Source organism: Pseudomonas sp. SIMBA_041, from assembly GCF_046535095.1.
In the GTDB taxonomy this organism is placed as follows: Bacteria; Pseudomonadota; Gammaproteobacteria; order Pseudomonadales; family Pseudomonadaceae; genus Aquipseudomonas; species Aquipseudomonas mucoides.
This window is the reverse complement of the sequence record NZ_JAWRXJ010000015.1, coordinates 1-115,343: the sequence shown is the minus strand read 5'-3', so window position 1 is coordinate 115,343 and position 115,343 is coordinate 1. Positions and strand designations below refer to the sequence as shown.

The 115,343-nt window shown below is 59.1% G+C and carries 99 protein-coding genes and 1 pseudogene (1 of these 100 running past the window's edge); 42 read left to right on the top strand and 58 right to left on the bottom strand.

What is annotated here, in order from left to right:
- The 6 genes from SB725_RS28585 to SB725_RS28560 form a co-directional block, all read right to left on the bottom strand.
- Positions 1–79, bottom strand: partial view of an NAD(P)/FAD-dependent oxidoreductase gene (locus tag SB725_RS28585; RefSeq protein WP_194940374.1) — the 5' portion only. 1,037 nt of this gene lie to the left of the window's left edge; only the first 79 of its 1,116 coding nucleotides appear in the window; its start codon is at positions 77–79; its stop codon lies beyond the left edge, outside the window.
- A complete protein-coding gene (locus tag SB725_RS28580) occupies positions 76–1,434 on the bottom strand; it encodes an FAD-dependent oxidoreductase (RefSeq protein WP_410922920.1) in 1,359 nt (452 codons plus the stop codon). Before SB725_RS28580 ends, SB725_RS28585 begins: the two co-directional genes overlap by 4 nt.
- Before the next feature lie 157 nt (positions 1,435–1,591).
- A complete protein-coding gene (locus tag SB725_RS28575; RefSeq protein ID WP_027925044.1) occupies positions 1,592–1,882 on the bottom strand; it encodes a (2Fe-2S)-binding protein in 291 nt (96 codons plus the stop codon).
- 7 nt (positions 1,883–1,889) lie between these two features.
- Complete coding sequence (locus SB725_RS28570; RefSeq protein WP_027925045.1) at positions 1,890–2,684, bottom strand: ABC transporter permease; 795 nt, start codon at positions 2,682–2,684, stop codon at positions 1,890–1,892.
- Between the two features lie 6 nt (positions 2,685–2,690).
- Entirely contained in the window at positions 2,691–3,560 is an 870-nt protein-coding gene (locus SB725_RS28565; protein WP_059182559.1) for an ABC transporter permease, read from the bottom strand.
- A complete protein-coding gene (locus SB725_RS28560; RefSeq protein WP_027925047.1) occupies positions 3,557–4,576 on the bottom strand; it encodes an ABC transporter ATP-binding protein in 1,020 nt (339 codons plus the stop codon). Before SB725_RS28560 ends, SB725_RS28565 begins: the two co-directional genes overlap by 4 nt.
- Before the next feature lie 242 nt (positions 4,577–4,818).
- Between SB725_RS28560 and SB725_RS28555 the strand changes: the two genes are divergently transcribed.
- On the top strand, positions 4,819–5,655 hold the full coding sequence (locus SB725_RS28555; RefSeq protein WP_410922919.1) for an IclR family transcriptional regulator: 837 nt from the start codon (positions 4,819–4,821) through the stop codon (positions 5,653–5,655).
- Positions 5,656–5,814: 159 nt separating this feature from the next.
- Here the strand turns inward: SB725_RS28555 and SB725_RS28550 are convergent, their stop codons facing one another.
- Together SB725_RS28550 and SB725_RS28545 are read right to left on the bottom strand one after the other, a co-directional pair.
- Positions 5,815–6,567 (bottom strand): anti-sigma factor family protein, encoded by a 753-nt coding sequence (locus SB725_RS28550; RefSeq protein ID WP_410922917.1) that lies wholly within the window; start codon positions 6,565–6,567, stop codon positions 5,815–5,817.
- Complete coding sequence (locus tag SB725_RS28545) at positions 6,564–7,070, bottom strand: RNA polymerase sigma factor (protein ID WP_027925050.1); 507 nt, start codon at positions 7,068–7,070, stop codon at positions 6,564–6,566. The genes SB725_RS28550 and SB725_RS28545 overlap by 4 nt, the downstream gene beginning before the upstream one ends.
- A 315-nt stretch (positions 7,071–7,385) precedes the next feature.
- On the opposite strand from SB725_RS28545, the gene SB725_RS28540 reads away from it, so the two are divergent.
- From SB725_RS28540 to SB725_RS28520, 5 genes are all read left to right on the top strand, one after another.
- Positions 7,386–8,939 carry an amino acid adenylation domain-containing protein gene (locus SB725_RS28540; protein WP_410922925.1) on the top strand — a complete coding sequence of 518 codons (1,554 nt, stop codon included), beginning with the start codon at positions 7,386–7,388 and terminating at the stop codon, positions 8,937–8,939.
- Positions 8,936–10,261, top strand: coding sequence for a hypothetical protein (locus tag SB725_RS28535; protein WP_410922916.1), 1,326 nt, complete (start codon positions 8,936–8,938; stop codon positions 10,259–10,261). Before SB725_RS28540 ends, SB725_RS28535 begins: the two co-directional genes overlap by 4 nt.
- 48 nt (positions 10,262–10,309) lie before the next feature.
- Positions 10,310–11,074 carry an enoyl-CoA hydratase-related protein gene (locus tag SB725_RS28530; protein ID WP_059182561.1) on the top strand — a complete coding sequence of 255 codons (765 nt, stop codon included), beginning with the start codon at positions 10,310–10,312 and terminating at the stop codon, positions 11,072–11,074.
- Between the two features lie 122 nt (positions 11,075–11,196).
- Positions 11,197–12,291, top strand: a complete 1,095-nt coding sequence (locus tag SB725_RS28525; RefSeq protein WP_410922915.1) for a catalase family peroxidase — start codon at positions 11,197–11,199, stop codon at positions 12,289–12,291.
- Complete coding sequence (locus SB725_RS28520) at positions 12,288–12,833, top strand: cytochrome b (RefSeq protein ID WP_027925055.1); 546 nt, start codon at positions 12,288–12,290, stop codon at positions 12,831–12,833. Before SB725_RS28525 ends, SB725_RS28520 begins: the two co-directional genes overlap by 4 nt.
- A 102-nt stretch (positions 12,834–12,935) precedes the next feature.
- On the opposite strand, the gene SB725_RS28515 is transcribed toward SB725_RS28520, so the two are convergent.
- The 3 genes from SB725_RS28515 to SB725_RS28505 form a co-directional block, all read right to left on the bottom strand.
- Positions 12,936–14,087, bottom strand: coding sequence for a M14-type cytosolic carboxypeptidase (locus SB725_RS28515; RefSeq protein WP_027925056.1), 1,152 nt, complete (start codon positions 14,085–14,087; stop codon positions 12,936–12,938).
- A gap of 88 nt (positions 14,088–14,175) precedes the next feature.
- Complete coding sequence (locus SB725_RS28510; protein WP_081743992.1) at positions 14,176–14,553, bottom strand: cupin domain-containing protein; 378 nt, start codon at positions 14,551–14,553, stop codon at positions 14,176–14,178.
- A gap of 19 nt (positions 14,554–14,572) precedes the next feature.
- Entirely contained in the window at positions 14,573–16,609 is a 2,037-nt protein-coding gene (locus SB725_RS28505; protein ID WP_410922914.1) for an FAD-dependent oxidoreductase, read from the bottom strand.
- Positions 16,610–16,744: 135 nt separating this feature from the next.
- On the opposite strand from SB725_RS28505, the gene SB725_RS28500 reads away from it, so the two are divergent.
- The 5 genes from SB725_RS28500 (at position 16,745) to SB725_RS28480 (ending at position 21,418) form a co-directional block, all read left to right on the top strand.
- A complete protein-coding gene (locus SB725_RS28500; RefSeq protein ID WP_032833623.1) occupies positions 16,745–17,404 on the top strand; it encodes a TetR/AcrR family transcriptional regulator in 660 nt (219 codons plus the stop codon).
- Between the two features lie 32 nt (positions 17,405–17,436).
- Entirely contained in the window at positions 17,437–18,276 is an 840-nt protein-coding gene (locus tag SB725_RS28495; RefSeq protein ID WP_027925058.1) for a pyrroline-5-carboxylate reductase family protein, read from the top strand.
- Positions 18,277–18,317: 41 nt separating this feature from the next.
- A complete protein-coding gene (locus SB725_RS28490; protein WP_027925059.1) occupies positions 18,318–19,319 on the top strand; it encodes an ABC transporter substrate-binding protein in 1,002 nt (333 codons plus the stop codon).
- Positions 19,320–19,473: 154 nt separating this feature from the next.
- Entirely contained in the window at positions 19,474–20,337 is an 864-nt protein-coding gene (locus tag SB725_RS28485; RefSeq protein ID WP_371258955.1) for an ABC transporter permease, read from the top strand.
- Entirely contained in the window at positions 20,327–21,418 is a 1,092-nt protein-coding gene (locus SB725_RS28480; protein WP_059182564.1) for a glycine betaine/L-proline ABC transporter ATP-binding protein, read from the top strand. Before SB725_RS28485 ends, SB725_RS28480 begins: the two co-directional genes overlap by 11 nt.
- Before the next feature lie 442 nt (positions 21,419–21,860).
- Here SB725_RS28480 and SB725_RS28475 read toward each other — a convergent pair whose 3' ends face one another.
- Positions 21,861–22,202, bottom strand: coding sequence for a DUF6124 family protein (locus tag SB725_RS28475; RefSeq protein ID WP_027925061.1), 342 nt, complete (start codon positions 22,200–22,202; stop codon positions 21,861–21,863).
- A gap of 129 nt (positions 22,203–22,331) precedes the next feature.
- Between SB725_RS28475 and SB725_RS28470 the strand changes: the two genes are divergently transcribed.
- Positions 22,332–22,973 (top strand): LexA family protein, encoded by a 642-nt coding sequence (locus SB725_RS28470; RefSeq protein ID WP_059182565.1) that lies wholly within the window; start codon positions 22,332–22,334, stop codon positions 22,971–22,973.
- 39 nt (positions 22,974–23,012) lie between these two features.
- Here the strand turns inward: SB725_RS28470 and SB725_RS28465 are convergent, their stop codons facing one another.
- The 4 genes from SB725_RS28465 to SB725_RS28450 are packed head-to-tail and all read right to left on the bottom strand — an operon-like array spanning position 23,013 to position 28,571.
- A complete protein-coding gene (locus SB725_RS28465) occupies positions 23,013–24,962 on the bottom strand; it encodes an acetyl/propionyl/methylcrotonyl-CoA carboxylase subunit alpha (RefSeq protein ID WP_194940367.1) in 1,950 nt (649 codons plus the stop codon).
- Entirely contained in the window at positions 24,962–25,774 is an 813-nt protein-coding gene (locus SB725_RS28460) for a gamma-carboxygeranoyl-CoA hydratase (RefSeq protein ID WP_059182567.1), read from the bottom strand. Before SB725_RS28460 ends, SB725_RS28465 begins: the two co-directional genes overlap by 1 nt.
- A 13-nt stretch (positions 25,775–25,787) precedes the next feature.
- Positions 25,788–27,395 carry a carboxyl transferase domain-containing protein gene (locus SB725_RS28455; RefSeq protein ID WP_027925065.1) on the bottom strand — a complete coding sequence of 536 codons (1,608 nt, stop codon included), beginning with the start codon at positions 27,393–27,395 and terminating at the stop codon, positions 25,788–25,790.
- 12 nt (positions 27,396–27,407) lie between these two features.
- On the bottom strand, positions 27,408–28,571 hold the full coding sequence (locus SB725_RS28450) for an isovaleryl-CoA dehydrogenase (protein WP_007946948.1): 1,164 nt from the start codon (positions 28,569–28,571) through the stop codon (positions 27,408–27,410).
- Positions 28,572–28,774: 203 nt separating this feature from the next.
- On the opposite strand from SB725_RS28450, the gene SB725_RS28445 reads away from it, so the two are divergent.
- The gene (locus SB725_RS28445) at positions 28,775–30,472 is read left to right on the top strand and encodes an AMP-binding protein (RefSeq protein ID WP_410922913.1); all 1,698 of its coding nucleotides are present in this window, start codon (positions 28,775–28,777) and stop codon (positions 30,470–30,472) included.
- Positions 30,473–31,146: 674 nt separating this feature from the next.
- Here the strand turns inward: SB725_RS28445 and SB725_RS28440 are convergent.
- The 3 genes from SB725_RS28440 to SB725_RS28430 form a co-directional block, all read right to left on the bottom strand.
- Positions 31,147–32,046, bottom strand: coding sequence for a hydroxymethylglutaryl-CoA lyase (locus SB725_RS28440; RefSeq protein WP_027925068.1), 900 nt, complete (start codon positions 32,044–32,046; stop codon positions 31,147–31,149).
- 148 nt (positions 32,047–32,194) lie between these two features.
- On the bottom strand, positions 32,195–32,596 hold the full coding sequence (locus SB725_RS28435) for a MerR family transcriptional regulator (protein WP_027925069.1): 402 nt from the start codon (positions 32,594–32,596) through the stop codon (positions 32,195–32,197).
- Positions 32,597–32,803: 207 nt separating this feature from the next.
- Positions 32,804–33,733: a LysR family transcriptional regulator gene (locus SB725_RS28430; protein WP_027925070.1), complete on the bottom strand. Its 930-nt coding sequence runs from the start codon at positions 33,731–33,733 to the stop codon at positions 32,804–32,806.
- Positions 33,734–33,886: 153 nt separating this feature from the next.
- On the opposite strand from SB725_RS28430, the gene SB725_RS28425 reads away from it, so the two are divergent.
- A complete protein-coding gene (locus tag SB725_RS28425) occupies positions 33,887–35,116 on the top strand; it encodes an acyl-CoA dehydrogenase (RefSeq protein ID WP_027925071.1) in 1,230 nt (409 codons plus the stop codon).
- Positions 35,117–35,184: 68 nt separating this feature from the next.
- Here the strand turns inward: SB725_RS28425 and SB725_RS28420 are convergent, their stop codons facing one another.
- The 3 genes from SB725_RS28420 to xthA all read right to left on the bottom strand — a co-directional run bounded on the left by SB725_RS28420 (position 35,185) and on the right by xthA (position 38,898).
- Entirely contained in the window at positions 35,185–36,411 is a 1,227-nt protein-coding gene (locus tag SB725_RS28420; protein WP_410922912.1) for a hypothetical protein, read from the bottom strand.
- Between the two features lie 139 nt (positions 36,412–36,550).
- Complete coding sequence (locus SB725_RS28415; RefSeq protein ID WP_059182569.1) at positions 36,551–37,891, bottom strand: substrate-binding domain-containing protein; 1,341 nt, start codon at positions 37,889–37,891, stop codon at positions 36,551–36,553.
- Between the two features lie 194 nt (positions 37,892–38,085).
- On the bottom strand, positions 38,086–38,898 hold the full coding sequence (gene xthA / locus SB725_RS28410) for an exodeoxyribonuclease III (protein ID WP_027925073.1): 813 nt from the start codon (positions 38,896–38,898) through the stop codon (positions 38,086–38,088).
- Between the two features lie 294 nt (positions 38,899–39,192).
- Here xthA and SB725_RS28405 point away from each other — a divergent pair, with 294 nt between their 5' ends.
- The 8 genes from SB725_RS28405 (at position 39,193) to SB725_RS28370 (ending at position 51,235) form a co-directional block, all read left to right on the top strand.
- Positions 39,193–39,843, top strand: coding sequence for a GNAT family N-acetyltransferase (locus SB725_RS28405; RefSeq protein WP_027925074.1), 651 nt, complete (start codon positions 39,193–39,195; stop codon positions 39,841–39,843).
- Positions 39,844–39,909: 66 nt separating this feature from the next.
- Entirely contained in the window at positions 39,910–41,637 is a 1,728-nt protein-coding gene (locus SB725_RS28400; protein ID WP_027925075.1) for an autotransporter assembly complex protein TamA, read from the top strand.
- Positions 41,634–45,302, top strand: a complete 3,669-nt coding sequence (locus SB725_RS28395; RefSeq protein ID WP_027925076.1) for a translocation/assembly module TamB domain-containing protein — start codon at positions 41,634–41,636, stop codon at positions 45,300–45,302. The genes SB725_RS28400 and SB725_RS28395 overlap by 4 nt, the downstream gene beginning before the upstream one ends.
- Before the next feature lie 478 nt (positions 45,303–45,780).
- Positions 45,781–46,200 (top strand): DUF3757 domain-containing protein, encoded by a 420-nt coding sequence (locus SB725_RS28390; RefSeq protein ID WP_197622302.1) that lies wholly within the window; start codon positions 45,781–45,783, stop codon positions 46,198–46,200.
- A 266-nt stretch (positions 46,201–46,466) separates the two neighbouring features.
- Positions 46,467–46,940, top strand: a complete 474-nt coding sequence (locus tag SB725_RS28385; RefSeq protein ID WP_027925078.1) for a MarR family winged helix-turn-helix transcriptional regulator — start codon at positions 46,467–46,469, stop codon at positions 46,938–46,940.
- Positions 46,937–48,406, top strand: coding sequence for an efflux transporter outer membrane subunit (locus SB725_RS28380; RefSeq protein ID WP_410922911.1), 1,470 nt, complete (start codon positions 46,937–46,939; stop codon positions 48,404–48,406). The genes SB725_RS28385 and SB725_RS28380 overlap by 4 nt, the downstream gene beginning before the upstream one ends.
- Positions 48,407–48,421: 15 nt before the next feature.
- A complete protein-coding gene (locus SB725_RS28375; RefSeq protein ID WP_027925080.1) occupies positions 48,422–49,639 on the top strand; it encodes an efflux RND transporter periplasmic adaptor subunit in 1,218 nt (405 codons plus the stop codon).
- A gap of 66 nt (positions 49,640–49,705) precedes the next feature.
- Positions 49,706–51,235, top strand: a complete 1,530-nt coding sequence (locus tag SB725_RS28370) for a DHA2 family efflux MFS transporter permease subunit (RefSeq protein ID WP_027925081.1) — start codon at positions 49,706–49,708, stop codon at positions 51,233–51,235.
- Between the two features lie 126 nt (positions 51,236–51,361).
- On the opposite strand, the gene lpxH is transcribed toward SB725_RS28370, so the two are convergent.
- Both lpxH and SB725_RS28360 read right to left on the bottom strand, forming a co-directional pair.
- A complete protein-coding gene (gene lpxH, locus SB725_RS28365) occupies positions 51,362–52,114 on the bottom strand; it encodes a UDP-2,3-diacylglucosamine diphosphatase (RefSeq protein ID WP_027925082.1) in 753 nt (250 codons plus the stop codon).
- Complete coding sequence (locus tag SB725_RS28360; RefSeq protein ID WP_027925083.1) at positions 52,111–52,614, bottom strand: peptidylprolyl isomerase; 504 nt, start codon at positions 52,612–52,614, stop codon at positions 52,111–52,113. The genes lpxH and SB725_RS28360 overlap by 4 nt, the downstream gene beginning before the upstream one ends.
- Before the next feature lie 250 nt (positions 52,615–52,864).
- Between SB725_RS28360 and SB725_RS28355 the strand changes: the two genes are divergently transcribed.
- Together SB725_RS28355 and cysS are read left to right on the top strand one after the other, a co-directional pair.
- Positions 52,865–54,565 (top strand): glutamine--tRNA ligase/YqeY domain fusion protein, encoded by a 1,701-nt coding sequence (locus tag SB725_RS28355; RefSeq protein WP_027925084.1) that lies wholly within the window; start codon positions 52,865–52,867, stop codon positions 54,563–54,565.
- 15 nt (positions 54,566–54,580) lie between these two features.
- Positions 54,581–55,963, top strand: a complete 1,383-nt coding sequence (gene cysS / locus SB725_RS28350) for a cysteine--tRNA ligase (RefSeq protein ID WP_027925085.1) — start codon at positions 54,581–54,583, stop codon at positions 55,961–55,963.
- Between the two features lie 217 nt (positions 55,964–56,180).
- Here cysS and SB725_RS28345 read toward each other — a convergent pair.
- Both SB725_RS28345 and SB725_RS28340 read right to left on the bottom strand, forming a co-directional pair.
- Positions 56,181–56,297 (bottom strand): annotated as a pseudogene (locus SB725_RS28345) (helix-turn-helix domain-containing protein); the annotation flags it as partial.
- 49 nt (positions 56,298–56,346) lie between these two features.
- Positions 56,347–56,904, bottom strand: a complete 558-nt coding sequence (locus SB725_RS28340) for a class I SAM-dependent methyltransferase (RefSeq protein ID WP_194940359.1) — start codon at positions 56,902–56,904, stop codon at positions 56,347–56,349.
- 379 nt (positions 56,905–57,283) lie between these two features.
- On the opposite strand from SB725_RS28340, the gene hxsA2 reads away from it, so the two are divergent.
- Genes hxsA2 through hxsC form a run of 4 tightly spaced genes read left to right on the top strand, consistent with a single transcriptional unit; the run spans position 57,284 to position 60,477 of the window.
- Positions 57,284–57,568, top strand: a complete 285-nt coding sequence (gene hxsA2 / locus SB725_RS28335) for a His-Xaa-Ser repeat protein HxsA2 (RefSeq protein WP_194940358.1) — start codon at positions 57,284–57,286, stop codon at positions 57,566–57,568.
- Positions 57,568–57,870, top strand: coding sequence for a His-Xaa-Ser system protein HxsD (gene hxsD, locus SB725_RS28330; protein ID WP_194940357.1), 303 nt, complete (start codon positions 57,568–57,570; stop codon positions 57,868–57,870). The genes hxsA2 and hxsD overlap by 1 nt, the downstream gene beginning before the upstream one ends.
- A complete protein-coding gene (gene hxsB / locus SB725_RS28325) occupies positions 57,863–59,320 on the top strand; it encodes a His-Xaa-Ser system radical SAM maturase HxsB (protein WP_194940356.1) in 1,458 nt (485 codons plus the stop codon). The genes hxsD and hxsB overlap by 8 nt, the downstream gene beginning before the upstream one ends.
- Complete coding sequence (hxsC, locus tag SB725_RS28320; RefSeq protein WP_194940355.1) at positions 59,314–60,477, top strand: His-Xaa-Ser system radical SAM maturase HxsC; 1,164 nt, start codon at positions 59,314–59,316, stop codon at positions 60,475–60,477. The genes hxsB and hxsC overlap by 7 nt, the downstream gene beginning before the upstream one ends.
- A 238-nt stretch (positions 60,478–60,715) precedes the next feature.
- Here hxsC and SB725_RS28315 read toward each other — a convergent pair whose 3' ends face one another.
- Positions 60,716–62,566 (bottom strand): sigma-54-dependent Fis family transcriptional regulator, encoded by a 1,851-nt coding sequence (locus SB725_RS28315; protein WP_027925086.1) that lies wholly within the window; start codon positions 62,564–62,566, stop codon positions 60,716–60,718.
- Positions 62,567–62,887: 321 nt separating this feature from the next.
- Between SB725_RS28315 and SB725_RS28310 the strand changes: the two genes are divergently transcribed.
- From SB725_RS28310 to SB725_RS28285, 6 genes are read left to right on the top strand one after another with little or no spacing between them, the layout of a single operon-like run.
- A complete protein-coding gene (locus SB725_RS28310) occupies positions 62,888–63,982 on the top strand; it encodes an ABC transporter ATP-binding protein (RefSeq protein WP_027925087.1) in 1,095 nt (364 codons plus the stop codon).
- Positions 63,982–65,079, top strand: coding sequence for an ABC transporter ATP-binding protein (locus SB725_RS28305; RefSeq protein ID WP_027925088.1), 1,098 nt, complete (start codon positions 63,982–63,984; stop codon positions 65,077–65,079). Before SB725_RS28310 ends, SB725_RS28305 begins: the two co-directional genes overlap by 1 nt.
- Positions 65,076–65,942 (top strand): carbohydrate ABC transporter permease, encoded by an 867-nt coding sequence (locus SB725_RS28300; protein WP_027925089.1) that lies wholly within the window; start codon positions 65,076–65,078, stop codon positions 65,940–65,942. The genes SB725_RS28305 and SB725_RS28300 overlap by 4 nt, the downstream gene beginning before the upstream one ends.
- A gap of 8 nt (positions 65,943–65,950) precedes the next feature.
- Entirely contained in the window at positions 65,951–66,751 is an 801-nt protein-coding gene (locus tag SB725_RS28295) for a carbohydrate ABC transporter permease (RefSeq protein ID WP_027925090.1), read from the top strand.
- A gap of 10 nt (positions 66,752–66,761) precedes the next feature.
- Entirely contained in the window at positions 66,762–67,034 is a 273-nt protein-coding gene (locus tag SB725_RS28290; RefSeq protein ID WP_027925091.1) for a DUF2160 domain-containing protein, read from the top strand.
- A gap of 47 nt (positions 67,035–67,081) precedes the next feature.
- Positions 67,082–68,824, top strand: coding sequence for an extracellular solute-binding protein (locus tag SB725_RS28285; protein WP_027925092.1), 1,743 nt, complete (start codon positions 67,082–67,084; stop codon positions 68,822–68,824).
- 198 nt (positions 68,825–69,022) lie between these two features.
- Here SB725_RS28285 and SB725_RS28280 read toward each other — a convergent pair whose 3' ends face one another.
- Both SB725_RS28280 and SB725_RS28275 read right to left on the bottom strand, forming a co-directional pair.
- Positions 69,023–70,432, bottom strand: coding sequence for a heavy metal sensor histidine kinase (locus tag SB725_RS28280; protein ID WP_059182574.1), 1,410 nt, complete (start codon positions 70,430–70,432; stop codon positions 69,023–69,025).
- Entirely contained in the window at positions 70,429–71,103 is a 675-nt protein-coding gene (locus SB725_RS28275; RefSeq protein WP_410922910.1) for a heavy metal response regulator transcription factor, read from the bottom strand. Before SB725_RS28275 ends, SB725_RS28280 begins: the two co-directional genes overlap by 4 nt.
- Positions 71,104–71,580: 477 nt before the next feature.
- Here SB725_RS28275 and SB725_RS28270 point away from each other — a divergent pair, with 477 nt between their 5' ends.
- From SB725_RS28270 to SB725_RS28250, 5 genes are all read left to right on the top strand, one after another.
- Positions 71,581–72,852 carry a TolC family protein gene (locus SB725_RS28270; protein WP_410922909.1) on the top strand — a complete coding sequence of 424 codons (1,272 nt, stop codon included), beginning with the start codon at positions 71,581–71,583 and terminating at the stop codon, positions 72,850–72,852.
- Between the two features lie 49 nt (positions 72,853–72,901).
- Complete coding sequence (locus SB725_RS28265) at positions 72,902–74,101, top strand: efflux RND transporter periplasmic adaptor subunit (protein ID WP_027925096.1); 1,200 nt, start codon at positions 72,902–72,904, stop codon at positions 74,099–74,101.
- A gap of 65 nt (positions 74,102–74,166) precedes the next feature.
- Complete coding sequence (locus SB725_RS28260; RefSeq protein WP_027925097.1) at positions 74,167–77,319, top strand: CusA/CzcA family heavy metal efflux RND transporter; 3,153 nt, start codon at positions 74,167–74,169, stop codon at positions 77,317–77,319.
- Between the two features lie 186 nt (positions 77,320–77,505).
- Complete coding sequence (locus SB725_RS28255; RefSeq protein ID WP_027925098.1) at positions 77,506–77,706, top strand: co-regulatory protein PtrA N-terminal domain-containing protein; 201 nt, start codon at positions 77,506–77,508, stop codon at positions 77,704–77,706.
- A gap of 67 nt (positions 77,707–77,773) precedes the next feature.
- Positions 77,774–78,106: a DUF2790 domain-containing protein gene (locus SB725_RS28250; RefSeq protein ID WP_410922908.1), complete on the top strand. Its 333-nt coding sequence runs from the start codon at positions 77,774–77,776 to the stop codon at positions 78,104–78,106.
- A 327-nt stretch (positions 78,107–78,433) separates the two neighbouring features.
- Here SB725_RS28250 and SB725_RS28245 read toward each other — a convergent pair whose 3' ends face one another.
- The 28 genes from SB725_RS28245 to SB725_RS28110 all read right to left on the bottom strand — a co-directional run bounded on the left by SB725_RS28245 (position 78,434) and on the right by SB725_RS28110 (position 110,124).
- Positions 78,434–79,759: an OprD family porin gene (locus SB725_RS28245; RefSeq protein WP_059182576.1), complete on the bottom strand. Its 1,326-nt coding sequence runs from the start codon at positions 79,757–79,759 to the stop codon at positions 78,434–78,436.
- Positions 79,760–79,905: 146 nt separating this feature from the next.
- Positions 79,906–80,784 (bottom strand): alpha/beta fold hydrolase, encoded by an 879-nt coding sequence (locus SB725_RS28240; protein WP_059182577.1) that lies wholly within the window; start codon positions 80,782–80,784, stop codon positions 79,906–79,908.
- Positions 80,784–81,728: a class I SAM-dependent methyltransferase gene (locus SB725_RS28235; protein WP_194940350.1), complete on the bottom strand. Its 945-nt coding sequence runs from the start codon at positions 81,726–81,728 to the stop codon at positions 80,784–80,786. Before SB725_RS28235 ends, SB725_RS28240 begins: the two co-directional genes overlap by 1 nt.
- Positions 81,725–82,960: a YcaO-like family protein gene (locus SB725_RS28230; RefSeq protein WP_027925103.1), complete on the bottom strand. Its 1,236-nt coding sequence runs from the start codon at positions 82,958–82,960 to the stop codon at positions 81,725–81,727. Before SB725_RS28230 ends, SB725_RS28235 begins: the two co-directional genes overlap by 4 nt.
- Positions 82,961–83,005: 45 nt before the next feature.
- Positions 83,006–83,134 carry a hypothetical protein gene (locus SB725_RS28225; RefSeq protein ID WP_256218451.1) on the bottom strand — a complete coding sequence of 43 codons (129 nt, stop codon included), beginning with the start codon at positions 83,132–83,134 and terminating at the stop codon, positions 83,006–83,008.
- Between the two features lie 490 nt (positions 83,135–83,624).
- Positions 83,625–85,088 (bottom strand): NADH-quinone oxidoreductase subunit NuoN, encoded by a 1,464-nt coding sequence (gene nuoN / locus SB725_RS28220; RefSeq protein ID WP_027925104.1) that lies wholly within the window; start codon positions 85,086–85,088, stop codon positions 83,625–83,627.
- A gap of 7 nt (positions 85,089–85,095) precedes the next feature.
- Positions 85,096–86,628, bottom strand: coding sequence for an NADH-quinone oxidoreductase subunit M (gene nuoM, locus SB725_RS28215; protein ID WP_027925105.1), 1,533 nt, complete (start codon positions 86,626–86,628; stop codon positions 85,096–85,098).
- A gap of 40 nt (positions 86,629–86,668) precedes the next feature.
- Positions 86,669–88,522 carry an NADH-quinone oxidoreductase subunit L gene (nuoL, locus tag SB725_RS28210; protein ID WP_027925106.1) on the bottom strand — a complete coding sequence of 618 codons (1,854 nt, stop codon included), beginning with the start codon at positions 88,520–88,522 and terminating at the stop codon, positions 86,669–86,671.
- Entirely contained in the window at positions 88,519–88,827 is a 309-nt protein-coding gene (nuoK, locus tag SB725_RS28205) for an NADH-quinone oxidoreductase subunit NuoK (RefSeq protein WP_007946416.1), read from the bottom strand. The genes nuoL and nuoK overlap by 4 nt, the downstream gene beginning before the upstream one ends.
- A 2-nt stretch (positions 88,828–88,829) precedes the next feature.
- On the bottom strand, positions 88,830–89,333 hold the full coding sequence (gene nuoJ / locus SB725_RS28200) for an NADH-quinone oxidoreductase subunit J (protein WP_027925107.1): 504 nt from the start codon (positions 89,331–89,333) through the stop codon (positions 88,830–88,832).
- Positions 89,334–89,342: 9 nt separating this feature from the next.
- Entirely contained in the window at positions 89,343–89,888 is a 546-nt protein-coding gene (gene nuoI / locus SB725_RS28195) for an NADH-quinone oxidoreductase subunit NuoI (protein ID WP_007946418.1), read from the bottom strand.
- 12 nt (positions 89,889–89,900) lie between these two features.
- Complete coding sequence (nuoH, locus tag SB725_RS28190; RefSeq protein WP_027925109.1) at positions 89,901–90,908, bottom strand: NADH-quinone oxidoreductase subunit NuoH; 1,008 nt, start codon at positions 90,906–90,908, stop codon at positions 89,901–89,903.
- Positions 90,905–93,619 (bottom strand): NADH-quinone oxidoreductase subunit NuoG, encoded by a 2,715-nt coding sequence (gene nuoG, locus SB725_RS28185; RefSeq protein ID WP_059182580.1) that lies wholly within the window; start codon positions 93,617–93,619, stop codon positions 90,905–90,907. Before nuoG ends, nuoH begins: the two co-directional genes overlap by 4 nt.
- Positions 93,620–93,757: 138 nt before the next feature.
- Positions 93,758–95,113 carry an NADH-quinone oxidoreductase subunit NuoF gene (nuoF, locus tag SB725_RS28180; RefSeq protein ID WP_059182581.1) on the bottom strand — a complete coding sequence of 452 codons (1,356 nt, stop codon included), beginning with the start codon at positions 95,111–95,113 and terminating at the stop codon, positions 93,758–93,760.
- On the bottom strand, positions 95,110–95,607 hold the full coding sequence (nuoE, locus tag SB725_RS28175; RefSeq protein WP_059182582.1) for an NADH-quinone oxidoreductase subunit NuoE: 498 nt from the start codon (positions 95,605–95,607) through the stop codon (positions 95,110–95,112). Before nuoE ends, nuoF begins: the two co-directional genes overlap by 4 nt.
- A gap of 2 nt (positions 95,608–95,609) precedes the next feature.
- A complete protein-coding gene (gene nuoC, locus SB725_RS28170; protein ID WP_027925112.1) occupies positions 95,610–97,394 on the bottom strand; it encodes an NADH-quinone oxidoreductase subunit C/D in 1,785 nt (594 codons plus the stop codon).
- 72 nt (positions 97,395–97,466) lie between these two features.
- Positions 97,467–98,141: a NuoB/complex I 20 kDa subunit family protein gene (locus SB725_RS28165; RefSeq protein WP_007946424.1), complete on the bottom strand. Its 675-nt coding sequence runs from the start codon at positions 98,139–98,141 to the stop codon at positions 97,467–97,469.
- Positions 98,142–98,151: 10 nt separating this feature from the next.
- The gene (locus SB725_RS28160; protein WP_003223812.1) at positions 98,152–98,565 is read right to left on the bottom strand and encodes an NADH-quinone oxidoreductase subunit A; all 414 of its coding nucleotides are present in this window, start codon (positions 98,563–98,565) and stop codon (positions 98,152–98,154) included.
- Between the two features lie 577 nt (positions 98,566–99,142).
- Entirely contained in the window at positions 99,143–100,468 is a 1,326-nt protein-coding gene (aceA, locus tag SB725_RS28155; RefSeq protein WP_027925113.1) for an isocitrate lyase, read from the bottom strand.
- A 474-nt stretch (positions 100,469–100,942) separates the two neighbouring features.
- On the bottom strand, positions 100,943–101,704 hold the full coding sequence (locus tag SB725_RS28150; protein ID WP_027925114.1) for a secretin N-terminal domain-containing protein: 762 nt from the start codon (positions 101,702–101,704) through the stop codon (positions 100,943–100,945).
- A 166-nt stretch (positions 101,705–101,870) separates the two neighbouring features.
- Positions 101,871–102,296, bottom strand: a complete 426-nt coding sequence (locus SB725_RS28145; RefSeq protein ID WP_027925115.1) for a GNAT family N-acetyltransferase — start codon at positions 102,294–102,296, stop codon at positions 101,871–101,873.
- Positions 102,289–103,458, bottom strand: a complete 1,170-nt coding sequence (locus SB725_RS28140; protein WP_027925116.1) for a cupin domain-containing protein — start codon at positions 103,456–103,458, stop codon at positions 102,289–102,291. The genes SB725_RS28145 and SB725_RS28140 overlap by 8 nt, the downstream gene beginning before the upstream one ends.
- 86 nt (positions 103,459–103,544) lie before the next feature.
- A complete protein-coding gene (gene purB / locus SB725_RS28135; protein ID WP_027925117.1) occupies positions 103,545–104,915 on the bottom strand; it encodes an adenylosuccinate lyase in 1,371 nt (456 codons plus the stop codon).
- Between the two features lie 123 nt (positions 104,916–105,038).
- Entirely contained in the window at positions 105,039–105,662 is a 624-nt protein-coding gene (gene hflD, locus SB725_RS28130; protein WP_027925118.1) for a high frequency lysogenization protein HflD, read from the bottom strand.
- Positions 105,659–106,792 (bottom strand): tRNA 2-thiouridine(34) synthase MnmA, encoded by a 1,134-nt coding sequence (gene mnmA, locus SB725_RS28125; RefSeq protein ID WP_027925119.1) that lies wholly within the window; start codon positions 106,790–106,792, stop codon positions 105,659–105,661. The genes hflD and mnmA overlap by 4 nt, the downstream gene beginning before the upstream one ends.
- Positions 106,793–106,851: 59 nt before the next feature.
- Positions 106,852–107,298: an NUDIX hydrolase gene (locus SB725_RS28120; protein ID WP_027925120.1), complete on the bottom strand. Its 447-nt coding sequence runs from the start codon at positions 107,296–107,298 to the stop codon at positions 106,852–106,854.
- A 105-nt stretch (positions 107,299–107,403) separates the two neighbouring features.
- Entirely contained in the window at positions 107,404–109,629 is a 2,226-nt protein-coding gene (locus SB725_RS28115; RefSeq protein ID WP_027925121.1) for an NADP-dependent isocitrate dehydrogenase, read from the bottom strand.
- 267 nt (positions 109,630–109,896) lie between these two features.
- Positions 109,897–110,124 (bottom strand): hypothetical protein, encoded by a 228-nt coding sequence (locus tag SB725_RS28110; RefSeq protein ID WP_032833628.1) that lies wholly within the window; start codon positions 110,122–110,124, stop codon positions 109,897–109,899.
- On the opposite strand from SB725_RS28110, the gene icd reads away from it, so the two are divergent.
- Positions 110,123–111,379, top strand: coding sequence for an NADP-dependent isocitrate dehydrogenase (gene icd, locus SB725_RS28105; RefSeq protein WP_027925122.1), 1,257 nt, complete (start codon positions 110,123–110,125; stop codon positions 111,377–111,379). The genes SB725_RS28110 and icd overlap by 2 nt on opposite strands.
- Before the next feature lie 61 nt (positions 111,380–111,440).
- On the opposite strand, the gene SB725_RS28100 is transcribed toward icd, so the two are convergent.
- Positions 111,441–111,722 (bottom strand): cold shock domain-containing protein, encoded by a 282-nt coding sequence (locus SB725_RS28100; RefSeq protein ID WP_027925123.1) that lies wholly within the window; start codon positions 111,720–111,722, stop codon positions 111,441–111,443.
- 225 nt (positions 111,723–111,947) lie between these two features.
- Here SB725_RS28100 and clpS point away from each other — a divergent pair, with 225 nt between their 5' ends.
- Together clpS and clpA are read left to right on the top strand one after the other, a co-directional pair.
- Positions 111,948–112,310, top strand: a complete 363-nt coding sequence (gene clpS, locus SB725_RS28095; RefSeq protein ID WP_027925124.1) for an ATP-dependent Clp protease adapter ClpS — start codon at positions 111,948–111,950, stop codon at positions 112,308–112,310.
- Between the two features lie 30 nt (positions 112,311–112,340).
- A complete protein-coding gene (gene clpA, locus SB725_RS28090; RefSeq protein WP_027925125.1) occupies positions 112,341–114,611 on the top strand; it encodes an ATP-dependent Clp protease ATP-binding subunit ClpA in 2,271 nt (756 codons plus the stop codon).
- Positions 114,612–115,343: the final 732 nt, after the last annotated feature.

The following is a 115,343-nucleotide window of genomic DNA, read 5'->3' as shown; positions in this document are numbered from 1 at the left end:
GTCCGGCTTTGCTGAGGAACAGGGCGGCCGAGGCGCCGACAATGCCGCCGCCGATGATGATCGCATCGACTTCGATCACGATTCGACCTCCAGGCCAAACGGCAGCGGCTTGACCGGCGCCTGTGCGCGCAGCCGACCGATCTGCGACACGGCACGCTGACTCTCACCGGCAATGATTTCTGCGGTGGCGGCGCCGCACATCCGCCCCTGGCAGCGACCCATGCCCGCGCGGCAATGGGCTTTGACCCGGTTGATTTCCCAGTGGCCCTCGCGCACAACCTGACGGATGTCACCGGCGCGCACTTCTTCGCAGCGACAGATCATCACCTCGTCAGCGGTTTGGGCTGCCCAGTGTTCGGGGAAGATGAAGGCCTGTTCCAGCCCTTTGCGAAAGGTGTTTATCCGGGTGAGCGATTGCTCGAGTTGGACGCAGCGCTGTGGCGCGATCAGGTGGCCGCTGTCTTCGAGCACCGCCAAGGCGGCTCGTTCACCGGCCATTTCCGCGGCATCGGCGCCCATGATCCCGGCGCCGTCACCGGCCAGGTACACCTCGGCGACACTGCTGCGTCCGGCGCTGTCACGTTGCGGTAGCCAGGCGCGGTTGAGCGGGTTCCAGGCAAATTCGCAGCCGAGCAAATCGGCGAGTTGGGTTTCGCTGCGCAAGCCATGGGCGAACGCGACGGCGTCGCATGCCATTTGATGTTCGCCCTTTGCGTCGGACCAGTTCAGCGACCGCACGCGGTGTTCGCCCTCGATGCGTTGCAAGGTGGCGCCCTGATGCACCGGGATGCCGTGAGCGCTCAGCCAGCTGCGGTAATAAATGCCTTTAGCCAGCGTGGCCGGTTGCGCGAGCAGGCCGGGCAGGGCGCGGACCTGGGCACTGAACGGCGAACTGTCGAGTACCGCGACCACCTTCGCACCGGCCTTGGCGTATTGGTACGCGACCAGGTACAGCAACGGGCCGCTGCCGGCGAACACCACGCGTTCACCGATGGCGCAGCCCTGGAATTTCAGGGCGATCTGCGCGGCGCCGAGGCTGTAGACGCCTGGCAGCGTCCAGCCTTGCACCGGCAGAATCCGGTCGGTAGCGCCCGTGGCGACAATCACGCGGGAGAACTCAATGCGTGCGGCGCGGCCTTCATGCAGCGTGTCGAGCGCCTCCGCTTCGGCGTTCCACACCAGGGTGTCGGGCCGATAGTCGAGTTGTTCGCGCAGGGTATCGAGGGTCTGATGCAGCGCCTTGGCCTTGCGTGCTTCGAAGCCATACAACTTGACCGCCGAGCGCTTGAAGTTGGCCGGCTGACGCCGATAAATCTGCCCGCCACCGCGCGCGGCTTCATCCAGCAACACCGGGCGAACGCCATGTGCCACCAGCGTCTGCGCCGCCCGAATCCCGGCGGGGCCGGCGCCGATGATGACCACAGGCTTCTTCATACCCACCACCCTTTAGCCGACAGCCACAAAATCCCTGTGGGAGCGGGCTTGCCCGCGATGACGATCGCACATTCAAAATCGATGTTGGCTGAAAGTCCGCCATCGCGGGCAAGCCCGCTCCCACAGGGGGGGAGGTTTCGGCAGATAGACACGGTGTTCATAGCGAGCGCCCCGGTTCGCGGGTGATGTGGTGGTCGGTTTCAAGCAGCGTCGAGCACGCGCGGACGCGTCGGCCGTCGCCCAGGCGGACCCAGCAGTCCTGGCACGCGCCCATCAGGCAGAACCCGGCGCGGGGTTCGGCGCTGAAGTCGCTGCCGCGCAGGTGCTCGCTGCAGGTCAGCACCGCGGTCAGCACGGTGTCGCCGAGCAGGGCGCTGGCCGGTTGGCCGTCGAGGGTAAAGTTCACGGCCGGGCGATCGCCCTCGGCCAGTCGTTTCAGCAAAGCCATGGCGCCCTCATTGTTTTCCCACCAGCACCCGATCAAGGCCGTAGACCCGATCAAGCAGAATCATCGTCAGCGCGGTCAGCGCGATCACTAGGGCCGACACCGCCGCCATCATCGGATCGATGGATTCGGTGGCGTACACGTACATGCGCACCGGCAGGGTTTGCGTGGCCGGCGAGGTAACGAAAATCGACAGCGTGACCTCGTCAAAGCTGTTGATGAACGCCAGCAACCAGCCCCCCGCAACGCCCGGCAGAATCATCGGCAAGGTGATTTCCCGGAACAGCGTGAAGCGCCCGGCGCCGAGGGATTGCGCGGCATGTTCGGCGCTGCGGTCCAGGCCAATGGCCGACGCCAGCACCAGTCGCAGCACGTACGGCGTGATCACCAGCACGTGGGCGAAAATCAGCCAGGCGAAGCTGCCGTTGACCCCCATCAGCGCAAACAGACGCAGCAAGGCAACGCCCAGCACCAGGTGTGGAATGATGATCGGCGACAGGAACAGACCGTTGAAAAAATCCCGTCCGGGAAACTCGAAACGGGTGATTGCCAACGCCGCCGGCACCGCAATCAGGGTCGCCAGGCTGGCGGCGCAAAACGCCAGGATCAAACTGTTGTAGAACGCATCGACAAAGTCGGCGCGCTCGAACACCGCGCGGAACCAGCGCAGGGAAAACTCGGTGGTCGGCAGGCTCAGGGTGTTTTCCGGGGTGAACGCGACGAGGCAGACCACCACCAGCGGCGCGAGCATGAACAGCACCACCAGGGCGTGAAACAGCAGGGCGAAAGGACCGTTCTTGGACATGACGAGTTATCCCAATGACTTCTTGTAGCGGCCTTCGATCATCCGGTTCCACGACAGCATGATCAGCAGGTTGAGCACCAGCAGCGCCACGGCAATCGCCGCGCCCATCGGCCAGTTCAGCTCCGACAGGTACTGGTCGTAGATCAGCGTGGCGACCATTTTCAGGCGACGCCCGCCCAACAGGCCGGGGATCGCAAATGAGCTGGCGGCGAGGCCGAACACGATCAAGGTGCCGGAAAGAACGCCGGGCATGATCTGCGGCAGAATCACCTGGCGCATCACCGTGAAGTGACTGGCGCCGAGGGACATCGCGGCTTGTTCGGCGGCCGGGTCGAGTTTCTGCAGTGAGGTCCAGACCGGAATGATCATGAACGGCAGCATCACGTGGACCAGCGCAATCACCACCGCAAACGGCGTGTACAACAGCTTCATCGGCGAACCGCCGAAGGCTTGCAGGGTTTGATTGACCAGGCCGTCGGCGCCGAGCAGCAGGCTCCAGCCGAACGCGCGCACCACCACCGAAATCAGCAGCGGCGTGAGGATCAAGATCAGAAAGATCGAACGCCACGGCGCGCCCATGCGGCTGAGGATGTAAGCCTCGGGCACGCCGATCACCACGCACAGCAGGGTGGTCAGGGCGCTGATCCACATCGTGCGCAGAAAGATTTCGTAGAAGTACGGGTCGCCCAGCAGGCTGCTGTAGTGACTGAGGGTGTAGGCGTCGCTCTTGATCCCCGAGCTGTAGTCGAAGACGTTGAACGACAACACCAGCGTCAGTAGCAGCGGGATGGCCAACAGGCTGATGTACAACGCCAGGGCCGGTGCCGACAACAAGTAGCCCTGACGCCCCTGGCGAACGGCGGCCAACGTACTCATGCCGACACCTCGTCGACCGTCAGCACCCGCAGCAACTTTGCATCCCAGTCGAGGCCGACCGCCGTGCCTTCGTTCAGCGGCGTCGAGCCGTCGTTGCGACGCACCACACTGATGTCACCCAAGGCCGTGGAGACGCCGTATAACCATTGGCTGCCGAGGAAGAAGCGGCTGGCAATCTTGCCTTGCAGACGCCCGTGATCTTGTTCGCGCAGATCGATTTTTTCCGGGCGCAGGCTCAGGGTCAGGTCGCCGCCACTGCGCACCTGCACCACGCCGGCACTGTCACGCTCGCCGGGCAGCAGGTTGGCTTTGCCGACGAAGCCGGAAATGAACTCGGTGCGCGGATGTTCGTAGAGGGTGTAAGGCGCGTCGATTTGCGTGATGCGCCCGGCCTGCATCACCACCACGCGGTCGCTGATGGACAGCGCTTCGGATTGGTCGTGGGTGACCATCAGCGTGGTGATCCCGACTTCGCGCTGGATGCGGCGGATTTCGAACTGCATCTCTTCGCGCAGGTTGGCATCGAGGTTGGACAGCGGCTCGTCGAGCAGCAGCACCGGCGGCTCGATCACCAAGGCCCGGGCCAGTGCCACACGCTGGCGCTGACCACCGGAAAGCTCGCGGGGATAACGCTCGGCGTGTTGATCCAGGCGCACCAGTTTCAACACCCGGGCCACGCGTTGCTGCAACTCGGCGGCGGGCACTTTGCGCATCCGCAGGCCGAAGGCGACGTTGTCCTTGACGGTCATGTGCGGGAACAGCGCGTAACTCTGGAACACCACGCCCAGTCCACGGCTGGCGGGTTTGGCGTGGGTGATGTCGCGGCCGTCGAGCAGGATGCGACCGCTGGTGACTTCGACGAAGCCGGCGATCATTTGCAGGGTGGTGGTTTTGCCGCACCCGGACGGACCGAGCAGGGACACGAACTCGCCTTTCTCTACCGAGAGGTTAGTGGCGACGACGGCGTCGATCTCACCGTAACGTTTGCCGAGTCCTTCAAGTTGCACAAAAGCCATGACTGCGCTCCACCTGAGATTGTTATGCGTCACCCGAAGGCGCGCTTTTTTGTATGGGCAGATACGAAAAGGTCTTGCGGGGTGCGTTGGCGCTCGACTGGAGTCGGCTGCCGCTGTTGTTCGAATCGCCCCTGTGGACGCAGATTAGGACGAAGACTAGGATGGGCTCAATGGCCTATTTCACTGAAGCGATGACTATTTTCGATTTCATTCAGTGAGTAAATTTATTGTCGAGAAACCATATGTCAGATTCCACTGATCGGAATGAAAACAAAAATGAAGTCGGTGTCGGTGCGGTCTCCCGATTGTTTGCCGTGTTGCGCAGCCTCGGTGACACCGTCGAGGGCGGGGAGCGCGTGACACAACTGGCGCAGCGCATCGGCTTGTCGCAACCGACCACGCACCGTTTGTTGCGCAGCCTGATGGACGAGGGCATGGTCGAGCAGGATGTGCGCAGCAAACGTTATCGCCTGAGCCTGGATTTTTTTGCCTTGGCGGCGCGAGCGGGCAATACCGGCAACCTGCGTGAACTGGTGCGGCCGTCGTTGCTGCGGCTCTCGGCGTCGTTGGGGGATTCGTTGTTTTTACTGGCGCGCAGCGGTTTTGACGCGATCTGCCTGGACCGCAGCGAAGGGCCGTTTCCGATCCGCACGTTCACCGGCGATATCGGCGGGCGCGTGGCGCTGGGCGTGGGCCAGGGCAGCCTGGCGATTCTGGCGTTCCTGCCGGAGGAGGAGCGCGATACGGTGATTCATTACAACCTGCCGCGACTCAAGGATTTCCATTTGTACGACGAAGTGTTCCTGCGCTCGGAGGTCGAGAACGTGCGCGCGTTGGGGTATGCGGGGCGCAACACCGGTGTGCTGCAAGGCATGGCCGGGGTGGCGGTGCCGATTCTGGATCGAGAGGGGCGGGCGGTGGCGGCGTTGAGTGTGGCGACGGTGAGTGACCGGCTGGGGCCGGATCGATTGCCGACGGTGGTGGAGATGCTCAAGCGCGAAGCGGCGATGATCGGGCCGCGGATTAATCCATTCGATCCGCTGCTGCGCCGGCCTTCACAGGTGTTTGGGCAGGGCTGAATAGATTGCTGAACCCCTTGCAGGGGTGAGCCTGCTCGCGATGAGGTTGGTACATCCAGCATTGCTGTTGACTGACCCACCGCTATCGCGAGCAGGCTCACTCCTACCGTTGATTGGGGGGGCCAGGTTTTGTGATCGACGCCGAATCCCATTAGGTGGTCAGAACTGCTCCGTTTGCTTGAGCATCTGCGCCGTCGGCGTGTCGCTCGGGCTGACCATCGCGTAGTTGTAGCCGCTGCCGGACCAATATTCGGCCTGCAACTCGCCATCGCTGCGACTGCCTCGCGGCAGGAAAATGTTTTTCGGTCCCGGTGGGCGCACGTAGAAGCTGATCTTGTGCCCGCCCTGATCCTCGTAAACCACCATCGCCGCCGGCCCTTGTTCGGTGCTGAGCAAACGGCCGCTGACCGGTTTGAAGCCTGCGCTCGACAGGTCCGGCAGGCGATTGGCGCGGGTGAAATAACGGTCGAGCCAGCCCTGCATGTCGCCATCGTCGCTGACCGTGTAGTCGGCCGGCAGAATGCCCTGCTGGGCGATCAGCCGGTAAGCCTGCAGCGCATCGGTCATCGGCAGCGGGGGACTGGGCAGGGTCATTTGGCGCGCTTGCCAGCCGCTCAACCCACCGACGCTGACGGCAATCAACAGCACCGCTGCACTGGCCAGATGACGACGCGACTGGCGTTTGAGGCGCTGGCGAATCAGTGCCGGGTCGAGGTCCGGGTTGGCGGTGTGGTGCAGGGCGCCGCTCATGGCTGCGCGCAGTTGGTGGGCGTCGTGCTGCCAGGCGCGCACTTGCGCGGCCGTTTCCGGGTGGCTGGCCAGATACGTTTCCACCAGACGTCGGTCGGCGTCGTTGAGTTGGTGATCGACGTAGGCGTGCAGGTCACGCTCGCTCGGGGGCATGCTGATCATTTGAGTATCCGCAAAGATGGGCTGATGATTTCGCCGTCGCTGAGCTGGCGCAAGGCCTGGCGGGCGCGGGACAGGCGGGACATCACGGTGCCGGTGGGGACGTCGAGAATCTCGGCGACCTCTTTATAACTCAAACCTTCCACCGACACCCAAAGCAGCAGGGCGCGCTGTTCGGTGGTGAGTCGGTCGAAGGCTTGCAGCGTCGATTGAGCAATCACCGTGCGTTCGACCGAGGGCTGTGCGTCGTCACGCCCGGTAAAGAATTCGAGCATCCGCGCATAGCGCCGGGAACGGCGGTGGGCATCCAGAAACTGCCGGTACAGTATCGAAAACAGCCAGGCGCGCAAGTCGCCTTCGGGGCGTTTGTCCGCCCAACTCGACAGCGCTCGTTCCAGACTCGACTGCACCAGATCGTCGGCGCTGCTGGGATTGCGCGTCAGCGACACGGCGAAGCGCCGGAGCCTGGGAATGATTTCTCTGAGTTGTTCGTCGATATCGTTCATGGGAAAGGGCGGGTTCTGAGTCAGTGAAGGGCGGCAGTGACAAGGAAGACGCCGTCTGACGCAGGTTATTCCCTCTGCCGTAAAAGAAAATCCCACGGACTGTTTTTTGTAGGACTTTTCTTCATTGGTTGTAATCCTGTAATTGCGTCAAGCGTCGTGGCTCAACCCTCGTAACAAGCGCAAGCGGCATTCCGTCCAGCCAGTCAGTCGGCTCGGCGCCACCGTCCGGTCTTGAGCTTGAACATAGAGCCCGATGAGATTTTTGACATGCAAGAGCACGCTATCACCCTCAAACCCGCAGTGGTCTTTTCGCCCATGCCTGCGCCAGCTGTGGATCATGACCTTTGGCAGACATTGGGCCGTGGGCCGACGGTCAAGCCAGCGTTCTCCTTGATTCATCACGCAATCGAAGCGCAAGCCGTGACCCATCCACAAGGTATTGCGGCCCTTTGGCAAGGTGAATCCATCACCTACAACGAATTGAACAGGCAGGCCAATCGACTGGCTGCCGTGTTGATCAGCCAGGGCGTCAAGCCCGGTGATCACGTTGCCCTGTTCGTGGAACGCTCGATCCCCATGCTGGTGGGCATGTTGGCCGTATTGAAGGCGAGCGCGGCCTACATTCCCCAGCACGTGGGGATCACCCCCACGACACAATTGCGCCACATCATGGAGGTTGCCGCCACGCGTCTTGTGCTGACGCTGTCGAATCTTGAGTCGCAGATTCCCCTGACAGCAGCGCAGCACTGCATATGCCTTGATGATTTCATGACAGCCCCGACCACCTCATCGGACGAAGTGAACGTGGCCGGTACGCCGTCAACGATCCCGGATCTACTGTGCTTCCTGTTGTTCACCTCCGGCACCACCGGGCAGCCCAACGGGGTTCGGGTTACCCACCGCAATGTCTGCAATATTCTGCTGACGGAACCGGGCAACCTCGGCATGAAGCCTGGGTTCAAGGTCGGGCAGATGCTGAACATCGCCTTCGATATGGCCGCGTGGGAGATTCTGGGTTGCCTGGCCCATGGCGCGACGTTGATGATCCGGGGCAAAGACATTGCTCAGACCGCCGAGCAATGCGACGTACTGATCGCCACGCCGTCGATTCTCGGCACACTCGATCCCGCGCGTTGCCAACAGGCCAAGGTCGTGGCCGTTGCCGGCGAGCCGTGCCCACAGCCACTGGCCGATCGCTGGTCGTCGTTTTGCACGTTTTACAATGCCTGCGGCCCGACCGAGACCACCATCGTCAACACCATGCAGCGGTATCAGGCCGGCAGGCCCCTGACCATCGGCAAACCCACGCCCAATAACACGGTATACGTACTCGATGAAGACGGTCGACCGTGTGCCATTGGGGGGCAAGGGGAAATGTGGGCGGGCGGGGATTGCGTAACGGCGGGTTACCTGGGGAATGCGGCGCTCACCGCCGAACGTTATCGACCCGATCCATTTCTGGGTCAGGACCGGATGATGTTTCGGACTCGCGACCTGGGGCGCTGGACGGAGGAGGGCGAGCTCGAACACTTGGGACGCGTTGATGATCAGGTCAAGGTGAGGGGCTTTCGGGTTGAGCTCGACAGTGTGTCGGCGGTGCTGGAGTCATGCGACGCCTGCGAGCGAGCGGTTACGCTGAAACTCGACAGTCGTCATCTGGTGGCCTTCGTCAGCCCTGCGTCCACCGACATCGAAGCGGCGCGACGTCGCTGTGAGGCGCGCCTCGCCTATTATTGCGTCCCTTCGTTGATCATCGCCGTGGACCACATTCCCCTGACTTCACGGGGTAAAGTCGACAAGCGGCGGCTGCTGGCCCAGGCGCAGCAGGCCAACCTTGATGCCAACGCTGTATCGAGGGTGAGCGCATGAGCGCCGCTCGCGGTTTACCCGCCAAGCGTGCGCTGTGGCGACGCCTTGGAACGCTGCCGTGGTTTTCCCATTACAACCGGCTTGTGGCACTGGTCCTGATACTCAATGGTGCCGCGCTGGCGCATGGATTGAACGCCGGGCAATGGTGGACATCCACCGGTATTGCCCTTGAAACGCTGGCGGGGCTGGTAGTGGCGAATCTGTCGATGGCGATTTTGATCCGCCAGCAATACGTCATCAATCTGCTGTTCTGGCTGGCCACCCGGGCCCCCACCCATTGGCCACTGATGATTCGTCGCTCATTGGCCAAGGTCTATCACTTGGGGGGCCTGCACAGTGGCGGAGCCTTGGCCGCCATGGGTTGGTTCGTGGCGTTGCTGGGCTCATTGGGTTGGCATTGGATTGACGGCAAGGGTGGCGTTTCGACCGCGCTGCTTTGGGTGAATGCAGGGCTGTTGGGGGTGTTGCTACTGGTGGCGACCATGGCGCATCCGTGGATTCGTTCGCGTTTCCACAATGGGTTCGAGCGAACTCACCGCTTCGGTGGCTGGGCCGCACTCGTCATGTTTTGGGGCTCGACCCTTCTGTTTGCTCGTGATCAGAACCCGCAAGTGCCGCTGCAAGAGGTGCTGGCCACCTCGGTGCCCTTCTGGATGCTGATGGTGCTGACGTTCAGCATTGCATTGCCATGGTTGCGTTTGCGCAAAGTGCCGGTGCAGTTACTCAGGACTTCATCCCACGCCGTCATTGCCCGGTTCGGGCATGTCACGCCGTTTGCCGGTTCGTCCAACGCCATCAGTCTCAACCCGCTGTTGGAATGGCATTCGTTTGCCAACATTCCCACGCCGGGGGAGGCCGGTTTTCGGCTGATCATTTCCCGGGCCGGGGACTGGACCGGCGAATTCATCGAGCAAATGCCAACTCACGTCTGGGTCAAAGGCATTACCACCGCTGGCGTGGCGCACATCGAAACCCTGTTCAAGTCGGTGGTGTATGTCGCCACCGGCAGCGGTATCGGCCCGGTGCTGCCCCATCTGCTCGCAAGGCAAGTGCCGATCCATCTGATCTGGTCGACCCGCAACCCACGAAAAACCTACGGTGACGAGCTGGTGGAGGAAATTCTTCAGGCCCAGCCCGATGCCTTGATCTGGGACACCGATGTGCTCGGCAAACCCGATCTGGTGCAACTGGCCTATGACGCGGTTCAAGCGTTCGGTGCAGAGGCCGTGATCTGCATTTCCAACCAGACACTGACTCAGCGAGTGGTCGAGGAAATGGAGAGTCGAGGCATTCCAGCCTACGGCGCGATCTGGGATTCCTGACGTGAGCGCTGGCTATTAACCCTTCAACTATTTTGCAAAGAGGTCACCATGCACACATTGATCGAACATCATGATCGAGTCGTCTTGATTCGTCTGAACCGCCCGCAAGCCCGGAACGCCCTGAGCGATGAGGTCATGCGCGAATTGCTGGACACCCTGCAACGGTTGGATCGGGATCCGGGGGTGGGGTGTTTCGTCCTGACCGGTACCGTGGACTATTTCGCGGCGGGTGCCGACATCAAGGAGATGAGCCAAAAGTCCTATCTGGACATGGTCCACGAGGATTATTTTGCCGGGTGGGAAGCCTTTGCCACGTTACGCACCCCCACGCTGGCCGCGGTCGCCGGTTATGCGTTTGGTGGCGGCTGCGAGTTGGCGATGATGTGCGATTTGATCTTTGCGGCCGATACGGCGCGATTTGCTCAACCGGAAATTAAACTGGGCGTGATGCCCGGCATGGGCGCCACTCAGCGTCTCACGCACCTGATCGGAAAATCGAAAGCCATGGACATGATCCTGACCGGCCGCTCGATGTCTGCCCAGGAGGCCGAACGGGCAGGGCTGGTGTCGAGAGTCATTGCCGCCGCCGACCTGCTGGAAGAATCCCTGGCGGCGGCGCAGACCATCGCCGGTTTCGCCAAAACCGCCACCATGGCAGCGCGCGAAGCGGTTGATCGCGCGCTGGAGCCTGGATTACGCGAAGGCCTGTTGCACGAGCGAAGGGCGTTCCATGGGTTGTTTGCAACCCCCGGGCAAAAAGAAGGCATGCAGGCTTTTCTCGATAAACGTGAGGCATGTTTTAACCCTGCCTGATGGGGTTTGAGTATTCGTCGCTCGCGACGCTTTGAAAGAAACTACAGTTCAGGGGGAATAATCCTACGTGACGTTCGTCTCATAGCTCCTTCCCCCTGTGGCCGATGGCCCTGGAGTCTTTCATGGTTGATCGCTCAACACCGCCAACCGGGCCCACCCGGCCACCGCTGAGTGGCGCAAGCCTGACGTTACGCCTGACCGGCATTGCCGTGGTGGTCGCCGCGTTGGCCGGGGCCTTTGCCTACGTCAACGGCACCTTTGACCCACAACGTCTGACGCCGAAAAAACTGATCAATGTGCTGGAAACCAACAACGGCGTGCACCCGGGTTTCCGGCGCAATCACGCCAAAGGCGTGTGCGTGATCGGCCATTTCGAAAGCAGCAGTGAAGCGCGCAATTATTCCAGTGCCCAGGTGTTCAGCGAAGCACAGACCCCGGTGGTCGGGCGGTTCGCATTGCCCGCCGGCAATCCTTACGCGCCTGACAGCGCCGTGCCGATTCGCAGCATGGCGTTGCGATTTACCCAGGCCAACGGCCAGCAGTGGCGCACCGGGATGAACAGCATGCCGGTGTTCCCGGTGGGCACGCCTGAAGCGTTCTATCAATTGCAGCAAGCCCAGTCGCCGCTTCCCGCCACGGGTAAACCTGATCCGGCGGCGGTCCCGGCATTCTTCGGCTCCCATCCGGAAGCGGCGCCGTTCCTGGCCTGGATCAAAACCGCCAAGCCGTCGGCCAGTTATGCGACCGAGACGTACAACAGCGTCAATGCGTTCTACCTGGTGAATGCGGCCGGTCAACGCCAGGCAGTGCGTTGGAACATGGTGCCGGTGGCACAGGATGCGGCGGGCGCCACAGCACCTGAAGGCAGCGATTTTCTGGAGAAAGACCTGGTTCAGCGCTTGTCGGCCGGACCGTTGCGTTGGCAGTTGATGATCACGCTGGCCAACCCGGGGGACCCGGTCAACGACGCCAGCAAGGCCTGGCCCGATGGTCGCAAAGTGTTGAACGCCGGCACGCTGGTCCTTGAACGTACCCAGCCGCAACTCAATGGCGAGTGCCGTGACATCAACTACGACCCGCTCGTGTTGCCCAGCGGTATCGAAGGTTCCGACGACCCGTTGCTCGCGGCTCGTTCAGCCGGTTACGCCAGTTCCTACTTGCGCCGCACCAGTGAAGTCAGTCAGTTGCCCGCCGCTAAACAGGAGGCTCAACAATGAGCGCCCAACCGAACCATTTCGCGCCATTGGCGCGGCTGCTGCATTGGCTGATGGCGCTGATGATCATTTCGATGCTGTTTATCGGTGCGGGGATGGTGGCTTCGGTGTCCGAGCGCCATGAGTGGTTGATCCATCTGCACAAACCGTTGGGCATTGCGATTCTGCTGCTGGTGATCGTGCGTTTGTTCGTGCGCTTTTCCACCCGACAACCGCCGTTGCCGGCCGATTTGCCGAGCTGGCAGGCGCTGGCAGCCAAGGCCTCGCACGTCTTGCTGTATGCCTTGATGTTCGTGTTGCCGTTGCTCGGTTGGGCAATGATTTCGGCGGCGGGTGATCCGGTGATGCTCAGCAACTCGTTCCAGTTGCCATCGATCCTGCCGGCCAATGCGCAGGTGTTTGCGTTTTTACGCAAGGCGCATGGGTATTTGGCGTATTTGCTGTTCTTGACCGTGCTGCTGCATTTGGCGGCGGCGTTGTTTCACGGCTGGGTGCGGCGCGATGATGTGCTGGACAGCATGTTGCGGGGCAAGGACCGCGGCTGATCCCTGTAGCAGCTGGCGCAGCCTGCGTTCGGCTCATGTAGCCGCTGTCGAACGCAGCCTTCGGCAGCTGCTACATGAGCCGAACGTACAGGATTCGGGTGATCAGCGCAGGGTGTCGATCATGTCGGCGACGGTGGTCAGCACGTCCTTGCCCAATTGCTTGGAGCGCTTGCCGGACCAGCCTGTCAGCGCATTCGGAGCATCGTCGTTGTCCTTGAACGGCATCTCCAGGGTCAACGACAGGCAGTCGAATTTCTGACCGACGCTGTTGCAGGCCAGGGTCATGTTGGCTTTTCCCGGCTCGTCGCGGGTGTAGCCGTGCTTGGTCTGGAAATCCTTGGTCAGGTGTTTCAGATGGCTGCGGAAATGCTCTTCGAGTTTTTCGATGCGCGGCGTAAAGCCCGGGTTGCCTTCGCAGCCAGCGGTGAACACGTACGGGATTTCTTCATCGCCATGGATGTCGAGGAACAGGTCGACGCCATATTTTTCCATCTGCTGTTGCGCGAACAGCACTTCCGGGCTGATCTCCTGGCTGGCGCTCTGCCAGGCACGGTTCAGGTCCTGGCCCATGGCGTTGGTGCGCAGGTGACCGTGGAAGGCGCCGTCCGGGTTCATGTTCGGGATCAGGTACAGGTCGGCGCTGGCCAGCAGTTTGTTCAACACCGGGTCGTCGTGCTTTTCCAGGCGCTCGATCACGCCTTCCATGAACCATTCGGCCATGTGTTCGCCAGGGTGTTGCTGAGCGATCATCCAGACCTTGCGCCGGCCTTCGGCGCCGGTACCTTTGCGCAACAACTGAATGTCGCGCCCTTCAACACTCTTGCCGGTCGCCAGCAGCTCGGTGCCGGCCTTGGTCAGTGCCTGTTCGATCAGCCAGTCATGACGGCCACGGCTGTAAGGTTCGAAATAGGCGAACCAGGCGTGAGTAGCGGTGGCCTCGAGGCTGAAGCGCAGGCAGTCGCCTTCGAAGATAGTCGGTACGCGGAACCAGTTGACGTGGTCGTACGACGCAACAGCCTGATAACCGTCCCAGGCTTTGTTGTACGAGGACTTGCTGGCGTTGTTCAGGCGAAACCAGTGCTCTTGACCGACGTGCAGACCGCTGGCCTTGAAGTGGAACCACTGGAAGTGCGGGCTGCGGGTGTCAGGTTTGATGGCCAGCAGCGCTTGAAGCGGGTTGCTGATATCCAGCACTTCAATGTTGCCGCTGTCGAAGTTTGCACTGATGTCGAAGGAAGATTTGGCCACGGTCATAGTCGGTTCCTGAATATGATTGTATGGCTGCTACTTTACACGCTGGAAAGGGATTAGGCGGTTGGAAAAATCGCCCCTGGTGAAACCGTCATCGGCGTGTATAGATCACCATCAGGACGGCCCCCTGCACCGAGCCCGCACTGTGTGCCGCGTTCGGAGCGCGGCAACAGTAGTCGCCGACGTTCAGTGTGCGGTCCTGGTCGTAGAAGGAGCCTTGCAAAACGAACAGTTGTTCCTGCTCGCCTTCATGGGTATGACTGGCGACTTGGGCGCCAGGGTCGACTTTCATCAGCATGGTTTTTTCGCCGCGTTCGCTGTCCTCGAACAGCGGCTTGATCCAGAAGCCTTCAGCCTTCGTCGGCAACCAGTCATCCATTGAGGACGAATAATAAAGAGAGCCTTCAACCGGTCCCTGGATGCCGTTTTTCCCGGCAATTTTCCATGAGGGTGTTTCATCGCTTGGCATGTTTTTCACCTGGGTTCGTTTACAAGTCCTTCACCAGTCTCAAGGCATCGTAGATCGCGGCGTGGGTGTTGCGCGCAGCCACGGCATCGCCGATGCGGAACAACTGAAATCTGCCGTCCGGGTTGGTCACCACCTGTTGTGGGTTGCCAACGATCAGGTCCTGATGTTCGATCACACCGCCGTTGCTGGAAGCGGATTTCAATTCGAAATACAGTTCGTCCAGCGGTCGGGTGCCGTGGTTGACCACCACTTGATCGACGCGTCGGACCTTGCGCGCACTGCCGTAATCGCTGTCGATCGTTGCCAGCAGATCCTGCCCCTCGCGCTCGACTGCGAGCAGCCTGAAGGTGACGGTGAAGGTGGTATCCAAAGCTTGCAGCGAGCGCATGTACGGCACCAGATTCATTGCCATGACTTCCGGCGCGAAGGTCCGGTCCGGCGTCATGATTTCGACTTTTGCGCCACTTCTGGCGATGAATTCGGCAGCTTGCAGCGCCGCATGATCACCGGCGTCGTCGAACAGCAGGACATTGCGCCCGGGTTTCACATCCCCGGCAATAATGTCCCAGGTGGAGACCACCAGATCATTGCCTGTCGAGAGAATCTCGGTATGGGGCAGGCCGCCGGTGGCGATGATCACCACGTCCGGGTTTTCGTCGTGGACGTTGCTGGCCTCGGCCCAGGTATTGAAACGAAAACTGACGCCACGTGCCAGGCACTGGGCCATGCGCCACTCGACGATGCTGATCATTTCCCGTCGGCGTTCCGATTGCGCGGTGAGCCGAACCTGACCACCGGCCTGATTGGCGGCTTCGAACACCACCACCTCATGGCCGCGCTCGGCCGCCACTCGCGCCGCTTCCAGCCCGGCGACGCCAGCCCCGACAATCACAATCTTGCGTTTGCTCGCCGCCTTGGGAATGTCATGGGGCATGCTGGTTTCGCGGCCGGTGGCCGGGTTGTGAATGCAATAGGCAGCACCGCCCTGATAGATCCGGTCCAGGCAATAATTGGCGCCGACACAGGGGCGAATATCGTCTTCGCGGCCTTCGATAATCTTGCGCACGATATGCGGATCGGTCATGTGCGCGCGGGTCATGCCCACCATGTCGATCTTGCCCGAAGCGATGGCATGGCGGGCGGTGGCCACGTCTGGAATCTTCGCCGCGTGAAAGGTGGGGAAGTCGGTGGCGGCGCGAATTTCTCCCGCGAAGTCCAAGTGCGGTGAATTGCGCATGCCCTGGATCGGAATCAGGTCGGTCAAACCCGCGTCGGTGTCGATGTGGCCGCGGACAACATTGAGAAAGTCCACCATGCCGCTGTCTTTCAAGCGCCTGGAGATGTCCAGCCCATCCGCCGCGGTCAGCCCGCCGGGCATCAATTCATCGCCGGTATAACGCACGCCGACGATGAACTCGTGGCCGACGCGCTGGCGAATGGCGCTGAGGATGTCGAAGGTAAAGCGCAGCCGGTTGTCGATAGAGCCGCCGTAGGGGGCATCGAGGTCGTTGGTCAGTGGCGACCAGAATTGATCCATCAGGTGCCCATAGGCTTGCAGCTCGATGCCGTCCAGACCTGCAAACTTCATCCGTTCGGCGGCGTCGGCATAGTCCTTGATGATGCGTTCCACATCCCAGTCTTCCATCTTCTTCGGGAAGGAGCGATGGGAGGCTTCACGCTCGAACGAGGGTGACACCACGGGCAGCCAGTCGCCCTTGTCCCAGCGCGTGCGCCGGCCCAGGTGCGTCAACTGGATCATGACGGCCGCGCCATGTTCGTGGCAGGCATCACTCAGGTCGCGCATCCAGCCGACCACCTCGTCCTTGTAGGCCAGGATGTTGTTGAACACCGGCGGGCTGTCCCGGGAAACCGCAGCGGAGCCTGCGGTCATGGTCAAAGCCACGCCGGCCTTCGCCCGTTCCACGTGGTAGGCGCGATAGAGCTCCTTGGGCATGCCGTCCACGGGATAAGCCGGTTCGTGGGCGGTGGTCATGATGCGATTTCGTAAAGTCAGGTGCTTCAACTGATAGGGCTGGAGGAGCGGATCATTCAGCATCGTCAAGACTCTCCGAAAGCGGGCAAGGACCTGCGTTGAAATTACGTTAGGGTGAAATGTACACCTGTGTCAACACTATGGACACAGGTGTACATTTTGCTTGCGTGGTGTTGTGTGAGCGGCTAGGATCGAGCCATGAACGAACAAACCAAAGCAGTAGAAACCGGCTGGAGAGGGTCCTTGGAAGGGTGGCTCGATGCAGCCTATGAAAGCCTGACCGAGTGCGGAGTCGACACGGTGCGGGTGATGCCGCTGGCCAAAAAGCTGGGGTTGTCGAGAACCAGCTTTTACTGGTTTTTCAAGGACCGCGAAGAGCTGCTCGCTGCTTTGATCGAGCGCTGGCGGGTGAAGAACACCGGTAATCTGGTCGCCCAGACCGAGTGTTATGCCGAGAGCATTGCCGAAGCGATGCTCAATGTTTTCGACTGTTGGCTGAACCCCGATCTGTTCGATTCACAGTTCGAATTTGCCATGCGCAGTTGGGCCTTGCAGTCCGCTGAAGTGTCCGAGCATATCCGCGTGGCCGACATTGCCCGCCGCGAAGCCTTGATCCGGATGTTCATGCGCTTCGACTACACCTACGAGGGGGCCGATGTGCGGGCCCGCACGATTTACCTGACACAGATTGGCTACATCAGCACCAACACCCGAGAGGATATCGGGGAGCGAATGCGGCGGATTCCCGAGTACGTGAAGATCTTCACCGGCCAGGAACCCCTGGAGCGTGAATTGAAACGCTTCTACTCCCGCCATGGGTATGTGATGGATGAGGTTTCATCGTCTACCCAGGACTGATCGCAACGTCTGACTGACGAAGGCAGGTTCACATGTACGAAGAACCCACGATAGGCATTATCGGTGGATCGGGATGGCTTGGCCGTTCGATTGCCCTGGCAATGCTCGACAAGGCGTTTGTCCAGCCCGGGGCTTTGGTGCTTTCGAACCGCAGTGCGAGCAACCCGCTGACGAGTGCCAAGTGGTCACAGGTGACGGTAACGAGCGACAACCAGGAGTTGGTGGAGCGCTGTGAGGTGGTCATCGTGTCCGTGCGTCCCGAGCAGTTTGCCGAGGTAGAAATCTTCGCTGAAAACCGGCTGGTGATTTCCTTGATGGCAGGCGTTTCTCTGGAAGATGTGGTGCAGCGTACCGGCAGTCGGCAGGTGATTCGCGCCATGGCGAATGCCGCCGCCGAAATCGGCAAATCCTATACGCCCTGGCTGGCGACTCAACAGGTCAGCGAAGAGCAAAAAGCGTTCGCCCAGTGTTTGTTCGAAACCTTTGGTGGTGCCGATGAAGTCTTCAGCGAAAGGCATTTGAACTACCTGACGGCGTTGGTGGGTACAGGGCCTGCTTACCCGGCATTGTTGGCTCGCAGCCTGTTTCAGCATGCCGTGAGCAGCGGTTTGCCACCGGCAATCGCCCAGCGCGCTTGCCATGCAGTGGTGGTGCAAGCCAGTCAGTTGATTGGCGATGGGCGCTCCGTCGACGAACTCTTGCAGACGCTCATCAATTATCGCGGGGTCACGGCGGCGGGTCTCGACGCCATGCTCGCCAGCGGATTCGATAAAACAATAAAAGCAGGTCTGGATTCAGCGGCCTCGGTCGCCAGTTGCATGAATCCCTTTGCCCATTCTGCTGACACGAAAGAAGGTCCAATGACGCGGTAGTTGGCCCTCCTTAACTCTGGCCGCAATCGAGGTTAGCGTTTATGAATTTAAAGTCTTTCTCGAAAACGGGACTTGCACTCGGCATCGTCGCCTTCAGCGGTTGGGTGTCAGCCTCCGAGTGTGGTGATGTGACGATTGCCAACATGAACTGGCAATCGGCTGAAGTCATGGCCAACGTCGACAAGCTGATTCTCAACGCAGGTTACGGTTGCAATGCCGATCTGGTCACCGGGGATACGGTTCCGACCATCACCTCCATGGTCGAGAAGGGCCGGCCTGACATCGCCCCCGAAGGCTGGATCGACCTGGTTCCGGAGGTCGCCAGGAGCGGCATTCAAAGTGGCAATCTGATCCAGGCGGCGAACTCGTTATCCGACGGCGGCTCGCAGGGCTGGTGGATTCCGAAGTACATTGCCGATGCCCATCCGGACATCAAAAGCTTCGAGGATGTGAAAAAACATCCCGAACTGTTCCCGGCCCCTGACGACAAGAAAAAAGGCGCGATCTACAACGGCCCGCAGGGTTGGGGCGGCACCGTGGTCACCAGTCAGTTTTATAAGGCCTACGATTTCGAGAAGGCCGGTTTCGTCCTGGTGGACACCGGTTCGGCCGCCGCGCTGGATGGTTCCATCGCCAAAGCCTACGAGCGCAAGGCGCCTTGGCTTGGGTTTTACTGGGAGCCCACGGCTTTACTGGGCAAGTACCCCATGGTGAAGCTGGACAACGGCCATCCGGTCGATGCGGCGGAGTGGAAACGTTGCAATACCGTTGCTGACTGTCCTGATCCCAAACCGAATGGCTGGCCGATTGATCGGGTCTACACCCTCACCACCAAGTCCTTCGCCGCTCGCTCGCCAACGGTCATGGCGTATCTGAACAAGCGCGCCTGGTCCAACGAGACGGTGAATAAACTGATTGCCTGGATGACTGACAACCAGGCCACCGGTGAGGAAGGCGCCAAGTATTTCCTGAAAAACAACGAAGCGCTCTGGACTAAATGGGTTACCCCTGAAGCCAGCGGCAAGATCAAGGCTGCGCTTTAATCCACTTGGGTCGATGCAGCTCGCCTGTTCGCGCTGCATTGAGCCTCGCGCACCGATAACAATAAAAACACCCACGTATTGAAACGACCTGCCAGCTTCCTACGGTCTTCTACAAAAGGGGAATGTCATGGAGTGGTTACTCAGCTTTCCACACATGGAGGACGAAAGACTCCGGGCCTTGAAAAAGGCCATCGATGGCGCCTTTCGTAACTTCACCAGCACTTACGGCGACAGCTTTGAAGCCTTTTTCCAGCCGTTGCAGGTTTTCCTCAATCAGTCCGAAAGGTTCATGACCACGACGCCATGGCCAATCATCATTGTGCTGGTCGCCTTGATTGCCTGGTTCGCCAGCCGCAGTTGGAGAATTGTCCTGGGTTGCGTGTTCACACTGATGGCAATCGGTTATCTGGACATGTGGTCTGACACGATGAAGACCCTGTCGATGATCTTCGTCTGCACGGTGATATCCATCGTCATCGGCTTGCCGACCGGGATCGCGATGGCCCGTTCCAACCGTCTGCAGAACCTTGTCAGCCCGGTACTGGACGTGATGCAGACCCTGCCGAGCTTTGTCTATTTGATTCCAGTGGTGATGTTGCTGGGGATTGGCAAGGTCGCGGGGCTGATTGCGGTTGTGATCTACGCCTTGCCGCCGATGATCCGCTTGACCAACCTCGGCATCCGTCACGTTGACGCCGAGATGCTGGAGTGCGCCGACGCCTTTGGCTCATCCAGTTGGCAGAAACTGAAAAACGTCCAGTTACCCTTGGCGTTGCCCTCGATCATGGCCGGCATCAACCAGACGATCATGATGGCGCTGGCCATGGTGGTCATCGCGTCGATGATCGGGGTTCAAGGCTTGGGCCAACCGGTGCTCAAGGCTATTTCCAATCAATATTTCACCCTGGGCATTTTCAACGGGCTGGCTATTGTCGGTATTGCGGTGATCTTCGACCGAGTCAGCCAAGCCTATGGCCGAAGACTGCAAAAGCATTTGGAGAGGGTTCATGGCCACTGATCTGACCAACGATTTCGGCATCGAAATCAGGCATCTCTACAAGATCTTCGGTTACCAGGCTCAGGCCAGTATCGAGCGGGTCAAGCAGGGCATGAGCAAGGCTGAACTGCTGAGCAATCACAGTCATGTGCTGGGGTTGAAGGACATCAATATCAGCATGCCGTCCGGGGGGATTCAGGTGATCATGGGGCTGTCCGGTTCGGGCAAGTCGACCTTGATCCGCCATATCAACCGATTGATCGAACCCACCGCCGGCGAAGTCATCGTGGGTGGCGTGGATGTGCTCAAAATGAGCCCGACTGATTTGCGAGCGTTTCGCCGACATAAAATTTCCATGGTGTTCCAGAAGTTCGCGCTGCTGCCAAACCGCACCGTGCTCGACAACGCGGTGTATGGGTTGGAGATCCAGGGCATGTCCCGTGACAGGCAAGTAGAAATCGCTACAGGCTGGTTGGACCGGGTAGGGCTCCAGGGTTACGCAAGTCACTATCCCAATCAGCTGTCCGGAGGCATGCAGCAGCGCGTCGGCCTTGCCCGGGCATTGGCCAGTGATGCGCCTATTCTGTTGATGGATGAAGCGTTCTCGGCCCTGGATCCGCTGATCCGCATGGACATGCAGTCGGTGTTGCTGGACCTGCAAAAAGAGATCAAGAAGACCATCGTATTCATTACCCATGATCTTGATGAGGCACTGCGCATTGGTGATCGCATCGCGATCTTGCGTGACGGTGAGGTGGTGCAACAAGGCACCCGACAGGAAATCGTCATGACGCCTGCCGATGATTACATTGCCAACTTCGTCAAAGAAGTGAATCGGGGGCGGGTGATCGGCGTCGAAGCCATCATGCGGCCCATTGTTCAGGTGAAAGGTGGAGCGACGCTGACCGTACCCATGGGGACGTCATTGGAGTCAGCGGTCAAAAGACTGGTTGAGGCGGGGTTCGATGAATTGGTGGTCACTGACAGTCAGGGGCAGCCGGTCGGGCAGTTGGCGCTGAAGTCGATCATAGCGACGATGGTCACCTCGGCAGTGAGTGAGGAATCGCAGGTTGTTCAGCCAAGAGTAAAGTCGAAAGCGTGACGGCTTGCCGAAGTAAAACCGAGGGGAATTGCGGGGTGCAGAGGGGGCGTCTTCCATGACGCCGACGCAGCTTAGAGACTGTGCGATTGATTCTCAAGTGCTATTTTTAGAATCGTTTGGCCCAATGAAGCCGGGCTTCTCTTGCCAACCAATATTCCTTTGATATTATCCACGCCATCGAATTTGCAGCCCCCAAAGACTTCATTAGCCTGAAGGTAAAAGCCAGAATAACTGGCAAAAAAAACCCGGCAAAAAGCCGGGTTAAAAACCGTGATTAGCCTGATGAGGAGATAGTCCAGGAGACCGACCTGAGGTCACTTGGACAATCGACTGATCTCGCGATCAGTTGAATGCAATAATAATCATTCTCGTTTGAGAGTCAAATGATTTTATCTGCGCGACAGGAAAGCTCTTTCCTGTCCTCCCCAAACGCTCACCCGTTTCATGCGTTCCGATGCGCTTGCAAAGACCGATCGATCATCGCCTTCGCCATGTCGATCATGTGCACCGTCGAATAGGCCAGGTCGCGACTGGGACCGTTCAGGTTGCTGGCTGATTCATGTGCAGTCGCCGCGGCACATCGCAACAAATCCGAGGCATGAACCAGCGCCTCTTCTGCGCTGATCCCCGGGTTCACATCGAAGAACCGCTCCACGGCAGCGGGTTCGGACACAGTTGGTTTCAAGTAATAATCCAGCGCTCGCTGTGCGGCGGCGTTGCCTTTGGGCGAGGTCAGGGTGGTATCGATGTGCATATCTGGCAGGTCATTGCTGGGTAACGTCATGACGATGGCAAGCTCCGTGATAGATTCAGATCCGTGAATCCATCCTAGTACGAACTGTATTTGTGACTGGAATTTAAATACTACAAGTTGTGTTTTGTTGGTCGGAGTACCCCACGTATCGTGCCGCACATGGATAAATGGATTGAGTTAGTCAAAGCCAAGATGAGTGACCTCAAAGTCACTCAAGAGGTACTCGCCGACCGCCTCGGGATGTCCCAGGGTGGCGTGGGTCACTGGCTGAATAAACGCCGTCAGCCGAGCATTCAAGACATGAATCGTGTCTTGCGCGCGCTCGGGATGGATTTTCTGGAAGTGGCGATGGTGGTTCGCGAGGTCTTGCAGGACGACGAGCCTTGCCTGACGCACAAGTACAACCCGTACTTCCGTTACCCGGTCAGTGACTGGCGTGAGCCGATGCAGCTGCGTGACGGTGAGCTGGCGGTCTACGGCAAGCCACGCTTCGAACTCACCGACTACCACGCCCAGGGCGCGGCGTTCTGGCTGGTGGTCGTGGGTGATGCGATGACGGCACCCACGGGCGTGAGCATCGCCGAGGGCATGATGATCCTGGTGGACCCGGCCATTGTGCCGGAGCCCGGAAAAATGGTGATCGCGCAGTGGTCGGACAGCACCGAGGCGACGTTTCGCAAGCTGATCGAAGAGGGCGGGCAGCGTTACCTGGTCCCGCTCAATCCGACGTATCCGAAAGCCCTTTATACCGATGAATGCCGAATTCTCGGCGTAGTGGTTCAGGCAACGGCCAAATTCTAATCAGATCGGTCCTCCTGGAATGTAGGACCGATCTTCATTTCACGCTTCTTCCAGTTCGACCAATGCACTGCCTTCGCTGACCATTTCGCCTTCCTGGCAATACAAGGCCTTGATCACACCCGCGTGGGGCGCACGAATGCTGTGCTCCATTTTCATCGCCTCCAACACCACCAATTGCGCCCCGGCTTCGACCGTTTGCCCGGCCTCTACCAGCACACGCACGATGCTGCCGTTCATCGGGGCGGTGAGCCCACCCTGATGGCTGTGGCTGGCTTCGACGGCGCCGATCGGATCGTAGGACTCGATGCGGCGCAGTTCACCTTCCCATTGCAGATAAACAGAGTCGCCACGACGGATTGCTCGGTGCTGGCGGCGTACACCGTGGTGTTCGGTCAGCAATTGCTCGCCTTTAAGCTGGGCCGTGCAGACATCGCCCAGGGTCAATGCGCGGTCCTGGCCTTCGCAGCTCAAGTGCAAGGTGATTTCTTTCGGCAATCCAGCCCGGAAACCATTGCTGATTGCCCATGGCGAACTCACGTCATCTGCGCGCGGTGAATCGGCCTGGCTCTGGGCAACGGCCTGAGCGGCCGCTTGCCAGAACGCATCACTGAGGTCCGAAGGCGCGGGCAGCAATTGCTCCTGGAAGCGCGGGATAAACCCGGTGTCCAGTTCTGCCGCGGCAAACGCAGGGTGCGCGATGATCCGGCGCAGGAAGTTGATGTTGGTCTTGAGGCCGCCAATCGCAAACTCATCAAGCATGCTCAACAAGCGCAACCGCGCCTGTTCGCGATCCTCACCCCAGGCAATCAGCTTGCCGAGCATCGGGTCGTAGAACGGCGAAATCTCATCGCCTTCTTCAACACCGCTGTCGACCCGACGCCCCGGGCCTGCGGCGGATTCACGATACAGTTCCAGACGCCCGGTGGCCGGCAGGAAATCATTGGCCGGGTCCTCGGCGTACAGCCGCACTTCAATCGCGTGACCGATCAGCGGCACCTCGGCCTGGGTCATTGGCAGCGCTTCACCACGGGCCACACGAATCTGCCAGGCCACCAGGTCGAGGCCGGTGATGGCTTCGGTGACCGGGTGTTCAACCTGCAGGCGCGTGTTCATTTCCATGAAGAAGAACTCACCGCGCGAATCCAGCAAAAACTCCACGGTGCCGGCGCCGACATAACCGATGGCTTGCGCCGAACGCACGGCTGCCTCGCCCATGGCGCGGCGCAGCTCCGGACTCAAGCCTGGCGCAGGTGCTTCTTCGACGACTTTCTGGTGGCGACGCTGGATCGAGCAATCGCGTTCATTCAGGTACAAGCAGTTGCCATGCTGGTCGGCGAAGACCTGGATTTCCACGTGGCGCGGTTTGAGCAGGTACTTCTCCACCAGCATCCGTGAGTCGCCGAAGGAGGACTTCGCCTCACGTTGGGCGGAGGCCAGGGCTTCGGCCAACTGGCTGACATCCTCGACCACTTTCATGCCTTTGCCGCCACCGCCGGCGGTGGCCTTGAGCAGCACTGGATAACCGATGCGATCACACGCCTCGCGGAAGGTGTCGAAGTCCTGCGCTTCGCCGTGATAGCCCGGCACCAATGGCACGCCAGCAGTTTCCATCAGCGCTTTGGCGGCGGATTTGCTGCCCATCGCATCAATGGCCGAGGCGGGTGGGCCGAGGAAGATCAGGCCGGCGTCTTCAATCGCGCGGGCAAACCCGGCGTTCTCCGACAAAAAGCCGTAACCCGGGTGAATCGCCTGAGCGCCGCTGGCCTTGGCTGCCGCAATCAGCTTGTCGATTTGCAGGTAACTGTCGGCGGCTTTGCTGCCACCGAGGTCGACGCGGATGTCCGCTTCACGGCTGTGTCGCGCGTCACGGTCAGTGGCGCTGTGCACGGCCACGGTGGTCAGGCCCAGAGCCTTTGCGGTACGCATGACCCGGCAGGCGATTTCGCCACGGTTGGCCACCAGCAAGGTGGTGAGAACAGGTGCGCTCATCAACGTGGCTCCTTGGTGGTGGGGGCTTGCCAGTTCGGTGGACGTTTTTGCAGAAAGGCGCGCAGGCCTTCCTGACCTTCAGGGCTGACGCGGATGCGGGCGATGGCGTTTTCGGTGTAACGGCGCAGGGCCGGGGTCAGCGCGCCGTGGCCGACTTCACGCAACAAGTCTTTGCTGGTGCGCATGGCAGCGGGGCTGTTGAGCAACAGGTTGTCGATCCACTGATCGACTTTCTGCTCCAGCTCGGTGCCCGGATAGCTTTCCGACAACAAACCGATTTCCCGCGCCCGTTGCCCGCCGAAACGTTCCGCGGTCAGCGCATAACGGCGGGCCGCACGCTCACCGATGGCTTGCACCACGAACGGGCTGATCACCGCTGGCGCCAGGCCAATGCGCACTTCCGACAGGCAGAACTGCGCGTCGTCGGTGCCAATCGCCATGTCGCAGCAACTGATCAGGCCCAGCGCACCGCCGAAGGCGGCGCCTTGCACCACGGCAAGGGTGGGGATTTTCAGTTTGGCGAGGTTGTACATCAACTCCGCCAGTTCCCGGGCATCGTCAAGGTTGGTGTGGTAATCGAGCTCGGCCGATTGCTGCATCCACGCCAGGTCCGCGCCGGCGCTGAAATGCTTGCCGCGTCCACGCACCAGCAAGAACCGCAGGCTGGCGTCGCTGGCCACGGTGTCCAGCGCGAGGATCAGTTCGCGGATCATTTCTGCGTTGAACGCGTTGTTCTTTTCTTCACGGCTGAGCCACAGGGTGGCGAAACCCCGTGGGTCGGTCAGCAGTTCGAGGGTCTTGAAGTCGCTCATGGTTTTCTCCCGATCACATCCGGAACACGCCGAAGCGGCTCGGTTCGATAGGCGCGTTCAACGACGCGGACAAGGCCAGGGCCAACACATCGCGGGTCTGAGCGGGGTCGATGACGCCGTCGTCCCATAGCCGTGCGCTGGAATAGTAGGGGTGACCCTGTTCTTCGTATTGATCGAGGATCGGTTGTTTGATCTCGGCTTCCTGCTCGGCGCTGAAGCCTTGGCCGCTGCGCTCGGCCTGCTCGCGTTTGACCTGCACCAATACGCCGGCGGCTTGCTCGGCGCCCATTACGCCGATGCGTGCGTTTGGCCACATCCACAGGAAGCGCGGGTCGTAGGCCCGACCGCACATGCCGTAGTTACCGGCACCAAAACTGCCGCCGATGATCACGGTGAATTTCGGCACCTTGGCGCACGCCACGGCGGTCACCAGTTTCGCGCCATGCTTGGCGATGCCGCCGGCCTCGTACTTCTGGCCGACCATGAAACCAGTAATGTTTTGCAGGAACAGCAGCGGAATACCGCGCTGGCAGGCCAGTTCAATGAAGTGCGCGCCTTTCTGCGCGGCTTCAGCGAACAGGATGCCGTTGTTGGCGAGGATCGCGATCGGGTAACCGTGCAGGTGGGCAAAGCCGCACACCAGTGTGGTGCCGAACAGCGCTTTGAATTCATCGAACACCGAACCGTCGACCAGCCGCGCGATCACTTCGCGCACATCGAACGGCTGCTTGGCGTCCGCCGAGACCACGCCGTACAACTCGTCGCTGGCGTAGAGCGGGGCAATCGGGGCGCGTTGTTGCAGTTCGCCGAGCTTGCGCCAGTTGAGGTTGGCGACGCTGCGTCGGGCAATGGCCAAGGCGTGTTCATCGCTCTCGGCATAGTGGTCGGCGACCCCGGAAATCTTGCAATGCACATCGGCCCCGCCGAGGTCTTCGGCGCTGACCACTTCACCGGTCGCGGCTTTTACCAGCGGCGGACCGGCGAGGAAAATCGTCGCTTGCTGGCGTACCATGATCGCTTCGTCGGCCATCGCTGGCACATAAGCGCCACCGGCGGTGCACGAACCCATCACCACGGCAATCTGCGGAATGCCCATGGCGCTCATGTTGGCCTGGTTGAAGAAGATCCGCCCGAAGTGCTCGCGATCCGGGAACACTTCATCCTGACGCGGCAGGTTGGCGCCACCGGAGTCCACCAGATAGATGCACGGCAGGCGGTTCTGCTGGGCGATGGTTTGGGCGCGCAGGTGTTTTTTCACGGTCAGCGGGTAATACGAACCGCCTTTCACCGTGGCGTCGTTGGCGACGATCATGCACTCGACACCTTCCACGCGACCGATCCCGGCGATCACGCCAGCGGCCGGAACGTCTTCACCGTACACCTCGTAGGCCGCCAGTTGGCTGATCTCAAGAAACGGCGAGCCCGGATCGAGTAAACGATTGATGCGCTCGCGAGGCAGCAATTTGCCCCGCGAGGTGTGGCGCTCTTGAGCCTTCGGGCCACCACCGAGCTGCACTTGGGCGAGCAGGGTGTGCAGGGCGTCGACCTGTTTGAGCATCGCCGCGCTGTTGGCGGCGAACTCCGCCGAACGGGGGTTGAGCTGGGTATGCAGGATAGCCATGGACAGCTCCGTTTAGCGGGTTTCGTTGAACAGTTCGCGACCGATCAGCATGCGACGGATCTCACTGGTGCCGGCGCCGATTTCGTACAGCTTGGCGTCACGCAGCAGACGACCGGCCGGGAATTCGTTGATGTAACCGTTGCCACCGAGAATCTGGATTGCGTCGAGGGCCATTTGCGTGGCGCGTTCGGCGCTGTAGAGGATCACGCCGGCAGCGTCCTTGCGCGTGGTTTCGCCACGCTCGCAAGCCTGGGCCACCGCATAGAGGTAAGCGCGGCTGGCGTTGAGTTGGGTGTACATGTCGGCGACTTTGCCCTGGATCAGCTGGAATTCGCCGATGCTTTGGCCGAATTGCTTGCGGTCATGGATGTACGGCACGATCAGGTCCATGCACGCCTGCATGATGCCGGTCGGGCCGCCGGAGAGCACGACGCGCTCGTAGTCGAGGCCGCTCATCAACACTTTCACGCCGCCGTTGAGCACGCCGAGGATGTTTTCTTCCGGCACTTCGACGTCGTCGAAGAACAGCTCGCAAGTGTTGGAGCCGCGCATGCCGAGCTTGTCGAACTTGTTGCTGCGGCTGAAGCCTTTCCAGTCGCGTTCGACGATGAATGCGGTGATGCCGTGCGGACCTTTTTCCAGGTCGGTCTTGGCGTAGATCACGTAGGTGTTGGCGTCAGGGCCGTTGGTGATCCAGGTCTTGCTGCCGTTGAGCACGTACTTGTCGCCGCGTTTGTCGGCGCGCAGTTTCATCGAGACCACATCGGAACCGGCGTTCGGTTCGCTCATGGCCAGGGCGCCGATGTGTTCACCGCTGATCAACTTCGGCAGGTACTTGGATTTTTGCTCGTGGTTGCCGTTGCGGTTGATCTGGTTGACGCAGAGGTTGGAGTGGGCGCCGTAGGACAAGGCCACCGACGCCGAACCGCGGCTGATTTCTTCCATCGCCACAACGTGGGCCAGGTAGCCCAGGCCAGCGCCGCCGTATTCTTCCGGTACGGTAATGCCGAGCAGGCCCATGTCGCCGAATTTGCGCCACAGGTCCGCGGGGAACAGGTTGTCGATGTCGATCTGAGCGGCGCGCGGGGCGATCTCTTTGGCGACGAAGGACTGAACCTGATCGCGCAGCATGTCGATGGTTTCACCGAGGGCAAAATTCAGGGATGGGTAGCTCATGGGGCACCTTTTGGCTTTTTTGTAGGGTGGGGAGGGCAATGATTCGGCTCTCACCTTTACGTTAACGTAAGCCTGTGACGAATGGCTGTCAATCACCCTTTACGTTAACGTCAACTTGAGCGAGAGTAGAGCCAGTTCAAGATAGAACGCGGGCATCCTGTGGGAGCGCCGCCAGCCCATTAATAAAGACAATAGGGGTCATCATGGATCAACCCAGTGCAAGCCCGCAGCGCAGCTATACCCGTGGTTCCCAGGACAAAGCCTTGCTGGCGATGACCATCGGCCAGGCGTTCGATAACACCGTCGCGCAGCAGGCGACCGGGGAGGCGCTGGTCGTGCGCCATCAACAGTTGCGCTACACCTGGCAGCAACTGGCCGAGGTCGTTGACCTGCACGCCAGAGCGCTGCTCGCGCTGGGCTTGCAGGCCGGTGATCGATTCGGCATCTGGGCGCCGAACTGCGCGCAGTGGTGCATCAGCCAGTTCGCCAGCGCGAAAATCGGCGTGATTCTGGTCAACATCAACCCGGCGTACCGCAGCTCCGAACTCGAATACGTGTTGAAACAATCCGGTTGCCAATGGCTGGTCTGCGCCGGCGCGTTCAAATCATCCAACTATCACGGAATGCTGCAAGGGCTCGTTCCCGAACTGGCCGAGCAATCCATCGGACAGTTACACAGTGAGCGCCTGCCTGATTTGCGCGGCGTCATCAGCCTGGATGCGCAGCCACCTTCAGGTTTTCTGCCGTGGTCGCAATTGGCGGATCTGGCCGCCAGCGTTTCGAATGAACAGCTGCGCGAACGCCAGGACAGCCTGCATTTCGATCAACCGGTAAACATCCAGTACACCTCCGGCACCACCGGATTCCCGAAAGGCGCGACCCTCAGTCACTACAACATTCTCAACAACGGATACATGGTCGGCGAAAGCCTCGGCCTGACCGCTAATGATCGCCTGGTGATCCCGGTGCCGCTGTATCACTGCTTCGGCATGGTCATGGGCAACCTCGGCTGCATCACCCACGGCAGCACGATGATTTACCCGAACGATGCCTTCGATCCATTGCTGACCCTGACCACTGTCGCCGAAGAAAAAGCCACGGCGCTGTATGGCGTACCGACCATGTTCATCGCCATGCTCGATCAGCCCCAGCGCGCCGAATTCGATCTGTCGAGCCTGCGCACCGGAATCATGGCCGGTGCCACGTGCCCGATCGAAGTGATGCGCCGGGTCATCAACGAAATGCACATGAATGAAGTGCAGATTGCCTACGGCATGACGGAAACAAGCCCTGTGTCGTTACAGACCGGTCCGTCAGACGAGCTGGAGTTACGCGTGACCACCGTCGGCCGCACCCAGCCGCAGCTGGAAAGCAAAATCATCGACGAGGCCGGTAATCTCGTGCCGCGCGGCACCATTGGTGAACTGTGCACCCGTGGCTACAGCGTGATGCTCGGCTACTGGAACAACCCGCAAGGCACCGCGGAAGCCATCGATCAGGCCGGCTGGATGCACACCGGCGACCTGGCGAGCATGAACGATGAAGGCTACGTGTGCATTGCCGGGCGCAACAAGGACATGATCATCCGTGGCGGCGAGAACGTTTACCCGCGGGAGCTGGAAGAGTTTTTCTTTACCCACCCGGCGGTGGCGGACGTGCAGGTGATCGGCATTCCCTGCTCGCGTTATGGCGAAGAGATAGTTGCCTGGATCAAGTTCCACCCGGGCCACAGCGCCACCGAGCAGGAACTGCAAGCCTGGTGCAAGGAGCGCATCGCGCACTTCAAGACGCCGCGTTACTTCAAGTTTGTGGAGGAGTTTCCGATGACCGTGACCGGCAAGATCCAGAAATTCCGGATGCGTGAGATCAGTATCGAAGAACTGCGTGAAAACAAAGGCTAAACCCATCCCCCTGTAGGAGTGAGCCTGCTCGCGATAGCGGTGAGTCAGTCGACATCGATGTTGGATGTGCTGCCGCCATCGCGAGCAGGCTCACTCCTACAGAGAGCGGGGGAAATCACAAATCCCGGAAAGCACAAAGGGGAGCCGAAGCTCCCCTTTAATTTTGTCGTTGCGCGTGCTCTTTTTTTATTATTGAGGGGCGGTCTGTTTTTGTTTTTAGTGACCGTGACCCTTTACCGCTGTTTTTGTCGATCCCCATCCGGGATCAAGAGCAAACGTATTTTTTTGAGCGCTGATCTACTTTTTCGCTGAGCGATCCAACCAGTTCGGGAGCTACCTGAGGGTAGTTTTATTGTTCTCTGCCCGGTTGCGGGTAACTCCGAAAAGCACCCTGAAAAGCACATCCTCTCCAAAAAAATCTGTTAGCTGCGTCTCTGCCGTGTTGTTTTTGTTATGTCAGAGTCGTTACGTCTTATTTTTATTAGGGCTTGCTGCTTTTTTTGTTCTTGTTATGCAGTAGAGATAGCAGAAGCCGTGCCAACTTTTTAAAACCCTTTAAAATCAATGCTTTAAGATTTTGTAGGGTTTTCCGTATCAGGGAAAACCCTGGAATCTGTTTCCGTGTTACTCGCTTGCGCCCACCTTTGTGTCCACGCGGTAACACCCGGACACACTCACTGTGCGCTGCGAGCCTTGGCCACGCGCGAACCGCTTGGACGCCCCAGCACCGTGCAAATCTGTTGGCCGGCCAGGATCAATGCATCCAGGTCGATACCGGTCTCTATACCCAGGCCATTGAGCAGGTAAACCACGTCTTCAGTGGCAACGTTACCGCTGGCACCCTTGGCGTACGGGCAGCCGCCGAGGCCGGCGATGGAGCTGTCGAACACCGAGATTCCTTCCAGCAGGCTGGCGTAGATGTTGGCCATGGCCTGGCCGTAGGTGTCGTGGAAGTGCCCGGCGAGTTTTTCACGGGGCACGTCGGCTGCGACCACCTCGAACATCTTGCGCGTGGCGCCAGCGGTGCCGGTGCCGATCGTGTCGCCCAGCGACACTTCGTAACAGCCCATGGCATAGAGCTCGCGCGCGACCCGGGCGACTTGCTCGGGGGCGACGTTACCTTCGTAAGGGCAGCCCAGCACACAGGACACGTAACCGCGCACGCTCACGCCGTGTTGCTTGGCGGCGTCCATGATCGGTACGAAACGCTCCAGGCTTTCGCTGATCGAGCAGTTGATGTTGCGTTGCGAGAAGGCTTCAGACGCGGCGGCGAACACCGCGACTTCCTTGACCCCGGCCGCCATCGCATCTTCAAACCCGCGCAGATTGGGGGCGAGGGCGCCATAGGTCACGCCGGGTTTGCGCTGGATTTGTGCGAAAACCTCAGCGGAACCGGCCATTTGCGGCACCCATTTTGGGGAAACGAAACTGCCGACTTCTATATAGCCGAGGCCGGCGGCGGTCAGGGCGTCGACCAGTTGAACCTTGTCGGCAACGCTGATGGGTTGGGCTTCGTTTTGCAGACCGTCGCGGGGGCCGACTTCGACCATGCGTACGTGGGTGGGTAGAGACATGGGAATCGACCTGTGTTGATTGTCTGAATGTTCAAATAACCCTGCAGGAGTGAGCCTGCTCGCGATAGCAGATTTACATTCAACACATGTATTGACTGATCCGGCGCTATCGCGAGCAGACTCACTCCTGCAAGGGGATTGTGTGGCCCTATTGAATAACCTTCTGGTTCTGGATGGTCTGTTCCAGCGCTTGAGTGCAGCGTTCCTGCGCGGTATCCAGTTCCAGCTTCATCTGCTCGATGTCGAGCATCTGCTGTTCCAGCTGCTCGCGGCGCTCGGCGATCTTGCTCAACATGGTTTGCAGTTGTTTCTGATTGCCGCCTGTGGGGTCATATAGCTCGATCAGCTCGCGGCACTCGGCCAGGGAGAAGCCGATGCGCTTGCCCCGCAGAATCAGCTTCAGGCTGACCTTGTCGCGGGGCGAGTAGATACGTTCCTGGCCGCGACGCTCGGGGCTGAGCAAGCCTTGCTCTTCATAAAAGCGGATGGCCCGCGTTGTGATGTCGAGCTCGCGGGCGAGGTCGGAAATGCTATAGGTCTGGCTGCTCATGGAAGCGCTCGAAAAAGGTCATGGCGCTAAGCTAATGGCAGGTTGACGTTTACGTCAAGGGGCTGGGGTCTATGGTTTTCTTAAGGGCCTCATCGCGAGCGGGCTCACTCCTACAGGAGATCTCTGCACAGACATAGATTGACTAGTCACCGTAGATCCCCTGTAGGAGTGAGCCTGCTCGCGATGGGAGCACCTCGGTATCAAGTCCTACACCTTTTCAAGCTTCTTCTCATGCGCCGTCACCTGCTGGCACAACTCGATCATCTGCTCGCGCATCCAGCGGTTCGCCGGGTCCTGGTCAGTGCTTTCGTGCCAGTAAAGATGAGTTTCCACCGGCGGCACGTCATTGACCGGCAAGCTGAAGGCGTGCAAGTCATTGCGACGGGCAAAGCGCTCCGGCACGGTCATGACCATGTCGGTCTGCTGCAATACTTGCGAGGCCATCAGGTAATGCTGGGAGCGCAGGGCGATTTTGCGCTGAATGCCCATTTTCCCCAGTGCCAGGTCGACATGCCCCAGACCACTGCGGCGGCTGGAAATATGGATGTGGGTCAGCGACAGATAATCATCCAGAGTGAATTTCTCTTTGCCCGCCATTGGGTGGCCCTTGCGCATGGCGCACACGTACCGGTCTTCCATCAACTTGACGTGGCGCACTTGCGGGTCAGTATTGAGCGGCGCATCCACCGCGAAGTCGAGACGCCCGGCCGCCAGTTCCTTGGTGGTTTCGCGGCGCTTGGACAGGAAACTTTCAATGATCACCGTCGGCGCCAGGCGGCGCAGGCGCTGAAACAGTGGCGGCAGGATCACCGCTTCGGTGAGGTCGGTCATGCTGATGCGGTACGTCTTGACCGCTTGCAACGGGTTGAAAATGCGGCTTTCCTGCACCGACACCCGCAACAGGGAGAGGGCGTTACGCACCGGCCCGATGATGTTCTGGGCCATGGGCGTCGGCACCATGCCTTGGGCAGTGCGCACAAACAACGGATCGTTGAAGGTCTCGCGCAAGCGGGCCAGAGCGTTCGAGACGGCGGGCTGGGTAATGCCGACAATCTGCCCGGCACGGGTCAGGTTGGCTTCGGTGTAGATCGCGTCGAAGACGATGAAAAGGTTGAGGTCGACCTTGCTCAGATTCATTGCGCTGCACTCTTATTGTTGGTTCTCAATCACCCGATCATATATCGGTGATGAATGTTAATACACGCCGAGAATAGGCTAGGTAAATTATCAACGCTGTTCTAGCATCGATACATGACCAAAAACAACCTCTGCCCAAGAAGGTAAATGCTCATGGATTTCGCTTATTCGCCCAAGGTTCAGGCACTGCGTGAGCGCGTAACCGCGTTCATGGACACTTACGTTTATCCCGCCGAAGCCGTGTTCGAGCGCCAGGTTGCCGAAGGCGATCGGTGGCAGCCGACGGCGATCATGGAAGAACTCAAACTCAAGGCCAAGGCCGAAGGTCTGTGGAATTTGTTTCTGCCTGAGTCCGAACTCGGCGCCGGCCTGACCAACCTCGAATACGCGCCGCTGGCCGAAATCATGGGCCGTTCGTTGCTGGGCCCGGAGCCGTTCAACTGCTCCGCGCCAGACACCGGCAACATGGAAGTGTTGGTGCGCTACGCCAACGAAGAACAGAAACAACGCTGGCTCGAACCGCTGTTGCGCGGGGAAATCCGCTCGGCGTTCGCCATGACCGAGCCGGATGTTGCCTCCTCCGACGCGACCAACATGGCCGCCCGCGCCGTGCGTGATGGCGATCAGTGGGTCATCAACGGCAAGAAATGGTGGACCTCAGGCGCCTGCGATCCACGCTGCAAGATTCTGATCTTCATGGGCCTGAGCGATCCGGATGCGCCGCGCCACGCCCAGCACTCGATGATTCTGGTGCCGGTGGATACCCCGGGCGTGAAGATCGTCCGTCCGCTGCCGGTGTTCGGTTATGACGACGCGCCGCACGGCCACGCCGAAGTACTGTTCGAAAATGTCCGCGTGCCGTACGAAAACGTCCTGCTGGGCGAAGGACGCGGCTTCGAAATCGCTCAGGGTCGCCTGGGCCCAGGCCGGATTCACCACTGCATGCGTTCGATCGGCATGGCGGAGCGCGCGCTGGAATTGATGTGCAAACGCTCGGTCAGCCGTACCGCATTCGGCAAGCCGTTGGCACGCCTGGGGGGCAACATCGACAAGATCGCCGACTCGCGGATGGAAATCGACATGGCACGGCTGCTGACGCTGAAAGCGGCGTACATGATGGACACCGTGGGCAACAAAGTGGCGAAGAGCGAAATCGCGCAGATCAAGGTAGTCGCGCCGAACGTGGCCTTGCGCGTTATCGACCGGGCGATCCAGATCCACGGCGGGGCAGGGGTTTCCAACGATTTCCCGCTGGCCTACATGTATGCCATGCAGCGCACCCTGCGCCTGGCCGACGGCCCGGACGAAGTGCACCGTGCGGCGATTGGCAAATTCGAGATTGGCAAGTATGTGCCGAAAGAAATGATGCGTAGCGGGCACTGACAAAACCTTGAGTACGCCAGCAGACGGCTTCGCTGCTGGCGTCCCGGGAGTCTTTATCGCGAGGTTTGTCAGCCCTGCACACCGCAGACGACGGACATAAACGCGTTTTCTCGCCTGCCTGCAACGATGATCCTCCCGCGTTCCTGAATGGTCACAGAATACGGGGTGCCCGGCACTGATGATTTAATCCAGCCCGTGTTACCAAAACCTGTGTCAAAAGTACCGTCAGGCAATAACCTTCCCCAAAACATTGAAGAGGGGAACCCGGGCGTCCAACCTGCCACGACAATTTTTTCGTCGTGGGGCTGAATCGACAGTGCGCTCCAATTCGCGTTTTGATGACCTAGCTCCGTACGTAATTCCTGACCTCCGTTAAACGTCTGGTCAGGTTTTCCATGGGTGTCAAATCGCATCAACAGGGCTGCAGAACGCCCGGTCATACCCGCGCAAAGCAGCTTCCCGTCGGCCTGAACGATCAACTGACCCAATTCATACCGGCCGTCTTCAGGTCCTAACCGCACATATCCGTCGTTGCCAAAACTCTTGTCGCGTGTGCCGTTAATGTCAAACCGCGCCAGCACAATTTGGGAGACGGAAGCACTTGCCGTGACGTAATGGCCACCGACAACGATTTTGCTGTCCGGTTGTATAACCACGCTAATCATTCGGCTGAGGTGCTCGCCAAAACTGATCTCGACGTTGCCTTGCTCACCGAAATCGCGATCAATCCCGTCACTGTTATCGCCTCTCCCATCCTTTTTCAAGCGTGTCAGTTGCCCCAAATTGCCAACACCCGAGGCATCAATCTTCTGGGTCAGAACGACGATTTTGCCGTCGTGCTGGAGGCATCCGTCAGTCGAATCGTAATTTGAGGAGAATGCAGGAGGGGGCAACTGTACGGTGCCGAAAACAAGGTCAGGGCTGCCACTGTCATTGAGACGTAAAACTGCCGGTGCTCCTGGTTTTCCTTGGTCAGTGAGAATATCGCCGATGACCAGAATTTTTTGCTCTTGAAGTATCAGTCGGCAGGGTTTGGATCTTCTGCCACTTTCAAACTGTCCCGTCACAATACCGTCGTCACCAAATGCAGTATCTCGACCGCCATTGATGAGGTTCCTGCGGATTTGAAATGCTACACCGTCCTCGATGGCGTAAGTCAGCGTGCCGTTGTCCGAAGAGACAATCGAATGAACAGTGCCGTTGGCAGGACCCGGCACAGTGCCTAGAAAACCAAAGGACTGATCCAGATCACCAGACTTTGACAACGGTATTGGCGCTTGAGTGGGGTTTGTCATGTCAGCGTTCCTTTCTGGTGAGAAACCCTTGATCGGGATGCCACCATTAAGCGACTGCCATCAACAAAGTGAACCTGTAGGAAATATCAGTTTTAGTATCTTTACAGGCCGGTTTTGTGGCGTTGGGCGCCGGTGTGATTCAGTAAACCCAAACCTCAACCCGTCGATTCTTGATCCGCCCTTCATCCGCGTTATTCGCCGCCACTGGCATTTCCGCACCAAAGCCGCGAATCTCGCGAAACACCACGCCGCTTTTCACCAGTTCTCGCCGCACCGCCATCGCCCGCAGCTTCGACAGCAGATCGGCGCGTGCCGGATCGCTCTTGGCATCGCCAAACCCGACCAGCGTGACCTCGCGGTTGGTTTTGTCATGCTGCTTTATATAGTCGAGCACCCGCGTCAGGTCCTGTTGCGCCTTGTTGTCGAGCGTTGCGCTGCCTTCTTCAAAGCGGAAATTCACCGACAGCCGCTGCGCGTGACGACTGAGTGCCTGATAGCCCTCCGGCATCAACGCATTCGGCGTGACCGTGATGGCCTGGACCGTCTGGGCGATAAAACCGTTGGCCGCGACAATCGCCTGGCCTTTGCTGCTTTGCGTGAACACCGCCAGGGCCTCGGCCCATGGGTTTTTCCCATGGGGCGGCAGGTAGAAAAACAGCCGGCGGGACAACGGATAGTCTTCCGTGGCGATCAGGCTGTTAAGCGGCAACATCGCCTGGGATTGGCCATCGACGATTGCCACGGCTTTGGCCTGGCGCACATAGGGCAGGCCGATGAAGCCGATACCTTGCGGGTCAAGACTGACGGCGTCAGACAATTGTTCACTGGACTCGAAGCGTTTCGCGGCGCCGTTCAGGGTTTTCCCACGACGGCTGAGGACTAATTCCTTGAACGTGTCGTAAGTGCCCGACTGGTCATCCCGCGCATAGACATGAATCGCGCCACCGCTGCCGCCGAGCTCTTCCCAGGTTTTGGCTTCGCCACTGAAGATTCGCGCCAGTTGTTCGGTGTTGAGCTGGTTCAACGGGTTTTGCGGGTGAAGGATGATCGCCAGGCCATCGATGGCGATGACTTGTTCGGCGTCGGGGCTTTTGAAGTCGCCCAAGGGTTCGAGGTCCACCACTTCGCTGTCCTTGATCGGACGCGAAGAGGCGGCGAGGTCGGCATTGGCATTCTTCAGCGCGGTGAAGCCGGTGCTGGAGCCGTGCGCTGCCACCTCCACCACAACGCGACGGCCTTGTGCCGTTTCGCCGACGATGCGCAGTTCGTTCGCGGTGTCCGATGCTTCGCTGTGAACCTTGAGCAGGCCCTGTTCGCGCAACAGCCCCTCGACTAACGCCGGGCCCAATGCCGCACCGATGGTGTTAGAGCCCTGGATGCGCAGCACCGGGCCATTGGCGGAGATTGGTAAATCAGCGGCCGATGCCGTCAGGGGCAGGCCGGCGCACAGCATCCATAGAAACAAAACGCGCAGCGTCATGCCCGCACCTTAAAAAACCAAAGAAAGTGCGGGGAGAATAAGTCAGTAAGATTTCCGAAAGATGACAGTTATCTAATGTAGGAGTGAGCCTGTTCGCGATAGCGGACTGTCAGTCAACAAAGATGCTGAATGTACAGCCGCTATCGCGAGCAGGCTCACTCCTACATTTAGGGGATTGTGTTGAGATTTGGATATCAGCTCAATTCAAGCCAGATCGGCGCATGATCGGAGGGTTTCTCCATCCCTCGCAGGTCGTAATCCACGCCAGCATCCTTGACCCGTGGCAACAAGCCATGGGACGCCATGATCAGGTCGATCCGCAGCCCGCGCTTGGGTTCGTCTTCAAACCCACGGCTACGGTAGTCGAACCAACTGAAACGGTCGGCCACGTCCGGGTTCAGGTGGCGGAAACTGTCCACCAGGCCCCAGTTTTTCAGGCGGGCCATCCACTCGCGTTCTTCCGGCAGGAAGCTGCACTTGCCGGTTTTCAGCCAGCGTTTCATATTGTCCGGACCGATGCCGATGTCACAGTCTTCCGGGGAAATATTCACGTCGCCCATGACTACCACCGGCTGATCGTTGCTGAACTGGCTTTCCAGCAGTTGCTGCAGGTCGCTGTAGAAGCGTTCCTTGGCCGGAAACTTGGTCGGGTGGTCGCGGCTTTCGCCCTGTGGGAAATAGCCGTTCATGATCGTCACCGGCACGCCGTTGGCGTCGGCGAACGTGCCCCAGATGAAGCGGCGCTGAGCGTCTTCTTCATCGGTGGCGAAGCCTTTGTGCAGGGCCAGCGGTTCTTTGCGCGAGAGCAGGGCGACGCCGTAATGGCCTTTCTGCCCATGAAAATAAACGTGATAGCCCAGCGCCTGTACCTCGGCCAGCGGGAACTGGTCGTCGTGAACCTTGGTTTCCTGGAGGCCGATGACGTCTGGCTGGTGTTTTTCGATCAGCGCCGCCAGCTGATGCGGGCGAGCGCGCAGCCCGTTGATGTTGAAGGAGACGATCTTCATGGTCGGCAGTCCTGGCAAAAGGGCGATGCTAGCTGACATGTAGGAATCGGGCCAGTGTAGGGTGAGGGGATTCGTGTTCGGCGGTTGGTCTTTCATCGCTGATGCGGGCCTTATCGCGAGCAGGCTCACTCCTATCGTCCGAGTCTGGTCTATACCTTTGTGGGAGCGAGCTTGCTAGCGATGGCGTCATCACAGTCAACACTGATATCGATCAGTAGGGAACTGTGTCAGCACCGATAGGCTCGTACCAAGAAGAGCACAGCCATTTGAGCTGTACCGGGGAGATCAACCGTTATGCCTGAAACCTCGACCGCCATCGCCGACATTCACATGCTCGACAGCGGCTATGCCCACGAAGCGCGCTCCCTGCTGTACCACGCCTACCGGCACGAGCCGACCTTTGGTTACCTGTTCGAGGCCGAACGTCCCGGTTATGAACATCGGGTGCGGGCTACCGTGCGTGAATTGGTCAAACAGCATTTCCTTCAGGATTTGCCAGCCATCGGCCTGCTGGTCAATGACCGTTTGATCGGCATCGCGCTGATCGCGCCGCCGCAACGACGCCTGGGTATCACCGAAAGTTGGGCCTGGCGTTTGCGCATGGTGCTCAGCACCGGGTTTCGCTGCACCCGTCGCTACCTCGATTACCATGCCGCCGTCGCGGCCTGCGTGCCGAGTGATTCGGTCCACGTGCTGCCGCTGCTGGGGATTCACCCGCAATTCCAGGGCAAACACTTCGGCGAACAACTGCTGCAAGCGGTGCATAACTGGTGCGCAGTCGATGAAACCTCCCAGGGGGTGATCCTCGACACGGGGAATCCTCGCTATCTGGAGTTCTATAAGCGTCAGGGTTATGAGGAAATCGGCGAGGTCGCGGTAGGACCGATTCGCGAACACGTGTTTTTTCACGCCAATCCGCAGGTGTTGCAAACCGCAACGGCATAAACGGTAGAACTTTAACGCCATGCGAGGCTCTATCACGCTCCCAAGCTCGTGATAGCATCCGCGCCTATGAAATTTCCAGGACGAATTACCAGTGGCGCGTTGATGCTGTTCACCAGCTGCGCGGCGCTGGCGCAAAGTGAATTGGATGTGCGGATAAAACCGTCCAACGATGAACTGAAAGCCAATATAGAGGGCTATATCGGCAACCTCGGCGATCGTGACGAAGAAGCGTTGCTGCGCTTCAGTCGTGGCGCCGAGGATCAGGCGCGCAAGGCCGCCCAGGCCTTGGGGTATTACCAGCCGCAGATCGATAGCGATGTGAAGGGCGGCAAGACGCCGCGCCTGGTGCTCAACATCGATCCCGGTGAGCCGGTGCACCTGCGCACTGTCACGATTCGCGTCGACGGCCCGGCGGCCTCCCTCAAATCCTTTCGTGTGCCCCAGGGCGCGTCGCTGAAAACCGGCGCGGTGCTCAATCATGGCCACTACGAAGACGCCAAGCGCCTGATCCAGAATCAAGCCTCGCGCTTCGGCTTTTTCAGCGGCCACTTCACCCGCCAGAAATTATCGGTAGACCCGCGTGCCGGCGTGGCCGATATCGAACTGATCTACGAAAGCGGCCCGCGCTACGCCTTGGGCAAGGTCAGTTTCGAAGGCGACACGCCGTTTGACGAAGACCTGTTGCAACGCATGGTGCCGTTCAAGCAAGGCGCGCCTTATGACTCCGAACTCATCGCCGAACTCAACCAGGCGCTGCAATCGAGTGGCTATTTCGAAGGTGTGCGCGTCGATGCGGCACCGACGGCGTCCAAGAACGACGTGATCCCGGTGGAGGTCAAGCTCGAAACGCGCAAGCCGCGAACCATGGGCCTGGGCCTGGGTTATTCCACGGACGTCGGTCCCCGGGTCAAGGCCAACTGGACCCGACACTGGGTCAATCCGCAGGGGCACAGTTATGGCTGGGAAGCCGAGCTGTCGGCGCCCCGGCAAAACGTCGGGCTGTTCTACGACATCCCGCTCGACCCGCCGTTGACCGATAAACTGCGTTTTGCCGGTGGTTACCAGAACGAAGACATCGCCGGCACCGACACCCACAGCAAGCTGCTGACCATCGGCCCGGAATGGCACAGCAAATTGCCCAGTGGCTGGCAGCGCGTGGTGTCGTTGAAATGGCAGCGTGAGGATTACTCCCTGGGCGACGACTCGGGTTTGAGTACGTTGTTGATGCCCGGCGTCAGCTATTCCTACCTGAAAAGTGACAACCGCATCGACCCGCACAACGGCTATCGCCTGCAATTCGAGTCCAAAGTGGCGAAAGAAGGCCTGGGCTCAGACAGCAACTTGCTCTACGGCACCGCGTTGGTGAAAGGCTTGACCACAGTCTTTGACAAACACCGCTTTCTAGGCCGGGTACAGGTGGGCGGCAGCGCCACCAATGGCTTCAGCTCAGTCCCGCCGTCACTGCGGTTTTTCGCCGGTGGCGATCAGAGCGTACGCGGTTACGACTATCAAAGCCTGTCCCCGGAGAACTCCGAGGGCGACCGCATTGGCGGGCGCTACATGGTCGCGGCCAGCGCCGAATACCAATATTCCATCGCCGAGAAGTGGCGGGTCGCGACCTTCGTGGACCAGGGCAACTCTTTCAATACACTCGAACTGCCAAACCTCAAGACCGGGGTAGGCATCGGCGTGCGTTGGGTCTCGCCGGTGGGGCCGATCCGCCTCGACCTGGCCCACGCGCTGGACGATGACGGCGGCATTCGGCTGCACTTTTCCATGGGGCCTGAGCTGTGAATCGTGGTTTGAAAATAACGCTGCTGGCGATTCTGGCGCTGCTGATGCTGGTTGTCCTGAGCATCGCCTCGGTGCTGGGCACGGCCACGGGCAGTCGCTGGGCGTTGGGCTTCGTGCCGGGTTTGACCGTCGAGAATTTCCAGGGCCGTTTGGGCGGGCAGTGGAGCGCCGATCATGTGCTGTGGCAGCAAGACACCAGCCGGGTTGAGCTGAGCAAGGTGATTTTCGCCTGGTCGCCGCTGTGCCTGACACGCATGACGTTGTGCCTTGAGCAAGTGAAGGCTGATCAAGTCAGCCTGCAATTTCAGCCCGGTGCTGAAGAAGAAAGCAGCGGGCCGATCAGCCTTCCGGATCTGAAGCTACCCCTGGCCATCGAACTGGGTGATGTGCAGATCGGCAGCCTGCTGTTCAACGGCAGTGAAGCACTCAAAGGCCTGCAACTGGCGGCGCACTGGACCGCGCAAGGGATGCAGATCGACTCGGTGAAGTTGCAGCGCGATGACCTGAGCCTGAACCTCTCCGGCTTGCTGCAACCCACCGGCAACTGGCCGCTCAAGGTTGAAGGTCAACTGACCCTGTCAGCCCCCGCGCCCTGGACGCTGGCGCTGAAGGTCGACGGCGACCTGCTGAAAACCCTGAACCTGAAAGCCGACAGCAGCGGTTACTTGAACGGACAGTTGACCGGCGAGCTGCAACCGCTGGCGGACAACTTGCCGGCCAAGGTACGCATCACCGCCGACGGCTTCAAACCCGCCGCCGACCTGCCAGACACCCTGCAACTCAATCAACTGGAACTCACCGGCGACGGCGATCTGAAAAACGGTTACCAATTGCTCGGTAAAGCCACGCTGCCCGCCGAACAAGGCCCGGTCGCGTTGCTGCTGCAAGGCAAGGTCGACGCCAACGGCGCCCAGATCGCCGCCCTCGACCTCACCGCCAACGACAAGCAAAACCTCAAGCTCAGCGGCACCCTCGACTGGAGCAAAGGCCTGAGCGCCGACGCGAAAATCGCCTGGCTGGATTTCCCGTGGCACCGCCTCTATCCGCTGATCGACGAACCGGAAGTGGCGTTGCGCAGCTTCAACGGTGACATCTCCTACACCGACGGCAAGTACCTCGGCAGCTTCCAGGCAGCGGCGGATGGACCGGCTGGCGCTTTCACGCTGAACAGCCCGTTCAGCGGCGACCTGACGAAAATCTACCTGCAACAAATCCAGCTCCAGGCCGGGCAGGGCAAGGCCGAAGGGCACCTGAACCTGCAATTCGCCGACGGCATTGCCTGGGACACCGCGCTCGACCTGTCGGCGATCAACCCGGCGTACTGGGTGGCGGAATTGCCGGGCACACTGGCCGGACCGCTACGCAGCAAAGGCGAGATGAAAAATGACACACTCAGCCTCACTGCCGACCTCGACCTGAAAGGCAAACTGCGTGGGCAACCCGCCGTAATCCAGGCCAAGGCGGATGGCGGCGGCGAGCAATGGAACCTCAACGCGCTGCAAATCCGCCTCGGCGACAACAGCATCAACGGCAAGGGCAGCCTGCAACAGAAACTTGCCGGCCAGATCGACATCAAGATGCCGCGTCTGGCCCAGCTCTGGCCGCAACTGCGGGGGCAACTGAACGGCCGCATCGATGTCGCCGGTACGCTCAAAGCGCCGCAAGGCAAGCTCGGGCTGCAAGGCACGCAATTGGCGTTCGACGACAATCGCCTGCAAAGCCTCAACCTCGACGCCACCCTCGACAGCGCGCAACGGGCGAAAATCGACCTCAAGGGCAGCGGCATTCAGGCCGGTGAAACCTCACTGGGTACGCTGACCGCCAGTGGCCAGGGTGACATCAAACACCAGAAACTCAGCCTCGACCTGCAAGGCCCGCAGCTGAAACTGGCGCTCGGTCTCGACGGTGCGCTGGACAAAGGCAACTGGCGCGGGCGCCTGGCCAGCGGCGATATCCAGACCGGTGGGCAAGACTGGAAGCTGCAAGGCCCGGCGAAACTGGAGCGGCTGGCGGACGGCAAAATCAATTTCGGCGCCCACTGCTGGATGTCCGGCCCGGCCAGCCTGTGCGGTGAAGACCAGCGTTTAATGCCGGAGCCGAAGCTGCGTTTCCACCTCAAGCAATTCCCGATTGAAAGCCTGGCGCAGTGGCTGCCGAAGGATTTCGCCTGGAAGGGCAGCCTCAACGCCGACCTGCAACTGGACCTGCCGGCCAGCGGCCCGAACGGCCAGATCAGCATCGACGCCAGCGGCGGCACGTTGCGCATGAAGGAGAAGGACCAGTGGCTGGACTTCCCGTACCAGACGCTGAAACTCACCAGCAAACTCACGCCGAAACGCATCGACACTGATCTCAACTTCGTCGGCGGCAAACTGGGCGAACTGATGGTGCAGGCGCAGATCAACCCGTTGCCGAAAAACAAACCGCTCACCGGTTCGTTCCGCTTGAGCGGGCTGGACCTGTCGGTGGCGCGGCCGTTCGTCCCAATGGTCGAAAAGCTCACCGGGCGCCTGAATGGCAGCGGCACGATTTCCGGTGGCCTGTTGGCGCCGCAGGTCAACGGCAGCCTGCTGCTCAGCGACGGTGAAGTCTCCGGGGCGGAACTGCCGATGGCGCTGCACGCCTTGCAACTGAGAGCAGTGATTGTCGGTGAAACCGTGCAATTGAATGGCGACTGGAAAAGCGGCAAGGCCGGGCAGGGCACCCTCAACGGCAACATTGCCTGGGGACAGGCGCTGGTGGTGGACCTGGCGCTCAAGGGCTCGCAGTTACCGGTGACGGTCGAGCCGTACGCCAAGCTGGAAGTCGCGCCGGACTTGAAAATCTCGATGAAGGGCGATGAGTTGGCGATCGCCGGCAAAGTGCTGGTGCCCAGAGGCGAGATCACCATTCGCGAGTTGCCGCCTTCCACGGTAAAAATCTCCGATGACGTAGTGATCGTCGGCCAACAGACCGAAGAAGGCAAACCGCCCTTGGCCATGAAGATGGACATTGATGTGGTGGTGGGCGAAGACAAGCTGAGCTTTGCCGGGTTTGGCCTGACCGCGAATGTGCAGGGGCATGTGCACATCGGCGACAACCTGGACACACGCGGCGAACTGTGGCTCAACGACGGACGTTATCGCGCCTACGGTCAGCGCCTGACCGTGCGCCGGGCGCGCTTGTTGTTTGCCGGCCCGCTCGATCAGCCGTACCTGGACGTCGAGGCGATTCGCCAGACTGACGACGTGATCGCCGGTATTCGCCTGAGCGGCAGTGCCGAGCAGCCGACCACGCAGATCTTCTCCGAACCGGCCATGAGCCAGGAACAGGCCTTGTCCTATCTGGTGCTGGGGCGCCCGCTGAGCAGCAACGGCGAAGACAACAACATGCTCGCCCAGGCTGCACTTGGCTTGGGTTTAATGGGCAGTTCCGGGGTGACCGGCGGGTTGGCCAAAGAGCTGGGAATCCAGGATTTCCAACTGGACACCGAGGGCAGCGGCACTGCCACCAGCGTCGTGGCCAGCGGCAATATCTCCGAGAAACTCAGTTTGCGTTATGGCGTGGGCGTGTTTGAACCGGCCAACACCATTGCCCTGCGTTACAAGCTGAGCAAGAAGGTCTACCTCGAAGCGGCGAGCGGCGTGGCGAGTTCGCTGGACATCTTCTACAAGCGGGATTTTTGATTTAAGAACTTCAAATGCTCCCTCCTCTTCATGTAATAACAATGTGAAGTAAGGAGGGAGGTTTTAGTGTGTGGGGATATTCACTATAAGGAATAAGAAAAGTTGTCGCGGTTTGAGGGATTAACTTTGTTGTTCTCGTAGGGCGAGTGGATGTTTCCTTGTGGGAAACTGTCTGTTTGTCTTTTTTGTGAGGCGTGTGCTGATGAGGGTTTGATCGCTTCAGGTGTTGAGGCTATTGATGTCTAGGGGTTTGGCTGTCAGTTTGGATTTTATTTTTTTATTATTTGTTATTGTTTTGTAGTGGGGTAAGTTGACACGTTTTGATGTTTTTTTACTCATCTCTGCTATTTGTTGAAATGAGTTTCTGTACTAGGATGCGTCATCGCAATTGATGCGATCAATTGATTTATCTGACTGGGCTAATAACAAGTCGTAGATGGATGATGACGAATCTTTAAGTGCACATGGAGTAACAAGCATGACCGGTATTACCAATAAATTTTCCGCTGGCGTAGTTGTAATGATGGCTTTGATGGCTAATGCCTATGCCGGCAACGCTTGCCCGACTGTCGGGGCGATCCAGCAAACAGCGATGAAAGACGGCGGCTTTGTCTACACCGCAGCTGCCAGTAAAGGTCTGCAATGGACAGGCGAGAACCCGATAGCTGCAAAGGAGGATCTGATAGCCGTAGCCTTCGAGGAAGCGTATGTCGTCAACGCGAAAAACTTCGTAGCCTGCGATTACGTGGGACCAAAACGCGAAGGTGTGCGAATGACGTTGAAATCCGCTGACGCGGTGAAGCCAGTGGGCGCTGCCTGGACCAACCAGACCCAGGCCGATGGCAGCGTGCTGCCTCGTTGCGCGGGCGTGGCGCCGGAGCAGTGCACGTTTGAGTAAGTAGCCTCGCGCCGACTTGGTTCAAGCCTGGGTCGGCCACTGCGGCAACGTTGTAAGCAAAAAGCATAAAGATCGCAGTCTTGCGGCAGCTTCTACAGGGGTACATAAAAACCTGAAGAAGCTGCCGTAGGCTGCGATTTTTTGCTTTTGTGCTGCGCCATTTATCTGTCAAATACAAAGCAACCTAACTATTACGTTGACATTGGCTGCCTAGGCAGTAACATCTCGTCATACATTCACTGCTTAGGCAGCTAATTGGTGGTCAGATGAAGCATTTCACCCCAGACGATTTCGAAAACTGCCACCTCGGTCTCCTGCTGGGACGTGCCGCTCTGCTCAAAGACCGGATCATCGACACCCACATGGAACCCCACGGCATCACCGCCGCTCAGTTCAAGGTGATGATCATCGTGGCCCAGTTCGGCGTCGATACCCCGGCCGAGTTGTGCCGTCACCTGTCGCTGGACAGCGGCTCGATGACCCGCATGCTTGATCGCCTGGAACAGAAAGGTTTCCTCATCCGCCAACGCTGCGAGGCGGATCGCCGCCAGGTTCAACTGGTGCTGACGGCAGAAGGCCAGAACCTTGCCGACCGCCTGCCGCACATTGGCGCCGACGCCATGAACGAACTGGCCGGCGCCATCACCCCCGATGAGCTGAAAACCCTGGAACACCTCCTCAAGAAAATCCTGATAGCCGCCGGTGATTCGATCACCCTGCTGCGGGTAGGTGACAAATGAACAGTAAAACTCTGCGCACCGGGTTGAGCCTGGCCCTGGCCGCCATGACCCTGGCCGGTTGCGCCAGCTACAGCGGCTTGACCACAGAAGGCAAAAGCCTCGATGCGAAAACCCTCAAGGCCGGACAATCCCTCAGCGGCGTAAGCCTGTCGCCAGCGGCCTGGCCGAAAAACGACTGGTGGAAAAGCCTCGGCGACCCGCAACTCGACGGTCTGATCCGCGAAGCCTTGCACGACAGCCCCGACATGCAAATCGCCGACGCCCGCGCGCACCAGGCCAGCGCTGCTGCCTATGCCGCCGACGCCGCGCGCATGCCGACCCTCGATGCCAGCGCCGGTGTCAGCCGCTCGCGTCTGGCCCGCGATCAGGACCCGACCGGGCAGGGCGGCACTTACGCCACCGTGCGCAACATCGGTGCCAGCTTCAATTACAACTTCGACTTGTGGGGCGGTCAGCGTGAAGCCTGGGAAGCTGCATTGGGGCAAGCTCGCGCCGCCGAAGTCGATCAACAGGCCGCGCAGTTGACCCTGTCCGCCGACGTCGCCCGCGCCTACAGCGACTTGGGGCAGGCGCACATCGTCTACGACCTGGCCAATGAAGACCTCAAGCGCACTAAACAAATGCTCGATTTGGGTCAGCGTCGCCTGAGCTCGGGCATCGACAGTCAGTATCAGTTCCAGCAGACCCAAAGCCTGGAAGCCACGTCCGAAGCCAGCCTGATCGACGCCGAAAAACGCTTGAACAGCGCCAAAATCGCCCTGGCGGTACTGCTCGGCAAAGGTCCGGACCGCGGCAACGAAATCGCCCGACCGAAAATTCTTCAGGCCAGCGTAGTCGCTTTGCCATCGGTGCTGCCCGCCGAATTGCTCGGCCGTCGTCCCGACCTGGTGGCCGCTAGGTGGCGGGTCGAAGCCGCGAGCAAGAACATCGCCGCCGGCAAAACCCAGTTCTATCCCAACTTGAACCTCAGCGCCGCGGCCGGTGCCGAATCGTTGTTGGGGGATGCAATGTTTGGTTCGGCGAGCCGTTTCTTCAACATCGCCCCCACGATTTCTGTGCCGATTTTCGACGGTGGCCGCCTGCGCGCCGACCTCGATTCCCGCGACGCCGATTACGACCTCGCGGTGGCGCAGTACAACAAAAGCCTGGTGAAAGCGCTCGGCGATGTCAGCGACACCATTAACCAGTTGCGCGATATCGGCCGGCAAATCGGTGCCCAGCAGCATGCCACCGACATTGCCCAGGATTCTTACAACACCGTGGTCCAGCGGTACGGTTCCGGCATCGGCAACTACCTGGACGTGCTCAGCATCGAGCAGCAATTGCTCCAGGCCCAGCGTCAGCTGGCCAACCTGAATGCCGAGCAGATCGACTTGTCGATCCAATTGATGCAAGCGCTGGGCGGCGGTTTTCAGGGCGAAACCCTGACCGCAGCCAACGCCCTCCCAGCCACGCAGCACAACTAATTCAAGGTATTTGTCATGGCCACTGCCGATACATCTGCTGCTCCAACCAACACATCACCAGACAACGCTCAAGACACGAGCAATTCGCGTAAACGCAAAGTCATGCTGGTCGTTCTGGCCATCGTGGTTGTCCTCGCCGGTGTCGGCGTCTGGGGTTATCACGAACTCTTCGGGCGCTGGAACGAGAGCACCGACGACGCCTATGTGAACGGCAATGTGGTGGAAATCACCCCGCTGGTCACCGGCACCGTGGTCAGCATCGGCGCGGATGATGGTGACCTGGTCCACGAAGGCCAGGTGCTGATCAATTTCGACCCGAATGACGCCGAAGTCGGCCTGCAAAGTGCCCAGGCCAATCTGGCCCGCACCGTGCGCCAGGTACGCGGTTTGTACAGCAACGTTGACGGCATGAAAGCCCAGGTCAACGCCCAGCAGGCTGAAGTGCAGAAGGCTCAGGACAACTTCAATCGCCGGAAAAACCTCGCCGCTGGCGGTGCGATTTCCCAGGAAGAACTGTCCCACGCTCGCGACGACCTGACCTCGGCGCAAAACGCCCTGGCCAACGCCAGGCAGCAATTGAAAACCACCAGTGCGCTGGTCGATGACACTGTGGTCTCGTCGCACCCGGACGTGATGTCGGCCGCCGCGCAACTGCGTCAGGCGTACCTGAACAACTCGCGCAGCACCTTGATCGCGCCGGTCACTGGTTACGTGGCCAAGCGCTCTGTGCAATTGGGTCAACGGGTTCAGCCGGGCACCGCGCTGATGGCGGTGATTCCGCTGGATCAACTGTGGATCGACGCCAACTTCAAGGAAACCCAATTGCGTGACATGCGCATCGGTCAGCCGGTGGACATCCAGGCCGACCTGTACGGCAGCGACGTGAAATTCAGCGGCACCATCGACAGCCTCGGCGCCGGTACCGGCAGCGCATTTGCCCTGCTGCCGGCGCAAAACGCCACCGGTAACTGGATCAAAATCGTCCAGCGCGTGCCGGTGCGGATCCACATCAACGCCGAAGAACTGGCCAGGCACCCGTTGCGCGTGGGGCTGTCGACTCAGGTTGACGTGAACCTGCACGACCAGAGCGGCCCGGTGCTGGCGCAACAGCCACCGCAAAAGGCCTCGTTCAGCACCAACGTCTACGACCGTCAGTTGGCTGAAGCCGACGCGATGATCACTCAGTTGATCCACGACAACAGCGCGGCGGTCAGCAAGACCGCGCAACGCTGATTCGCCAATCCCTCAGCGGCGCTCCGTTAATGGGCGCCGCGCCCTCCCGGTTTCAAAGGATTCGCGATGAGCAATAACGCCTCTTTCACGCCGCCCAGCCTGTTGCTCAGCACCATCGGCCTGTCGCTGGCGACCTTTATGCAAGTGCTCGACACCACCATCGCCAACGTGGCGCTGCCGACCATTTCCGGCAACCTGGGCGTGAGTTCGGAGCAGGGCACGTGGGTGATTACTTCCTTTGCCGTGAGCAACGCGATTGCGCTGCCGCTGACCGGTTGGCTCAGCCGCCGCTTCGGTGAAGTGAAGCTGTTTCTCTGGGCCACGGTGCTGTTCGTGCTGGCCTCGTTTCTCTGCGGCATCTCGACCTCGATGCCGGAACTGATCGGTTTTCGGGTGCTGCAAGGCCTGGTGGCCGGTCCGTTGTACCCGATGACCCAGACGCTGCTGATCGCGGTCTATCCCCCCGCGAGGCGCGGCATGGCCCTGGCGTTGCTGGCGATGGTCACGGTGGTGGCGCCCATTGCAGGGCCGATTCTTGGCGGCTGGATTACCGACAGCTATAGCTGGCCGTGGATTTTCTTCATCAACGTGCCGATCGGCGTCTTCGCAGTGATGGTGGTGCGCCAGCAACTCAAGGCGCGCCCGGTGGAAACCAGCCGCCAACCGATGGATTACGTGGGATTGATCACGTTGATCATTGGCGTCGGTGCGTTGCAGATTATCCTCGACAAGGGCAATGACCTGGACTGGTTCGAGTCGACTTTCATCCTGATTGGCGCGGCCATCTCCGTGATCGCGCTGGCGGTGTTCATCATCTGGGAAATGACCGATAAGCACCCGGTGGTGAACCTGCGGCTGTTCGCGTATCGCAACTTCCGCATCGGCACGCTGGTGCTGGTGCTCGGCTACGCCGGGTTCTTCGGCATCAACCTGATCCTGCCGCAATGGCTGCAAACCCAGATGGGCTACACCGCGACCTGGGCGGGGTTGGCCGTGGCGCCGATCGGGATTCTGCCAGTGCTGATGTCGCCGTTTGTCGGCAAGTACGCGCACAAGTTCGACCTGCGATTGCTGGCCGGGCTGGCGTTCCTGGCCATTGGCCTGAGCTGCTTCATGCGCGCCGGGTTCAACAATGAAGTGGACTTCCAGCACATCGCCCTGGTGCAACTGTTCATGGGCATTGGCGTGGCGCTGTTCTTCATGCCGACCCTGAGCATCTTGATGTCGGACCTGCCACCGAGCCAGATCGCCGACGGCGCGGGCCTGGCGACGTTCCTGCGCACACTGGGCGGTAGTTTTGCGGCGTCACTGACCACCTGGATCTGGATTCGCCGGGCGGATCAGCATCACGCGTATCTGAGCGAAAGCATCACCACATTCGATCCGGCCACCCGTGATGCACTGAACACCTTGGGCGGGGCGGGTAACCCGGCCTATGCGCAGCTGGATCATGTGCTGACGAGTCAGGCGTACATGCTCTCCACCGTGGATTACTTCACGTTGCTGGGCTGGGGGTTCATGGGGTTGATTCTGATTGTATGGCTGGCGAAACCGCCGTTTGCAGCGAAAGCGGGGCCGGCTGCTTCCGGTCACTGACCTAAACACAATCCACTGTAGGAATGAGCCTGCTCGCGATAGCGGATTCACATTCAACACTTTTGTTGACTGATCCACCGCTATCGCGAGCAGGCTCACTCCTACAAAGGGTTTTGTGTTCGGCAGTCAGTGAGTGGGAGCGGCCAATTGCGGTGGCGGGGTGAAGTCGAAGGGGGCCAGTGCAAACCCGTTCTCATCCACCTGCAACGCCCAGCCCTGGCGATCCCAATCCCCCAGCACAATGCGTTTGGCCGCTTGTTCGCCCAACTGCAACTTGTGGATGGCCGGGCGATGGGTATGGCCGTGGATCAAGGTTTTCACGCCGTATTCCTGCATGATCCGCGGAATTTCCTCCGGCGTGACATCCACGATGTCGTTGGCCTTCATCCGCGTTTGCGCGCGGCTTTCACTGCGCAGCTTGCGCGCCAGCTTATGCCGGGTGCGCAGCGGTAAATTTCGCAGGATGAACAGGCTGATCGGGTTGCGCAGGTAGCGACGCAGCTTCATATAGGCTTCGTCGCGAGTGCAGAGGCTGTCACCGTGCATCAGTAGCACCGGTTCGCCGTAAAACGGCACGACACTCGGGTCCTTCAACAGCGTGCAGCCGGCCTGTTTACAAAAGGCCTGGCCGAGCATGAAGTCGCGGTTGCCGTGCATCAGAAAAATGGCCGTGCCGCTGTCGCTCAATTCGCGCAGGGCCTGGCAGATGGAACGCTGAAAGGGCGTCATGGCGTCGTCGCCAATCCACGCTTCGAAAAAGTCGCCCAGAATGTACAGCGCACTCGCCGAGCGGGCGCGTCCGGCGAGCAAATCCAGAAACGCCCGGGTAATGTCCGGGCGCTCCTCTTCCAGATGCAAGTCTGAAATCAGCAGTATCACTCAATGATCTCGGCTTTCTCGATGATCACGTCGTCTGCTGGTACGTCCTGGTGGCCGGACTTCATGGTGGTGGCAACACCTTTGATCTTGTCGACCACGTCGGTGCCTTCAACGACTTTGGCGAACACGGCGTAGCCCCAGCCCTGAGTGGTCTTGGCGCTGTGGTTCAGGAAGCTGTTGTCAGCCACGTTGATGAAGAACTGGGCGGAAGCCGAATGCGGTTCCATGGTGCGAGCCATGGCCACGCTGTACTTAACGTTCGGCAGGCCGTTGTCGGCTTCGTTCTGGATGCTTGGGCGCTTGTCTTTCTTTTCTTTCATGCCTGGCTCGAAACCGCCGCCCTGGATCATGAAGTTACCGATGACACGGTGGAAAACGGTGTTTTCGTAGTGACCGGCTTTCACGTACTCGATGAAGTTGGCCACGGTGATCGGGGCTTTTTCAGCGTTCAGTTCCAGGACGATGTCGCCATGGTTGGTGGTCAGTTTGACTTGGGTCATGATCGGTACTCTTTAATGAATTCGTGGGTTTCGGGGCGTCAGGGCCCTTAACCGGTCCGGCCAACAGCAGCCAAGGTGCGCAGTTTAGCGCGACAGGCGTTAATTTCGAGGCTGTTTTTCAAAACAGGTGCATTAAACGCACCTGTTTTAGGGCCCGCTCTGTCAGCAGCTTGACAGCATCGGCTATGATAGCGGCTTTGTTTTGTCAGGCCTTTCGTTCCGGCCACGCACTTGTACGTTCAAGGATCCTATGAGCAAGCCCACTGTCGACCCTACCTCGAATGCCAAGACCGGCCCTGCCGTGCCGGTCAATTTCCTGCGCCCGATCATCCAGGCGGACCTGGACTCGGGTAAGCACACGCAGATCGTCACCCGTTTCCCGCCTGAGCCCAACGGCTACCTGCACATCGGTCACGCCAAGTCGATCTGTGTGAACTTCGGCCTGGCCCAGGAATTCGGCGGCGTCACCCACCTGCGTTTCGACGACACCAACCCGGCCAAGGAAGACCAGGAATACATTGACGCGATCGAAAGCGACATCAAATGGCTGGGCTTCGAATGGTCCGGCGACGTGCGCTTCGCCTCGCAGTATTTCGACCAGTTGCACGACTGGGCCGTCGAGCTGATCAAGGCCGGCAAGGCCTACGTCGACGACCTCAGCCCGGAACAAGCCAAGGAATACCGCGGCACCTTGACCGAACCGGGCAAGAACAGCCCGTTCCGTGATCGCTCCGTGGAAGAAAACCTCGACTGGTTCGCCCGCATGCGTGCCGGCGAGTTCCCGGACGGCGCCCGTGTGCTGCGGGCCAAGATCGATATGGCCTCGCCGAACATGAACCTGCGCGACCCGATCATGTACCGCATCCGTCACGCGCATCACCACCAGACCGGCGACAAGTGGTGCATCTACCCGAACTACGACTTCACCCACGGTCAGTCGGACGCCATCGAAGGCATCACCCACTCGATCTGCACCCTGGAATTCGAAAGCCATCGTCCGCTGTACGACTGGTTCCTGGACGCGCTGCCAGTACCGGCGCACCCGCGTCAGTACGAATTCAGCCGCCTGAACCTGAATTACACCATCACCAGCAAGCGCAAGCTCAAGCAACTGGTCGATGAAAAGCACGTGTTCGGTTGGGACGATCCGCGCATGTCCACGCTGTCGGGCTTCCGCCGCCGTGGTTACACGCCTGCGTCGATCCGCAATTTCTGCGACATGGTCGGCACCAACCGTTCTGACGGCGTCGTCGATTTCGGCATGCTCGAGTTCAGCATCCGCCAGGATCTGGACCAGAACGCTCCGCGCGCCATGTGCGTGCTGCGTCCGTTGAAGGTGGTGATCACCAACTACCCGCAAGACCAGGTCGAGAACCTCGAACTGCCGCGCCATCCGCAGAAAGAAGAACTGGGCGTGCGCAAGCTGCCGTTCGCCCGTGAAATCTACATCGACCACGATGACTTCATGGAAGAGCCGCCAAAAGGCTACAAACGCCTGGAACCCAACGGCGAAGTGCGTCTGCGCGGCAGCTACGTGATCCGCGCCGACGAAGCAATCAAGGACGCCGATGGCAACATCGTCGAACTGCGTTGCTCGTACGACCCGGAAACCCTGGGCAAGAACCCTGAAGGCCGTAAGGTCAAAGGCGTGGTGCACTGGGTGCCGGCCGCTGCCAGCGTCGAGTGCGAAGTGCGTCTGTACGATCGCCTGTTCCGCTCGGCCAACCCTGAGAAGGCTGAAGACAGCGCCAGTTTCCTGGACAACATCAACCCTGACTCGCTGCAAGTCCTCACCGGTTGTCGTGCCGAGCCTTCGCTTGGCAATGCACAGCCGGAAGACCGTTTCCAGTTCGAACGCGAAGGTTACTTCGTCGCGGATATCAAGGACTCGAAACCAGGTCATCCGGTGTTCAACCGTACCGTGACCTTGCGTGATTCGTGGGGCCAGTGATTCAAGGAAACTAAAGTGCTTACGATCTACAACACGCTCACCAAGAGCAAAGAAGTCTTCAAGCCTCTGGATGGCAACAATGTGCGCATGTACGTCTGCGGGATGACCGTGTACGACTACTGCCACATTGGCCATGGCCGCAGCATGGTCGCGTTCGACCTGGTGACCCGCTGGTTGCGGTTCAGCGGTTATAACCTGACCTACGTGCGCAACATCACCGACATCGAAGACAAGATCATCAATCGGGCGAAGGAGAACGGCGAGCCGTTCGAGGCGCTGACCGAGCGCATGATCACCGCGATGCACGAGGACGAGGCGCGCCTCAACATCCTCAAGCCGGACATGGAACCGCGGGCCACCGATCACATCGCTGGCATGCAAACCATGATCCAGACGTTGATCGACAAGGGCTATGCCTACGCACCGGGCAATGGCGACGTGTACTACCGCGTCGCCAAGTTCGTGGGCTACGGCAAGCTGTCGCGCAAGAAAATCGAAGACCTGCGCATCGGCGCGCGGATCGAAGTCGACGAGTCCAAACAGGACCCGCTGGACTTCGTCTTGTGGAAAGGCGCCAAGCCGGGCGAGCCGAGCTGGCCTTCGCCGTGGGGCGACGGTCGTCCAGGCTGGCACATCGAATGCTCGGTGATGTCGACCTGCTGCCTCGGCGAGACCTTCGACATTCATGGCGGCGGCAGCGACCTCGAGTTCCCGCACCACGAAAACGAAATCGCCCAGAGCGAAGCGGCCACCGGCAAGACCTACGCCAACGCGTGGATGCATTGCGGCATGATTCGCATCAATGGCGAGAAGATGTCCAAGTCCTTGAACAATTTCTTCACCATTCGCGACGTGCTGGAAAAGTACCACCCGGAAGTCGTGCGTTATCTGCTGGTGTCGAGCCACTACCGCAGCGCGATCAACTACTCGGAAGACAACCTCAAGGACGCCAAAGGCGCGCTCGAGCGTTTCTACCACGCGTTGAAAGGTCTGCCGAACGTGGCACCGGCCGGTGGCGAGGCCTTTGTCGAGCGCTTCACCCAGGTGATGAACGACGACTTCGGCACGCCGGAAGCTTGCGCGGTGCTGTTCGAAATGGTGCGTGAGATCAACCGCCTGCGCGAGAGCGATCTCAATGCGGCGGCGGGCCTGGCAGCGCGCTTGAAGGAACTGGCGAGCGTGCTGGGCGTGTTGCAGCTTGAGGCCGATGACTTCTTGCAGGCTGGCGCTGAAGGGCGTGTGGATGCCGCTGAAGTGGACGCGCTGATTGCTGCGCGTCTGGCGGCTCGTGCCGGTAAAGACTGGGCCGAATCCGACCGCATCCGCGACCAGCTCACCGCCATGGGCGTGGTGCTGGAAGACGGCAAGGGCGGCACGACCTGGCGTTTGGCTGACTGATTGCGTTATCCGCTGCAAAACAAAACCCGCCTTGTGCGGGTTTTTGTTTATGTGCAGGGCTCAAAGGTTGTGGTGTCCCGGCTGGCGCTATCGCGAGCAAGCTCGCTCCCACAGTTGATCTTCGCTTGGTTTGAGTTCTGCGCACGACACTGAACCCTGTGGGAGCGAGCTTGCTCGCGATGGTCTAAAGCCGAACACCAGGATTGCGGTTCACTCATCACTCAGCCTGGCGCAACCGCTTATAAAGGGTATTGCGACTAACCCCCAACCGCCGGGCCAAGTGCGAAATATTCCCCCCAGCCGCCCGCAACTGCCGATTCAAATCCTCGACATCGTAGATCCATTCTAGCGAATGCTTTCAGTCCATAATTACAGGTACTCTATTAACTAATTTTTTGAGCAATCAATTTTACGGTGGCATATTTTCTATCGGGGCCAACAAGTCGCTCTTTGTAGTGTTTGATAATAAACTTTTTCTCCAGGATTTTTTTTACCTCTTCGGTAACACCCAGTTCACGCCAATTTTCACCGTTGCCACTAATACTTTCATAAATTAAGAATCCAGCGGGTTTGATTATGTCGATTAAATTTTCTATTAAATATTTACTGTAAAAATGAATGATGATCGCGGCTGAAAAAGAACAGCTTTTGAAAGGGAGTGGTTTTCTGCAGTCCATAATAATTGGGTTTATGTTTTTATAGTTTAAGAACCACGAGTTGCTAAAGCTTTCATAAGAAAAATCTGCAGCCACTACATTTAAATTATGTTTGGATAATAGTGCCGAATTACGTCCATACCCACACCCCGCATCAAGAACAGTTGACCCTTTATGTAAATTTAAAGCTGAAAGCTGAGCCTCCAAGAAACTGGAAGGATCATTGGATAGTGGCTTTTTATGTCGACTGTATTGGCTGTCGATTTGATTATTTCTCAATCTCATAGGGAACCTGCGAAAATTGCACTGCCAATAAAAAATTACTACTGCATGCCCCGTCTGAGATTTTAAAGTCATTAGGGCTGTTGGCCTAAACTGAAAATTTAAGATAGCTCAAGAGGTTCGATAACGCATTCTCGCGTCGGTTAGATGCCTCGTTGTTTTTTGAAGGGCTGTGCGCCGCATCCGTGAAGTTCGCTAATAGAAGAACTATATGGAGATGTCGCTGCAATGTTGTTTTTCGCTATATAGCCTTTACTAAAAAGACGAGTCGTCTGTTGGGTTATGGGTCACTAAAAGGCCATTAGTCGATTCCATATTGACATCACAGATAGGTGTCAGCGAGACTCCCATAAAACCACAAGAACGATAGGGAAATTTCGTGATGAAAAAACGCTCCTTTCTGGTCCCGATGGCCACTCTTGCAGCTGCGATGGCAACCGAACAAGCATCAGCAGTAGCCACCCACGAGGTTGTAGAACCAATAACCGATACCCCAAACACATTCCCGGCTGAAGCTCAAAGCGAAAACCTTTCGGTGCGCGGTGGGAGTGATCAATTCGCCTTTGTTCTCAAACGCGGGGACCAAGGGCAGTTGATGGCTTATCACACCTCCCACAGCTCCCATGCTTCGCACGCCTCGCATTCCTCTCACACTTCAGGCTCGTGATGATTTACTCACATAAGCTCGTTTTTGATGAGCGGCTTTACGACGCGCAGGTTTTGCAGAAAGCCGCTTATCGTTCGATGAATTCCCTGACGGTTGATATCGCAGTCGATGAGGGACAGTTTATCTGCGCCTTGTCCTCGAATATCGGCCTTGACGAGTCGTCCTTCCTATCTGCCGTTCAAGAATTCAAGAAGGATGTGCTCGACTATCAATTGCGCCACCAGCTAAGCGCTGAGACGCAGCCGATCAAAAATTTAATCCTTGGACTGGCCTTTTCAAAAACCGGGCTTATCAGTGAGTAAATTCCAAAAGCTTGAGTTCTACGCGCAGCAACGTCCTTACGAGTTGCTGCCCTTCAAGTTTGATCGCCTCAATGACGATGAGTATGTCATCACCAATATGGCAGGCGAGTTCCACGTCATTCCATCGTCTATGCTTGAGCCGATCATCAACAAGACGCTTCCTCTTACATCAGAGCTAATTCCTACGCTCCGGTCTAAGCAATTTATTCGCTTCACCAATGAACAAGCGCCACTTCAGCTCTTGGCACTCAAAATACGCACGCGGTTGTCCAGACTGGCCCAGTTCACCAATCTACATATCTTTGTGGTGACCCTTCGCTGTGATCACAGCTGTCCGTATTGCCAGGTATCAAGGCAGTCGGAAAGCAAAGGCGAATTCGACATGACCACGGAGATGGCCGACAAATCGTTGGATTTCGTTTTTAGGTCACCGAATCCGGCGATAAAAATTGAATTTCAAGGTGGCGAACCACTGCTGAACTTCGAGATGGTGAGATACGTCGTTCTTGAAGCAAAAAAGCGCAACATCAAGGAAGGGCGAGATCTGCGGTTCGTCATCGCGACCACACTGTCGCTTCTGACCGATGACATGCTCGAGTTCTGTAAGCAGCACAGCATCGTGCTTTCATCTTCTCTGGACGGGCCAATGGATCTGCATAATGCAAATCGCCCACGGCCAGGTCGAGATAGTCACCAGCGTTTCGAGGAAGGCTTGAAAAAAGCCCGCGCAGCCCTCGGCTATGACCAAGTTTCAGCCCTGATGACAACCACAGATAAGAGCCTGCCACGCGCACGTGACATCATTGATGAATACTTGCGACTGGGCTTTGATGGGATTTTTTTACGTACGCTTTCCCCTTACGGCTTTGCGATCAAGACCAAGAAATTCATGTCTTATGACACGGAGCGTTGGCTGGAGTTTTACAAGGAAGGTCTTGAGTACATTATTGAACTGAACAAGTCCGGCATAAGATTTGTAGAACAGTACTCCTCGATTGTGCTGACGAAAATGTTGACATCGGGGGACCCTGGGTTTGTTGATTTGATGAACCCTGCCGGTGCTGGGATCGCAGCCATCGTGTTCAACTACGACGGATCGGTCTACGCCTCAGATGAAAGCCGAATGCTTGCTGAAATGGGTGATCATACGTTTAGGTTGGGCAACATTCTCGAGCATTCCTATGAGGAAATAATCCTTTCTGATCAGCTTCTGGATGCACTGGAGAACTCGTTCACTCTAAGCGCTCCAATGTGCTCTGACTGTGCATTTGAGCCTTACTGCGGCGCTGAGCCCGTCTACCATCACGCCATTCACAAGGATGTGGTTGCAAGAAAATCTGAGTCCTCTTTCTGCAAACGAAATATGGCGATTTTCAAGCATCTCATTGAACTGATGGAAAGCGATGAGCAAACGAAACGGATTTTTATGGGGTGGGCCAATCGATGCTGAAGCTCGGCGGAAAGATTATCCGTATCCATGCGGTTGATGTTCATAAGGACCTCACGTTACTCAAAGTGGCGACCAGCCGGAATCTGCCAGAAGTATTGCGACGAGAAATGGCGTATCTGGTTTCTGATCACCAGATTCCCCGAGGATTCGCACACTACCTGCTGCTTGAAAAGCATCGTGAGTTGGTTGAGGTGCTGCCTTCCGACTCAGATTACTCACTCCTACCGAATGACTACAGCTACATTGGTGATGGTGACATAGTCAGGCTTTCAGCAGATCGTCGGACAATTCGTGTACTGTTTCGGGTATCAGCGCCCAACAACAGCATTTTGATTACTGAACAGTGCAATCATTACTGCCTCATGTGCTCACAACCGCCTAAGGCTGCTGATGATTCATGGTTGCTCGATGAAACGGAGGATCTGATCCCGCTGATTCCAAAGGACACCCCAGAGTTGGTATTTACTGGCGGCGAGCCAACGACCAATCGGGAGCGTTTCCTTAAAATCATCAGCCTGACAAAAAGTTATCTACCAAGAACCGCAATCCACATTCTCTCGAACGGGCGCAGTTTTAAAGACCCTGCGTTCGCCGAAAAGTATGCGCAGCTTGAATTGCCCGACGCGATGATCGGAATACCTGTCTATTCGGACGACCCGACGCTGCATGACTACATCGTCCAGGCCCAGGGCGCATTCGATGAAACCATTCAGGGCATTCTCAATCTGAAGCGTTTGGGTCAGAAAGTTGAGATCCGAGTTGTCATTCATAAGCTATCGGTGCAGCGCCTGCCTGAGCTGTGTGAGTTCATCGCACGTAATCTGCTGTTTGTTGATCATGTGGCGTTGATGGGCCTTGAGATGATGGGCTTCACTAGGGCAAATCTTGATGAACTATGGATTGACCCAATTGAGTACAAAGATACACTCAGCAAATCAGTTGGGATTTTGGCCAAGTACGGCATGAACGTCTCGGTATACAACCATCAGCTATGCTTGGTGAATTCGGACATTCAACCCTACTACCGTAAATCAATCAGCGACTGGAAGAACGAATACGCTTCTGAGTGTCAGAGCTGTAAAAAACAGCGTGAATGCGGAGGTTTTTTTGCATCGGGTGTTAAGTTCGGTTACAGCAAGCACCTAGTCCCATTCTGACTTCGGCATCATTTCATTCAACAAATTCAGTCGCCGCAATTAGCACTTTATGCGATGCGGGTTTTTGTTTATGTGCAGGGCTCAAAGGTTGTGGTGTCCCGGCTGGCGCTATCGCGAGCAAGCTCGCTCCCACAGTTGATCTTCGCTTGGTTTGAGTTCTGCGCACGACACTGAACCCTGTGGGAGCGAGCTTGCTCGCGATGGTCTAAAGCCGAACACCAGGATTGCGGTTCACTCATCACTCAGCCTGGCGCAACCGCTTATAAAGGGTATTGCGACTAACCCCCAACCGCCGGGCCAAGTGCGAAATATTCCCCCCAGCCGCCCGCAACTGCCGATTCAAATCTTCGACATCATTCAAATCCACCGCCAACACTTCTGGCGAATCCACCGGTTCCATCTCCAGATCGACAAAAAAATCATCCGGCAAATGCTCCGGTCGTACCGGCTGCTCCTCGGCCATGGCCAGCGCCACCTGCATCACGCTGCTGACCTGGCGCAAATTCCCCGGCCACGGATGACGGCCGAACAGTTCCAGCACCTCACGGCTCAACCCGGCCCACTGCGATGGCTCGCGGTGCTGCTCCCACAAACGTTTGAACAAGGCCTGCTTGTCGCTGCGTTCGCGCAGGGGCGGTAGTTCCAGGGTCAAACCGCCGATCCGGTAGTACAGGTCTTCGCGGAACCGCCCCAGTTGCACTTGCTCACGCAACGCACGGTTGGTCGCCGAAATAATCCGGATATCGACCGGGAACAGCTCGCTGCTGCCCACCGGTTGCACGCAGCGTTCCTGCAATACCCTCAACAACCGGGCTTGGGTCGGCAGCGGCATGTCGCCGATTTCATCGAGAAACAGGGTGCCTTTATCGGCTTTGCGGATCAGCCCGATGCTGCCTTTCTGGTTGGCGCCGGTGAACGCGCCTTTCTCGTAGCCGAACAGCTCGGATTCCACCAGTTCGGCGGGGATCGCCGCACAGTTGACCGCAATGAACGGTTGTTTGCTGCGAGAGCTGGCCTGGTGCAGGGCTTTGACGAAGACTTCCTTGCCGACCCCGGTTTCGCCGTGGATCAGCAGTGGAATGTCCTTCTCCAGCAGGCGTTCAGCCTGACGCACGGCTTTTTCCACGCGGCTGTCGCCGAAGTGCAGGGTGTTGAGGCTGATCGTTTCGGGTGCCGCCACGACCACCGGTTCAGCGCTCTTGGGTTCAGAAAACAGTCGCGCTTGAATCGGTACTTGTTTCGGCCGCCGCAGCAGGCACTGAAAGCGATTGCGCCCCGAGGCTTGCAGCGCGAACGGCAGGCCGTCGGGCTGGTTCAGCAATTCCAGCAGTGACACCTTGAACAGGCTTTCGACGCTGACCCGCGACAGGCTGATGCCCAGCAGATTGTCGGCCCGGCGGTTGGCGGACAGCACCTGGCCGGTCTCGTCGAAGATCAACAGCCCGGCCCATTGGCTGTCGAGATTGTTCAACCCGGTGTTGAACGTCAGTTGAAAGTGCTGGCCGTGGAACAGGTTGAGAATCAGCCGGTTTTCCACGGTCTGGCTCATCATCTTGACCATGCCGAGGGTATGGGACGGCGGCAGGTAGCTGTCGCTGGACACGTCCAGCACCGCGATCACTTTGCGCTCGGCATCGAAAATCGGCGCAGCGGAACCGGTCATGAAGCGATTGGCTTTCAGGAAGTGTTCATCGTGTTCGATGTGCACGGCCTGCTCGCAGGCGAGGGCGGTGCCGATGGCGTTGGTGCCGCTGCAACGCTCCATCCAGCTGGCGCCGGCGCTGAAACCACGGGTCAGGCTCGGCTCGATAAAGCGCTGGGTGCCCCACGACGTGAGCACCTGGCCTTGATTGTCGGCGAGCATGATCAGGCAGTTGGAATTGCTCAGGATGTTTTCGTAATACGGCAGGACTTCTTGATGCGTGGTTTGCACCAGGGAATGCTGGCTCTCCAGCAATTGTGCGATGCCTTCGGCCGGCAGCTGATCAAACGCGGGTGCACTCTGATGATCAAGCCCGAAGGCGCGGCAACGCTTCCAGGAGTCCTGAATGACGGCGTCGTGGGAGAGCGGCGAGGCGGGTGCGGCCATGGCAGTCGATCTCTGAACATTATTATTTTTGTTGTGAGTAACGCGATTCATGTAGCAGCCTTCGGCAGCTGCTACAGGGCCGTGCGTAATTCGGAATATTTCGCAGTAAAACGGTGTGTAGAGTGTTGTTCACTATTGTTCATTGTCAACCAGCGGATTGTTCAGTTGTTCAGCCTCAGTTGTTCATTTCTGTTCAGCAACGAAAGTGCTCACACCCTTCACTGAAGGATTTTCAAACCAGATCAATAGCTTGCAATTTCTGGCACGAAACTCGCTCTGTAGCTCCGGTCGCTTGACTCCAAATAATAAAAAGGCCGAGCCATGTCATTAACCCTGGAGCACGTCAGCCGCACCGTCGAGGGCCAGACCTGGATCGACGATGCCTGCCTGAGTTTTGAACCCGGTTCCTTCAACGTTTTGCTCGGGCGCACGCTGTCCGGCAAAACCAGCCTGATGCGCCTCATGGCCGGGCTGGACAAGCCCGACAGCGGCCGCATCCTCATGAACGGCGTCGATGTCACCCAGCGCCCGGTGCGTTTGCGCAACGTGTCGATGGTTTATCAACAGTTCATCAATTACCCGACCATGACCGTCTTCGAGAACATTGCCTCGCCATTGCGCCAGGGCGGTGTGTCCAATGAGCTGATCCAGAGCAAAGTGCTGGAAACCGCGAAGATGCTGCGCATCGAGAAGTTTCTCCAGCGCCATCCCCTTGAACTCTCCGGCGGTCAGCAACAGCGCACGGCCATGGCCCGCGCGCTGGTCAAGGACGCCGAGCTGATCCTGTTCGACGAGCCGCTGGTCAACCTCGATTACAAGCTGCGCGAAGAATTGCGCCAGGAAATGCGCGAGCTGTTCAAGGCCCGCCACACCATCGCCATCTACGCCACCACCGAACCCAACGAAGCCCTGGCGCTGGGCGGCACCACGACCATTCTTCACGAAGGCCGGGTGATCCAGAGCGGCAAGTCGTCCGAGGTCTATCACCAGCCGCAAAGCGTGCTCGCGGCAGAGCTGTTCTCCGAGCCGCCGATCAACCTGATGCCGGGGCGCATTGCCGGCAACGAAGTCAGCTTCGCCAATTTCGTGCACTTCCCGTTGAACGTGGATTTGCGGCCGGTGGGCGAGGGCGAATTCCGCTTTGGCGTGCGGCCGAGCCACATCTCGCTGGTGCCGAGCAACGACGATGACCTGGAGCTGGCCGTGACCGTCGAGGTCGCCGAGATCAGTGGTTCGGAAACCTTCCTGCACGTGCGCAACGAGCATTTCCTGCTGGTGCTGCACTTGCCCGGCGTTCACGAATACGACGTCGATGCACCGATTCGCATCTATATCCCGACCCATAAACTGTTTGTGTTCGATGCGCAGGGACGTCTGGTCCAGGCGCCCGGCCGCCGTATTGCGAGGGTTGCCTGATGGCCGAAATCCGTTTGCAGAACCTCGCCCACAGCTACACCAAAACCCCCACCGGCCCTGAGGATTACGCGATCCGCGAGATGGATCACATCTGGGAGCAGGGCGGCGCCTATGCGTTGCTCGGGCCATCGGGGTGCGGCAAGTCGACCTTGCTCAACATCATTTCCGGGCTGCTCAGCCCCTCGCAGGGGCATGTGTTGTTCGACGGCAAAGCGGTCAACGACCTGACGCCGGAGAAGCGCAACATCGCCCAAGTTTTTCAGTTCCCGGTGGTCTACGACACCATGACGGTGTTCGATAACCTGGCGTTTCCCCTGCGTAACCAAGGCATGGCCGAGGCGAGAATTCACAGCAAGGTGCAGGAAATCGCCGAGGTCCTTGACCTGCAGGCGTTGCTGAGCAAAAAGGCCAGCAACCTCACCGCCGATGAAAAACAGAAAGTTTCCATGGGCCGTGGGCTGGTGCGCGATGACGTCTCGGCGATCCTGTTCGACGAACCGCTGACCGTGATCGATCCGCACCTGAAGTGGAAGCTGCGGCGCAAGCTCAAGCAGATTCACGAGCAGTTCAACATCACCATGGTCTACGTCACCCACGATCAGCTGGAGGCCTCGACCTTCGCTGACAAAATTGCGGTGATGTACGGCGGGCAGATCGTGCAATTCGGTACGCCGCGGGAATTGTTCGAACGGCCGAGCCACACCTTTGTCGGCTATTTCATCGGCAGCCCGGGGATGAACCTGATCGAGGTCACGCCGCAACCGGGTGGCGTGGGGTTCGCCTCGACGCACCTGCCGCTGTCCGAGGCGCAACAGCAGCGCATCGCCGAGTCCGAGTGGAAAACCCTGAAAGTTGGCATCCGTCCGGAGTTCGTCCACGTGTGGGAAGAACCCTTTGATGACGCGATGCAAGCACAGGTCGTACACATCGAAGACCTCGGGACCTACAAGATCCTGACCCTGAACCTCGACGGCGCACCGTTGAAAGTGCGCCTGGCCGAAGACAAGCCGGTGCCCGAAGGCACGGCGTACATCAGTTTTCCGGCGCAGTGGTTGATGGTCTATGCCGATGATTACCTGCTGGAGACACAGCCATGAACAAGGTGCAAAACAACAAGGCCTGGTGGCTGGTGTTGCCGGTGTTCCTGCTGGTGGCCTTCAGTGCGGTGATCCCGATGATGACGGTGGTCAACTATTCGGTGCAGGACATCTTCGACCAGTCCAGCCGCTACTTCGTCGGCGCCGACTGGTACAAGCAGGTGCTGCTCGATCCGCGCCTGCATGACTCGCTGCTGCGGCAGTTCATCTACTCGGCCTGCGTGCTGCTGATCGAAATCCCGCTGGGCATCGCCATCGCCCTGACCATGCCGACCAAGGGCCGCTGGTCGTCACTGGTGCTGATCATCCTGGCCATCCCGCTGCTGATTCCATGGAACGTGGTCGGCACCATCTGGCAGATTTTCGGCCGCGCCGACATCGGCCTGCTGGGTTCGAGCCTGAATGCCATGGGCATCAACTACAACTATGCGTCGAACACCATGGACGCCTGGGTCACGGTGCTGGTGATGGACGTGTGGCACTGGACGTCGCTGGTGGCGCTGTTGTGCTTCTCCGGGCTGCGGGCGATTCCGGACGTGTATTACCAGGCGGCGCGGATTGATCGGGCCTCGGCGTGGGCAGTGTTCCGGCACATCCAGTTGCCCAAGCTGAAAAGCGTGCTGCTGATCGCGGTGATGCTGCGCTTCATGGACAGTTTCATGATCTACACCGAGCCGTTCGTACTGACCGGTGGCGGCCCTGGGAATGCCACGACGTTCCTCAGTCAGACGTTGACCCAGATGGCCGTAGGGCAATTCGACCTGGGACCGGCAGCGGCGTTTTCGCTGGTGTACTTCCTGATCATCCTGTTGGTGTCCTGGTTGTTCTACACCGCCATGACTCACTCTGACGCCAACCGCTGAGGCCCATCATGAGCAAGAGAAAGCTGATTCCACTGCTGATCTACATCCTGTTCCTGCTGGTGCCGATCTACTGGCTGCTGAACATGTCCTTCAAGAGCAACACCGAAATCCTCGGCGGCCTGACGCTGTTTCCCTCGGACTTCACCTTGCATAACTACAAGGTGATTTTCACCGATCCGAGCTGGTACACCGGTTACCTCAACTCGCTGTATTACGTGAGCCTGAACACGGTGATTTCCCTGAGCGTGGCGCTGCCGGCGGCGTATGCGTTTTCGCGCTATCGCTTCCTCGGTGACAAGCACCTGTTCTTCTGGCTGCTGACCAACCGCATGGCACCGCCGGCGGTGTTCCTGCTGCCGTTCTTCCAGCTGTATTCCTCGATCGGGCTGTTCGACACCCACATCGCCGTGGCCCTGGCTCACTGCCTGTTTAACGTGCCGTTGGCGGTGTGGATTCTTGAGGGCTTCATGTCCGGTGTTCCCAAGGAAATTGACGAAACCGCCTACATCGACGGCTACAGTTTTCCCAAGTTCTTCGTGAAGATTTTCATCCCGCTGATCGGTTCCGGGATCGGCGTCACGGCGTTTTTCTGCTTCATGTTTTCCTGGGTCGAGTTGCTGTTGGCGCGCACGCTGACGTCGGTCAACGCCAAGCCGATTGCGGCGGTGATGACGCGCACGGTATCGGCGTCCGGTATCGATTGGGGCGTGCTGGCGGCGGCGGGGGTGTTGACCATCCTGCCGGGCATGCTGGTGATCTGGTTTGTTCGCAACCACGTGGCCAAGGGCTTTGCCCTCGGCCGGGTATGAGGAGCTGGTGATGGAATGGATGAGTTGGACGGTCCCGACCGCGGCGTTCTTCATCGTCATTGGCCTGATTCTGGTGGGCATGACGACCTGGGAATTGCGTTCGCCGAGCATTCTTCGGCGGGGTTTGTTGCCGATTGCCACCACCCGTGGCGATCGGCTGTTTATCGGTCTTCTCGGCAGCGCCTACCTGCATTTGCTGGTAATCGGCGTCACCGACTGGAGCATCTGGGTAGCGTCCGCGTTGTCCCTGGTGTGGCTGTTGGCTGTGATGCGTTGGGGCTAGTCGAATCGCTCGGCAATGTTGCTCCGAAAATCAAACAGGAGGTCTCTATGTTCGACAAAAACAATAAGCTGCGACATAGCATTTCATTGGCAGCCATGCTGGCACTCAGTGGGTTGAGCGCTGCGGCCTGGGCCGACGCCTATGAAGACGCTGCGAAGAAATGGATTGGCGCCGAGTTCAAACCGTCCACCCTGACGGCCGAGCAGCAGCTCGCGGAATTGAAGTGGTTCATCAAGGCGGCCGAGCCTTTTCGAGGGATGGACATCAAAGTCGTCTCCGAAACCCTGACCACCCACGAATATGAGTCCAAGGTGCTGGCCAAGGCCTTTACCGAGATCACCGGGATCAAGGTGACCCACGACCTGCTGCAAGAAGGCGACGTGGTGGAAAAACTGCAGACCGTGATGCAGTCGGACAAGAGCATCTATGACGGCTGGGTCAACGACTCGGACCTGATCGGTACGCACTTCCGCTACGGCAAGACCGAAGCGATCACCGACCTGATGGCCAACGAAGGCAAGAACTTCACCTCGCCGACCCTGGACCTGAAGGACTTCATTGGTATTTCCTTCACTACCGCCCCGGACGGCAAGCTCTATCAGCTGCCTGACCAGCAGTTCGCCAACCTGTACTGGTTCCGCGCCGACTGGTTCGAACGGCCGGAGCTGAAAGCCAAGTTCAAGGAAAAGTACGGCTACGAATTGGGCGTGCCGGTGAACTGGTCGGCCTATGAAGACATCGCCAAATTCTTCAGTGAAGACGTCAAGGAAATCGACGGCAAGCGGGTCTACGGGCACATGGACTATGGCAAGAAAGACCCGTCCCTGGGCTGGCGCTTCACCGATGCCTGGTTCTCCATGGCCGGTGGCGGCGACAAAGGCCTGCCGAACGGTTTGCCGGTGGACGAGTGGGGCATCCGCGTCGAGGATTGCCACCCGGTGGGTTCCAGCGTGACCCGCGGCGGCGACACCAACGGCCCGGCGGCAGTCTTTGCCACGCAGAAATACGTCGACTGGCTCAAGGCCTATGCGCCACCGGAAGCGGCGGGCATGACCTTCTCCGAGTCGGGGCCGGTGCCGTCCCAGGGCAACATCGCCCAACAGATCTTCTGGTACACCGCGTTCACCGCCGACATGACCAAGCCGGGCCTGCCGGTGGTCAATGCCGATGGCACGCCGAAGTGGCGGATGGCGCCATCGCCGCGCGGTCCGTATTGGGAAGAGGGCATGAAGCTGGGGTATCAGGACGTGGGTTCGTGGACGTTCATGAAGTCCACGCCTGAGAAGCAGAAACTGGCGGCGTGGCTGTATGCGCAGTTCGTGACCTCGAAAACCGTGTCGCTGAAGAAAACCATCGTCGGCCTGACGCCGATCCGCGAGTCGGACATCAACTCGCAAGCGATGACCGACCTGGCACCGAAACTCGGTGGTCTGGTCGAGTTCTACCGCAGCCCGGCCCGCGTGCAATGGACCCCGACCGGGACCAACGTGCCGGACTATCCGCGTCTGGCGCAACTGTGGTGGAGCCACATCGCCGAAGCGGCCAGCGGCGAGAAAACCCCGCAACAGGCACTTGATGGTCTGGCCAAGGATCAGGACGCGATCATGTCCCGTCTGGAACGTTCGAAGGCGCAAACCACCTGCGCCCCGAAAATGAACCCCGAGCGCGATGCGCAATACTGGTTCGATCAACCGGGCGCACCGAAGCCGAAACTGGCGAACGAGAAGCCGAAAGGCGAAACCGTGAGCTACAACGAGCTGCTGAAATCGTGGGCGGATGCGCGTAAGTAAACCTCTGTACTGAGCAAGGCGAACGGCACCGAAAGGTGCCGTTTTTGTGGGTGCCTGACCCACCGCCATCGCGGGCAAGCCACGCTCCCACAGGTTTCAGCGGGGGCACACATGCTGCGGACGACGGTGATCACTGTGGGAGCCGGGCTTGCCCGCGATGAGGCCGGCCCCGGCAGCGGATATCTCAAATACGATGCTTCAGTGCGCCACCCCCTCAATCGCAGGAAACCCCAACCGAAACACCGTCATCACTCCCGGCAGGCTCTTAACCTCCGCCACGCCCTGATGCAGGCTCATGATCGAGCGCACGATGGCCAGGCCCAGTCCGGTGCTGCCTTGTGCACGGCAGCGGCTGCTGTCGACGCGGTAAAAGCGGTCGAACAGATGGGGCAGATGCTGCGCCTCGATGCCCGCACCGGGGTTGCTGACCAGCAGGGAAACCTGCGTCGCGCCTTGTTCAATCAGCAGCGACACCGTTTGCCCGGCGGGGCAGTGACGCAGGGCGTTGGACAGCAGGTTCGAGATCGCCCGCTGGATCATCAGCCGGTCGCCCATCACCCGGGCACTGCCAATGACCGTCAACTGAATCTGCTTGTCCTGTGCGGACAGGGAAAACAGGTCGGCGACTTTCAGGGCTTCATCTTCCAGCGCAATCAGCTCGAAAGGCGTCAGCGCCGCCGGGTGGCTGACCTGCGCCAGAAACAGCATGTCCGAGACAATCCGCGCAAGGCGATCCAGTTCTTCGGTACACGACACTAAAACGTCCTTGTACTCATCCGTCGTGCGTTCACGGGAGAGCGTCACCTGTGCCTTGCCCATCAGGTTGTTGATCGGCGAGCGCAGTTCGTGGGCCAGGTCATCGGAGAACTGCGACAACTGCTGCACGCCGCTGTCGAGGCGATGCAGCATGAAATTGATGCCCTGCGCCAGTTCACTGAGTTCCTGCGGCATGTTCACCACCGAGAGTCGATGGTCGAGGTCTTGCGTCGACACCATCTCCGCCACTTTACGAAACTCGCGCATCGGTGCCAGGCCACGCTGCACGGCCGCCCAGGCACAGAGGCCGATGAGGATCAGCAGCAACGGCAACGCCATCAGCGTCGTGCGCAGATAGGCACTGAGCAACGCCTGATCGTGGGCATTGTCCATCGACAGCATTACCGGGACGCTGGTGCCGTCCTTCAGGCGGATCAATCGGGAGGCGGTCAGAAACTTTACGCCTTGGGCATCGGTGCTGGTGGAGTAAGCCAACTGATCGGTGGCCGCCCGCATGACCTTCAGTTCGACGCGCGGATCGGCCATGCCGGAGCCGGACTTCAACAACGGTGATCGCAGGTTCGAGCGGTCATAAATCGTTAGCGTCAGGTTGTCATGCCCCATGACCTGATCGAGCAGAATGTGCGGTTTGCCACTGACTTCATTGGCATCGATGTACAGCGACAGGCTGTGTTCCACCTGCGCCATTTTCTTTTCCAGACTGTCCCGGGAGAGTGAATTGAGCTCATGGGTCAGGGCGAAATACGCCAAGCTCGCCAGAAACACCACCAACAGCGCCCCGAGAATACTCACCGTCAGGCCGAGGCGCAGCGACAGGCTCACCGGCTTCATTCCCGCGCCTCCAGCACGTAGCAGACACCGCGCAGGGTATGAATCAACTTGTTGTCGAAGGGGTCATCGATTTTCGCCCGCAAGCGCCGGATCGAGACTTCGACCACGTTGGTGTCGCAGTCGAAGTTCATGTCCCACACCAGCGAAATGATCTGGGTGCGGGTGAGCACCTCGCCGGACTGGCGCATCAGCAGATGCAGCAGCGCGAATTCCTTGGTGGTCAGGTCGATGCGCTGCTCGCCGCGAAAGGCGCGGTGGCGCCCCGGGTCGAGTTCGAGGTCGGCGACTTTGAGCACCTGTGGCACCGGGATGTTTTCGCTGCGGCGCATCAAGGTGCGTACCCGCGCCAGCAATTCCGGAAACTCGAACGGCTTGACCAGGTAGTCATCGGCGCCCAGGTCCAGGCCACGAATCTTGTCGGCCAGTCGACCGCGCGCGGTCAACATCATCACCCGGGTGGAGCGGGTACGCCGCAGTTGTTCAAGTACGCCCCAGCCATCCAGTTCGGGCAGATTCACGTCCAGGATCACCAGGTCATAAACCTGTTGCAGGGCCAGATGCAGTCCATCGGCCCCCGTTGCCGCGTGGTCAACGATATAACCACTTTCCGTCAGTCCCTGATGTAAGTATTCGGCACTTTTAAGCTCGTCCTCGACGACAAGGATTCGCATGATTAATCACCACTTCTGTTTAAAGGATATGTAACTAAGTTGGTCGGGAAAGTTGTTGTTTTTGTAAGGGTGTCCGGACGGGTTTCAATAACGGCGAATTGTACGGGTTTTGTGTTTTGCTTCAGCGGTTCTCCGTATCAACGTGTGCAAGGTAAAGGTTGTAGTGGCTACAGGGTCAACCAAAAACATCGGTACTGTGGCTTTAAACCGGCCCTCTGCGACGGCTTGTCGCAGTGCATGTGTCCAAAATTTCATCCGCTGCATGAGAACTGAGTTCGGGCAAGTACTGTTCGGCGGATAACCACTGAGCATTTGTTTCTATGTATTGCGATGTTGGCTTTTGTACTTCGCATGCTAGAGCAAAACAACTTGCCGGAACCGTGGATAACGGATTTGTAATGTTCCAGTCACCTTGTCGATAAGTTCAGAACTTTACCGTGGCGGCACCGAAGATTCTTGATTTAAGGAAGTATTCCATTGCCCGGTTTAAGAGAACTGACGGCGCGATCACGCCTGAAAAAAACGCGGCGGGTGGTGAGTGCCACCTGTTTTTTATGGCTGGCCGGTCCAGGTTTCGCAGCGGACTTGCCCGGCTCGACGCTGACGCTGGATCAGGCCCTGCAAACGGCGTTCGCCGGCAACCCTGACCTGGCGGCAGCGCAGTGGGAAATCGGCATCGCCCAAGGGGACCGGCAGCAGGCCGGCTTGATTCCCAATCCCGAAGTGTCGTGGGAGGCTGAAGATACCCGGCGCGATTCGCGCACCACCACGGTGATGCTCAGCCAGCCGATTGAACTGGGTGGCAAGCGCGGTGCACGTATCGAGGTGGCGAGCCGCGCGCAGGACGCCGCCGGAATCGAGCTGGAACGCCAGCGCAATGCCTTGCGCGCCGATGTGATCCAGGCGTTTACCGGCGCACAGACCGCCCAGCAGCGGTTGCGGTTGTCCCGTCAGTCGCTGCAACTCGCCGAGCAGGGTGTGCGCGTGGCGCAAGGGCGTATCGAGGCGGGTAAATCGTCACCGGTCGAAGGCACGCGGGCGCAGGTGCAATTGTCGGAAGTGCGGCTGGAGTTGAGCCGGTCCGAACGGGATCAGAGCAATGCCTATCAGCAATTGGCGCAGGTCATGGGTTCACCGCTGCCGACGTCGGTGAATGTGCAGGCCGCTCCTCAAGGCATGCCCGCCGTACCGCCGCCGACCCGGTTGCTCGAACGCTTGAACGAAACCGCCGAGCTGCGGCTGGCCAAATTGCAGATCGATCAGCGTGAAGCTTCTTTGGGGCTGGAGAAAGCACAGCGGATGCCCGATCTGACCGTCAGTGTCGGCAGCCAGTACAGCGAAACGGAGCGCGAGCGAGTGAACGTGGTGGGGCTGTCGATGCCGATTCCGCTGTTCAACCGCAATCAGGGCAACGTGCTGGCCGCCGCGCGCCGCGCTGATCAGGCGCGGGACCTGCGCAATGCCACCGAGCTGCGCTTGCGCACCGAAATCCAGACCACCCTGGAGCAATGGCAGACCGCCAATGGCGAAGTCAAAGTGTTCAACCAGACCATCCTGCCCGCCGCGCAAAGTGCCGTTGACAGCGCCACCCGCGGTTTCGAAATGGGCAAGTTCGGCTTCCTCGACGTGCTCGATGCCCAGCGCACCTTGATCAGTGCCCGCACCCAGTACATCCAGGCCGTTGCCGAGGCGACGGACGCGCGGGTGCGCATCGAACGCATTTTTGGCGATCTCGCCGTCAGCCCTTGAATTTCACCTTTTACCTGACTGCGCGATGGTCTGACGCAGAGGAGTTTCCATGGATAAAAAACTGATTGTTGTCGCTGCGGCGACGTTGGCACTGGGCATTGGCATCGGTTCGATGTGGACGGGCAGTGCCTCCGTCGACGCCCACGCCGATGAGGCGGCGGAGCATGCCGACCACGCCGAAGCAGGCGCCGCTGCCGACGGCGAACAGGCCGAAGGCGAAGAAGGACACCTGACGTTGAGCGCCGAGCAAGTTGCTACAGCGGGCATTCAATTGGCCGAAGCCGGGGCGCAGAACATCAGCCTCGGTTTGTCGTTTCCCGGCGAAGTGCGCTTCGACGAAGACCGTACCGCCCACGTTGTGCCACGCGTGCCGGGGGTGGTCGAGTCGGTGTCGGTCAATCTCGGGCAGCCGGTGAAAAAGGGGCAGTTGCTGGCGGTGATCGCCAGTCAGCAGATCTCCGATCAGCGCAGCGAACAAGCTGCTGCACAGCGGCGCCTGACATTGGCGCGCACCACTTACGAGCGCGAGAAGCAGTTGTGGCAGGACAAGATTTCCGCCGAGCAGGATTTCCTTCAGGCGCGCCAGGCGCTGGAGGAAGCCGAAATTGCCCTGAACAATGCCCGGCAGAAAATCAGCGTGCTCAGCGGCAGCGTGGTCGCCACCGGCGGCAATCGCTATGAGTTGCGCGCGCCGTTCGACGGTGTGGTGGTGGAAAAACACCTGACGCCGGGGGAGGTGGTTGACGAAACCACGGCGGCGTTCACGCTTTCGGACCTGTCGCGGGTGTGGGTGACCTTCGGCGTGTCGCCCAAGGACCTGAACCAGGTGCAAGTGGGCAAAACAGTCACCGTCAGCGCCCCGGAATTGAACGCCGAAGTCGTCGGCACCGTGGCTTACGTCGGCAGCTTGCTCGGCGAACAGACGCGCACCGCGACGGTTCGCGTCACCCTGGAAAACCCGCAAGGTTCGTGGCGTCCGGGACTGTTCGTCGCTGCCCGGGTCGCCACCGACAGCCGCCAGGTCAAGGTCGCCATCCCCGAAACCGCGATCCAGACGGTCGAGGACAAACCCACGGTGTTTGTGCGCACCGACGACGGCTTCAAGGCGCAAGCGGTGGAGCTGGGCAGTCGCGCGGCCGGTCAGGTGGAAATCATCCAGGGGCTGGAGCCGGGCGTGCAGGTCGCTGCTGCCGGCAGCTTCATCCTCAAATCGGAACTGGGCAAAGCCTCGGCTGAGCACGCTCACTAAAGACGCTCACCGCAGACAGTGACTGAAGACTCCCACCGATACGCCCCCTCGACGAGAAGGTTCTCATGTTCGAACGCCTGATCCAGTTTGCCATCGAGCAGCGCATCATCGTGCTGCTCGCCGTTTTGCTCATGGCCGGCCTCGGCATCGCCAGTTATCAAAAACTGCCGATCGACGCCGTGCCGGATATCACCAACGTCCAGGTGCAAATCAACACCGGCGCCCCCGGGTTCTCCCCGCTGGAAACCGAGCAGCGCATCACCTTCCCGATTGAAACCGCGATGGCTGGTTTGCCGGCGCTGGAGCAGACCCGTTCGCTGTCGCGCTCGGGGCTGTCGCAGGTCACGGTGATCTTCAAGGACGGCACCGACCTGTTCTTCGCCCGGCAACTGGTCAACGAGCGATTGCAGATCGCCAGGGAACAATTGCCCGAGGGCGCGGAGGCGGTGATGGGGCCGATTTCCACCGGTCTCGGCGAGATTTTCCTGTGGACGGTGGAAGCGCAGGACGGGGCGCTGAAGGACGACGGCACGCCATACACGCCGACCGATCTGCGGGTGATTCAGGACTGGATCATCAAGCCGCAATTGCGCAACGTCCAGGGTGTCGCCGAGATCAACACCATCGGTGGCTTCGCCAAGGAATACCAGATTGCTCCCGATCCGAAACGGCTGGCGGCTTACAAGTTGACCCTCACCGATCTGGTGACGGCGCTGGAGCGCAACAACGCCAACGTCGGCGCCGGTTACATCGAGCGTAGCGGCGAGCAATTGTTGATTCGTGCGCCGGGGCAAGTGGCGAGCACCGAGGACATCGCCAACATTGTCATGGCCAATGTCGACGGCACGCCGATCCGGGTGAAGAACGTCGCGACCGTGGACATCGGCCGCGAATTGCGCAGTGGTGCCGCCACTGAAAACGGTCGCGAAGTGGTACTGGGCACGGTGTTCATGCTGATCGGCGAGAACAGCCGAACCGTTTCGCAAGCGGTTGCCAGCAAGCTCGAACAGATCAACAAATCCCTGCCTAAAGGCGTGATCGCGGTGCCGGTGTACGACCGCACGCACCTGGTGGACAAAGCCATCGCCACGGTGAAGAAAAACCTGGTCGAAGGCGCGATTCTGGTGATCGCGATTCTGTTCCTGTTTCTCGGCAATATCCGCGCGGCGCTGATTACCGCGATGGTGATTCCGCTGTCGATGCTCTTCACCTTCACCGGCATGTTCAGCAACAAGGTCAGCGCCAACCTGATGAGTCTTGGCGCACTGGACTTCGGGATCATCGTCGATGGCGCCGTGGTGATCGTTGAAAACACCCTGCGACGGCTGGCCCATGCGCAGCAGCATCACGGGCGATTGCTGACCCGTTCCGAACGGTTTCACGAAGTGTTTGCAGCCGCCAAGGAGGCGCGGCGTCCGCTGATTTTCGGCCAGTTGATCATCATGGTTGTGTACCTGCCGATCTTCGCCTTGAGCGGTGTCGAAGGGAAAATGTTCCACCCGATGGCGTTCACCGTGGTCATCGCGTTGTTGGGCGCCATGCTGTTGTCGGTGACGTTTGTTCCGGCAGCCATTGCGCTGTTCGTGACCGGCAAGGTCAAGGAAGAGGAGGGGGTGGTCATGCGCGGCGCGCGCCAGGTTTATGCGCCGGCGTTGGCCTGGGTGATGAGCCATCGGGCGCTGGCCGTGGGCATGGCCTTGGGCGTGATTGTGCTCAGCGGGGTCATGACCAGCCGCATGGGCAGCGAGTTTGTGCCCAGCCTCAGCGAAGGCGATTTTGCCCTGCAAGCCCTGCGCGTGCCAGGCACCAGCCTGACCCAGTCGGTCGACATGCAGCAGCGTCTGGAAACCCTGATCCTTGGCAAAGTGCCGGAAGTCGAGCGTGTGTTCGCCCGCACCGGCACCGCCGAAATCGCCTCCGACCCGATGCCGCCGAACATCTCCGACAGCTACGTGATGCTCAAGCCGAAAGAGCAGTGGCCGGACCCTGGCAAGTCCCGTGAAACCCTCATGGCCGAACTGCAACAAGCCGCCGCGACGTTGCCGGGCAGCAACTATGAACTGTCGCAGCCGATCCAGTTGCGCTTCAACGAACTGATTTCCGGCGTGCGCAGCGACGTGGCGGTCAAGGTGTTCGGCGACGACATGGACGTGCTCAACGCCACGGCGGCGAAGGTGGCCGCAGCGTTGCAGAAGGTCGATGGCGCTTCCGAGGTCAAGGTTGAACAAACCAGTGGCCTGCCGGTGCTGACCATCAACATCGACCGCGACAAGGCCGCGCGTTATGGCCTCAACGTGGGCGATGTGCAAGACACCATTGCGGTGGCGGTCGGCGGGCGCAAGGCCGGGACGCTGTATGAAGGCGACCGGCGTTTCGACATGGTGGTGCGCCTGTCCGATGCCATGCGCAAGGACATCGACGGCCTGTCGGCGCTGCTGATCCCGGTGCCGGCGCCGCTCAATGGCACTGCCGGCCAGATTGGCTTCATCGCACTCAAGGACGTCGCCAGCCTCGATCTGGTGCTCGGACCCAATCAGGTCAGTCGCGAAAATGGCAAGCGGCTGGTGATTGTCAGCGCCAACGTGCGTGGGCGCGACATTGGTTCGTTCGTTAAAGAGGCCGGCGAGGTGATCGAGCGCGATGTGCAGGTTCCGGCGGGCTACTGGACCAGTTGGGGTGGCCAGTTCGAGCAGTTGCAGTCGGCGGCCAGGCGCTTGCAGATCGTGGTGCCGGTGGCGCTGCTGTTGGTGTTCGGCTTGTTGTTCATGATGTTCAACAACCTCAAGGACGGGCTGCTGGTGTTCACCGGGATTCCGTTTGCCTTGACCGGTGGCGTCATGGCGTTGTGGTTGCGGGACATCCCGCTGTCGATTTCGGCAGGCGTCGGATTCATTGCGCTGTCGGGGGTGGCGGTGCTCAACGGCCTGGTGATGATCGCGTTCATCCGCAATTTGCGCGAGGAGGGGCGTTCGCTGTCTGATGCGATCAACGTGGGTGCGCTGACGCGGTTGCGGCCGGTGTTGATGACGGCCCTGGTGGCGTCACTGGGCTTCATTCCGATGGCGCTGGCGACTGGCACCGGGGCAGAGGTGCAGCGGCCGCTGGCGACGGTGGTGATCGGCGGAATCGTGTCCTCGACCCTCCTCACGTTGCTGATCTTGCCGGCGCTGTATCAGCTCGCCCATCGCAGGGATGAGGACCCCACTGATCCCTTGTAGGCGTGAGCCTGCTCGCGATAGCGGTCTATCAGGCAAACGTTCATTGACTGACCCACCGTCATCGCGAGCAGGCTCACTTCTACAGGTTTAGCGCGCACATAACGGATATGTAATTTGCACGCCACCGTCACGAAAGGTTCGGATTGTTACCTTGATCCCGTTAGTTAATTAAACGAGGAATCAAAGATGAAACTTGTAAAACTGGGTGCGTTTGCAGCGGCGTTGGTGATGTCTTCTGTGGTCATGGCGGCCGGTGGCGGCGACAGGACATTCGCAAGAATGATGGCGGCCAAAGACCGTTCCGTTGAGCTGTTCGTCGCCAAGGAACAGGCCCGCGACACCGTCGTCGTCAATGAAAAGAAGGACGATAAGACCAAAGACTTGTAAGCGTGCCGCACTTGAACAAGCCCGTCATCGAATTCCGGTGATGGGCTTTTTTATGAAGGTGATGAACATGAAATTGATCAAGTTGATGACGTTCGCCAGCGTGATGGCGATGTCCCAGAATGTGTTTGCTGAGGGCGGCGGCGATCGCACGTTTGAGCGTGCGCTCAGCGCCAATGCCAAAGCCATGGAACAGTACGCCGCCGACCAGGGTAAAGCTGCGCCGGTGGTTAAGGATTATGCGTACGGGATGAAGCTGGATGTGGTGAAAGTGGTCAGTGTGGTGCGCCCGCAAGCGGCTTGCGCTGCGGTGCCGGCCGCAATGACCTACGAAGACTCCAAGGGCCAACTCAACACCCTCAAATACACCGTGGCTGGGGATTGCCCTAAGCGCGGTGGGTAAGGCTTACATTGCGTACTTCAATTCGCGATGTTTAAGGTTGTGGAAGGCACCCACCGCAGGACGCTGCAGGGAATTGCGCAGGGCGTCATGCTCGGCGAACTGGCGGTGAACAAAGCACTGGATAACATTGATCCGGTCGGCTATTCACCGCTGACCCCCTGTTGGAGTGAGCCTGCTCGCGATAGCAGTGGGTCAGTCGATGAAGAGGCTGGATGAACCCGCCAAATCCGGGCGCAAAAAAAAAGGCGCCCCAAAGGACGCCAAAAAATTCACCTCTTACCAAAGGAGCCAGGAGCTTCTAAAGGTGAATGCCTATAACCCGTAAAGTCAGAGAATCGCCAACGGGTACTCGATAATCACCCGCACTTCATCCAGATCCGATTCATATGCAGTGGCGCGGGTATTGGCCTGGCGCAGGCGCAGCGACAGGTCTTTCAGCGAGCCGGTCTGCACCACGTATTTGACTTCGATGTCGCGTTCCCAGCGCTTCTGGTCGGTGAGTGGATTACCGTCGGCATCGCGGCGCATGTACACGGCGTTGGCGTTGGAATAGTCGGCGTCGGTGCCACGGGCGTAGCGGGTCATGAACGACAATCCCGGTACGCCGTAGGTCGTCATGTCGAGGTCGTAACGCACCATCCACGAACGTTCTTTGGGCGAGTTGAAGTCGCTGTACTGGATGGAGTTGTCGAGGAAGATCGAGTCGGACTGGCGCAGGTAGTCAAAGTCGTCATTGCCGTTGTTGCGCTGGTGCGACAACGCCACGGAATGCGCACCAAGTTTCACGCCGACCCGGCCGCTCCAGATGTTGTTGTCGAACCGGCCGAGCAACTGCTTGCCTTCATCGACTGCCTTGTAATAGTTGAGGCCGCCAAACAACGACAGGTCGTCCGACAGCGGATACGTCCACGCGGTGCCGGCGTAATACTGATTCCAGGCATCCTTGAGGCGGCTCGAATACAGGCTGAAGCTGAGGTTCTTGTTCAGCGCATAATCGCCGCCGCCGTAAGCGATCCACGGCGAATTGACCGGGCCGGCGTAAAACGTCGCGAAGTTTTCGCGCATGTCACTGGACACCGGTTGACTCATCGCATGCAGGCGTCCGCCCTGAACCGACAATCCCTCGAGGCTGGTGTTGGTCGCCGTGACGCCGCGAAAGCTTTCCGGCAGCAATCGTGAATCACCTGCCGCGACGACCGGGGCGGCAGGGAACACATCACCGACCTTGACCACCGTATCGAAGGCCCGGATTTTGGCGGCGCCTCCGACCTTGGTGTATTCATCCCGCGCTTCGCCTTCACTGTTGACCGGCAGCACGTCGAACGAACTGCGGCCACCGTTGCGGCCGTCACCGGTATCGAGCTTCAGGCCAATCATGGCAAACGCATCAACGCCGACCCCGACGGAGCCTTGAGTAAACCCGGACTCGAACTTGCTGATGATGGCTTGGGCCCAGGCCTCGGAATATCCATTGCCGGTAGGGCTCGACTGGCCATGGCGGTAATCACGATTGAAGTAGAAGTTGCGGTTGAGCACCGTCAGGCTGCTGCCTTCGATAAACCCCTCGGCCTTATCTTCCGCCAGGACCATGGACGGCCCTGAGCCGACCACTACAGCCAACGCGGCCATCGACATTTTTTTATTGTTAACCATCAATCACTCCTTGGGTTCGGCAGAACGGGAACGTGCTTCGGCGTGGGTTTTATTGTTCGGCGGGCATCGGCCCGCCGGCATGGTCGCCGGGTCACATCGTTGCAAGCTGCGGATAACGCGAAGGTGATGAGGGCATTACAATTTCGTCATGTCGGAGTCGCCTGCGCATACGCGCGTTTCAACGACAGACGCACGGTTTTTAATACCGGCAACTCGAAAGCGTTGTGCCCGGCGCGTAGGAGGCGGCAGTGAATGGGCTGGCGCTCGCGCAACCAGCGCAGGCTGAACAGGCCGAAGGTGTCTTTGATGCCTTGTATCACCAGGGTGTCGGCGTTGAGCGAAAGGTTTTCGTCATCCACGCTGAAGAAGTACCGGTTAACGTGGTAGTGCAATTCCAGGCGGATGCCGCGCACGGCGTCGTCGTCAACGAAATCTTCGAGTGCGCCAGGGGGCATCGATTGTCCATTCAAATGCAATGCCGCCCCCAACCAGTGAAGCGCCGCATGACGCTGCTGTGTTGAACAGCCGTTAATCAGGGCTTGGTAGATCGCCTCCGCACTGGCGGCGCAGGTTCCATGAGGCATTGCCGACAAGCCGTCGCTCAAGGCTTTATCGTAGGCACCTACATTGGCCGCAAACGGCACGAACACAGAGACCAACGTGGTTTTCAGAACAGCCTCGGGATGGCGTTGTTGGTACTGGATGGCCAGCCAGCTTCCCCAGGAGACGCCGAGCAGGCTGATTTTTTCGAAGCCCAGGTGCTGGCGCAGGGCTTCGATGTCTTGGACACAAAGCCAGGTATTGTTGTGCTGGAGTTCGCCTTGGGGAAGGGAGCGTCCGCAGCCACGCTGGTCGAACAGAATGATGTCGAAACAACGCTCATCGAAAAACTCCAGGTGATGGCGGTTGCTGCGACCACCCGGTCCGCCATGCAGAAAAAATATCGGTTCGCCACCTGGCGTACCGTATCGCTCCCAATAGAGATGATGGCCGTCGTCTGTCGGGTAGTAGCCGTTTCTGACCATCAGAGGGGCATCCTCAGCCGGTAGAACTGAAACAGTTCCGTGTGGCCTGGACGGGCCGCAACGCAGGACATCAGCTCAAGCTTGAGCAACTGCGCCATGTAAGGCACGGCGATCAGCACCGGTGTATGGCCGAAAAGAAGAAGGGTGCCGCCCGGCTTAACGCATGCCGCCAAATCGTGGAACGCTTTCTGCGCGTCCTCGCGCGTCATCACTTCGGCATTGAGGAAACGCAGTATCAGCACATCGCATGTGATGCCGGCTGTTGCGACGTCGCCGGCGTCGGCACAGTAGAACCGGACGGGTGACGTGCCGTGACGCGTCTTGGCATGTTCAATCATCGACGCTGAGCGATCAGAGCCCAGACACTGACGGTCCGGGAGTTCGGTGGCCAGATGAGCGATGAATTCGCCCGTCGAACACGCCGGATCAAGGATCACTGCTCCCGGATCCGACAGGGTCTTGAGCAGGTTTGCGCAATGCTCGCGAAAATGTGTTTCGTCGGCATTCAACTGTGTGGCGAGTGACTCGTTGCACTGCCAATACTCGGGCGGGCATACCGATTCAACACCCCTGTCATCCATGGCCGGAAACGGGAAACGCACTTCGCCGTCAGGTTGCGCCACTGCGTTGGTGAACGCCGTTTCCTTCTCCTGCAAAGACACCGCACGGAAATAGATCACTGCGCCTTGATTGCCCCACTGCCATTCAGCCAACGGCCCGAGCAGCATCCAGGGCTTGAGCAGGCTGCTGATGTGCCAGCCGTCAGTGTCGCGGTGTTGCAGGACTTTGCGACCTACCCAATCGTTGCCGTTCACGCGCAAAACGAACAAATGATGCAGGCCCGGGCCGAAGGGTTCGATGTGGACATCGAGTTCGTCTGGCATTGCTTTGCGATGGGCGAAGGCATGAGTGAGGTGGCGCTCTCGACGAAAGGCAGGAGTCATGCTGCCACTTCCTGATGTTTTTGCAGGCGCCGTCCGCGTGCCTGCGGGATCACCACATTGCCACTGGATATCACGAAAAACCGTTCCAGCCCCGGAATGACCACATTCACCAGCGTGGTCCCCAGTTGGGTCTGATGCAGCTGGGTTACCCCGAGCGTGCGCCCATGCCGCTGCAGGTCGTTGGCCAGCAAGTTGATTTGCTCCGCCAACGGGCGCTCATTGACTGCGTCGGGTAATTGAACCGTGAGTTGCTCGCACAGACTCAGCAGTGGAGACAGATCGAATTGCAGGCAGCGAAGCAGGCGCGGAAATTTGCTCAGGTGCCGTTGCGCGTTACTCAGGAAATACTGCAGTTCTGGCTCCGAGGCGGTGTGATGCAGCTGGACGAGTTCGGTCAACGCCCGCCATGCGCCATGCCGGGGGCTGATTGAGCAACCGCTCCCAAACACGTTGGGGTGGGTGCCAGGTTTGGTAGAGAACGCCAGGAACGTGTGTGGCAGGAATTCGGTGCTGATGTCGACCAGGGCGATTTCTGCTCCGATCTCCGATTCGGCATCTCGCCATAATCGGCCCAGTTCTTCGTCATCCGTCACTCGAGCGACCCGGCGCAGCGCTGGCTGGTTTTCGTAGTAAAAATGCTCCAGCAGAAACAACGAGACCGCATCGCGTTCGATGCATTCATTGGTGGCATGCAAGACGGCTTCGTTGTAACTGGCGCCAATGGCTGTTCCACTGTTAGAGGCGTAACGTCGCAACACACCGTAGTGTGTTGTGTCTTGTTTCAGTGGGTTGGATGAATAGTCGGGAGTGCATAAAGCAACCGGGTAATAGAATGAAGTTTGTTTGAAAACATCCGAATAAGTTCTGCAGGCTGTCAATACGTTGTTTTGTTCGATCAGGGGGGAAAGGACGGTGTCATCGATAAATAATTCAGACTCGGCAAAATAACACGGGGCGATGTAATCAATATCGGACGTATTGAAATGATCGCTTAAATAATGCTCCAGTGTTTCGTAAAGTGCTCCAACATGGGCGTGAGGCTGATAACCCTTGCCCGCCCCCCGGGCGATGCCGCGCGGGTTGCCGGAACTGGCACAGACCTGCACCGCGACGATTTGTTGGCCTAATACGCGGGGCTCGGCGCGAAGTCCCAGACTCGCCAGTTCGGCGTAAATCCGCTGTTCGGCCTGCGCAAGGGTGAGGTCTCGTTCTGCAGGTGTGAAACTGTCCATGGTTGACTCCCTTGAAAAACGGGGGGCATTACCCCCCCCGTTTTTTTAAACGGCTTCCAGCTCGGCCTGTTCAGTCTCGGTCAGTTGCAGTTCTTCAATTTGCTCTGCAGTAGGGGCGTCCTGTTGTTCAAGGTCGATGACTTTGTTGGCGTTCCAGCTTACGAGATAACCCATGTTTAGACTCTCTTTGTTGTTGGTTGGTGAGTGTGCCAAATCAAGCACGAAGCAACTGTATGAGTTAGAAATTGATCGGTCAAAAATGACTGAAAGTTTCAGTGTTGTTATTGTCGCTGTAATGAAATAAGTGCACATCAATCGGCGATTGACGATTGTGATTCGTAAATAGGGGTAGAGCCCGGGTTGATGATGCATTCGCGTCCGCAATTGGGTCGAATGGCATGAGAGATAGTTCAGCTCGTTTAGTACGGTAAATCGCAATAATTAACGGATTAGCAATTTTTTCTGGAGGCGCGTAGAGACTTTTCCTATCGTGTTTGAAGTCTCTTCGGACAGCCGTAAAGGTGCTACCCATCAAGCTCAACCGGAAAGGCATTTGCTACCCGCACAAAAGCGTATTTGGGGGGCCGCCATACCAAATCCCACAAACGCAAAAACGGCACCCGAAGGTGCCGTTTCTGTTTTCGACCGAGTGTCGCTTAAGCGATCAACCCGCCAAGCCGGCCTGTTGAACCAGGACCAGCAATGGCTGCGGGTAAACGCCGAGGAAGAACGCGACCAGCGCGATAGCCAGCAGCATCACGCCGCCTGCACGTTGTTCCCAGTGCAGTTGCGCATCGTGGCGACGCAGGTTCGGCTCGATCAGGTACAAAGTGACCATCACACGCAGGTAGTAGAACACGCCGATGGCGCTGCCCAGTACCAGGGAACCGACCAGCCACCATTGATGCGATTCGACACCGGTGGCGATGATGTAGAACTTGCCGATGAAGCCCGCGGTCAGCGGGATACCGGCCAGGGACAGCATCATCACGGTCAGTACGGCGGTCAGGTACGGACGGCGCCAGAACAGGCCGCGGTATTCGTACAGCGCGTCTGCGTCACGGCCGTTGTACGGCGAGGACATCAGGGTGATCACGCCGAACGCGCCGAGGCTGGTGATCACGTAGGTGACCAGGTACACGCCGATGGCTTCCACGGCCAGACCCTTGCTCGCGACCAGGGCGATCAGCAGGTAGCCGAAGTGGGCGATGGACGAGTAACCCAGCAGACGCTTGAGGTTGCTCTGGGTCAGTGCCAACAGGTTACCGAACAGGATCGACGCGATGGCGATGATGGTCAGTACGTCGCTCAGCACACCGCTGCTTGCCGCTGGGGAGATCTGGAACAGACGCACCATTACCGCGAACACCGCGACTTTGGAAGCGGTTGCCAGGAACGCGGCCACCGGTGCCGGAGCACCTTCGTACACGTCCGGTGTCCAGAGGTGGAACGGTACCAGCGACAGCTTGAACGCCAGACCGATCAGCATCATGCCCAGGCCCAGTTGCGCCAGCGAGCTTGGCAGGCCAGTGGCGGCCAGCGCCTGGCCGATACCGACGAAGCTCAGGCTGCCCGAATCGGCGTACAGCAGTGCCATGCCGAACAACAGGAACGCAGAACCGGCGGCCGACAGCACCATGTACTTGATACCGGCTTCCAGCGAACGCTTGTTGAAGAAGGCGTAGGCCACCAGACCGTAGACCGGCACCGACAACAGTTCCAGACCGATGAACAACCCGGCCAGATGTTGCGCGCTGACCAGAACCAGGCCGCCGGCGGCGGACATCAGGATCAGCAGGTACAGTTCTTCGCGGTTGCCCGGGTAACCCGAACCGCCATCGCCGAGGTAGGCGTGGGCGAGGGTCACACAAGCGAGGGTGGCGACCAGGATCAGCGCCATGTACAAGCAGGCAAAGCTATCGATTTGCAGCAACGGGGTCACGGCCAATGGCGCGACTTTCAGGGCTGGCAGGATCGACAGCAACGCCAGGTTCAGGCCCGCCACGGAAATCAGGAAGGTCTGCGAGTGGTTGCGGCGCCAGGCAATCGCCAGCATCACCACGATGATCGTGGCGCTGGTGATCAACAACGGCGCTAGCGCGATAAAGTGTTGAGTCGTGAATTCCATAGCGCTCTTACCGGGCCGAAGCGAGTTGAGTGAAGGCGGAGCCGAGCCACTGCTGCACGCCATGCATCGTCGCGGCAGAGGTATCGAGGAACGGTTGCGGGTACACGCCGATGTAAATCAGCAGCGCCGCCAGACCGACCACCATGATCAGTTCGCGACCATCCATGCCATGCAACACCGCGTCCGACTTGGACGGGCCGAAGTAGGCACGGTGGATCATGATCAGCGAGTAGACCGAACCGAACACCAGGCCCGACGTTGCGATCGCGGTGATCCACGGCGCAGCGGCGAAGGTGCCGATCAGGATCAGGAACTCACCGACGAAGTTACCGGTACCCGGCAAGCCCAGGGACGCCGCAGCGAAGAACAGGCTGATGGCCGGCAGGTAAGCAATCTTCGACCACAGGCCACCCATTTCACGCATGTCGCGGGTGTGGGTGCGCTCGTACAACTGACCGCTGAGGATAAAGAGTGCCGCCGCCGACAGACCGTGTGCCAGCATCTGCATCACCGCGCCCTGCAGCGCCAGTTGGCTGCCGGAATAGATGCCGATCAACACGAAGCCCATGTGGGAAACGGAGGAGTAGGCGATCAGACGCTTGATGTCGGTCTGGGCGAAGGCCAGGAACGCACCGTAGAAAATCCCGATCAGACCCAGGGTCATGGCAATCGGCGCGAACTCGGCCGAGGCATTCGGGAACAGCGGCAGGGCGAAACGCAACAGGCCGTAAGCCGCCGTCTTCAACAAGATACCGGCCAGGTCGACCGAACCTGCGGTTGGCGCCTGGGCGTGAGCGTCAGGCAACCACGAGTGGAACGGTACGACCGGCAGCTTCACCGCGAAGGCGATGAAGAAACCGAGCATCAGGATGTACTCGGTGGTCATCGACATCTTGGTCTTCAACAGGTCGGCGTAGTTGAAGGTAATCACGCCGGTGTTGTTGAAGTTGACCAGCACCAGACCCAGGATCGCCACCAACATGATCAGGCCGGACGCCTGAGTGAAGATGAAGAACTTGGTCGCCGCGTAGATCCGGGTTTTCTTGCCGTCCGAAGAACTGTGACCCCAGAGCGCGATGAGGAAGTACATCGGCACCAGCATCATTTCCCAGAAGAAGAAGAACATGAACAGGTCGAGGGCGAGGAACACGCCGACGACACCGCCCAGGATCCACATCAGGTTCAGGTGGAAGAAGCCAACGTGACGTTGAATCTCTTTCCACGAGCAAAGGACCGAGAGGATACCCAGCAGACCGGTCAGCAGGATCATCAGCAGCGACAGGCCGTCGAGGGCCAGGTGCACGCTGATGCCGAAACGCTGGATCCAGATGTGCTTGAACTCAAGCGCCCAGGTCGGATCGGCGCCAGGCGCCGGAGCAAATGAATAGTTACCGTGGGCCCACAGCCAGAGGCCGAGTGCGAGTTCCAGGGTCATGGTCAACAGCGCAATCCAGCGGGGGAGGGTGGCGCCGAAGCGCTCACCCATCCAGCACAGCAGGCCGCCGATGAAGGGGATCAGGATTAGCCAAGGCAGAATCATGACGGGCTCAATTCCTTTCGCAAGTTCGCAAGGTTCATATTCAGACCGCTACCAGCACGATGGCGCCGATGACCAGCACGGAGCCGGCTGCCATCGAGGCTGCGTACCAACGCAGTTGACCGGTTTCGGTACGGCTCAGGGCGGTGTGGCCGCCTTTGGCCATACGCGGGATCAGACCGATGGTCTGGTCGAGCGGGTCTCTGCGCAGTACGTGGCTGATCGCAAGGTATGGCTTGACGAACAGTTTGTCGTAGATCCAGTCGAAGCCCCAGGCAGCGAACCACCAGGCCGAAAGGAAGCGGCCGATGCCGCTGTTGGCGATAGCAGTGACGAAACGACGCTTGCCGAGGAACAGCAGCGCGGCCAGCAGGATACCGGCCAGGGCGATAGCGCCCGAGGCGATTTCCAGGCTGTGCTTGGCTTCGCCGCCGGCATGGCCGACGCTTTCGGGCAGCACACCGTGCAGCGGCGGAACGATCATGGCGCCGACGAAGGTCGACAGCACGATCAGCACCGACAGTGGCAGCCAGTGAGCGATACCGTGACCCGCATGCGCTTCGGTCTTCGCTTCACCGTGGAACGCGATGAAGATCAGGCGGAAGGTGTACAGCGAGGTCATGAATGCGCCGACCAGACCTGCGTACAGCAGACCGTGGTTGCCGCTGGCGAACGCTTCCCAGAGGATTTCATCCTTGGAGTAGAAACCGGCGGTGACCAGTGGCAGGGCAGACAGTGCCGCGCCGCCGACGATGAAGCTGGTGTAGGCCAGCGGCAGTTTCTTCCACAGGCCGCCCATCTTGAAGATGTTCTGCTCGTGGTGGCACGCAACGATCACCGCACCGGAGGCAAGGAACAGCAGCGCCTTGAAGAAGGCGTGGGTCATCAGGTGGAAGATCGCGCCTTCCCATGCGCCAACGCCCAGCGCCAGGAACATGTAGCCGATCTGGCTCATGGTCGAGTAGGCGAGGATACGTTTGATGTCGGTCTGCACCAGTGCCGCGAAACCGGCGAGCACCAGGGTCACGCCGCCGACGATGCCGACGAGGTGCAGGATGTCCGGCGCCAACGCAAACAGGCCGTGGGTACGGGCGATCAGGTAAACACCAGCGGTCACCATGGTTGCGGCGTGGATCAGTGCCGAAACCGGAGTAGGACCGGCCATCGCATCCGCCAGCCAGGTTTGCAGCGGCAGTTGCGCGGATTTACCGACAGCGCCGCCCAGCAGCATCAGGGTCGCCAGAACGATCCAGAAGTCGCCGACCTTGAAGTGCTCAGGTGCCTTGACCAGCAACTCCTGGATGTTCAGCGTGCCCAACTGTTGGAACAGGATGAACAGGCCGATGGCCATGAACACGTCGCCGATGCGGGTGACGATAAAGGCTTTGAGTGCCGCGTTACCGTTGTTGCGGTTGCTGTAGTAGAAACCGATCAACAGGTACGAGCACAGGCCCACGCCTTCCCAGCCGAAGTACAGGAACAACAGGTTATCGCCCAGGACCAGGAACAGCATGCTGGCGATAAACAGGTTGGTGTAGGCGAAGAAGCGCGAGTAACCGGCTTCACCGCGCATGTACCAGGACGCGAACAGGTGGATCAGGAAGCCGACGCCGACGACCACACCGAGCATGGTGACCGACAGGCCATCCAGGTACAGCGCGAAGTTCGGCGTAAAGCCTTCAACCGCCATCCACTGCCACAACACCTGGGTGTAGTGACCGCCCTCAGGCGGGGCGACGTTGAATTGCCAGATCACGTAAGCCGTGACGATGGCCGACAGACCGATGGAACCGACGCCGATCAGCGCCGACAGGTTTTCCGAGAAGCGGCCGCGTGAGAACGCCAGCAGCAGGAAACCTATGAGAGGGAATACGAAAGTCAGATAGAGAAGATTCATCCGCGCATCTCGCTGGCAGCGTCGATATCGAGAGTGTGGAAGCGGCGATACAGCTGCAACAGAATCGCCAGGCCAATACTGGCCTCGGCGGCTGCCAGGCTGATCACCAGGATGAACATGATCTGTCCATCCGGCTGCGCCCAGCGGCTACCGGCAACGATGAACGCCAGTGCGGAGGCATTCATCATGACCTCCAGGCTCATCAGCACGAAAAGGATGTTGCGGCGGACCATCAGGCCGACCAGACCGAGGCAGAACAGGATGCCGGCGACCGCCAGACCATGCTCCATAGGGATAGCAGGCATCGTCATTGCTCCTTGGCTTCGTTGCGGCCCAAGTGGAACGCCGTGACGGCTGCAGCGAGCAGCAGCATCGAGGCGAGTTCAACCACCAGCAGGTACGGACCGAACAGGCTGATGCCCACGGCCTTGGCGTCTACAGTGGTGTGGCCGATGGCCTGGCCGCTGGAATGGCTGAACAGTACGTACAGCAGTTCAACCAGCAGCAGGGTGCCGAGGGCGACCGGGCCGAGCCAGATACCGGGCTTGAGCCAGACGCGCTCTTGCTGAACCGAGGCCGGGCCAAGGTTCAGCATCATCACCACGAACACGAACAGCACCATGATGGCGCCAGCGTAGGCGATCACTTCCAGGACACCGGCAAACGGTGCGCCGAGGGCGAAGAACGTCATGGCCACGGCGATCAGCGAAATGATCAGGTAGAGCAGGGCGTGCACAGGGTTGGTGTTGGTGATCACGCGAAGCGTGGACACCACAGCGATACCCGATGCGAAATAGAAAGCGAATTCCATCTTTCTTCCTTAAGGCAGCAAGCTCTTCACGTTGATCGGCTGGGCTTCGTTCTGCGCGGAGCCTTTCGGCTTCCCGGCAATCGCCATGCCTGCAACACGATAGAAGTTGTAATCAGGGTTTTTGCCGGGGCCGGAGATCAGCAGATCTTCTTTCTCGTACACCAGGTCCTGACGTTTGAACTCGGCCATCTCGAAATCCGGTGTCAGCTGGATTGCGGTGGTCGGGCAGGCTTCCTCGCAGAGGCCGCAAAAGATGCAGCGCGAGAAGTTGATGCGGAAGAAGTCCGGGTACCAGCGACCGTCTTCGGTTTCAGCTTTCTGCAGCGAGATGCAACCCACCGGGCACGCCACGGCACACAGGTTGCAGGCTACACAGCGCTCTTCGCCATCAGGGTCGCGGGTCAGGACGATACGGCCACGGTAGCGCGGCGGCAGGTACACGGCTTCTTCCGGGTACTGCAGCGTGTCGCGCTTGCGGAAGGCGTGGCCGAAGATCATCACCAGGCTGCGAAGCTGGGTGAAGAAGCCATGCACGATGTCAAATATGTACTTCATGATTCTCTATCCTCACTGAGCCGCGACGGCGGGCGTGTTGAGCAACACGATCGCAGCGGTCACCAGCATGTTGACGAGGGTCAGCGGCAGGCAGAACTTCCAGCTGAAATCCATCACTTGGTCATACCGTGGGCGCGGAATCGAAGCGCGCAGCAGGATGAAGATCATGATGAAGAACGCGGTTTTCAGTGCAAACCAGATGAACGGGATCTGCGGCAGGATATCGAACGGACCGTGCCAGCCACCGAAGAACAAGGTCACCAGCAGCGCCGAAATCAACACGATGCCGATGTACTCACCGACGAAGAACATGCCCCATTTCATGCCGGCGTATTCAATGTGGTAACCGTCTGCCAGTTCCTGTTCCGCTTCCGGCTGGTCGAACGGGTGACGGTGAGTCACGGCGACGCCAGCGATGAAGAAGGTCAGGAAGCCGAAGATCTGCGGAATGATGAACCACAGGTGCTGGGCCTGGTAATCAACGATGTCGCGCATGTTGAACGAGCCGACCTGGATCACGATGCCCATCAGCGACAGGCCCATGAACACTTCGTACGACACGGTTTGTGCCGAAGCCCGCAAGCTGCCCAACAGGGCGAACTTGTTGTTACTCGACCAACCGGCGAACAACACCGCGTACACCGACAGACCGGCCATGGCGAAGAAGAACAGGATGCCGATGTTCAGGTCCGCCACACCCCAGGTCGGGGTGATCGGGATGATCGCGAAGGCAATCAGCAGGGCGCTCATGGCCACGACCGGTGCCAACGTGAAGATCATCTTGTCGGCGAACGGCGGGGTCCAGTCTTCCTTGAAGAACATCTTGATCATGTCGGCCGCGATCTGGAACGCGCCGAACGGGCCGACGCGGTTCGGACCGTAACGGTCCTGCCAGAGGGCGAGCAAACGACGCTCGACCCAGCTGAGCAGCGCGCCGCACACCACTACGGCGAGCAGAATCACGATGGCCTGAATGACTGCGATGATCACGTCGATCACTTCAGGAGTGAACCAAGTCATTGCGCTGCCTCCTGCAGACCGTCAACGGATTTGCCAAAGATCGCTGGCGGAATGCCGGCGATGCCCGCAGGCAATGCAACCAGACCGGCACCCAGTTCTTCGTTGATGCGCAGTGGCAGACGCAGGGTCTGGCCAGCCACGTTCAAGCTGAGCATGGCACCGTCATTGACACCCAGGCGATCGGCTTCGGACTTGGCCAAGGCAACGTAAGCGGCCGGGATGCGTTCCTGAACCGGCGCGGCTTTGGACGAGGTCTCTTCGCTGCCCAGCAGGTGGAAGAACGGCACAACCTGCCAGGTGCCCGGAGCCGGATTGAACGCACGCGGCACAGCGGCGAACCAGTTCAGCGAGTCACCGGTGCTTTCGATCAGGCGGGTGCCCGGGTCGCCAGCGCGGATGTGACCACCGACTTCGTCCTGGAACTTGTTCCAGGCTTGCGGCGAGTTCCAGCCCGGAGACCAGGCGAATGGCACTTGCTGACGCGGTTCGACCGAGCCCGAGTAACCTTCCATCGAGAAGTTGAACGCGGTGTCGATGTCTTGCGGGGTACGCGGTTCGTGCACGCTGATGTCAGCACGCATGGCGGTACGACCGGAATAACGCAGCGGTTCGCGGGCCAGTTTCATGCCCTTGATGCGGAACGCGGCGGACGGTGCGGCATCAACGATGCGCGCCAGTTGCGGCGTGCTCGAAGCGACGGCAGCGGTGACGTGGTCCAGCTGGGTCCAGTCGATCGGCTGGTTCAGCAGGGTCGCGCGCAGGGCATGCAGCCAGCGCCAGCCTTCGTGAACCAGGATGCTCGCGTCCATGTACTTCGGATCAAAGACCTGGAAGAAGCGCTGGGCGCGGCCTTCCTGGCTGACCAGGGTACCGTCGCCTTCAGCGAAGCTGGCGGCTGGCAGAACCAGGTGCGCGCGATCGCTGGTGGCGGTTTTTTGATGGTCGGCAACGATCACCACTTTCGCGGCGGTCAGGGCGGCATCAACCTTGGCTTTGTCGGTACGGGTGTACAGATCGTTTTCCAGCACGACGATGGCGTCGGCCTTGCCGTCGATGACTGCTTGCAGTGCGGCGTCGACCGAGTCGCCACCGAGCATGGCCAGGCCGAGGCTGTTGGCCTCTGGCACGATCAGGCTGATGGAACCGTTCTTCTCGCGCAGCTTCAAGGCCTTGGCGATGTTCGCCGCCGCTTCGATCAGCGCCTTGGAACCCAACGAGGTGCCGGCAATGATCAATGGGCGCTTGGCCGCGAGCAGGGCGTCGGCGATGCGCTTGGCCAGTTCGAGGGCTTCAGCGTCCAGGCCTTCAACGGCTGGAGCGCTGGCGTCGAGGGCGTGAGCCACGGCGAAACCGATGCGGGCCAGGTCGTCCGGTGCTGCGTGAACGCATTCTTCGGCGACGTCGTCGAGCTTGGTTTCAGCCAGGCTGGCGATGAACAGCGGGTTCAGCGCGTGCTGACCGATGTTCTTCACGGCGGCGTCGAGCCAAGGCTGAACGCGCATGGCATCGGCCATGTCTTCGGCTTTGCCTTTGACCGATTGACGCAGGGACAACGCCATACGCGCTGCAGTCTGGGTCAGGTCTTCGCCGAGGACGAAAATCGCGTCATGGTCTTCGATGTCGCGCATGTTCGGGATCGGCAGCGGGCTGTCTTTGAGCACCTGCATGACCAGACGAATGCGCTCCAGCTCGGCCGCTTCGATACCGGAGTAGAAGTGCTCGGCGCCGACCAGTTCGCGCAACGCGTAGTTGCTTTCAAGGCTGGCACGCGGCGAACCGATACCGACGATGTTGCGACCGCGCAGCAGGTCTGCGGCTTTGTCCAGCGCTTCGTCGAGGCTCAGCTTGGCGCCGTTGGCCAGCAGAGGCTGACGCGGACGGTCTTCGCGGTTGACGTAGCCATAGCCGAAACGGCCACGGTCGCACAGGAAGTACTGGTTGACCGAACCGTTGAAACGGTTTTCGATACGACGCAGTTCACCGTAGCGCTCGCCCGGGGAGATGTTGCAACCGCTGGAGCAGCCATGGCAGATGCTCGGCGAGAACTGCATGTCCCACTTGCGGTTGTAGCGCTCGGAGTGAGTCTTGTCGGTGAACACACCGGTCGGGCAGACCTCGGTGAGGTTGCCGGAGAACTCGCTTTCGAGGGTGCCGTCTTCAACGCGACCGAAGTACACGTTGTCGTGGGCGCCGAACACACCGAGGTCGGTGCCGCCGGCGTAATCCTTATAGAAGCGTACGCAGCGGTAGCAAGCGATGCAGCGGTTCATTTCGTGGGAAATGAACGGGCCCAGTTGCTGGTTCTGGTGGGTACGCTTGGTGAAGCGGTAACGGCGTTCGTTGTGGCCGGTCATTACCGTCATGTCTTGCAGGTGGCAGTGACCGCCTTCTTCACAGACCGGGCAGTCGTGAGGGTGGTTGGTCATCAGCCATTCAACGACGCTGGCGCGAAACACTTTCGCTTCTTCGTCGTCGATGGAGATCCAGCTGCCGTCGGTCGCCGGCGTCATGCACGACATGACGATACGACCACGCTTGTCGTTCTCGTCGGTGTACTGCTTGACCGCGCACTGGCGGCAAGCGCCAACGCTGCCAAGGGCTGGGTGCCAGCAGAAATAAGGGATATCGAGGCCTAGCGACAGACATGCCTGTAACAGGTTGTCTGCCCCATCGACTTCGAGCTCTTTGCCGTCTACGTGGATAGTGGCCATGGTTCAAAGTTCTTCGTTGGCCCGGTGTCAGCGGGCGTGGCTAATGGAATCTTGTTATTCGTCCGAATCCAAACAGCCCATAAAAGGCGTCATCGAACGAGAAGGCGAAGGGCACGGACCCTTCGCCTTTTTAAGCGTTTACGCGCCGACTACGATCGGCCTTGCCAGAGGCGGGACGACGGCGCTGACAGGCGCGATGCCGGCTTCGAACTCATGGCGGAAGTATTTGATTGCGCTGCCCAACGGCTCCACGGCGCCCGGTGCGTGAGCACAGAAGGTCTTGCCAGGGCCGAGGAAACCGACCAGACCCAGCAGGGTCTCGATATCGCCGGCTTGCCCTTCACCGTTCTCGATCGCACGCAGGAGCTTGACGCTCCACGGCAAACCGTCACGGCACGGGGTGCAGAAACCGCACGACTCACGGGAGAAGAACTCTTCCATGTTGCGCAGCAGGGACACCATGTTGACGCTGTCGTCCACCGCCATGGCCAGGCCGGTACCCATACGGGTGCCCACCTTGGCGATGCCGCCGGCGTACATTTGTGCGTCCAGGTGTTCCGGCAACAGGAAACCGGTACCGGCGCCGCCAGGCTGCCAGCACTTGAGCTTGAAGCCGTCGCGCATGCCGCCGGCGTAGTCTTCGAACAACTCACGACCGGTGACGCCGAATGGCAGTTCCCACAGGCCCGGGTTCTTGACCTTGCCGGAGAAGCCCATGAGCTTGGTGCCCATGTCTTCACTGCCTTCACGGGACAACGATTTGTACCAGTCCACGCCGTCGGCAATGATCGCCGGCACGTTGCACAGGGTTTCAACGTTGTTCACGCAGGTCGGCTTGCCCCACACGCCAACGGCGGCAGGGAAGGGCGGCTTGGAGCGCGGGTTGGCGCGGCGGCCTTCGAGGGAGTTGATCAGTGCGGTTTCTTCACCGCAGATGTAACGCCCGGCGCCGGTGTGGACGAACAGTTCGAAATCGAAGCCGCTGCCGAGAATGTTCTTGCCCAAAAGGCCGGCTGCCTTGGCTTCTTCCACGGCACGGTTGAGGTGCTTGGCGGCAGTGGTGTACTCGCCACGCAGGAAGATGTAGCCACGGTAGGTTTTCAGCGCGCGGGCACTGATCAGCATGCCTTCGATCAGCAGATGGGGCAGTTGCTCCATCAGCATGCGGTCTTTCCAGGTGTTCGGCTCCATCTCGTCCGCGTTGCACAGCAGGTAGCGGATGTTGATGGATTCGTCTTTGGGCATCAGGCCCCACTTAACGCCCGTGGGGAAGCCTGCACCGCCGCGACCTTTCAAGCCGGAATCTTTCACGGTCTGGACGATATCGTCCTGAGCCATGTCGGCGAAGGCCTTGCGCGCAGCGGCGTAACCGTTCTTGGCCTGGTACTCGTCGAGCCACACGGCTTCGCCGTCGTCACGCAGACGCCAGGTCAGCGGGTGAGTCTCGGCCGAACGCTTGATGCGGTTGGCAGGACCGAAGGAAGTCAGGGTCATACGTAGCCCTCGAGCAATTTGGCAACGCCGGCAGGCTGCACATCACCGAAAGTGTCGTCGTCGATCATCAACGCCGGCGCCTTGTCGCAGTTGCCGAGGCAGCAGACCGGCAGCAGGGTGAAACGACCGTCGGCGGTGGTCTGACCCAGGCCGATGCCCAGCTTGCTCTGGATTTCGCCGACCACGGATTCGTGACCACCGATGTAGCAGACCATGCTGTCGCAAACGCGAATGATGTGACGGCCCACGGGCTGACGGAAGATCTGGCTATAGAAAGTAGCCACGCCTTCAACGTCGCTCGCCGGGATGCCGAGGATCTCGCCGATGGCGTACAGAGCGCCATCCGGCACCCAGCCACGTTCCTTCTGGACGATCTTCAAGGCTTCGATCGACGCCGCGCGCGGGTCTTCGTAGTGATGCAACTCGTGCTCGATGGCCGAGCGCTCGGTTTCACTCAAGGTGAAACGGTCTGTCTGGATAAGCGTGCTATTCATGCTTAGCGGTCCACGTCGGCCATAACGAAATCGATACTACCCAGGTACGCAATCAAGTCCGCGACCATGCTGCCTTTGATCACCGAAGGGATCTGCTGCAGGTGCGGGAAGCTTGGGGTACGAATCCGGGTGCGGTAGCTCATGGTGCCGCCATCGCTCGTCAGGTAATAACTGTTGATGCCCTTGGTCGCTTCGATCATCTGGAAGGATTCGTTGGCCGGCATGACCGGGCCCCACGAAACTTGCAGGAAGTGCGTGATCAGGGTCTCGATGTGCTGCAGCGTGCGCTCTTTCGGCGGCGGCGTGGTCAGCGGGTGATCCGCCTTGTACGGGCCTTCCGGCATGTTGCGCATGCACTGCTCGATGATCTTGATGCTCTGGCGCATTTCTTCGACGCGCACGATGCAACGATCGTAGGCATCGCCATTGGCGGCCAGCGGCACTTCGAATTCGAAGTTTTCGTAACCGGAGTATGGACGTGCCTTACGCAGGTCGAAGTCGCAACCGGTCGAACGCAGGCCGGCACCGGTGACGCCCCATTCCAGGGCCTCTTTGGTGTTATAGGCGGCGACGCCGATGGTCCGGCCACGCAGGATGCTGTTGTCCAGGGCGGCTTTCTGGTATTCGTCCAGACGCTTTGGCATCCACTCGACGAAGTCTTTCACCAGTTTTTCCCAGCCGCGCGGCAGGTCGTGGGCGACGCCACCGATGCGGTACCAGGCCGGGTGCAGACGGAAACCGGTAATGGCTTCGATCACCGTGTACGCCTTTTGACGGTCGGTGAACGTGAAGAACACCGGGGTCATGGCGCCGACGTCCTGGATGTAGGTCCCCAGGAACAGCAGGTGGCTGGTGATCCGGAAGAACTCGGCCATCATGATGCGGATGACGTCGACCTTCTCAGGCACTTTGATGCCGGCCAGCTTCTCGACCGAGAGCACGTACGGCAGGTTGTTCATCACGCCGCCGAGGTAGTCGATACGGTCGGTGTACGGGATGAAACTGTGCCAGGACTGACGTTCAGCCATCTTCTCGGCACCACGGTGGTGGTAGCCAACGTCTGGTACGCAGTCGACGATTTCTTCACCGTCCAGCTGCAGGATGATGCGGAACGCACCGTGCGCGGAAGGGTGGTTGGGGCCGAGGTTGAGGAACATGTAGTCCTCGTTCGCACCGGAACGCTTCATGCCCCAGTCTTCAGGCTTGAAGCGCGCGGCTTCTTCCTCAAGCTGTTGCTTGGCCAGGTTCAGGGTGAACGGATCGAACTCGGTGGCACGGGCCGGGAAGTCCTTGCGCAGCGGGTGACCTTCCCAGGTCGGCGGCATCATGATGCGGGTCAGGTGCGGGTGACCGGCAAAGTTGATGCCGTACATGTCCCACACTTCACGCTCGTACCAGTTGGCGTTCGGCCACAGACCGGTCACGGTCGGCACGTTGAGGTCGCTCTCGGACAAGGCGACCTTGATCATCACGTCACTATTACGTTCGATCGACATCAAGTGATAGAACACAGTGAAGTCGGCGCCGCTTGGCAGTCCTTGACGCTTGGTGCGCAGACGCTCGTCCACGCCGTGCAGGTCATAGAGCATGACGTACGGCTTGGGCAGGTTACGCAGGAAGGTCAGGACTTCGACGAGTTTGGCGCGCGCAACCCACAGCACCGGCATGCCGGTGCGGGTCGGCTGGGCGGTGAACGCGTCCGCGCCAAAACGGTTGTTCAGTTCGACGACCACATCCTGGTCGTCTGCCTTATAAGGCGGGATGTACAGAGCACTGCCTGTAGTCATGGTTATTTATCGCTTTCGGTCAACGTAAAGAATGAAGCCAGTGTCGCGTTCTATTAAAGAAGCAGATCTGGATCAGACTTCGTCGGGGCTGCGCAGGTTGGTGACTGCGATTCGCTGTTCGCGGCGCTTTTCCTTCTCGGAAGGCATCTCGGCGCGGTAGACGCCTTGATCCCCAACGACCCAGGAAAGCGGACGACGCTCCTGTCCAATCGACTCTTGCAAGAGCATCAAGCCTTGCAGGAACGCTTCAGGACGGGGCGGGCAGCCAGGCACGTAGACGTCCACGGGCAGGAACTTGTCCACCCCTTGAACGACAGAGTAGATGTCGTACATGCCACCGGAGTTGGCGCACGAACCCATGGAGATAACCCATTTAGGTTCGAGCATTTGCTCGTAGAGACGCTGAATGATCGGCGCCATCTTGATGAAGCAGGTACCGGCGATAACCATGAAATCCGCCTGGCGCGGCGATGCCCGGATAACCTCGGCGCCAAAGCGCGCGATGTCGTGGGGCGCCGTGAAGGCGGTGGTCATTTCCACGTAGCAGCACGAAAGACCGAAGTTATACGGCCACAGGGAGTTCTTGCGCCCCCAGTTGATCGTGCCGTTAAGCACGTCTTCGAGCTTGCCCATGAAGATGTTTTTGTGGACTTGATCTTCTAACGGATCGGAAACGGTTTCCCGTTCGCCAATCGGATACTGCTCGTTAGGAGCATCGGGGTCGATCCTGGTGAGATTGTATTGCATTGCCAAAGCCTCATTGTTTCAGCTTCGCTTGCCGCTTACGACGAGCTTCCGGAGCCCAGTCAAGGGCGCCCACTCGGAATAGGTAGACAAGGCCTGCCAACAGAATTGCTATGAAAACGAGAGCTTCGACGAATCCGGTCCAGCCGCTTTCGCGGACGGACACAGACCATGCAAAGAGAAAGAGGGCTTCGATATCGAAGATCACGAAGAGCATCGCGACCAGATAGAATTTGGCTGAGAGCCGCAGACGGGCGCCACCTGTAGGCAGCATGCCGGATTCGAACGGTTCGTTTTTGCTGCGGCCCCAGGCTTTTGACCCGAGGAGGCTGGAGACGCCGAGCATGAAGGCGCAGAGGCCGACAACGCCCAGAAGGAAAATGGCAAAGCCCCAGTTGTGGGCCATGAGTCCTGTCGCTTCGGGCATGCTGGTAATCCTTAACAGAGAGCAAAGGTCTCTGAGCTTGAAAAGAAACAAAGCAGTGACGATATGTCGCAGCAATCAATCCCGCTGATTTTATGGCACAACACTCAGCAAGTAAAATTCCTATAGCGAAATTATTTACAGGAATAAGGACATAGCGCACCTCCAAAGTCCCCCAGCCCATGCGTTGCGGGCATTAGCCGGGTTTTCATCAATATTGTTTTGTAGGGAATGTAACGAACATAGTTGCGCCTGAATGATAATCAATATTGTTTGCGGTGGTTTTTAATCTGGTTATCCGGGTTGGGGCCGGGAAGTTGCCTTTTATATGCGCTACAGCAAGTAGTGAAGGCGACCTTTTTAGCGGATTTTTCTGACGGCGATACCGCTCTGGATCAATGTTTTCTTCGGGCGCCACCATCCCTGTGAGAGCCGGGCAAGCCCGGCTCTCACAGGATTTGGCGGTGTTCATTAAATCGCGGGCAAAAAAACGCCCCGAACCAGTCGGGGCGTCAGATGTGCGGCGTTGCGGTTAGCTTTCTAGTCGGTCCGCAGCGGCCGATCGTTCAGGCGAAGCAGATCAGTGGAACTGTTCTTCTTCAGTCGAACCGGTCAGTGCGGTTACCGAAGACGTGCCACCTTGAATCACAGTGGTCATGTCGTCGAAGTAGCCGGTGCCCACTTCCTGCTGGTGAGCCACGAAGGTGTAACCCTTGGCGGCGTCAGCGAACTCTTGCTCTTGCAGTTTCACGTAGGCAGTCATGTCGTTGCGGGCGTAGTCGTGCGCCAGGTTGAACATGCTGTGCCACATGTTGTGAATGCCGGCCAGGGTGATGAACTGGTGCTTGTAACCCATGGCGGACAGTTCGCGCTGGAACTTGGCGATGGTCGCGTCGTCCAGGTTTTTCTTCCAGTTGAAGGAAGGCGAGCAGTTGTACGACAGCAGTTGGTCCGGGTATTCCTTTTTGATCGCTTCAGCGAAGCGACGAGCCTCGTCCAGATCCGGCTTGGCGGTTTCGCACCAGATCAGGTCGGCGTACGGCGCGTAAGCCAGGCCGCGAGCGATGGCCTGGTCCAGACCGGCGCGCACTTTGTAGAAGCCTTCCTGGGTACGTTCGCCAGTCACGAATGGCTGGTCGTACGGGTCGCAGTCGGAAGTCAGCAGGTCAGCAGCGTTAGCGTCGGTACGGGCCAGGATGATGGTCGGCGTACCGGCAACGTCAGCTGCCAGACGGGCAGCGGTCAGCTTCTGTACAGCTTCCTGGGTAGGAACCAGTACCTTGCCGCCCATGTGGCCGCATTTTTTCACGGAAGCCAGTTGGTCTTCGAAGTGAACGCCAGCGGCGCCTGCTTCGATCATGCTCTTCATCAGCTCGTAAGCGTTCAGTACGCCGCCGAAACCGGCTTCAGCGTCAGCCACGATTGGAGCGAAGTAGTCGATGTAGCCTTCGTCGCCCGGGCCTTTGCCGGCTTTCCACTGGATCTGGTCAGCACGACGGAACGAGTTGTTGATGCGCTTGACCACGGTTGGAACGGAATCCACCGGGTACAGCGACTGGTCCGGGTACATCGATTCGGCGGAGTTGTTGTCCGCAGCAACTTGCCAGCCCGACAGGTAGATCGCCTGGATACCGGCTTTAACTTGCTGTACAGCCTGGCCGCCAGTCAGGGCGCCCATGCAGTTGACGAAATCTTTCTCGGGACGGAAGGATGGCTTGGCGCCCTGGGTGACCAGGTTCCACAGCTTTTCGGCGCCCATTTTTGCAAAGGTGTGCTCAGGTTGAACCGAGCCACGCAGGCGGACGACGTCAGCAGCGGAGTAAGCGCGAGTCACGCCTTTCCAGCGTGGGTTTTCAGCCCAGTCTTTTTCGAGGGCTGCAATTTGCTGTTCGCGTGTCAGTGCCATGGAGATAAACCTCGTCGCGTCTTTTACGGAAAGTTGTTCTGCGGTGGAAAATTCATGCGCTCGCTGACCAGAAGCTAGGTGGTCAAGTCGGATTTGGCGGGGGTGTCGACAGGATGAACGATGGGCTCGAGGGGAAGTGAGCAGGTAAGGGCAAACTGGCGAACGCATTGGGGCATCGTGGGCCTTGGTGCAAACATCAGTGTGAAGCCGGGTTACCTAATTACGCTTCCGTCCCTCGGGACAACTTCGTTCCAGTCGGCAACCTCGTCAAACACACCTTGTGGGCGGTACAGACACGAAGCGGCTCGCGGGGTAGGTGCGAGCATCGCTTCGAAGGCCCTTGCCAGGGCCCCTGATTAGCGGGAGCGAGGCCATCATGCCTTTGCTTTTTTCGATCGTCAAACGTTTTGTAGTGCTTTTTTTCAGGCACTACATCTTTGGTCTAATACGACTAATCAGTCAGTTTTCGGTGGTTTAGTCCAAAGTATCGACTTTCACCCGCAGGGTCATGTCATCCCGGCCCTGAGTAGCGTAGTTGCGGCTCGTGCCCTGTTTGTCGGCTTGGGTCTGGCGATTGACGCCGGCCAGCAGGATCCATTCGCCGAGGCGGCCCGTGACAGTTGTGTCGGTACTTTGCACGTTCACTACATCGGGACGTTCCTGGCTCATGCGGTCACGGTTGGTACTGATCGCCAAGTGAACGATGTCGCCGGTGACGCTGGCGGTGACGTAGAAACCTTGAGTGACGTTGCGGTATTCGGTTTGGCTGCGCAGATCACCGTAGGAATCGGTCTGTGAGCTGGTGAGTGGCACGCTTTGGCCGACCTGAATCAGGGCGGGGGTGCCTTCGCTGGCCTGAATCTGCTGGATGCCACCGTCACGGCTGTCGGTGCTGTAATTGATGATTCGGGTCTGGCTTGGCTTGGCACCGTTGACCGAGGCGCCCTGATCGCCTTGAAAGTTGTTTTCATTGGTGTCGACGGTAATCAGCAAGCGCTTGGCGGCGACGTCGAGTTGGCTGATCAGGGCTTTAAGTTCGTCGATCTTGCGTTGATCTGCGTTGACGATCAGCTGATTGCCATAGGCGCTGACCTGGCCTTCCTTGCCAATGAAATCCTGCGCCATGGGCAGCATGTCGGCGCTGGTGCGAAACTTGAGGGGCACGATCTCGGTGGCAGCCATGGCTGAAAAACTGCAGGTCAGCAACAGGGTGGTGAGCAGGGTGCGTAGGGACATATCCGTTATCTCCGACTTCTAATGCCTTGATAGTGCCAGTTTGTCGGCCCGGCGTGGTGCAAGTTGAATCGTAGACAGCAAAACGCCCCGGCATCCGAAAATGGCGGGGCGTTTTGTGGTGTTCTTGCGGGCCTCATCGTGAGCTCGCGATGGGGGGGGCTCGGTATCAAGCCGAGTGACGCACCATGTCCACATGCGGAATCCCGGCTTCCAGGAACTCCTCGCTGAGGATGTGAAAACCCAGGCGCTCATAGAACGCCGTGGCCTGCACTTGCGCGCTGAGCTGTTGCTGCTTCAGCCCGCGTTTCTCCGCTTCACCAATCACTGCATGCATCAGTGCATCGCCGACCTTCAGGCCACGCCAGTCCTTGAGCACCGAAACCCGGCCGATGTGACCATCGGGCAGCAGGCGAGCGGTGCCAATCGGGAAGTCGCCTTCGAAGGCCAGGAAATGCACCGCGGTGGCGTCATCGGCATCCCATTCCAGCTCAGGTGGAACGGATTGCTCGGCGATGAATACCGTCTCACGAATGCGCCGGATCTCGGCGATGTCCTTCTGCCAGTCTGCGACACGTACGTGAATTTTATTCATCAGCAAACCCCAGGCTGCCTTGCTTGATCAATTCGCAGATCAGGCCACGACCGTCTTCGTCAATCAGCCATTCGCCGAGGTTGTCGATGTGCAGCGCGTCAGCGGCGCAAATCATTTTCAGCAGTTCGCGCAACTTGCCCGGCAGGTAACGGCTCTGGCCGCTGGCGAACAGCAGCAGGTCGTCATCGACTTCGGACCAGGCGAGGCGGGCGCTTGGGTTGCGGATCAGAACGGCGCCTTGCTCAAGGCTGGCGAGCAGGTCGTCTTCCTCGATCTCTTCCGGGCCAACCACCAGTTCCGGGTAGCGCGGTTCGGTCATGTACTGGCCAAACCAGGTCAGCAGCAGGCGCTCGTCGCTCATGTGCTCGGCCAGCAGGCTTTTCAGGCGATCAAGGGCGTCGTGCTGGATCTGGTGTGGATCGACCGCAGGCAGGGCGTCGGCGTCGGTGTAACGCTCTTCGTCCGTCAGGAACTGGCTGAGGAAGTCAGTGAAGTGGGTCAGCACTTCAGCGGCGCTCGGCGCACGGAAGCCCACCGAGTACGTCATGCAGTCATCGACCGCGACGCCGCAGTGAGCCAGGCGTGGTGGCAAGTACAGCATGTCGCCCGGTTCCAGAACCCACTCTTCGGTGGCTTCGAATTCAGCGAGGATGCGCAGGTCTGCGTGGGGCAGCAGCTTGCTCTCGGCATCGCACATCTGGCCGATTTTCCAGTTGCGCTTGCCGTGGCCTTGCAGCAGGAACACGTCGTAGTTGTCGAAGTGCGGGCCGACGCTGCCACCGGGGGCGGCGAAGCTGATCATCACATCGTCTACGCGCCAGCTCGGCAGAAAGCGGAAGTTTTCCAGCAGTTCGCTGACTTCCGGCACAAACTGATCGACCGCTTGAACCAGCAGGGTCCAGTCACGTTCCGGCAGTTTGCTGAATTCGTCTTCGGCGAACGGGCCGCGGCGCAATTCCCATGGGCGCTCGCCGTTCTCGATCACCAGACGCGATTCGACTTCTTCTTCCAGCGCCAGGCCGGCCAGTTCGTCGGCGTCGATCGGGCTTTCGAAATCAGGAATCGCCTGGCGGATCAGCAGCGGTTTTTTCTGCCAGTAGTCGCGCAGGAATTCGCGCGCCGTGATGCCGCCCAGAAGTTGAAGAGGAATGTCAGGATTCATGTGTAACCTATTGAAAAAAACTACTTTTTAGACAGGAATAAAAACGCCCGGCGCGGCCGGGCGTCTCAAGCAGGTCCAGCGGTCAATCAGATACGTTTGGCTTGCTCTACAGCGTTGCCGATGTAGTTCGCCGGGGTGAGCAATTTCAGCTCGGCCTTGGCGGCGGCTGGCATGTCCAGGCCGTCGATGAAAGTCTGCAGCGCTTCTGGGCTGATGCCTTTGCCGCGGGTCAGTTCTTTCAGCTTTTCGTACGGGTTTTCGATGTTGTAGCGGCGCATCACGGTCTGGATTGGCTCGGCCAGCACTTCCCAGCAAGCGTCCAGGTCGGCGGCGATCTTTTGAGCGTTCAGCTCAAGCTTGCTGATGCCTTTGAGGCTGGCTTCGTACGCGATCACACTGTGGGCGAAGCCGACACCGAGGTTGCGCAGCACGGTGGAGTCGGTCAGGTCACGCTGCCAGCGGGAGATTGGCAGTTTGCTCGCCAAATGCTGGAACAGTGCGTTGGCGATGCCCAGATTGCCTTCGGAGTTTTCGAAGTCGATCGGGTTGACCTTGTGCGGCATGGTCGACGAACCGATTTCGCCAGCGATGGTGCGCTGTTTGAAATAACCCAGGGAGATGTAGCCCCAGATGTCGCGGTCGAAGTCGATCAGGATGGTGTTGAAGCGCGCAATCGCGTCGAACAGCTCGGCGATGTAGTCGTGCGGTTCGATTTGCGTGGTGTACGGGTTGAAACCCAGGCCCAGCTCGTCTTCGATAAAGGCGCGGGCGTTTTCTTCCCAGTCGATCTCAGGGTAGGCCGACAGGTGAGCGTTGTAGTTGCCGACAGCGCCGTTGATCTTGCCCAGCAGCGGTACGGCAGCGACCTGAGCGATTTGACGCTCGAGACGGTAAACCACGTTCGCCAGCTCTTTGCCCAGGGTAGTCGGCGAAGCCGGTTGACCGTGGGTACGCGACAGCATGGGTACGTCGGCAAAACGGATGGCCAGTTCGCGGATGGCTTCGGCGGTTTGGCGCATCAGCGGCAGCATCACGTCATCACGGCCTTCGCGCAGCATCAGGGCGTGGGACAGGTTGTTGATGTCCTCGCTGGTGCAGGCAAAGTGGATGAACTCGCTGACGGCAGCCAGTTCTGGCAGCTTGGCCGCTTGCTCTTTGAGCAGGTATTCGATGGCTTTGACGTCGTGGTTGGTGGTGCGCTCGATCTCTTTGACACGCTCGGCGTGCTCCAGAGCGAAGTTTTCCGCCAGGGTGTTCAGCACAGCGTTGGCTTCGGCGGAGAACGCCGGCACTTCGCTGATACCAGGGTGAGCGGCCAGGCGCTGGAGCCAACGCACTTCAACCAGAACGCGAGCACGGATCAGGCCGTATTCACTGAAAATCGGGCGCAGGGCCTGGGTTTTGCCGGCGTAGCGGCCGTCAACAGGGGAAACCGCAGTGAGCGAAGAAAGCTGCATGGGGTGTTCTCGGACAGTCGGGCAACGAAATGGGGCGCGTATCATACATGAAAAAATCCGTCGGTCCGTTGCCAACTGACCGGCGTATTACGCGTAATGCGGAGTAAAACTTGTCTGCGCGACTTATTCGTTACGCATCAAGGGGTAAAGCTCTTTCAACAATTTGCGTCGGCTGATCACCAGCTGCCAGCGATGACCGCCCAACTGCCGCCACAGGCGCGCCGAGCGAATTCCGGCCAGCAACAGGGCGCGGATTTTCGAGGCATTGCTTGGCTGTTGCAGGTTGCGCATGTCGCCGTGGACCTGAATCCGTTGGCGCAGCGTGCTCAGGGTGTCCTGGTACAGTGCGCCACACGCGGCGATCACGTTTTCGTGGGCCGGGCCGAAGTGTTCGACCTGGGATTGAATCTGCGGCAAGCGCTTGCCGATCACGTCCAGCATGTCGCCACGCTTGGCCAGTTGACGCTCCAGACCGAGCATCGCCAGGGCGTAACGCAAAGGTTCGCGTTGAAGGGCGCTCGGGTCGCGTTCAAGTGCGCCCACCAGCGCGCGATAACCTTCGCGCAGATTGAGGTCGTCACCGCCGTAGACTTCCAGCGTGTCCTTGGGGTCGCGAATCAGCAGGCTGCCGAGCATGCAGGTCAGGCCGGCTTCGGTGGTCTGGCCGGTCTTGGCAATCTTGTCGACGAGGACGGCAGCGAGAAACACGCCGCCCAGCGCCGTCAGTTGCTCCTGAGTCGGGCTCATTGTGGCTGGCCTTTGCTGGTCCACGGCTCGGCAATTTCGATAACGCCGCCACCCAGGCAGATTTCACCGTCGTAAAACACCACGGATTGCCCTGGGGTGACCGCGCGCTGCGGGTCATCGAAGGTCGCGCGGTAGCCGGTAGCGGTTTTCTCCAGCGTGCAGGGCTGGTCGCTTTGGCGATAGCGGACCTTGGCGGTCAACTTGCGCGGCTCGGTCAGATCAATCGGGTTGACCCAATAGATGTCCGAAGCGAGCAGGGCACGGGAGAACAGGTACGGGTGGTCATTGCCCTGGCCAACGATCAGTTCGTTGTGTTCCAGGTCCTTGATCAGCACGTACCACGGCTCGTCACTGGCGTCTTTCAAACCGCCGATGCCCAGGCCCTGACGCTGACCGATGGTGTGGTACATCAAGCCGTGGTGACGGCCGATCACTTCGCCTTCGGTGGTCTTGATCTCGCCGGGCTGCGCTGGCAGGTATTGCTTGAGGAAGTCGCTGAAACGACGTTCGCCGATAAAGCAGATACCGGTGGAGTCCTTTTTCTTAGCGGTCGCCAGTTCGTATTTCTCGGCAATCGCACGGACTTCAGGCTTTTCCAGCTCGCCGACCGGGAACAGGGTCTTGGCGATCTGTTCGCCGCCGACGGCGTGCAGGAAGTAGCTCTGGTCCTTGTTCGCGTCCAGGCCCTTGAGCAGTTCGGTGCGACCGTCGATATCGCGGCGGCGCACGTAGTGGCCGGTGGCGATCAGGTCGGCGCCGAGCACCATGGCGTAGTCGAGGAACGCCTTGAACTTGATCTCGCGGTTGCACAGGATGTCCGGGTTCGGCGTGCGACCGGCCTTGTATTCGGCCAGGAAGTGCTCGAACACGTTGTCCCAGTACTCGGCGGCGAAGTTGGCGGTGTGCAGCTTGATACCGATTTTGTCGCACACAGCCTGCGCATCCGCCAGGTCGTCCATGGCGGTGCAGTATTCCGTTCCATCGTCTTCTTCCCAGTTCTTCATGAACAGGCCTTCCACCTCATAGCCCTGCTCGATCAACAGGAGAGCGGAAACGGAAGAGTCCACGCCGCCGGACATGCCGACAATGACGCGCTTCTTTTGTGTGTCAGAAGGGGCTGGATCACGCATAGGGATTCAATGAGTGTCTTGAAAAAGGACGCGATTCTAGCAGGCTGGAGCCCGCAAGGCTAAAGAGAAGGGCGGATCAGTTCGAGACCGAAGTGATTGCCGTCCAGATAATCATCGATACAGCGGATGATTAGCTCACTGCGCCAGTTTGCGCGCTGTTCCAGCAATTCGTCACGCGTCAGCCACTTGGCGCCGACGATGCCGTCATCCAGCTGATAATCCGGGTGGTGTTTGAGCGGTTTTGCCGTGAAGCAGACACGCTGGTAAGTCACGCCGTTGCTCGGGGCGGTGTACAGGTAAATGCCGACTACACCGGTGGCTTCAACGTCCCAGCCGGTTTCTTCGAGGGTTTCGCGTACCGCGGCTTCGATCAGCGTTTCATTCGGGTCGAGGTGGCCGGCGGGTTGATTGAGTACGATACGGTCGTGCTTGAGTTCTTCGACCATCAGGAAGCGGCCATTGTCCTCGACGATGGTGGCGACGGTGATGTGGGGTTTCCAGTCCATGAAGCTTCCTCGATTTCCAAGGTGTAAATGCAGTTAAGTGTAGGAGTGAGCCTGAAAACACAAACCCCGGCGCTTGGCCGGGGTTTGTGATGCATCCTTACAACCTTAAACCAGCGCAGCAACCGCTGCGTTGAAGGTTGGGCTAGGGCGCATGGCCTTGCTGATCAGCTCGGCATTGGCGTGGTAGTAACCGCCGATGTCCACTGGCTTGCCCTGAACGGCGTTGAGCTCGGCAACGATGGTTGCTTCGTTCTCGGTCAGGGTTTTGGCCAGGGTCGCGAACTGCGCTTGCAGTGCAGCGTCTTCAGTCTGGGCGGCCAGGGCCTGAGCCCAGTACAGCGCCAGGTAGAAGTGGCTGCCGCGGTTGTCGATGTTGCCGACTTTGCGCGATGGCGACTTGTTGTTGTCCAGGAACTGGCCGGTGGCCTGATCCAGGGTCTTGGCCAGAACCAGCGCCTTAGGGTTGTTGTACGTCACACCCAGGTGCTCAAGGGACGCGGCCAGGGCCAGGAACTCGCCCAGGGAATCCCAACGCAGGAAGTTTTCTTCCAGCAGCTGTTGCACGTGCTTCGGCGCCGAACCGCCAGCGCCGGTTTCGAACAGGCCGCCGCCATTCATCAGCGGAACGATCGACAGCATCTTGGCGCTGGTGCCCAGTTCCATGATCGGGAACAGGTCAGTCAGGTAGTCGCGCAATACGTTGCCGGTCACCGAGATGGTGTCCTTGCCTTCGCGAGTGCGTTGCAGGGTGAACTTCATCGCGTCGACAGGCGCCATGATCTGGATGTCCAGGCCGGCCGTGTCGTGATCCTTCAGGTAAGCCTGAACTTTCTCGATCACTACGCCATCGTGGGCGCGCATCGGGTCCAGCCAGAAAATCGCCGGAGTGCTGCTGGCGCGAGCACGGTTGACGGCCAGTTTGACCCAGTCCTGGATCGGCGCGTCTTTGGTCTGGCACATGCGGAAGGTGTCGCCGGCTTCAACCGACTGTTCCAGCAGGGTGCGACCGGCGCTGTCGGAAACCCGAACCACACCGTTGGTCTTGATCTGGAAAGTCTTGTCGTGCGAACCGTACTCTTCGGCTTTCTTCGCCATCAGGCCAACGTTTGGCACGCTGCCCATGGTGGTTGGGTCGAAAGCACCGTTGACTTTGCAGTCTTCGATCACGGCCTGGTAGATGGTTGCGTAGCAGCGATCCGGGATCACCGCCTTGGTGTCGTGCAGCTGGCCGTCGGTGCCCCACATTTTGCCGGAGTCACGGATCATGGCTGGCATCGAGGCGTCGACGATGACGTCGCTCGGCACGTGCAGGTTGGTGATGCCTTTGTCGGAGTTGACCATGGCCAACGACGGACGAACGGCGTAGACCGCCTGGATGTCCGCTTCGATCTGCGCTTGCTGCTCAGCCGGCAGGGCTTTGATGCGAGCGTACAGGTCGCCGATGCCGTTGTTCAGGTTGAAGCCGATCTGCGCCAGCACGTCAGCGTGCTTGGCCAGTGCGTCTTTATAGAACTCGGCAACGATCTGGCCGAACATGATCGGGTCGGAGACCTTCATCATGGTGGCTTTGAGGTGAACCGACAGCAGCACGCCCTTGGCTTTGGCGTCTTCGATCTCGGCAGCGATGAAGCTGCGCAGAGCGTTTTTGCTCATGACCGCGCAATCGAGGATCTCACCGGCTTGTACGGTGGTTTTTTCTTTCAGGACGGTGGTGGTGCCGTCTTGAGCGATCAGTTCGATTTTGACGGCGTCAGCGGCTTCGATCAGGGCGGCTTTTTCGCTGCCGTAGAAATCGCCGGCGCTCATGTGCGCAACGTGAGACTTGGAGTCTTTAGCCCAAGCGCCCATTTTGTGCGGGTGCTTGCGAGCGTAATTCTTGACCGACAGCGGTGCGCGACGATCGGAGTTGCCTTCGCGCAGAACCGGGTTTACGGCGCTGCCCTTGATCTTGTCGTAGCGCGACTTGGCGAGCTTGTCGGCGTCGCTGGTCACGGTTTCCGGGTAGTCAGGAACGGCGAAGCCCTGGGCTTGCAGTTCTTTGATGGCGGCTTGCAGCTGCGGTACCGAAGCACTGATGTTCGGCAGCTTGATGATGTTGGCTTCAGGCGTAACAGCCAGGTCGCCCAGTTCGGCGAGGTGGTCGGCTACGGCTTTATCACCCAGTTGCTCGGGGAAGCTGGCCAGAATGCGTCCTGCAAGAGAGATATCGCGGGTTTCAACGGCGATATCGGCCGAGGCGGTGAAGGCCTCTACGATAGGCAACAGTGAATAGGTGGCGAGGGCTGGGGCTTCGTCGGTGAAGGTATAGATGATCTTCGAGCGGGTGGGCATATTCGGATTAACTCTCTCTTCTTTGCTAAAGCGTGCGCAGAAACTCGAGGGGCGCCGGGTAAGCGCGTTCGTTCAAAGTCATCCATGAGCCGAATATCGAGGTTTCGTTGCTGTGATGTTGGGTGCATCAGTAGGGCGTCAAGCATTCGGACTGCGGTAACAGACCGGCTTATAGGGCGGAAAGTCTCGTCATAGAGCCTCTCCACCGTCGTGACCCTTTAGTCAGCGGCGGCATTATACATAGGTAGCTGGCAATCTGCCGATGGTTCATGAGTAAGGAATATCGTCCATTGGTCTAAAGGTCGCAGGGGCGAGTGGGGCGTAGAGTCGTTCGTCGTGCTCGACTTTGGCGCTTTTCCCTTTGCTTTCAGGCTTGTAGCCCGCGAGGAATGCAGCTTTGCGGCAGATGGATGGAACATAGGGTTTGCGCGCCGATTTAACTGGGTTACGCTCGAACGAAGCCAGATGTTCAATCCAAACAATGGAGTTCAGCATGGGATACAAGAAGATTCAGGTTCCAGCAGTCGGCGACAAAATCACCGTCAACGCGGACCATTCTCTCAATGTTCCTAACAACCCGATCATCCCCTTCATCGAAGGCGATGGTATTGGTGTTGATATCAGCCCGGTCATGATCAAGGTTGTCGATGCTGCTGTTAAGAAGGCTTACGGCGGCGAGCGCAAAATTTCCTGGATGGAAGTCTACGCCGGGGAAAAAGCGACTCAGGTTTACGATCAGGACACCTGGCTACCCCAGGAAACCCTGGACGCAGTTAAAGATTACGTGGTTTCCATCAAGGGCCCTCTGACCACCCCGGTCGGTGGCGGCATCCGTTCCCTGAACGTGGCCCTGCGTCAGCAACTCGACCTTTATGTGTGCCTGCGCCCTGTGCGCTGGTTCGAAGGCGTGCCTAGCCCGGTGAAAAAGCCAGGCGACGTCGACATGACGATTTTCCGTGAGAACTCGGAAGACATCTATGCCGGTATCGAGTGGAAAGCCGGTTCGCCGGAAGCAACCAAAGTCATCAAGTTTCTTAAAGATGAAATGGGTGTCACCAAGATCCGTTTCGACGAAAACTGCGGTATCGGCATCAAGCCGGTTTCGCTGCAAGGCACCAAGCGCCTGGCGCGCAAGGCCCTGCAGTATGTGGTCGACAACGACCGCGACTCGCTGACCATCGTGCACAAAGGCAACATCATGAAGTTCACCGAAGGTGCCTTCAAGGAATGGGCCTACGAAGTGGCGGCTGAAGAGTTCGGCGCGACCCTGCTCGACGGCGGTCCGTGGATGCAGTTCAAGAACCCGAAAACCGGCAAGAACGTCATCGTCAAGGACGCCATCGCCGACGCCATGCTCCAGCAGATCCTGCTGCGCCCGGCCGAATACGATGTGATCGCGACCTTGAACCTGAACGGCGACTACCTCTCCGACGCCCTGGCGGCGGAAGTGGGCGGTATCGGTATCGCGCCGGGTGCCAACCTGTCCGACACCATTGCCATGTTCGAAGCGACCCACGGTACTGCGCCGAAGTACGCCGGCAAGGACCAGGTCAACCCGGGCTCGCTGATCCTGTCTGCTGAAATGATGCTGCGTCACATGGGCTGGACCGAAGCGGCCGACCTGATCATCAAGGGCACCAACGGCGCGATTTCCGCCAAGACCGTGACCTATGACTTCGAACGCCTGATGGACGGCGCGAAGCTGGTGTCGTCTTCCGGCTTTGGTGATGCACTGATCTCGCATATGTAAGCGAGCTGGTACAAAAAAAACCGCCCTCGGGCGGTTTTTTCATGTCTGAATGCCGGTTGCGTCAGTTCGATACCGTCTCCTGCTGGGTGGCGGGAGCGACTGGTTCGCTCACTGACGGGGCGGCCCCAATGTTTACGGCGTGCAGTCCCTTGGGGCCTTGAACGATCTCGAAGTAAACGACCTGTCCGGCCTTGAGGGTCTTGTAGCCCTCCATCTTGATGGCCGAATAGTGGGTAAAGAAATCGATTTCCTTGCCATCCTCATCACGACCTTCTCTGGCGTCGGTGTTAATGAAACCGAATCCCTTGGCGTTGTTGAACCATTTCACCTTGCCGACTGCCATGCTCATATCCCTCTGCAACAGACTCCATCACTGGAGTATCATCCAGTACATCCGCAGTCTAATCTTGGAATTAAGATTGACTCCGCGGACCTTTTTTACCCACTGTGGGCTCTATTGGTTGTAACACCGTTTTCCCGATAGTCAAGGTGACCGGGCGGTCGGTGTTGAAATCGTCCCTGGGCGCCCCCACCACTGTATTAGCACAACTGACGAACCTTTCTTTCCATGCATGCAATCAGCCAGATTCGACTAACATTCAATCAGGATCATCCTGATTCACACGACGACGATTCAGCGGGTATTGCTGTTCAGGAGGCAAAGCCTGCGTTACAGGCGCCGCCGATGTACAAGGTGGTTTTGTTCAACGATGACTACACACCGATGGATTTCGTCGTCGAAGTGCTCGAGGTGTTTTTTAACCTGAATCGGGAGCTGGCGACCAAGGTCATGCTGGCCGTCCATACAGAAGGGCGGGCAGTATGTGGAGTGTTTACCCGCGACATCGCCGAGACAAAGGCCATGCAGGTCAACCAGTACGCCAGGGAAAGCCAGCATCCGCTACTCTGTGAAATCGAGAAGGACGGTTAATCGCCGACCACTTGGGTATGAGGTGAAGCTATGTTAAACCGCGAGCTCGAAGTCACCCTCAATCTAGCCTTCAAGGAGGCCCGTTCGAAGCGTCATGAGTTCATGACCGTCGAACATCTCCTGCTGGCCCTATTGGACAATGAGGCTGCCGCCACTGTTTTGCGTGCGTGCGGCGCAAACCTCGACAAACTCAAGCATGACCTGCAGGAGTTCATCGACTCCACCACGCCATTGATCCCTGTCCATGACGAGGATCGTGAAACCCAGCCAACCCTGGGCTTCCAGCGTGTACTGCAACGTGCTGTTTTTCACGTACAGAGCTCGGGCAAACGCGAAGTGACTGGCGCCAACGTGCTGGTCGCGATCTTCAGTGAGCAAGAGAGTCAGGCAGTGTTCCTGCTGAAACAGCAGAGCGTTGCGCGCATCGATGTCGTCAACTACATCGCCCATGGCATTTCCAAAGTGCCCGGGCATGGCGATCACTCTGAAGGTGAGCAAGATATGCAGGACGACGAGGGCGGTGAGTCTTCATCTTCAGGCAATCCTCTGGATGCTTATGCCAGCAACCTCAACGAACTCGCGCGCCAGGGTCGAATCGATCCATTGGTAGGCCGTGAGCTGGAAGTCGAACGCGTCGCACAGATTCTGGCGCGCCGTCGTAAAAACAATCCGCTGTTGGTGGGCGAGGCGGGCGTGGGTAAAACCGCGATTGCCGAAGGCCTGGCCAAACGCATTGTCGACAACCAGGTGCCGGATTTGCTGGCCAACAGCGTGGTGTATTCCCTCGACTTGGGCGCCTTGCTGGCCGGGACCAAATACCGTGGTGATTTCGAGAAGCGCTTCAAGGCGCTGCTCAATGAGCTGAAAAAACGTCCGCAGGCGATCCTGTTCATCGACGAAATCCACACCATCATCGGTGCGGGTGCTGCGTCCGGTGGCGTCATGGATGCCTCGAACCTGCTCAAGCCGCTGCTGTCCTCGGGTGATATCCGTTGCATCGGCTCGACCACGTTCCAGGAATTCCGCGGGATCTTCGAGAAGGACCGTGCCCTGGCACGACGCTTCCAGAAGGTCGATGTGTCGGAGCCTTCGGTGGAAGACACCATTGGCATCCTGCGCGGCCTGAAAGGGCGTTTCGAAGCGCACCACAACATCGAATACAGTGATGAGGCGCTACGTGCGGCGGCTGAACTGGCTTCGCGCTATATCAATGACCGGCACATGCCGGACAAGGCGATCGACGTTATCGACGAGGCGGGCGCCTATCAGCGTCTGCAGCCAATCGAGAAGCGTGTGAAGCGCATCGAGGTGCCTCAGGTCGAGGACATCGTGGCGAAAATCGCCCGGATTCCGCCTAAGCACGTCACCAGCTCCGACAAAGAGTTGCTGCGTAACCTTGAGCGTGACCTGAAGCTGACCGTATTTGGCCAGGATGCTGCCATCGACTCGTTGTCGACGGCGATCAAACTGTCCCGTGCGGGCCTCAAGTCGCCTGACAAGCCTGTCGGTTCGTTCCTGTTCGCAGGGCCTACCGGTGTCGGTAAAACCGAAGCGGCGCGTCAACTGGCCAAGGCGTTGGGCATCGAACTGGTTCGCTTCGACATGTCCGAGTACATGGAGCGCCACACCGTATCGCGTCTGATCGGTGCACCTCCAGGCTACGTCGGGTTCGATCAGGGCGGTCTGCTGACCGAAGCCATCACCAAACAGCCTCACTGCGTGCTGTTGCTCGATGAGATCGAGAAGGCGCATCCGGAAGTCTTTAACCTGCTGCTGCAGGTCATGGACCACGGTACGCTGACCGATAACAACGGGCGCAAGGCGGATTTCCGTAACGTGATCGTCATCATGACGACCAACGCCGGTGCCGAAACAGCGGCGCGTGCTTCGATCGGTTTCACCCATCAGGACCACTCGTCCGATGCGATGGAAGTGATCAAGAAGAGCTTTACGCCAGAGTTCCGCAACCGTCTGGACACCATTATCCAGTTTGGTCGCCTCAGCCATGAGGTCATCAAAAGCGTGGTGGACAAGTTCCTTACCGAGCTTCAGGCGCAGTTGGAAGACAAGCGCGTGCAGCTGGAAGTGACGGACGCAGCGCGCGGCTGGCTGGCAGTGGGTGGCTACGACACGGCAATGGGTGCTCGTCCAATGGCGCGTTTGATCCAGGACAAGATCAAGCGTCCACTGGCCGAAGAGATCCTCTTTGGCGAACTCGCCGACCATGGTGGCGTGGTGCATATCGATCTGAAGGATGGCGAGCTGACCTTCGAGTTCGAGACCACGGCTGAGATGGCCTGACGGCTGTTGATCTGTTGTAAAGCGAAAGGCGCCTTCGGGCGCCTTTTTGCTGTTTGGGGTTTGGGGGGGTGGGTGTATATCCGTTGGTGCGGTAACGGCGGCTGGCGGTTTCGCCCTTACGGCGACTCACTTTTTTTACAAACGCCTAAAAAAAGTAAGCAAAAAAACGCTTGCTCCTACGTTCGGCCCACTCGCTGGGGCTCGGGGTTCCTTCGCTCCGGGATCCATCCGGGGGGCATCGCCTCCGGTTTGCTTCGCTGCACCTCCTCTCGATGTGTTCGACTTCGTCGAACGGTCGCTGCGCTCCCACCCCGGATGAATCCCTCCCCTCAGCCTTCCGATGTCGCCCGTGGATCAAGATCAAGAGCTGCAGCCGAGCTAACGCTCATCCTGTTGAGTGGTGAGAAGCACATGCACACCCATCCCCTGTAGGAGCTGTCGAGTGAAACGAGGCTGCGATCTTTTGATCTTTCGCCCCTTCGGCAGGCCGAGCGTAGGTGTCCATCAGGGGGTTAGGCGGCACACATCGAGAGGAGGTCGTCGCGAAGCAGACCGGAGGCGATGCCCCCTGATGGACACCGTAGCGAGGGTACGCGGAGCCTCAGCGAGGCGCCGTACGCCGGGGCGAAGACTTTTTGGTTACTTTTGAGGCGTTCCCTCCGTGTCAGGCTACCTGTCGCCCTTGTTGATTGACTCACTCATGCAAGAGGGCGAAGGTGTTTAGCAATGTCC

Coding starts and splice junctions, on each gene's coding strand:
- SB725_RS28455 (WP_027925065.1), bottom strand. CDS start 27,395: ATGGCTATCCTGCATACCCAGCTCAACCCCCGTTCGGCGGAGTTCGCC.
- SB725_RS28315 (WP_027925086.1), bottom strand. CDS start 62,566: ATGGCCGCACCCGCCTCGCCGCTCTCCCACGACGCCGTCATTCAGGAC.
- SB725_RS28255 (WP_027925098.1), top strand. CDS start 77,506: ATGAAACTTGTAAAACTGGGTGCGTTTGCAGCGGCGTTGGTGATGTCT.
- mnmA (WP_027925119.1), bottom strand. CDS start 106,792: ATGCGTGATCCAGCCCCTTCTGACACACAAAAGAAGCGCGTCATTGTC.
- SB725_RS28160 (WP_003223812.1), bottom strand. CDS start 98,565: ATGCCCGAAGCGACAGGACTCATGGCCCACAACTGGGGCTTTGCCATT.
- SB725_RS28260 (WP_027925097.1), top strand. CDS start 74,167: ATGTTCGAACGCCTGATCCAGTTTGCCATCGAGCAGCGCATCATCGTG.
- SB725_RS28520 (WP_027925055.1), top strand. CDS start 12,288: ATGAGCGCCCAACCGAACCATTTCGCGCCATTGGCGCGGCTGCTGCAT.
- SB725_RS28550 (WP_410922917.1), bottom strand. CDS start 6,567: ATGATCAGCATGCCCCCGAGCGAGCGTGACCTGCACGCCTACGTCGAT.
- SB725_RS28405 (WP_027925074.1), top strand. CDS start 39,193: ATGCCTGAAACCTCGACCGCCATCGCCGACATTCACATGCTCGACAGC.
- nuoC (WP_027925112.1), bottom strand. CDS start 97,394: ATGACTACAGGCAGTGCTCTGTACATCCCGCCTTATAAGGCAGACGAC.
- hxsC (WP_194940355.1), top strand. CDS start 59,314: ATGCTGAAGCTCGGCGGAAAGATTATCCGTATCCATGCGGTTGATGTT.
- SB725_RS28360 (WP_027925083.1), bottom strand. CDS start 52,614: ATGACCCAAGTCAAACTGACCACCAACCATGGCGACATCGTCCTGGAA.
- SB725_RS28575 (WP_027925044.1), bottom strand. CDS start 1,882: ATGGCTTTGCTGAAACGACTGGCCGAGGGCGATCGCCCGGCCGTGAAC.
- nuoL (WP_027925106.1), bottom strand. CDS start 88,522: ATGAATCTTCTCTATCTGACTTTCGTATTCCCTCTCATAGGTTTCCTG.
- SB725_RS28250 (WP_410922908.1), top strand. CDS start 77,774: ATGAAATTGATCAAGTTGATGACGTTCGCCAGCGTGATGGCGATGTCC.
- SB725_RS28225 (WP_256218451.1), bottom strand. CDS start 83,134: ATGGGTTATCTCGTAAGCTGGAACGCCAACAAAGTCATCGACCTTGAA.
- clpS (WP_027925124.1), top strand. CDS start 111,948: ATGCATGCAATCAGCCAGATTCGACTAACATTCAATCAGGATCATCCT.
- SB725_RS28465 (WP_194940367.1), bottom strand. CDS start 24,962: ATGAGCGCACCTGTTCTCACCACCTTGCTGGTGGCCAACCGTGGCGAA.
- SB725_RS28300 (WP_027925089.1), top strand. CDS start 65,076: ATGAACAAGGTGCAAAACAACAAGGCCTGGTGGCTGGTGTTGCCGGTG.
- nuoH (WP_027925109.1), bottom strand. CDS start 90,908: ATGACTTGGTTCACTCCTGAAGTGATCGACGTGATCATCGCAGTCATT.
- SB725_RS28390 (WP_197622302.1), top strand. CDS start 45,781: ATGACCGGTATTACCAATAAATTTTCCGCTGGCGTAGTTGTAATGATG.
- hxsD (WP_194940357.1), top strand. CDS start 57,568: ATGATTTACTCACATAAGCTCGTTTTTGATGAGCGGCTTTACGACGCG.
- nuoJ (WP_027925107.1), bottom strand. CDS start 89,333: ATGGAATTCGCTTTCTATTTCGCATCGGGTATCGCTGTGGTGTCCACG.
- SB725_RS28340 (WP_194940359.1), bottom strand. CDS start 56,904: ATGAGATTGAGAAATAATCAAATCGACAGCCAATACAGTCGACATAAA.
- SB725_RS28370 (WP_027925081.1), top strand. CDS start 49,706: ATGAGCAATAACGCCTCTTTCACGCCGCCCAGCCTGTTGCTCAGCACC.
- nuoF (WP_059182581.1), bottom strand. CDS start 95,113: ATGACCCTGACTTCCTTCGGTCCTGCCAACCGCATCAAGCGTTCGGCC.
- SB725_RS28505 (WP_410922914.1), bottom strand. CDS start 16,609: ATGCTGAATGATCCGCTCCTCCAGCCCTATCAGTTGAAGCACCTGACT.
- SB725_RS28490 (WP_027925059.1), top strand. CDS start 18,318: ATGAATTTAAAGTCTTTCTCGAAAACGGGACTTGCACTCGGCATCGTC.
- SB725_RS28290 (WP_027925091.1), top strand. CDS start 66,762: ATGGAATGGATGAGTTGGACGGTCCCGACCGCGGCGTTCTTCATCGTC.
- SB725_RS28555 (WP_410922919.1), top strand. CDS start 4,819: ATGTCAGATTCCACTGATCGGAATGAAAACAAAAATGAAGTCGGTGTC.
- SB725_RS28100 (WP_027925123.1), bottom strand. CDS start 111,722: ATGGCAGTCGGCAAGGTGAAATGGTTCAACAACGCCAAGGGATTCGGT.
- SB725_RS28495 (WP_027925058.1), top strand. CDS start 17,437: ATGTACGAAGAACCCACGATAGGCATTATCGGTGGATCGGGATGGCTT.
- purB (WP_027925117.1), bottom strand. CDS start 104,915: ATGCAGCTTTCTTCGCTCACTGCGGTTTCCCCTGTTGACGGCCGCTAC.
- SB725_RS28420 (WP_410922912.1), bottom strand. CDS start 36,411: ATGACAAACCCCACTCAAGCGCCAATACCGTTGTCAAAGTCTGGTGAT.
- SB725_RS28285 (WP_027925092.1), top strand. CDS start 67,082: ATGTTCGACAAAAACAATAAGCTGCGACATAGCATTTCATTGGCAGCC.
- nuoN (WP_027925104.1), bottom strand. CDS start 85,088: ATGGAATTCACGACTCAACACTTTATCGCGCTAGCGCCGTTGTTGATC.
- SB725_RS28240 (WP_059182577.1), bottom strand. CDS start 80,784: ATGGTCAGAAACGGCTACTACCCGACAGACGACGGCCATCATCTCTAT.
- SB725_RS28265 (WP_027925096.1), top strand. CDS start 72,902: ATGGATAAAAAACTGATTGTTGTCGCTGCGGCGACGTTGGCACTGGGC.
- nuoI (WP_007946418.1), bottom strand. CDS start 89,888: ATGAAGTACATATTTGACATCGTGCATGGCTTCTTCACCCAGCTTCGC.
- SB725_RS28235 (WP_194940350.1), bottom strand. CDS start 81,728: ATGACTCCTGCCTTTCGTCGAGAGCGCCACCTCACTCATGCCTTCGCC.
- SB725_RS28400 (WP_027925075.1), top strand. CDS start 39,910: ATGAAATTTCCAGGACGAATTACCAGTGGCGCGTTGATGCTGTTCACC.
- SB725_RS28480 (WP_059182564.1), top strand. CDS start 20,327: ATGGCCACTGATCTGACCAACGATTTCGGCATCGAAATCAGGCATCTC.
- SB725_RS28375 (WP_027925080.1), top strand. CDS start 48,422: ATGGCCACTGCCGATACATCTGCTGCTCCAACCAACACATCACCAGAC.
- SB725_RS28305 (WP_027925088.1), top strand. CDS start 63,982: ATGGCCGAAATCCGTTTGCAGAACCTCGCCCACAGCTACACCAAAACC.
- SB725_RS28230 (WP_027925103.1), bottom strand. CDS start 82,960: ATGGACAGTTTCACACCTGCAGAACGAGACCTCACCCTTGCGCAGGCC.
- SB725_RS28165 (WP_007946424.1), bottom strand. CDS start 98,141: ATGCAATACAATCTCACCAGGATCGACCCCGATGCTCCTAACGAGCAG.
- SB725_RS28470 (WP_059182565.1), top strand. CDS start 22,332: ATGGATAAATGGATTGAGTTAGTCAAAGCCAAGATGAGTGACCTCAAA.
- SB725_RS28525 (WP_410922915.1), top strand. CDS start 11,197: ATGGTTGATCGCTCAACACCGCCAACCGGGCCCACCCGGCCACCGCTG.
- hxsA2 (WP_194940358.1), top strand. CDS start 57,284: ATGAAAAAACGCTCCTTTCTGGTCCCGATGGCCACTCTTGCAGCTGCG.
- nuoE (WP_059182582.1), bottom strand. CDS start 95,607: ATGAATAGCACGCTTATCCAGACAGACCGTTTCACCTTGAGTGAAACC.
- SB725_RS28150 (WP_027925114.1), bottom strand. CDS start 101,704: ATGTCCCTACGCACCCTGCTCACCACCCTGTTGCTGACCTGCAGTTTT.
- SB725_RS28560 (WP_027925047.1), bottom strand. CDS start 4,576: ATGGCTTTTGTGCAACTTGAAGGACTCGGCAAACGTTACGGTGAGATC.
- nuoK (WP_007946416.1), bottom strand. CDS start 88,827: ATGCCTGCTATCCCTATGGAGCATGGTCTGGCGGTCGCCGGCATCCTG.
- SB725_RS28500 (WP_032833623.1), top strand. CDS start 16,745: ATGAACGAACAAACCAAAGCAGTAGAAACCGGCTGGAGAGGGTCCTTG.
- SB725_RS28355 (WP_027925084.1), top strand. CDS start 52,865: ATGAGCAAGCCCACTGTCGACCCTACCTCGAATGCCAAGACCGGCCCT.
- SB725_RS28425 (WP_027925071.1), top strand. CDS start 33,887: ATGGATTTCGCTTATTCGCCCAAGGTTCAGGCACTGCGTGAGCGCGTA.
- clpA (WP_027925125.1), top strand. CDS start 112,341: ATGTTAAACCGCGAGCTCGAAGTCACCCTCAATCTAGCCTTCAAGGAG.
- SB725_RS28415 (WP_059182569.1), bottom strand. CDS start 37,891: ATGACGCTGCGCGTTTTGTTTCTATGGATGCTGTGCGCCGGCCTGCCC.
- nuoM (WP_027925105.1), bottom strand. CDS start 86,628: ATGATTCTGCCTTGGCTAATCCTGATCCCCTTCATCGGCGGCCTGCTG.
- SB725_RS28435 (WP_027925069.1), bottom strand. CDS start 32,596: ATGAGCAGCCAGACCTATAGCATTTCCGACCTCGCCCGCGAGCTCGAC.
- SB725_RS28380 (WP_410922911.1), top strand. CDS start 46,937: ATGAACAGTAAAACTCTGCGCACCGGGTTGAGCCTGGCCCTGGCCGCC.
- SB725_RS28310 (WP_027925087.1), top strand. CDS start 62,888: ATGTCATTAACCCTGGAGCACGTCAGCCGCACCGTCGAGGGCCAGACC.
- SB725_RS28115 (WP_027925121.1), bottom strand. CDS start 109,629: ATGCCCACCCGCTCGAAGATCATCTATACCTTCACCGACGAAGCCCCA.
- SB725_RS28430 (WP_027925070.1), bottom strand. CDS start 33,733: ATGAATCTGAGCAAGGTCGACCTCAACCTTTTCATCGTCTTCGACGCG.
- SB725_RS28460 (WP_059182567.1), bottom strand. CDS start 25,774: ATGAGCGACTTCAAGACCCTCGAACTGCTGACCGACCCACGGGGTTTC.
- SB725_RS28485 (WP_371258955.1), top strand. CDS start 19,474: ATGGAGGACGAAAGACTCCGGGCCTTGAAAAAGGCCATCGATGGCGCC.
- SB725_RS28530 (WP_059182561.1), top strand. CDS start 10,310: ATGCACACATTGATCGAACATCATGATCGAGTCGTCTTGATTCGTCTG.
- hflD (WP_027925118.1), bottom strand. CDS start 105,662: ATGAGCCCGACTCAGGAGCAACTGACGGCGCTGGGCGGCGTGTTTCTC.
- SB725_RS28110 (WP_032833628.1), bottom strand. CDS start 110,124: ATGCTGAACTCCATTGTTTGGATTGAACATCTGGCTTCGTTCGAGCGT.
- SB725_RS28570 (WP_027925045.1), bottom strand. CDS start 2,684: ATGTCCAAGAACGGTCCTTTCGCCCTGCTGTTTCACGCCCTGGTGGTG.
- SB725_RS28120 (WP_027925120.1), bottom strand. CDS start 107,298: ATGGACTGGAAACCCCACATCACCGTCGCCACCATCGTCGAGGACAAT.
- SB725_RS28385 (WP_027925078.1), top strand. CDS start 46,467: ATGAAGCATTTCACCCCAGACGATTTCGAAAACTGCCACCTCGGTCTC.
- SB725_RS28545 (WP_027925050.1), bottom strand. CDS start 7,070: ATGAACGATATCGACGAACAACTCAGAGAAATCATTCCCAGGCTCCGG.
- SB725_RS28245 (WP_059182576.1), bottom strand. CDS start 79,759: ATGGTTAACAATAAAAAAATGTCGATGGCCGCGTTGGCTGTAGTGGTC.
- SB725_RS28145 (WP_027925115.1), bottom strand. CDS start 102,296: ATGAATAAAATTCACGTACGTGTCGCAGACTGGCAGAAGGACATCGCC.
- SB725_RS28280 (WP_059182574.1), bottom strand. CDS start 70,432: ATGAAGCCGGTGAGCCTGTCGCTGCGCCTCGGCCTGACGGTGAGTATT.
- SB725_RS28565 (WP_059182559.1), bottom strand. CDS start 3,560: ATGAGTACGTTGGCCGCCGTTCGCCAGGGGCGTCAGGGCTACTTGTTG.
- SB725_RS28445 (WP_410922913.1), top strand. CDS start 28,775: ATGGATCAACCCAGTGCAAGCCCGCAGCGCAGCTATACCCGTGGTTCC.
- SB725_RS28140 (WP_027925116.1), bottom strand. CDS start 103,458: ATGAATCCTGACATTCCTCTTCAACTTCTGGGCGGCATCACGGCGCGC.
- aceA (WP_027925113.1), bottom strand. CDS start 100,468: ATGGCACTGACACGCGAACAGCAAATTGCAGCCCTCGAAAAAGACTGG.
- SB725_RS28475 (WP_027925061.1), bottom strand. CDS start 22,202: ATGACGTTACCCAGCAATGACCTGCCAGATATGCACATCGATACCACC.
- SB725_RS28275 (WP_410922910.1), bottom strand. CDS start 71,103: ATGCGAATCCTTGTCGTCGAGGACGAGCTTAAAAGTGCCGAATACTTA.
- SB725_RS28295 (WP_027925090.1), top strand. CDS start 65,951: ATGAGCAAGAGAAAGCTGATTCCACTGCTGATCTACATCCTGTTCCTG.
- nuoG (WP_059182580.1), bottom strand. CDS start 93,619: ATGGCCACTATCCACGTAGACGGCAAAGAGCTCGAAGTCGATGGGGCA.
- icd (WP_027925122.1), top strand. CDS start 110,123: ATGGGATACAAGAAGATTCAGGTTCCAGCAGTCGGCGACAAAATCACC.
- xthA (WP_027925073.1), bottom strand. CDS start 38,898: ATGAAGATCGTCTCCTTCAACATCAACGGGCTGCGCGCTCGCCCGCAT.
- SB725_RS28580 (WP_410922920.1), bottom strand. CDS start 1,434: ATGAAGAAGCCTGTGGTCATCATCGGCGCCGGCCCCGCCGGGATTCGG.
- SB725_RS28450 (WP_007946948.1), bottom strand. CDS start 28,571: ATGAGCTACCCATCCCTGAATTTTGCCCTCGGTGAAACCATCGACATG.
- SB725_RS28510 (WP_081743992.1), bottom strand. CDS start 14,553: ATGCCAAGCGATGAAACACCCTCATGGAAAATTGCCGGGAAAAACGGC.
- SB725_RS28540 (WP_410922925.1), top strand. CDS start 7,386: ATGCCTGCGCCAGCTGTGGATCATGACCTTTGGCAGACATTGGGCCGT.
- SB725_RS28515 (WP_027925056.1), bottom strand. CDS start 14,087: ATGACCGTGGCCAAATCTTCCTTCGACATCAGTGCAAACTTCGACAGC.
- SB725_RS28535 (WP_410922916.1), top strand. CDS start 8,936: ATGAGCGCCGCTCGCGGTTTACCCGCCAAGCGTGCGCTGTGGCGACGC.
- SB725_RS28440 (WP_027925068.1), bottom strand. CDS start 32,046: ATGTCTCTACCCACCCACGTACGCATGGTCGAAGTCGGCCCCCGCGAC.